The organism is Bacillus methanolicus PB1, from assembly GCF_000262755.1.
In the GTDB taxonomy this organism is placed as follows: Bacteria; Bacillota; Bacilli; order Bacillales; family Cytobacillaceae; genus Bacillus_Z; species Bacillus_Z methanolicus.
On the sequence record NZ_AFEU01000002.1, the window covers coordinates 346030 to 461372 of the forward strand.

Consider the following 115343-nt stretch of genomic DNA (forward strand, 5'->3'; position numbering starts at 1 on the left):
CATCATCTCTTCAATCGCAAAACGATTAATCGAGAAGACTTCCTCAATTCCCAGACCTCTTGCATACCCCTGATAAGCAAGCGAACTATCAATAAATCGGTCGCAAAACACAATCATACCTGATTCTAATGCTGGCTTCACTTTTTCTACAAGGTGCTGCCTCCGCGCTGCTGCATAAAGCAATGCTTCTGTGCGCGGATCCATGGCCGTATTATTTTTATCAAGAATAACCTTGCGAATTTGCTCGCCTATCTCAATACCACCGGGTTCTCGTGTTTTAAGCACTTTATGCCCTTCCTTTTCAAGCTCATCGGCCAACATTCCGATAATCGTTGTTTTTCCGGCCCCTTCAGGTCCCTCTACTGTAATAAAAACACCTTTTTTCATTTCATTTACCCCCTGATGATAACTCTTTTTGTTATAGACTTTTAAACTTTATATACCTTAATCTCTCCTGATTTTAACCTTTCTCCACCTTGGAACCTGGCTCCGCTCTTGAGTAAAAATTGCAATTGATCAATGGATTCATTTGTAATCAATTCCCCAGGGAATAATAATGGAATGCCCGGAGGATATGGGATAACAAAATCAGCAGATATCTGATTAGCCGCATCTGCCAGAGAAATCCATTGAGGTGTTAGCCTGGCCATTGTTTTTTGGCTGATCGCCGGTTCAGAAACATCCTGTTTTTTATAAAAAATCGTTGTCCGATTTTTAATCGGGAAAGTCACCTCTTCTAAGGATTTAGAGATTTTCATTGCCGCTTGTTCAAAAAGATGATCCTGACCCGCCTTCAATAACGGTAATACGAGCAAAACATTATATGGGTCTGCCAGTTCTGAATAGACCCCTTGTTCTTCAAACCTTTTTTGCAATTCAAAGCCATTTAGTGAACAATTCGTTTGAAGTGTTATCTTTAAAGGATCGCTTGCTCCTTCTTGATAGGATAAAACTTTTATTTTAGCGATGTTCCTTAATTTATCGATTAGTTGATTAATTTTTCCGATTACATATTCCCGATCCGCTTTTTTGTATGTACCGATATAACTCCTGGCCAAATCAAGCGATGCCATTATCGGATAGGAAGGGCTGCTTGATTGCACAATCTGTAAAAATTGAATAAGGCGGTCCTGCGAAATTAATTTGCTGTTAAAATGCAAAAAAGATCCCATTGTCATGGCCGGAAGAGTTTTATGAGCCGATTGGACGACGATATCTGCCCCAAGCTGCACCGCTGACTTCGGAAATGGCTCTCCGGCAATAAAATGTGTACCGTGGGCTTCGTCGATTAATACTGGAATGCCTTGCCGATGAGCAAATTGAATAATTTTTTCTAAATCGTATACACGGCCGTAGTAATTCGGATATGTAAGAATGACTGCTTTTGCATTAGGATATAAATGAATCGCTTTTTCTACGGTCTCATAGGAGACTGCCCCGGCTATCTTCCAAATATGATCATATTCGGGACCAAGATAAACAGGAGCTGCTTTCGCAAGAGCGATTCCATTTAATATCGATTTATGGCAATTTCGCTGTACAAGTACAACATCATCTTCCCCAGCTGCCGCAAGAATCATGGCAAGGATTCCGCCTGTTGTACCATTAACTAAAAAAAAGCTTTTTTTTGTTTTGTACACATTAGAAAGCAATTTTTGCGCCTCAAAAATCGCACCTTCAGGAGAATGGAGATCATCCAGACCGGTAAGCTCCGTTGCATCGATTTTTAGAATTTCTTTATAAAAAGGAGTTCCCTCTTCCGGAAAAACATGTCCATATTTATGTCCCGGAACATGAAAAGATATAGGCTGACTTTTATTGTGTGAAAGGAGCGCATTATATAATGGTGTAATTGTCTGATCCATATTTTCACCGTACTCTTTCTGCTGAGATTCTCATTTATTTTAACAAATAGTTGTTCAAAATGGCTAAGCCTGAAGAATTTTACAAAAAATAAAGCCCCTTTAAGCAAGGGGCTTGTTAAGAATAAATTTCAGGTGTTGTAATTTTCTTTAGCTGTTTTAAATAATATTTATATTTTGGATCATTTGTTTCCGTGTGAATAAGATTTCGCTCACATTCCATACAGATAAACGAAGTGTATATATGTATGCCTTTTAATTTCACTTTCTCGCAAACTACACACGTTTCCCCGGGTTGTTCTTTTGCAATCAAATAGCTCATTAACTCCACCTCCATACACCCTATTTTGCCCCTTTAAAATAATTTGTATACAATTTTTAGAATAGTTTCACGAAAATGGTTACTTGATTTATTGTATGTTTTCTTTTGCAATTCGGTGTATGTCTATAAAGGTTTTCTTTAAGTGAACTACCCACCACCTACGCTTCGCTTAGAGGTGGGGGCTTCTAAGATAATCCATACTGATTAATAAAAATGAAACCTCATTATATCGAAAATATAAATGTCAACACAAATATGTACACTTTTGCTTGTTTAAGGATGTACAAAATCACTCATTTTCTTTCGCTAAATGATCCTTTAAACGATAAGAATCTCCAACGATAGTGACAACGGTTGCGTGGTGTAAAATGCGGTCTAAAATTGCATTGGCCAGCTTGGGTTCTTGAAAGATTTCATCCCATGCCTTAAAATTCACATTCGTTGTAAAAATCGTACTACGCTTCTCATAACGCATATCGATGAGTTGGAAGAAAAGCTTTGCGTCCTCGGCATCAATCGGTAAATAACCGATCTCATCGATAATTAATAGCTTGTATTTTGTATAATGTTTTAATCTGCTCTCTAACCGATTTTCTAGACGTGCTTTCTTCAGATTTTGAATTAAATCATGGCACTTAATGAAATAAGTGCTTGTACGTTTCTTCGCTGCCTCAATCCCAATGGAAGTAGCTAAATGCGTTTTTCCTACGCCACTTGGTCCTAAAAAAACTATGTTTTCATTTTCTTCGATAAATCGAAGCGTTAAAAAATCTAAAATTTGCTTTTGATTTATTGACGGTTGAAAACTAAAATCAAAATCCTTTATTTCTTTCAAATGCGGAAAAGCCGCAACTTTCACCATCGATTGAATCATATTTTGTTCACGTACATCAATTTCGTAATTTGTCAGTTTCACTAGCGTGTCTACCAGTGACAATTGATTGTTAACGCTGAAGTCTAAGACTTCATTTAAATGCAAGGACATTTGCTTGAGCTTCAAATAATCTAAGTTTCGTATGAGTTGTTGATAGTTTGTTGTTGGATTCATTATTTATACACTTCTCCAATCGTCGCTAAATTCCGTTTTGCTAGATCATCAATATCCGGATAATTTGGCATGGAAACGCCCAAGGCTTCTTGATAATGTGCTTCCTGATAATTTAATTTCTTGTTACTTATAGGGTGTTGCGCAATCAGTTCCGTGTTATAATAAATCCATAATTGATTATCATACACTTGTAAGCCTACTTTCTTTCCTTGGTACTGTGCTGGTACCGAGTATTGGTTTGATTTGTAGGAAATCATGTTGGATGCATTGACTTTTACAAGCGTATGTTTGATCCGATAGGAATCTCTTACTTTCTCAGCTGGTAACTGGAGTAGGTGATTCCTTTCTTTTTTGAATTCTATCGCAGGAATTTTTCCAGTTCCTTGGTGGACCTCATGGTTCACCCGATGAGATAAGTCTTGCACAAATTGATGTAATTCTTCCAAGGTCAACTGACCTTGATAAGCATGAATTTCATCTATTATTTTCATTGTGGTTTCGACTTTTCCTTTTGTCCGTGGACGTCCAGCAATGCATGGCTTCACTTCAAAACCAAAATCCTTAGCGAATTGTGCAAACTTGGCATTCACTCTTCCTGGAGAATGTTCTGTTCTTGCCTCATCCATAACGGTTTTCATATTATCCGTGATTATTTCAGCTGGTACCCCTCCAAGAGCTTCGAATGTTTCTGTTAAGAAGGAAAACAGGACACTTTGTGACTTAGAAATACTCATTAGGAAGGTTCTGAAACGTGAATGAGATAGAATCAGTACTGCGATATTGATTTCAACGTTCTGACCATCCTTTGTTTCAAAAGAAATACTCTCTTTCCAATCCAATTGTGCTTGTTTTCCTATAGGCGTTTCAAAACGTGCTGTGCCTTTAGGAGAAGGAATCCGTTTATCTTCTTCAAAGTAAGCATTAAATTCGGGCGTTTTCGCAATATACGCTCGGAACGTCGATGCTGCACAATCCAGTCCATGATTATCCTTTAAATACTGCCATAGCACACGACGATAATAAAATTTCTGCTTAGCATCTTCCGAAAGTAGTGCCGCAATGATTTCATAGTATTCATCAATTTTGGAAGGCTTCTTTCGTATACGTTTAGGAATAAATCCATTTAAATATTTATCAATGGTTCTACGATCTACACCTAGATCTCTAGCTAATTGACTTTTATTAATTTTCATCTTCAAGTTCTCCATTAGTTGTTTTAATTTTGGTAAGTCTTCAAGACTCTTAATCTCAAAATCAGTTTCCACATTTATCGATATGTACATACTAACCACCTCATGATTAGTATGAAATCTAAAGTCAATTTTGTACATTATTATTCAAGCATTTGTGTACATATTTAAATTATCATTTCTATCGAAAAGAAAGCTCATATATCGGAACGAAGGATCGTTTTTTCGGAATAAAGGAAATGAAGGCTCATATGTGGAGCGAAGGCTCATTTATCTGAACGAAGGATTATAAATCAAAACAAAGGCTCATATATGTGTACGAAGGCTCATAAATCAGAATAAAGGCTCATTTATCTGAACAAAGGCTCATAAATCGGAATGAAGGCTCATTTATCTGAACAAAGGCTCATAAATCGGAATGAAGGCTCATTTATCTGAATAAAGGCTCATAAATCAAAATAAGGGCTCATTTTTCAGATCCAAGGCTCATATATCAAAATAAGGGCTCATAAAATGAAATAAAGGCTCATAACCTTCCGAAAAGCAGTATTCAGAGCGAGCAAACATCTAAAAATCAGGTGTTATTCCCACCTTCCAGCTAAAAAACGGCTCTTTTTATGATAAAATCTCCGTCAAAATGCAAAAAGAACAACCGAATCAGGTTGTTCTTTCATTTTGCCCGGCAGCGTCCTACTCTCGCAGGGGCAATGCCCCAACTACCATCGGCGCTGAGAAGCTTAACTTCCGTGTTCGGTATGGGAACGGGTGTGGCCTTCTCGCCATCGCCACCAGACTTATTTCCTTGAGAATTCATTCTCTCAAAACTAGATAATGATTGAAGAAGATGGAAGATTGAGTATCGTTTTAATGGTGTCCGGTTCCGGCTCCTAGCCTCTCGAGGATGCTTCGCTTCTTCTGTCAAAGTCTTTAGGACTTTTCCGCCAGAAACTCCGGCACTTGTCGAGGCTAAACAGTCGACCTCCACCTTTCTTATAGGTTAAGTCCTCGATCGATTAGTATCTGTCAGCTCCACGTGTCGCCACGCTTCCACCTCAGACCTATCAACCTGATCATCTTTCAGGGATCTTACTAGCTTGACGCTATGGGAAATCTCATCTCGAGGGGGGCTTCATGCTTAGATGCTTTCAGCACTTATCCCTTCCGCACATAGCTACCCAGCGATGCCTTTGGCAAGACAACTGGTACACCAGCGGTGCGTCCATCCCGGTCCTCTCGTACTAAGGACAGCTCCTCTCAAATTTCCTGCGCCCGCGACGGATAGGGACCGAACTGTCTCACGACGTTCTGAACCCAGCTCGCGTACCGCTTTAATGGGCGAACAGCCCAACCCTTGGGACCGACTACAGCCCCAGGATGCGATGAGCCGACATCGAGGTGCCAAACCTCCCCGTCGATGTGGACTCTTGGGGGAGATAAGCCTGTTATCCCCGGGGTAGCTTTTATCCGTTGAGCGATGGCCCTTCCATGCGGAACCACCGGATCACTAAGCCCGACTTTCGTCCCTGCTCGACTTGTAGGTCTCGCAGTCAAGCTCCCTTATGCCTTTACACTCTGCGAATGATTTCCAACCATTCTGAGGGAACCTTTGGGCGCCTCCGTTACTTTTTAGGAGGCGACCGCCCCAGTCAAACTGCCCGCCTGACACTGTCTCCCGCCCCGATCAGGGGCGCGGGTTAGAATTTCAATACAGCCAGGGTAGTATCCCACCGGCGCCTCCACCGAAGCTGGCGCTCCGGCTTCTCAGGCTCCTACCTATCCTGTACAAGCTGTACCAAAATTCAATATCAGGCTGCAGTAAAGCTCCACGGGGTCTTTCCGTCCTGTCGCGGGTAACCTGCATCTTCACAGGTACTATAATTTCACCGAGTCTCTCGTTGAGACAGTGCCCAGATCGTTACGCCTTTCGTGCGGGTCGGAACTTACCCGACAAGGAATTTCGCTACCTTAGGACCGTTATAGTTACGGCCGCCGTTTACTGGGGCTTCGATTCAGAGCTTCGCGTAAGCTAACCCCTCCTCTTAACCTTCCAGCACCGGGCAGGCGTCAGCCCCTATACTTCGCCTTGCGGCTTCGCAGAGACCTGTGTTTTTGCTAAACAGTCGCCTGGGCCTATTCACTGCGGCTTTTCCGGGCTATGCACCCAGAAAAGCACCCCTTCTCCCGAAGTTACGGGGTCATTTTGCCGAGTTCCTTAACGAGAGTTCTCTCGCTCACCTTAGGATTCTCTCCTCGCCTACCTGTGTCGGTTTGCGGTACGGGCACCTTTTCCATCGCTAGAGGCTTTTCTTGGCAGTGTGGAATCAGGAACTTCGGTACTATATTTCCCTCGCCGTCACAGCTCCGCCTGATGCTGACGGGATTTGCCTCGTCAGCGGCCTAACTGCTTGGACGCGCTAATCCAGCAGCGCGCTTGCCCTATCCTCCTGCGTCCCCCCATCGCTCAAACGGAAAAGAGGTGGTACAGGAATATCAACCTGTTGTCCATCGCCTACGCCTTTCGGCCTCGGCTTAGGTCCCGACTAACCCTGAGCGGACGAGCCTTCCTCAGGAAACCTTAGGCATTCGGTGGATGGGATTCTCACCCATCTTTCGCTACTCATACCGGCATTCTCACTTCTAAGCGCTCCACCAGTCCTTCCGGTCTGGCTTCAACGCCCTTAGAACGCTCTCCTACCGCGGACACCGACGGTGTCCACCCACAGCTTCGGTGATACGTTTAGCCCCGGTACATTTTCGGCGCAGAGTCACTCGACCAGTGAGCTATTACGCACTCTTTAAATGGTGGCTGCTTCTAAGCCAACATCCTGGTTGTCTAAGCAACTCCACATCCTTTTCCACTTAACGTATACTTTGGGACCTTAGCTGGCGGTCTGGGCTGTTTCCCTTTTGACTGCGGATCTTATCACTCGCAGTCTGACTCCCAAGGATAAGTCTTTGGCATTCGGAGTTTGTCTGAATTCGGTAACCCGATGAGGGCCCCTAGTCCAAACAGTGCTCTACCTCCAAGACTCTTGCACTTGAGGCTAGCCCTAAAGCTATTTCGGAGAGAACCAGCTATCTCCAAGTTCGATTGGAATTTCTCCGCTACCCACACCTCATCCCCGCACTTTTCAACGTGCGTGGGTTCGGGCCTCCATCCAGTGTTACCTGGACTTCACCCTGGACATGGGTAGATCACCTGGTTTCGGGTCTACGGCCGCATACTCATTCGCCCTGTTCAGACTCGCTTTCGCTGCGGCTCCGTCTTTTCAACTTAACCTCGCATGCGACCGTAACTCGCCGGTTCATTCTACAAAAGGCACGCCATCACCCATTAACGGGCTCTGACTACTTGTAGGCACACGGTTTCAGGTTCTCTTTCACTCCCCTCCCGGGGTGCTTTTCACCTTTCCCTCACGGTACTGGTTCACTATCGGTCACTAGGGAGTATTTAGCCTTGGGAGATGGTCCTCCCTGCTTCCGACGGGATTTCACGTGTCCCGCCGTACTCAGGATCCACTCGAGGAGGGAACGAAGTTTCAACTACAGGGTTGTTACCTTCTCTGACGGGCCTTTCCAGACCTCTTCGTCTACTCCGTTCCTTTGTAACTCCATACAGAGTGTCCTACAACCCCAAGAGGCAAGCCTCTTGGTTTGGGCTGTTCCCGTTTCGCTCGCCGCTACTCAGGGAATCGCGTTTGCTTTCTCTTCCTCCGGGTACTTAGATGTTTCAGTTCCCCGGGTCTGCCCTCCTAACCCTATGGATTCAGGTTAGGATCCTATCCCATTACGGATAGGGGGTTTCCCCATTCGGAAATCTCCGGATCAATGCTTACTTACAGCTCCCCGAAGCATATCGGTGTTAGTCCCGTCCTTCATCGGCTCCTAGTGCCAAGGCATCCACCGTGCGCCCTTTCTAACTTAACCTAAAAGGTTTGAAACCTAAAATGGCGATACTCGGTTCTTCTTTGCCTTCTTCATATTATCTAGTTTTCAAAGAACGATAATTGGTGGAGCCTAGCGGGATCGAACCGCTGACCTCCTGCGTGCAAAGCAGGCGCTCTCCCAGCTGAGCTAAGGCCCCGTTATGAGATGGTGGGCCTAAATGGACTTGAACCATCGACCTCACGCTTATCAGGCGTGCGCTCTAACCAGCTGAGCTATAGGCCCACATAACGGTTAACAATATTTCATTGAAGGAATTGCTCCCTCAAAACTAAACAAACAAAAGCGATCAACTTCATGATTAAAATCCTTAGAAAGGAGGTGATCCAGCCGCACCTTCCGATACGGCTACCTTGTTACGACTTCACCCCAATCATCTGTCCCACCTTAGGCGGCTGGCTCCTTAAAGGTTACCTCACCGACTTCGGGTGTTACAAACTCTCGTGGTGTGACGGGCGGTGTGTACAAGGCCCGGGAACGTATTCACCGCGGCATGCTGATCCGCGATTACTAGCGATTCCGGCTTCATGCAGGCGAGTTGCAGCCTGCAATCCGAACTGAGAATGGTTTTTTGGGATTGGCTCAGGCCTCGCGGCTTAGCAGCCCTTTGTACCATCCATTGTAGCACGTGTGTAGCCCAGGTCATAAGGGGCATGATGATTTGACGTCATCCCCACCTTCCTCCGGTTTGTCACCGGCAGTCACCTTAGAGTGCCCAACTGAATGCTGGCAACTAAGGTCAAGGGTTGCGCTCGTTGCGGGACTTAACCCAACATCTCACGACACGAGCTGACGACAACCATGCACCACCTGTCACTCTGTCCCCCGAAGGGGAACGTCCTGTCTCCAGGATTGTCAGAGGATGTCAAGACCTGGTAAGGTTCTTCGCGTTGCTTCGAATTAAACCACATGCTCCACCGCTTGTGCGGGCCCCGTCAATTCCTTTGAGTTTCAGCCTTGCGGCCGTACTCCCCAGGCGGAGTGCTTAATGCGTTAGCTGCAGCACTAAAGGGCGGAAACCCTCTAACACTTAGCACTCATCGTTACGGCGTGGACTACCAGGGTATCTAATCCTGTTTGCTCCCCACGCTTTCGCGCCTCAGCGTCAGTTACAGACCAGAGAGCCGCTTTCGCCACTGGTGTTCCTCCACATCTCTACGCATTTCACCGCTACACGTGGAATTCCGCTCTCCTCTTCTGCACTCAAGTTCCCCAGTTTCCAATGACCCTCCACGGTTGAGCCGTGGGCTTTCACATCAGACTTAAGGAACCGCCTGCGCGCGCTTTACGCCCAATAATTCCGGACAACGCTTGCCACCTACGTATTACCGCGGCTGCTGGCACGTAGTTAGCCGTGGCTTTCTGGTCAGGTACCGTCAAGGCACCGCCCTATTCGAACGGTACTTGTTCTTCCCTGACAACAGAGCTTTACGACCCGAAGGCCTTCTTCGCTCACGCGGCGTTGCTCCGTCAGACTTTCGTCCATTGCGGAAGATTCCCTACTGCTGCCTCCCGTAGGAGTCTGGGCCGTGTCTCAGTCCCAGTGTGGCCGATCACCCTCTCAGGTCGGCTACGCATCGTCGCCTTGGTGAGCCGTTACCTCACCAACCAGCTAATGCGCCGCGGGCCCATCTGCAAGTGATAGCCGAAGCCATCTTTCAGCTCTTTCCCATGCGGGAAAGAGGATTATCCGGTATTAGCTCCGGTTTCCCGAAGTTATCCCGGTCTTGCAGGCAGGTTGCCCACGTGTTACTCACCCGTCCGCCGCTGACTTCAGGAAGCAAGCTCCCATCAGTCCGCTCGACTTGCATGTATTAGGCACGCCGCCAGCGTTCGTCCTGAGCCAGGATCAAACTCTCCAAAAAAGAGTAAGATAAGCTCAAAAATATATAGAATTAACGTTGACGCTTTTGTTTGTTCAGTTTTCAAAGAACAATTCTTTTCCGTCGCTCATAAGCGACTTTTTTAACATAACATTTCTACAATGTTATGTCAACAACTTTTTTGTTTTTTATAGTCTTACTATTTGGCGACAACGATTAAGATATTACCATCATTATATAAAATCGTCAATAATTTTTTAAAACAAAAAACCGACCGAACCTACTTTAGATTCGCTCGGTTATTTCACTGCTTATTGGGGGATCATCCATCGGAAATCATTTACACCAACGGATTCGCCCTCGCTCAAAAAAGAAATGACTTTGACACCCTATTTTCCTCCAAACGGATGGGGTAAGGGAAACCGTACCATCAGAATGACGTGTCAGCTCCCACCGGGGGCGCCCTTCTTTATGAAGGCTCATGTGCAAGATTTCTCTGCAACCACACGGACAAATGATGGCCGCCGACCAAGTATATTCACCCTCACCTAATATATAGATGACATGCTCTTCTAGCCGATCGGGGAGCTCCTCCATAAAAACGGTGCGATAGGCGCCGCGCGGATGGCCTGTAAAAAGGCGTGTGATCCAACCTAATACCCGTTGTAACATTCCCCTCAACATATCAATGGCTCCTCTCGCTTAAGATCGGCATATTGAGTAACGGTCGTAGATCGCCACGTCCGGTAAATTTCTCTAGAACACGACAAGGCTCCCCTTCCTGTTCCGGTATCAACCGGGTTTGGTTCAGGCTTACACGAAGGGAAGCAATGTCCTCATTCGGATCATCCCTAAAAAGATGAACACGAGCTAGGAAGTCATTGACCGCGAGGCTAGCAACCAATGTATTCACACTGATTACAGCGGGACGGTCTACTTGAACCCCTCGAATATATTTGGAATCGACTTGTTCCCGATATTGCTCCGGGTCTGTCCGGCGAAGGGCACTTGCTCGCAATTCTTCCTCCGTATAAACCCCTCGGCTAAATAAGCTGGAACCATCCGGCTGCAAGTAATGAACCGTACCACACACTTGATCCACCCCTCCTTGACCGTCCGCATCCAAAAAAACACCGAGGTCGAAATACGGGATGGAATAAAACGTACACAACCGGTTGAGAAGATCTCGTCCATCCACGGAATCCATGCAGCCAAAGATCACATCGCATTGAGCCAAACGGCGAACCACCTCTGGATGAAAAAGATCCTTTGGAATAGGGACGACTTTGGTAGGCAGACCTGTTCGATGGATGGCTGCAGCCAATAGATCCACCTTGAGTCGGGCCTCCAACGCATCACTCATCGTTGAATTGTAGATCCGATTGACATTCTTCTCCTCAACGATGTCCCCATCTACTAAAACCAATTCCCCTACACCGAGTCGGAACAACATTTCCACAACAGGGCTTCCTGTTCCGGAAACACCCACAACGCCAATGGATAGACGAGATAGTAACTCGGTGGTTCCTTGTCCGAATGCCTGCGCCGTACGAATCATGAAGTCAGGGATCCCCCTACTTTCTAATGACTCCGTTTGCCAAAATTTCAAATCAGGACCGCCCACGCTGATGGATACAACATCGTTAAATAAACCCTCTCCGTTCACTACTCTTGCGATCATCCGTCCATCTTGAAGCATAATCGCACTGATCCCTGGAAAATCAGTATTTAGCCATCCCGAAAGTCCTTTAAAAAGTTCTTGATCTGACTCATCATCATAGGAGGAAAAACGAGCTAGTCCCGTTGGATGGCTATGGATTTTTAAAATAACTAATTTTTTGCGTTGAGCTTCAGGAAGTATACCGTGTAAAATCTCAGTTGACCAGGTGACTCGGTCTTCCCTACGTACAGAGCAGGCGTCATAGGGGACCGGATAGATCTTATGAATACAAACGGATCGCTGGTAGACCCCATCCTCTGCCCTCCACTCTCCAACACCACATAGGGCGAGGACAACAGCTTCTTTGCCGTCACCCGGAAAAAGATGTTTATAAAGGGCCGCATGCTGACGGCCCGTTAAACGTAATTTAGTGCGATTCATGACGGTAACGACTCCTTTCATGGTTTCCGAAATTCCCGTAACAGCCATTCTTCCACCAACCCGAGATGGGTGGCAACATGATCCACCCCGGGCCGCCATGGGTTTACCCCCGTTCGGTGACGTGACCACCGCTGAAAGGCACGGTGATCAATCGTCATCGTATAATCAGTTGCCCCGATGGGGGTACCGTCTACCCTAGAAAGCGATGGATGAAAATACACCATGTCCAACCCCGCCGTAGGATAATTCGCAGGGATCTGGATAGCAGCTGTGGCGGTACGATGGTTATATCCTTCAGGGATCGGAAAGTCATGAATCAAAAGCCAATGGTTTTGCCCTTCTACCACCGTTTCCCACGGAAGTCCTCGGGAAACAAGATGTTCCTGATCTTCCTCTGGTAGATCGAAGTCGCATCGAAGTTTGTTTAGTTCCATTACACTCCCCCCTCAGTCTGATCGAGCGGAAGCGTCATGAAGCGTTCCATGCCGGGTGTAGTCAAATCCACAATATCCGACAATTCAATCTTTTGGGTGGCTCCACCTTTTAACTTCTGATCCAACCGAAACCGTTCAGGAGGCGTTTTCCCTGCCAGTACAAGAATCTCCCGTCCCGTCATCTCACTTACGTCTACTACATAATAATCCTTATCGATTCGAATCCGGTACCGTTTGCCTTTAGGGGGCTTTTCCCCCTTCTTTGCATATTGCTCCAGATCAATGATGTCATCGATGATTTGTTTGTTTGAATGCTTTTCCATAAAAAATTCAACTCCTCCGTTGCTTGACCGGAGGATATGGTATAATAGTAGATGGTACATACCATATCAACCGGCCTTTCCCATAGGCCAAGACCGCGCGGCATCTAGCACATGCCGCGTTTTTATTTGCATAGATCCTGATTGAAATTGAAGACCATCCTCTCCTCTCTTCTGCCTGAAATACCTACATATACCAGGCTTGGTAATTTGATTATAGATCAAAAAATATTTTTTGTAAAGTATACTTATCATGTATACAAAAACTGAATTTTTGTATATAATAAAAATAAAAAGGGTGGTGCATATGGATCAGAAAATGATTGGTGCCAATCTTCGCCGCATTCGCGAATCAAAAGGATTAAGCCAAGATAAAGTTGCTGAACTCTGTGGGATTTCAAGACCTGCTTATCGGAATATTGAGAGTGGGGAATCAACCCCAAAAGTATCTACTTTACAAAATATCGTGAACGGTCTAGGAATTAATCTTCAAGATTTATTCCAACCGATTCGTACTTTAGAGAAAGTGCGATTTCGTGCCTTAAAAAGAATGAATAGTCGAGACCAAATCTTAACCGAGGTGGCTCGATGGCTGGACGATTTTAATTACTTAGAAAATGTATTAAATAATCATGTGGAATATCGATTTAAGGATTTGGCCAACCAATTGTCTTCCGTTCCTGTAGGACCTTATCGGGCCAAATACGCAGCAGAACAAGCTAGAAAGGCGTTGGATCTATCCGGAAAAGAACCGATCCGCGATATCGCCGGTTTGCTTGAGTCCAGCGGAATTAAACTGTACCCCATAAGTCGCGCATCGGATGGATTCTTCGGGTTGTCCGTTTCCGAGCAAGATGGCGGTCCCGCCGTTGTTGTGAATGTATGGGAACGGATATCCGTAGAACGATGGATTTTTAGCGCGGCGCATGAACTAGGGCATTTACTCCTTCATCTCGAAGCGTATGATGTGGATGAAAGTATAGAAGATATGGAACAAGAGGTAGAAGCGAATATGTTTGCTTCGTATTTCTTGATGCCTGAGAAAGCCTTTGAATCGGAATGGGATGATACTTATGGTTTGGCTTTTGTGGATCGTGTATTGAAGGTGAAACGTATGTTTCAAGTGAGTTACAAAACCGTCCTGTATCGACTTTCTGAGAAAGGAGATAGTTCCGTATGGAGAAAGTTTCAAGGGGCCTATAAAGCAAGGACCGGTAAAACTTTAAGTATAACCGAAGAGCCTGAAGCGCTGCCCCCGAATAAGTTTCAACAATCCATGCCGGAGGTTCTCCGTTCGCAAGAGCCGGATTCTTTATCCTCATCTGATTTTATTGAAGATCGTTTATCCAAGCTAGTTCGTCTCGCGATTGAAAAAGATAAAATTACCTTAAGCCGTGGTGCTGAAATCCTAAGATTAAACCTAGAAGCCATGCGAGAAAGAGTTTCTTCCTGGGAGTAGATGAATGGGGACAAAAAAACAACGTTTTCTCATACTGGATGCAAACATTTTGATCGACTTTTTCAAATGTGACCCAATGATTATAAAATTGATTTGTACCTATGTCGGCCAGATTTATTTGGCGTCACCGGTTTTAAACGAAGTAAAGGAAATCAGTGACAGTGATTGTCTAGAACTTGGCATTACACTCGTCGAACCCGAGCTCGAGCAGATCATGTTGGCCGCTACAGAGAAGAGATGTCCTCTATCTTTCCAGGACCGCTTATGTTTAATTCTTGCCAAAGACAATGGGTGGACATGTGTAACGAATGACAAGCCATTAAGACGAGAATGTGTGAGTGATGGAGTTCCACTCATTTGGGGAATTGAACTGCTTTGTATGCTAGTTGAGTCCGGAGGACTCCCCTTTTTACATACGAAAGAGATTATCCTACGCATCAAGCAGAACAATCCCAAATACATTACCGAGGACATTGTACAAAGAGCCTTTGTAAGGCTAGGAATTGTAAATAACGATGATGAGCCCATGTAATCTTAATCAGTAACATGGAGCTCTTTTTTTATACCTTTTAACTTACCTATAGTTTCCCGTTAGCGTCCCATGCCGCTGAGCGACAATAGATATGGCAAAAATTAAATTAGGGTAGCAAATGAGAAGTTAATTCGCCCCTTATTGCTAAGGGGTCACCGTACCATTTCGGTAAAGTGTACGTATAAACACATTTTGGATATTAGAAAAACCCGATGAGAAGATGCTTGATCAGTATTTCTTTATTAATTTATCAGTGTTGATTTTCATCAAAAAATATCCTCTTCAAAATGTTCGTTTCCATATTTCTACCATACCAAAAAACTTAAAAAGGGTCCCCCCTAAAATTTATACATTCTTATACGTTAAAAAACCGCTGAGTTTAACAGCGGCTATATACCTTATAGTATCCATGTTTGAATTACAACTAACGCGCACAGGCCGGGAATTCCTAGGATTCCGGAAACCGCAGAAGTTGCTAGATTAATCGGAACATATATTCCAAAATGATTCCCGAATGCATTTAAGAAAAATAAAAGGAGCGCCCCTATTAATACTTTAATAAATATTTGCCCGACAAAACGTACAGGTTTCACAGGAGCCCCTGCAAAAAGAAGCAATATGATTAATGCACCCAAAATGGAAATGACAACGATCGGTTCCACTTGCTTCAGATCCCCCTCTTACTTGCAACTTGTACTAAAAATATATGTCTTTAACTGTAAAAAAGACCAAGGAGGAAACTTCTAATCTATTTCCTAACAGAAATCTTTCTTTGCTTTGCCTCTTTAAATAGAAAAAAATACTTGGCTTCAGCAAGTTTTGTATGGCATATGACATCTTCGGAAGGGTCAAAACTTTTTTCCACCAGCGATTTTTGGTTTTCCCACTGTTTTTTTAACTCTTCTAATTGCCAAATAAGCTTTTCATCAAATTCTTTGCGCAGCCATCCTTTTCGTCTTCGCCAAAAAAACATCACGCATTTCCCTCCCGATTAGCTATAGTTCTCTTCGGCCTTCGAGGGCTTTTGATAATGTAACTTCATCTGCATATTCAAGGTCTCCTCCAACAGGAAGTCCGTGCGCGATCCTTGTTATTTTAATCCCGGATGGTTTTAACAATCTTGAAATGTACATCGCAGTTGCTTCTCCTTCAATATTCGGGTTGGTTGCTAGAATGACTTCCTGTACAGTTTCGTCTTGAAGTCTTTTCAGCAAATCCGCAATATTTATATCCTCAGGGCCAATTCCATCCATTGGTGAAATTGCGCCATGAAGTACGTGATAAAGGCCATTAAATTCTTTCATCTTCTCCATTGCAATAACATCTTTCGGGTCCTGAACCACGCAAATTACGGTCCTGTCTCTGCGCTGGTCTTTACAAATATAGCAAGGATCCTCATCGGTAATATGACCGCAAACAGTGCAATATGATAAATTTCGTTTCGCATTTACTAAAGCTTTTGCAAAATCAAGGACTGTATCTTCTTTCATACTCAGTACAAAAAAAGCCAGTCGTGCGGCCGTTTTCGGGCCGATCCCTGGCAATTTCATAAAGCTGTCAATCAGCTTGGATATCGGTTCCGGATAATGCATACTAATAAATTCCTCCTAGAATAATCCCGGAAGGTTTAGTCCCTTTGTAAATTGACCCATTGTTTCATTCGCTAACTCATCTACTTTTTTCAACGCATCATTTACAGCCGCCAATACAAGATCTTCAAGCATTTCAACATCATCAGGATCAACGGCCTCCTGATTGATTTTTACTTCTACAATTTCTTTATGACCGGTTGCAATCACTGTTACCATCCCGCCGCCGGCTGTTCCTTCCACTTTCTTTTCTCCCAATTCTTCTTGAGCTTGTGCCATTTTCTTTTGCATTTTTTGCATTTGTTTCATCATATTTTGCATATTACCCATACCACGCATCATTGTATAACCCTCCATTTAATCTTTTATTTCAATTAGGTCTTCACCAAAAAGCTTTTTTGCTTCGGCGACAATCGGATCTTCCTCTTTCGCTTCCGTACTATCTTCTTTCCCATCTGTATGATGACCTTGCAAAAATTCTTCACGGATTTTAAACCACTGATCTTCAGGTACGCCTACAATTTCAAACCTTTTCCCCGTTAATTCCTGAAGGGACCCTGAGATCGCCTCTAAGAATTTGGCATTTTCCATCGCCATCTGGCAATGGATTTCATATTTAAATTTTATAATAAATGCATGGCTCGACGCAGCAACCGGTTCAGCTTTGTTTAATAATGCTGCCTGGGAACGCATTTGCCTGCTTACCAGAGAATCAAGCATATCTCCCCAGCTGCTTTTTATGACATTAAGATCCGGTTTCGTAGCCTGTTTAAGAATTTCATTAATTCTTCCTACCGGTGCTTTAAAACCTCTGCGCGTGCTTCTTTGCGGTTTATTTTGAACAGCGTTCTGAGTTTCCTGGCCAACGGAAATGCCATTTGTTTTCAGTTGGCGTATTTCATCTTCCAGCTGTTCAATTCGGTTGATTAGCATCTGAACGTCATGTGAAGGCTGATCAGAAGCCGGTTTTTCAAGCTGGCAAAGCTTCACGATCGCAACCTCTAAAAAAATCTTCGGATGGTTTGTCCAGCGCATATCTTGCTGGGCTTTATTTAATGTGTCAATAAGCTCATAAATGATTTCCGAACTCATTTCATTAGCAAGCTGAAGAAAATCTTCATCAATCATGACTCTTTCCAACGATTCTTCAAGGGAAGGCGCTGCCTTATATAACAGCATGTCGCGATAATAGTGGATCAAGTCTTCAATAAATCTCACGGGATCTTTTCCTTGGAAAAGCAATTCTTCTAAAGCTTCCAGTCCGCTGGCCACATCTTTTTCATATATTGCACGGGCAAGTTTATTTAAAAATCCCTGGGATACAGATCCGGTTACCGTTAATGCATCCTCAACTGTGACGCGGTCCCTGCTAAAAGAGATCGCCTGATCAAGCAAACTTAGCGCGTCCCTCATTCCGCCTTCTGCCGCTCTCGCGATGACTTGCAAGGATCCCTCTTCATAGTCCACACCCGTCTGGCCGGCGATTAATTTCATTCTATTCACAATCGCCTTTGCAGTGATTCGTTTAAAATCAAACCGCTGGCATCTTGAAATAATGGTTAGCGGAATTTTATGCGGCTCTGTTGTGGCCAAAATAAAAATAACATGCTTCGGAGGTTCCTCTAAAGTCTTCAATAGCGCATTGAACGCACCAATGGAGAGCATATGCACTTCGTCTACTATGTAAACTTTGTATTTAACAGCACTAGGTGCATATTTAACTTTATCGCGAATATCACGGATTTCTTCTACCCCATTGTTGCTCGCTGCATCAATTTCGATTACATCAGGAATTGAACCATCGGTTATCCCTTTGCAGGCAGGGCATTCATTGCACGGTTCCTGAACAGGAGCCCGTTCACAGTTCACAGCTTTTGCGAGAATTTTTGCTGCACTAGTTTTCCCTGTTCCACGGGGCCCTGAAAAAAGATAAGCGTGCGAAATTTTTTGCTGAAGCAGGGCGTTTTGCAATGTCTTCGTAACATGTTCCTGTCCGACTACGTCAAGAAAAGTCTGTGGACGCCAAACACGATATAAAGCTTGATAACTCAAGTGACACCGCCCCCTTCCATTTTGTATCCTCCCTATTATAACGTAATTATTTTCATTTTTACAAAACGAAAATGCAAATTCATTAGAAAAGTACTTTTATCGATAACAAACGCAAAAAACTCATCCTGTATACAGGATGAGTTGTCGTTTTATGTATAACTGCCGTGCACCTTCCGTCGACTGACACCCATAAGCGTTACTTAAGCAGTTAGCTCGGCCCAAGCAACCCTGCGGCACATGGGAGCGTCCACTTAATGCTGCTTCCTTCCGGACCTGACATGGTTCATGGATTCCCATTGCGCAGGACCCGGACGTCAACACCACTTACTTAAGGCAGGCCCTACAGTATGGCGGCCTAGGGAAGGGATTCAGCCTCGCTGGAGCGGATTGCGAGTTCAGGGCACCGCTACCTCCCCGCTTAGCACGGCAAAGTTGATACCTTATTAAACTGCGCCATATATGACGCATTTATTAGTATACTAATTTTCAAAGGAAAAAGCAATGCTTATTCCTTGTCAATTCCTGTATCTTCAGCCAGCCTGCTGTTTTTCCGCTGTTCTTTCTCTGCCTTTTTCCTCTCACGGACCTTTCGGAAAAAGTCTGTTAGCAGTTGTCCGCATTCTTGTTCAAGAACACCTGCAACCACTTCACTTTGGTGATTAAAACGAGTGTCCTGAAGCAAATTCATAAACGTTCCGGCACAACCGCCCTTTGGATCACTGGCGCCGTATACCACTTTGCTTATTCTCGATTGGATAATGGCACCGGAACACATGGCACAAGGCTCTAACGTTACATACAGCACCGTATTCTCAAGCCTCCATGTACCGAGTGCCTTGCATGCCTGGTCAATTGCTAGAAGCTCGGCGTGGGCAATCGCATTCTGGTTTTTTTCCCGCAAATTATGCGCCCGGGCAATGATTTGGCCATCCAATACAATGACAGCGCCAATAGGCACTTCTTCCATTTTTTCTGCTATTATCGCTTCCTCAATCGCTTTTTTCATAAAATATTCATCTTGTTCACAAATATCGACCATGATTAAATCCCTTCTTGCTTCATTTCATAATGAAAAATGTTTTGTGTACTGTTATTAGCTTTCAAATTTTGAAAATTTATCCTGACTGTTATTTCTTCCTTGACATGCTCATAAGATGATTGTAGCGTTTATTTCTCAAGGAGGGAAGAGAATGCAAATTCATGTAGTCCGGCAGAGTCAGACGTTATTCGAAATTGCCAAAACATACGGAACTACCGTTGATGACCTAATAGAAGCAAACGAAATACCGAACCCAAACAAACTTGTTGTTGGACAGACATTAGTAATCCCAATTATCGGAAGGTTTTACTGGGTGCAGCCTGGAGACAGTCTCTGGTCCATTTCCCGCAGATTTAACATTTCCGTGCAGCAGCTTGCTTCTGTAAACCGAATTTCCCCTAATGAACCGCTGCAAATTGGGTTCCGCCTCTATATCCCCCAAGGCCCTAAAACAAGAGGAGAATTTAACGGGTATGTAGAACCAAGGGGTGCATCTGTTGCACCAGAATTAGAGAACAGTGCAAGGGAAGCGGCGCCTTATTTAACCTATCTGGCTCCATTCAGCTTTCAAGCATTGAGGGACGGATCCCTTAAGGAACCGCTGTTGAACAATTTTCCGGCTATTGCCCGTGCAAATAACAATGTGCTTATGATGGTTATTACAAATCAGGAAAATGACCAATTCAACGATGATTTAGGCCGAATTTTATTAAACAATATCGATATTCAAAACAGGTTTTTAAATAATATCGTCGCAACTGCAAAAAAATACGGATTCCGGGATATTCACTTTGATTTTGAATACTTAAGGCCGGCTGACAAGGAAGCTTACAATCGTTTCCTGCGAAAGGCTCGTGACCGTTTTAATCAGGAAGGCTGGTTAATTTCAACTGCTCTTGCCCCTAAAACAAGTGCCGGACAAAAGGGGCGATGGTATGAAGCACATGATTATAGAGCGCATGGAGAAATTGTCGATTTTGTCGTAATAATGACATATGAATGGGGATATAGCGGAGGCCCGGCGATGGCTGTCTCACCGATCGGCCCTGTCAGAAATGTGCTTGAATATGCCGTCAGTGAGATGCCGTCTTCAAAAATTTTAATGGGGCAAAATTTATATGGCTACGACTGGACTCTGCCTTTTGTAGAAGGCACCGTCGCTAAAGCAGTCAGCCCCCAGCAAGCAATCCAGCTTGCAGCCCGCTACAACGTCCCTATTCAATATGATACAAGAGCACAGGCCCCTTTCTTTCGTTATGTAGATGAAGAAGGAAAGAGGCATGAAGTATGGTTTGAGGACGCCCGTTCCATTCAAGCAAAATTCGATCTAATAAAAGAATTGAGACTAAGAGGAATGAGCTATTGGAAATTGGGGCTGTCGTTTCCGCAAAATTGGCTGCTCATTACAGATAACTTTAATGTCGTAAAAAGGCCGTCTTAAATAGAAATTAAATCTAAGCTGCGAATCTAATTTCGGCAGCTTTTATTTTTTTCCTTTTCCTATTTCATATCCCATCCGCTCCAGAGTGTGTTAAAATGTTTTTTGCGTCATTTAGAACGACAATATAAGAACATTTGTTCTATAACGAAAATGAAAAACTTTTAGTTTCCAAATAATCGTAAATGCACACTTTAATTTATGCGGGAACAAACATCAAGCAACTCACGGTCTTAAATACAATAATCTTTAGAATAGCCCATGGAAGTAAGTAATGAGAAGGGGGACAAACTGTGGGGGGAACGCCATTTATTACTGTTGAAGGGCCGATTGGCGTAGGAAAAACATCTCTTGCAAAAGCGATTTCCGAACATTTTCAGTTCGCATTATTGAAAGAAATCGTTGACGAAAATCCTTTCCTAGGAAAATTTTATGAAAACATAGAGGAATGGAGTTTTCAAACAGAAATGTTTTTTCTCTGCAACCGCTATAAACAGCTGAATGACATTAATGCCCATTATCTCAAGAAAAAGAAACCGGTAGTAGCCGATTACCATATATTTAAGAACCTTATTTTTGCACAACGAACATTAAGCAATCAGGAGTATCAAAAGTATTTGAAGATTTATCAAATCTTAACAGAAGGTATGCCTAAACCAAATGTCATTATTTATTTGCGTGCAAGTCTCGAAACTCTTCTAAAGAGAATAAAAATAAGAGGGCGCGAAATTGAAAAAAATATCAGCCCGTTATATTTAGAGCAATTATCCATTGATTACGAAAATGCCATAAACAGCTTTGAAAAACAAAACCCCGGCATTCCAGTTTTGCAATTCAACGGCGATGAGCTGGATTTTGTAAATAACCCGGACGATTTGAACTATATTATTGAGAAATTATCTGCAACACTAAAAAAAGGAGTCTGCGAACATGGAACTTCGAACGAAATATGATATACCGTCCAATGCGGTCATTACGATAGCCGGAACGGTTGGGGTCGGCAAGTCGACGATGACAAGAGCCTTGGCAAATGCTTTAGGGTTCCGAACCTCTTTTGAAAAAGTAGAAACAAATCCGTATTTAGATAAATTTTACGCTGATTTTAAACGCTGGAGCTTCCATTTACAAATTTACTTTTTGGCGGAACGATTCAAAGAGCAAAAACGAATCTTCGAATACGGAGGCGGATTTGTTCAAGACAGATCCATCTATGAAGATACCGGTATATTTGCAAGGATGCATTATGAAAAAGGAACAATGTCAAAGGTTGATTATGAAACATATAGAAGCTTGTTTGAAGCGATGGTGATGACTCCATACTTTCCCCACCCGGATTTATTAATTTATCTTGAAGGTTCTCTTGATGATATATTAACCCGCATAGAAGAACGTGGCCGGCCGATGGAACAGCAAACACCGGTTGAATATTGGAAAGAAATGTATGAGCGCTATGAAAATTGGATCAACACGTTTAATGCATGCCCTGTTCTCCGCTTAAACATAAACGAATATGATATTATTGAGGACAAAAGTTCGATCGAACCAATTATTGAACGAATATCCTACGTTTTAAAACAGACGCAGCTATATAAAAAATAAGAGCCGCTGTTTTTACGGCGACTCTTTTTCTATGGAAAGGAGGCGGAGCTGCGCCTATTTCTATGTTAGGGTTGGGAGTTTATACTCATGCTCTTTTTTTGTACAAAAAAAGAGGCTTTCTCAAAAGCCTAAGGGTCAGACCCTTATGAGACAGCCTCTTTCATCTCCAATTTTTATGCGCTGTGGTCTTGCAAATTCGATAATGGTGGAGGAAGAGGGATTCGAACCCCCGCGGGCTTTGACACCCCTGTCGGTTTTCAAGACCGATCCCTTCAGCCAGACTTGGGTATTCCTCCATATCGACAACAAACAATATAGCATAATCTTATTAACAAGTCAACAATTATAAAAGATTTTTTGAGGAGGGTCAGACCCCATAACACAGTATATAGGACATAATGTTGGATAAATTCACCATATATTGATAAATGCAGATGAGGCCAGACCCTGATGAGACAGCTCATTTTCTTATTTTTTCGGTTCTATAACTTCCCTGTTGCCCATATAAGGACACAGCACTTCCGGAATGATCACAGTTCCGTCTTCTTGCTGATAGTTTTCCAGAATGGCTGCAACCGTTCTTCCAATCGCAAGCCCTGAACCGTTTAATGTATGCACATGCTCCGGTTTTGCTTTCGGGTCGCGGCGGAAACGAATATTTGCCCGGCGCGCTTGGAACGCCTCAAAATTACTGCAAGAAGAAATTTCACGATACGTATTATAGCTTGGCATCCAAACTTCAATATCATATTTCTTTGCGGCAGTAAATCCTAAATCTCCTGTACACATGCTCATAACACGGTATGGCAAACCGAGCAATTGCAAGACTTTTTCCGCATGAGCTGTCAGTTTTTCCAATTCTTCATAAGAATCTTCAGGTTTTACAAATTTTACGAGCTCTACTTTATTAAATTGATGCTGGCGGATCAAACCGCGTGTATCACGGCCCGCAGAACCCGCTTCAGAACGGAAACATGCACTGAATGCTGCATAATTAATTGGGAGGTCATCCTCATTTAATATCTCATCGCGATGCAAATTCGTTACAGGCACTTCTGCTGTCGGAATTAAGAAATAATCTTCACTTTCAATTAAGAAAGCATCTTCTTCAAATTTAGGAAGCTGGCCTGTTCCTGTCATACTTGCGCGATTGACCAAATATGGCGGAAGAACTTCCTCGTACCCATGTTCTTCTGTATGAAGATCAAGCATAAAGTTAAGCAAAGCTCGCTCCAGGCGGGCACCCAAACCTTTATAAAAAACAAAGCGGCTTCCGGTTACTTTCCCGGCACGCTCAAAATCAAGGATTTCAAGGTGGTCGGCAATCTCCCAGTGAGGTTTCGCTTCAAAATGAAATTCCGGAATTTCTCCCCATTTACGAACTTCTACGTTATCATCTTCTGATTCCCCTACAGGAACACTTTCATGAGGAATATTCGGAATGCTTAATAATAGCTTTTCCAGCGTTTCTTCCACTGTACGAAGTTCATCGTCTAATGCTTTAATCTTATCGCCAACTTCTCTCATCTCTTTAATAAGATGGTCTGCATCCTTTTTTTCTCGTTTAAGAAGTGCAATCTGCTGTGATACTTCATTGCGCTTGCTTTTTAGCTGCTCACTTTCAACGATCAGCTCGCGCCGCTTTTGATCTAGCTCTTCAAACTTGTCTAAATCGGTTAAATCTTCGCCGCGGTGCTGGAGCAATTTTTTTACTTCCGCAAAATTTGCTCTTAAATATTTTAAATCAAGCATATAAAAAACCTCCTTTAAGATGTTTGCTCTAAAGAATCATGACACCAAATTTTTTATGATAAATAAAAAACTCCCGCCCCCAAAAAAGGGACGAGAGTTGCCCGCGTTGCCACCCTAGTTGAAGACATTGCTTTGCCTTCCACTTCTATAGATAACGGCAGAAACCGAAAGTATTTACTAGCCTTATGGCGTTCCATACTTTACTCGAGGATGGATTCACAACTTTCATTCGCCGGTTCACACCAGCCACCGGCTCTCTTCCAGAATTTCAGGTTGCTACTAGTTCCTCTCATTGCTTTAGGTTATAAAATTTCTATTATTTCATAATGTACTACAATTATGAACATGCTGCAACCACTTTATACAGGTTGAGTTTCTTTTGCTTCTTTCACCATATTAATAAAATATTGTGTAAAACGGTTGTCATCTGTCAACTCTGGGTGGAATGAACATCCAAGAAACCGCCCATCCCTTGCTGCTACAATGCGGCCATTGTGCTTGGAAAGAATTTCAACATTTTCCCCGGCTTCCACAATATGAGGGGCTCGAATGAATACAGCTGTAAAATCTTCTGCAACCCCGGCAATATCAAGTTCAGCTTCAAAACTTTCGCGCTGGCGTCCAAAAGAATTGCGCTCAACTACGACATCCATTACTCCAATATGAGACTCGTCATAGCCAACAATTTTTTTGGCTAAAAGAATCAAACCTGCACAAGTTCCGAACATTGGTTTTCCTTGCCGGGCAAATACTTTTAATTCATCCATAAAATCGTACTTGTCAATCAAACGGCGCATGGTCGTGCTTTCTCCACCCGGAAGAATAAGCCCGTCCACTTCAGCCAGCTGCTCTTTTTGCTTAATAACGACTGCTTCGGCGCCGGACTCTTCAATCGAGCGGGCATGTTCACGAACAGCGCCTTGCAAACCTAATACACCAATTTTTATCATTTTCTTACTCCTTACCAGCCTCGTTCTTGCATACGAGCTTCAGGCGCTAATGAAGAAATTTCAATGCCTTTCATCGGTGTTCCTAATCCTTTTGAAAGTTCAGCAATTAACTCATAGTCCTGAAAATGAGTTGTCGCTTCAACAATCGCTCTTGCATATTTGGCTGGATTTTCGGATTTAAAGATACCTGAACCAACGAACACTCCATCCGCGCCAAGCTGCATCATTAAAGCAGCATCAGCAGGAGTCGCAACACCGCCAGCCGCAAAGTTAACAACCGGAAGACGGCCAAGGCGTTTGATTTCTAAAAGGACTTCATAAGGAGCTCCTAAAAGCTTAGCTTCTGTCATAAGCTCGTCCTCATTCATGCCGACAACTTTGCGCACTTGGGCATTTACTTTACGAATATGGCGTACTGCTTCCACAATATTTCCTGTACCGGGTTCCCCTTTTGTCCGAAGCATGGAAGCCCCTTCACCGATGCGGCGTGCTGCTTCACCGAGATCACGGCAGCCGCAAACAAACGGAACAGTGTACTCTTTTTTATTTAAATGAAATTCTTCATCTGCAGGAGTGAGTACTTCACTTTCATCAATGTAGTCAACTCCCATAGCTTCAAGCACACGTGCTTCGACAATATGACCGATGCGTGCTTTTGCCATGACAGGGATGGAAACAGCATTCATTACTTCCTCTACAATGCGCGGATCAGCCATTCTGGCTACACCGCCGGCCGCACGAATATCAGAAGGAACGCGTTCTAATGCCATAACTGCAACAGCACCGGCTTCTTCGGCAATTTTCGCCTGCTCAGCATTCACAACGTCCATAATGACGCCGCCTTTTTGCATTTCTGCCATTCCGCGTTTCACTCGATCTGTACCTGTTTTCATTCTTCTTCCCCCTTATGGTGCCCAACGACTGGGTATTAACATTCCTTATTTCAAAAAAGGAAAATTATACGATATAAATCGGAAATATTCCATAATGAAAATAAACACCAAAAAGGGTCTCCTGTCAAGACCAAGAGACCCTTGTAATTAAAACCAGCCCTTTACTGCAGAGGATACGCTTCCCCATACATCGCCGAAAAATCCGCCGATTCCGCGCATCATTAATACAAACCAGTTTGCTTTTTCAACGGTTTCAGCAGCTTCTACATCGACTTTAATCTTTCCATCTTCTGTTAAAAAGCCTAAATCTTCATTTTTAGACTTTAATGTAAGATAGCCGACTTTTTCACCTTTTTTAATTGGAGCAGTCAATTCGCCATTTTCATTTAATTTTTTCTTATCAATCACTAAAACAGGTTGGTAGTTTGCTTTTTCCCCGTTCTTTATAACCAGCTTAATGGCATCTTTCGTCTGGATGTTAATGTGATCATCTTTCCCTTTAACAACCGGAAGAGTCTTTTTTCCTTTTACCTGATAATGTTTCGGGACAATTTCTTCCTCTGTAAAATTGGCAAAAGCATAATCAAACATTTTTCTTGTTTCATCAAATCGTGCTTTATAACCGCCTTTGCCGCTAGCATCTTTTGCATTCATAACAACGGTAATGAATCGTTTTCCACCACGGCTTGCCGTACCGGTAAAACAATATCCGGCAAAATCAGTCGTACCTGTTTTAAGCCCGTCCACTCCTTCATAACCATACACAAGGCTGGGAAGCATCCAGTTCCAGTTATCCATCTTAATTTCGTCGTCTGTTCCTTCCCTGAACTTTTTAGATGAAGTGCTTGCCGTTTTTAATACTTCAGGGAATTCATTAATTAAATGAAAAGCAAGTTTTGCCGTAGCCCGGGCAGACATAACATTTTCTTCTTCAGCGCCCCCTTCCGGATGCTGGCCTTTTAAATCACGGTTATTTAAACCTGTTGAATTAACAAACTTGTAATCTTTCAATCCAAGTTCATTTGCTTTTTCATTCATCATTTTAACAAAATTCTTTTCAGAACCGGCAATAATTTCCGCAATCGCCACTGTCGCTCCATTCGCGGAATAAATTGTCATTGCTTCATATAATTCACGTACTTTGTATTTGCCGTCGCGCCGTAAAGGAACGTTAGACAAAGCCCTGTCCTGTGAAAGGTTATATACATATTCACTGACGGAGTATTCCTGGTCCCACTTAACCTTACCTTCTTTTATCGCTTCTAGCAAAATATATTCTGTCATCATTTTCGTCATACTGGCAATTCCAAGCACAGTATCAGGGTTTTTTTCGTATAAAATCTTTCCTGTTTTTGCATCTACTAGAATGGCAGCATCTGCATGAATATTTAAAGCATCTTCTGCTGCTGCTTTGTTGTTCCCGGAAAAAATGCCAAAGACCAACAGAGCAGCCATCATGATCGCAACTGTTTTACGATAAAAATATTTGTTCACAGTAATGCCCTCCAACGATTTATTACACTTTCGTTATTTTAACATAACTCGATAATGATGGATAGACATAGTTATTACCTATTATTTCTGCCAATTTATTGTATTGTTCATAAAATTAACAGTACGAAACATAGTCATTGCGATCTATTTATCAAAAATAAAAAAAGGGAGAAGAAAATTTCTTCCCCGCTTTGCTATCAAGATAATGAGTAATTTGGCGCTTCCTTTGTAATTTGGATATTGTGCGGATGGCTTTCTCTTAATCCAGCCCCTGTCATGCGGATGAACCGGGCATTTTCTCTTAATTCTTTAAGATTTTTTGCTCCGCAATAGCCCATGCCTGACCGAAGTCCGCCAACTAACTGATAGATAGTATCTGCAAGAGGACCTTTGTAAGGAACACGCCCTTCAATTCCTTCCGGTACAAATTTCTTATTATCTTCTTGAAAATAACGGTCTTTTGACCCTTTTTCCATTGCAGCTACAGAGCCCATTCCCCGGTAAACTTTAAAGCGGCGGCCCTGGTATATTTCCGTTTCCCCCGGACTTTCGGAGACACCGGCGAGGAGGCTTCCCAGCATGACGGCATGCCCGCCTGCTGCGAGAGCTTTTACAATGTCGCCGGAATATTTAATTCCTCCGTCAGCGATAACGGCTTTCCCATATTTTCTTGCTTCTGTTGCACAATCATACACAGCTGTTATTTGAGGTACGCCTACGCCCGCTACTACACGGGTGGTACAGATAGATCCCGGCCCGATACCTACTTTTACAATATCAGCTCCAGCTTCAATTAAATCTCTTGTCCCTTCTGCAGTAGCTACATTTCCTGCAATTATCGTTAATTCAGGATAAGCATTCCGAATCTCTCTTACCGCATCTAATACACCTTTAGAATGGCCATGAGCTGTGTCAACTACTATAACGTCAACATTTGCCTTTACAAGCTTTTCAACCCGCATCATCGTATCCTTCGTTACGCCGACTGCAGCTCCTACTAAAAGCCTTCCTTTTGCATCTTTTGCCGAATTAGGAAACTCAATGACTTTCTCAATATCTTTTATCGTAATAAGACCTTTTAATACACCTTTCTCATCTACTAGTGGGAGCTTTTCGATTTTATGCTTTTGAAGGATTTTTTCGGCTTCTGCTAAAGTAGTTCCAACTGGTGCCGTAACAAGATTTTCTTTAGTCATGACATCTGAAATTTTCATAGAATAGTCCTGGATAAAGCGCATATCACGATTCGTGATAATTCCTACTAATTTTTGTTCTTTTTCATTATTTACTATTGGAACTCCGGAAATGCGATACTTACCCATAAGGTGTTCTGCATCGTAAACTTGATGATCAGGAGTCAAGAAAAACGGATCTGTTATGACGCCGCTTTCTGAGCGCTTTACTTTATCTACTTGATCTGCCTGCTGCTCAATTGACATGTTTTTATGAACAATCCCTAGTCCTCCCTGCCGAGCCATGGCAATAGCCAATTCTGCTTCTGTAACTGTATCCATGCCGGCACTGATGATTGGTATATTCAATTTGATTTTCTCCGACAATTCAATTTGAAGATCCACATCACGGGGAAGCACTTCAGATTTTGCCGGGACCAAAAGGACATCATCAAATGTTAACCCTTCTTTAACAAACTTATTTTCCCACATAGTATTTACCCCCCTGAACAAGAAAATATTATTTGTAGGTTATCAATTGGTTAAAATACTGTCAAGGATGCTGGAATAAGTTTGATTTTTCTAAAAAATCGGAGGTTTTAATCGTGTTTTTTTCTTATAAAGACTGGAATAATTTCTCTTATTTTTTTTCAGCTTCTTCAACACAGAATTTTTTGAAGAAAAACTATAGTGAATTGCAAATTGAAAATCCAGAACAAAAAAGCTATGAGAACTGTTACCGCTTTCTTTATTATCTGGAACACGCAAAAGTTTATTATGAACAAGCAGATAAATCTCCGCTAATGATCAAGCCTGTTTTATTATTTTATGGACTCATTCACCTAATCAAAGCGTGTATTTTAACAACGGATCCGAATTATCCGGAAACTACGGCAGTACTCGCCCATGGAGTATCAACCCGAAAACGAAAGAAACAACATTACAGTTTTTTTCAGGATGAAGTGAAATTTCAAAAAAGCGGCCTTTTTCCTCTCATGGTTGATAAAATGTTTCACATGAAACATTTGGAAGGTGATAAAGCAACAATGGGAGATTTATTGAAACAAATACCTGAGCTTTCTGAATTATTCAAACAAATTAAAGGGGAGGAAACCTTTTTAAAAATTCTTATGCAAGATGGTCATTTTTTTATCCCTAAGAAAATACTTGACTCTTTTCACATGACCGAAAATCGTTTTATAGAATTTTACCAATCACGGTCAACAGTCCAAGCCTCATTTATTGATCAGGAAGGAGATTATTTCGAGCTGGTGCTTGAAATGAAGTCTGGTTATGAACCCGCCCCCATAAAATTTAACTTATGGGAAGGGGATTATTCGCTTCCTCTGAATAAAAGCAGTCTTTTTCATTTTCCGGAACTGCTTATTCACTATTTACTGTTATATAACTTAAGTATGATTTCACGGTATGAAACAGAATGGTGGAGTGAACTTATCAAAATGATGCCCAATCAGGATTATCCTTTAATCCAGTCGTTTTTAAATTTTTCGATAGAAAAGACACCATTTTTAATATATCAGTTTTTAAATAGCAAAAGGTGAATTGGAATATAGATTAGAATTGGGCCGGGCTTCGAAGGACTTGTGAATGGGTTCCGAAAATAAGTGCATTACGCGTCAGATCTATGAGCGGCGGCTCATAAATAAAAGCTCATAAGCATTAGCGACGGCTTATAAAAAGGAATGAAAGATCATAGGTCGGAACGAGGGAACCATATTTCGGAATGAAGGCTGATTAATAAAAATGAAACCTCGTTATATCGAAAAGAAAGCTCATTTATCGGAACGAAGGATCATTTTTTCAGAATAAAGGAAATGAAGGCTCATATGTGGAGCGAAGGCTCATTTATCTGAACGAAGGATTATAAATCAAAACAAAGGCTCATAAATCGGAATAAAAGCTCATTTTTCTGAACAAAGGCTCATAAATCGGAATAAAGGCTCATTTATCTGAATAAAGGCTCATATATCAAAATAAGGGCTCATTTTTCAGATCCAAGGCTCATATATCAAAATAAGGGCTCATAAAATGAAATAAAGGCTCATAACCCTTCCGAAAAGCAGTATTCAGAGCGAGCAAACATCTAAAAATCAGATGTTATTTCCACCTTCCAGCTAAAAAACGGCTCTTTTTATGATAAAATCGCCGTCAAAATGCAAAAAGAACAACCGAATCAGGTTGTTCTTTCATTTTGCCCGGCAGCGTCCTACTCTCGCAGGGGCAATGCCCCAACTACCATCGGCGCTGAGAAGCTTAACTTCCGTGTTCGGTATGGGAACGGGTGTGGCCTTCTCGCCGTCGCCACCAGACTTATTTCCTTGAGAATTCATTCTCTCAAAACTAGATAATGATTGAAGAAGATGGAAGATTGAGTATCGTTTTAATGGTGTCCGGTTCCGGCTCCTAGCCTCTCGAGGTTGCTTCGCTTCTTCTGTCAAAGTCTTTAGGACTTTTCCGCCAGAAGCTCCGGCACTTGTCGAGGCTAAACAGTCGACCTCCACCTTTCTTATAGGTTAAGTCCTCGATCGATTAGTATCTGTCAGCTCCACGTGTCGCCACGCTTCCACCTCAGACCTATCAACCTGATCATCTTTCAGGGATCTTACTAGCTTGACGCTATGGGAAATCTCATCTCGAGGGGGGCTTCATGCTTAGATGCTTTCAGCACTTATCCCTTCCGCACATAGCTACCCAGCGATGCCTTTGGCAAGACAACTGGTACACCAGCGGTGCGTCCATCCCGGTCCTCTCGTACTAAGGACAGCTCCTCTCAAATTTCCTGCGCCCGCGACGGATAGGGACCGAACTGTCTCACGACGTTCTGAACCCAGCTCGCGTACCGCTTTAATGGGCGAACAGCCCAACCCTTGGGACCGACTACAGCCCCAGGATGCGATGAGCCGACATCGAGGTGCCAAACCTCCCCGTCGATGTGGACTCTTGGGGGAGATAAGCCTGTTATCCCCGGGGTAGCTTTTATCCGTTGAGCGATGGCCCTTCCATGCGGAACCACCGGATCACTAAGCCCGACTTTCGTCCCTGCTCGACTTGTAGGTCTCGCAGTCAAGCTCCCTTATGCCTTTACACTCTGCGAATGATTTCCAACCATTCTGAGGGAACCTTTGGGCGCCTCCGTTACTTTTTAGGAGGCGACCGCCCCAGTCAAACTGCCCGCCTGACACTGTCTCCCGCCCCGATCAGGGGCGCGGGTTAGAATTTCAATACAGCCAGGGTAGTATCCCACCGGCGCCTCCACCGAAGCTGGCGCTCCGGCTTCTCAGGCTCCTACCTATCCTGTACAAGCTGTACCAAAATTCAATATCAGGCTGCAGTAAAGCTCCACGGGGTCTTTCCGTCCTGTCGCGGGTAACCTGCATCTTCACAGGTACTATAATTTCACCGAGTCTCTCGTTGAGACAGTGCCCAGATCGTTACGCCTTTCGTGCGGGTCGGAACTTACCCGACAAGGAATTTCGCTACCTTAGGACCGTTATAGTTACGGCCGCCGTTTACTGGGGCTTCGATTCAGAGCTTCGCGTAAGCTAACCCCTCCTCTTAACCTTCCAGCACCGGGCAGGCGTCAGCCCCTATACTTCGCCTTGCGGCTTCGCAGAGACCTGTGTTTTTGCTAAACAGTCGCCTGGGCCTATTCACTGCGGCTTTTCCGGGCTATGCACCCAGAAAAGCACCCCTTCTCCCGAAGTTACGGGGTCATTTTGCCGAGTTCCTTAACGAGAGTTCTCTCGCTCACCTTAGGATTCTCTCCTCGCCTACCTGTGTCGGTTTGCGGTACGGGCACCTTTTCCATCGCTAGAGGCTTTTCTTGGCAGTGTGGAATCAGGAACTTCGGTACTATATTTCCCTCGCCGTCACAGCTCCGCCTGATGCTGACGGGATTTGCCTCGTCAGCGGCCTAACTGCTTGGACGCGCTAATCCAGCAGCGCGCTTGCCCTATCCTCCTGCGTCCCCCCATCGCTCAAACGGAAAAGAGGTGGTACAGGAATATCAACCTGTTGTCCATCGCCTACGCCTTTCGGCCTCGGCTTAGGTCCCGACTAACCCTGAGCGGACGAGCCTTCCTCAGGAAACCTTAGGCATTCGGTGGATGGGATTCTCACCCATCTTTCGCTACTCATACCGGCATTCTCACTTCTAAGCGCTCCACCAGTCCTTCCGGTCTGGCTTCAACGCCCTTAGAACGCTCTCCTACCGCGGACACCGACGGTGTCCACCCACAGCTTCGGTGATACGTTTAGCCCCGGTACATTTTCGGCGCAGAGTCACTCGACCAGTGAGCTATTACGCACTCTTTAAATGGTGGCTGCTTCTAAGCCAACATCCTGGTTGTCTAAGCAACTCCACATCCTTTTCCACTTAACGTATACTTTGGGACCTTAGCTGGCGGTCTGGGCTGTTTCCCTTTTGACTGCGGATCTTATCACTCGCAGTCTGACTCCCAAGGATAAGTCTTTGGCATTCGGAGTTTGTCTGAATTCGGTAACCCGATGAGGGCCCCTAGTCCAAACAGTGCTCTACCTCCAAGACTCTTGCACTTGAGGCTAGCCCTAAAGCTATTTCGGAGAGAACCAGCTATCTCCAAGTTCGATTGGAATTTCTCCGCTACCCACACCTCATCCCCGCACTTTTCAACGTGCGTGGGTTCGGGCCTCCATCCAGTGTTACCTGGACTTCACCCTGGACATGGGTAGATCACCTGGTTTCGGGTCTACGGCCGCATACTCATTCGCCCTGTTCAGACTCGCTTTCGCTGCGGCTCCGTCTTTTCAACTTAACCTCGCATGCGACCGTAACTCGCCGGTTCATTCTACAAAAGGCACGCCATCACCCATTAACGGGCTCTGACTACTTGTAGGCACACGGTTTCAGGTTCTCTTTCACTCCCCTCCCGGGGTGCTTTTCACCTTTCCCTCACGGTACTGGTTCACTATCGGTCACTAGGGAGTATTTAGCCTTGGGAGATGGTCCTCCCTGCTTCCGACGGGATTTCACGTGTCCCGCCGTACTCAGGATCCACTCGAGGAGGGAACGAAGTTTCAACTACAGGGTTGTTACCTTCTCTGACGGGCCTTTCCAGACCTCTTCGTCTACTCCGTTCCTTTGTAACTCCATACAGAGTGTCCTACAACCCCAAGAGGCAAGCCTCTTGGTTTGGGCTGTTCCCGTTTCGCTCGCCGCTACTCAGGGAATCGCGTTTGCTTTCTCTTCCTCCGGGTACTTAGATGTTTCAGTTCCCCGGGTCTGCCCTCCTAACCCTATGGATTCAGGTTAGGATCCTATCCCATTACGGATAGGGGGTTTCCCCATTCGGAAATCTCCGGATCAATGCTTACTTACAGCTCCCCGAAGCATATCGGTGTTAGTCCCGTCCTTCATCGGCTCCTAGTGCCAAGGCATCCACCGTGCGCCCTTTCTAACTTAACCTAAAAGGTTTGAAACCTAAAATGGCGATACTCGGTTCTTCTTTGCCTTCTTCATATTATCTAGTTTTCAAAGAACGATAATTGGTGGAGCCTAGCGGGATCGAACCGCTGACCTCCTGCGTGCAAAGCAGGCGCTCTCCCAGCTGAGCTAAGGCCCCGTTATGAGATGGTGGGCCTAAATGGACTTGAACCATCGACCTCACGCTTATCAGGCGTGCGCTCTAACCAGCTGAGCTATAGGCCCACATAACGGTTAACAATATTTCATTGAAGGAATTGCTCCCTCAAAACTAAACAAACAAAAGCGATCAACTGTTCATGTTTAAAATCCTTAGAAAGGAGGTGATCCAGCCGCACCTTCCGATACGGCTACCTTGTTACGACTTCACCCCAATCATCTGTCCCACCTTAGGCGGCTGGCTCCTTAAAGGTTACCTCACCGACTTCGGGTGTTACAAACTCTCGTGGTGTGACGGGCGGTGTGTACAAGGCCCGGGAACGTATTCACCGCGGCATGCTGATCCGCGATTACTAGCGATTCCGGCTTCATGCAGGCGAGTTGCAGCCTGCAATCCGAACTGAGAATGGTTTTTTGGGATTGGCTCAGGCCTCGCGGCTTAGCAGCCCTTTGTACCATCCATTGTAGCACGTGTGTAGCCCAGGTCATAAGGGGCATGATGATTTGACGTCATCCCCACCTTCCTCCGGTTTGTCACCGGCAGTCACCTTAGAGTGCCCAACTGAATGCTGGCAACTAAGGTCAAGGGTTGCGCTCGTTGCGGGACTTAACCCAACATCTCACGACACGAGCTGACGACAACCATGCACCACCTGTCACTCTGTCCCCCGAAGGGGAACGTCCTGTCTCCAGGATTGTCAGAGGATGTCAAGACCTGGTAAGGTTCTTCGCGTTGCTTCGAATTAAACCACATGCTCCACCGCTTGTGCGGGCCCCCGTCAATTCCTTTGAGTTTCAGCCTTGCGGCCGTACTCCCCAGGCGGAGTGCTTAATGCGTTAGCTGCAGCACTAAAGGGCGGAAACCCTCTAACACTTAGCACTCATCGTTTACGGCGTGGACTACCAGGGTATCTAATCCTGTTTGCTCCCCACGCTTTCGCGCCTCAGCGTCAGTTACAGACCAGAGAGCCGCCTTCGCCACTGGTGTTCCTCCACATCTCTACGCATTTCACCGCTACACGTGGAATTCCGCTCTCCTCTTCTGCACTCAAGTTCCCCAGTTTCCAATGACCCTCCACGGTTGAGCCGTGGGCTTTCACATCAGACTTAAGGAACCGCCTGCGCGCGCTTTACGCCCAATAATTCCGGACAACGCTTGCCACCTACGTATTACCGCGGCTGCTGGCACGTAGTTAGCCGTGGCTTTCTGGTCAGGTACCGTCAAGGCACCGCCCTATTCGAACGGTACTTGTTCTTCCCTGACAACAGAGCTTTACGACCCGAAGGCCTTCTTCGCTCACGCGGCGTTGCTCCGTCAGACTTTCGTCCATTGCGGAAGATTCCCTACTGCTGCCTCCCGTAGGAGTCTGGGCCGTGTCTCAGTCCCAGTGTGGCCGATCACCCTCTCAGGTCGGCTACGCATCGTCGCCTTGGTGAGCCGTTACCTCACCAACCAGCTAATGCGCCGCGGGCCCATCTGCAAGTGATAGCCGAAGCCATCTTTCAGCTCTTTCCCATGCGGGAAAGAGGATTATCCGGTATTAGCTCCGGTTTCCCGAAGTTATCCCGGTCTTGCAGGCAGGTTGCCCACGTGTTACTCACCCGTCCGCCGCTGACTTCAGGAAGCAAGCTCCCATCAGTCCGCTCGACTTGCATGTATTAGGCACGCCGCCAGCGTTCGTCCTGAGCCAGGATCAAACTCTCCAAAAAAGAGTAAGATAAGCTCAAAAATAATAGAATTAACGTTGACGCTTTTGTTTGTTCAGTTTTCAAAGAACAAATCCTTATTTGCCGCTAATAGGCGACCTATTCTAAAATAACATTCTCACAATGTTATGTCAACAAAATTTTAAATCTTTTTGTTATCACGTAATCGCGACAACGATTTATATAATAACATCATAATATAGGACCGTCAATATGTTTTTTATAATTCCAAATCAAAACTGAAACCAGCCACTAATTGCTGGCTTCAGTAAATACCTCGTTAATAAATATATGGCGATGCTTTCCTAAATCAATAATTTCATTTGAATTAAGCAGTTTAATTAAAGGACGGATTGGAGCTTTTTCATCAATAAATAAGATTTCACCTACCCGGCCGTCCGATAATTTAACTTTACTTCCGTTTGAAAAATTCATAATTCCTGACATAAGCGCTTTTAATACGACAGGATCAAATTTTCCAAATTGATCTTCTGACATCATTTCCAAAACTTTAAAAGGCGATTGTTTGCTTCTGTATAACCGTTCAGAGGTCATTGCATGAAAAGTATCTGCAGTTCCGATAATTTTTGCAAATAAATGGACTTTGTTTCCTTTTTCGCCAAATGGATAACCGCTTCCGTCTAATCTTTCATGATGTTGAGCAATGCCCAATTTCGTACTGTCTCTTAATAAAGAAATATTTTGAACCATCTTGTAGCTGTGAGTAGGATGTTTTTTTATTTCTTCAAATTCATTGACCGTTAAAGAAGTTTTTTTAAATAAAATAGTATTGCTTATTTTTGCCATGCCGCAATCAGCTAAACATCCTCCAAGGGCAATTTGCACAATTTCCCCTTTATTGTAATTCAGTTTTTTGGCGATAAACGCGGAAAAAATTGCAACAGCCACGGAATGCTGATAGATATAATCTTCTTTTGTTGAAAAATGATGAAGTGTAAAGATCTCAGATGTTGATGTTTCCATCTTTTCAAGTAACGGCAAAATAATTTCCCTGATTCGTGAAATATCTATCGGCAATCCTGCTTGCCACGATTTGAACTCTCTTTTGTATTTTTGTACAGCTATTAAAAACAAGTCGCTTAAACGTAATGCTTCTTGCTCTGATTCTTCCTTGGAAGCAGCCAGATTTTCATCATCCAGCACTTCAATTGGAGTATAGGGCATGCCATTTATAAGTGTTTTTTCTACATGTACATCACGAATTAAAAATAATTTTAATATATTAATTAATTCGTTGTTTAAGACAGTGTTTTTTTTCATGATCGGACGGTTTGTTTTGCTATAAACATCCGCAGACAAGATACAGCCTTCCTGAAGTTCTTTTACCATTACCCGCAACTGAATCCACCCCGGCAACTTAAGTCTTTTTAACTATATTTTACATGATTTTACCAAAAAAGAGGAACACAAATTTGCGTTCCTCTTCTTAATTTATGCTTATTCTTATTCATCCTGTTCAACAGAAGTACTTTCTTCTTCCTCGGATTCCATAGAGCTGCTTTCTTCTTCCTTTTCTACTTTGGCAACGGTTGCTACATATTCGTTTTCGTCCGCTTCTAAACGAATAAGTTTAACCCCCTGGGTGTTTCGGCCCATGACAGAAATGCCGCCCACATCAATGCGAATTAATACGCCGCCGGCAGTAATCAACATGAGATCTTCTTCACCGGTCACTGCCTTCATGGCTACAAGGTTTCCACTTTTCTTAGTTATGTTGCAAGTCTTAATTCCTTTGCCTCCTCTTCCTTGAACACGGTATTCAGAGGCAGGTGTACGTTTACCGTAGCCGTTTTTCGTTACAATCAAAATATCGTTATTCTCTTCCAGAACTTCCATTCCGATGACCTCGTCACCTTCATCAAGGCTAATGCCTTTTACGCCTGTGGCAGTCCGGCCCATTGAACGGACATCTGTTTCGGGGAAGCGAATCAGCATGCCGTTTTTCGTTCCGATAATAATATGTTTAGTGCCGTCTGTTAATCTTACAGAGATTAACTCATCTCCTTCACGGAGGTTTAAAGCAATTAACCCATTATTTCTGATATGAGCAAAAGAAGAAAGCGGAGAGCGTTTGGATATTCCTTCTTTTGTTGTAAAGAATAGGTACCAGTTTTCGTCAAATTCTTCAACCGGAATGATTGCGTTTATCCATTCGTCTTTATCGACTTCCAGAAGGTTGACGATCGGGATTCCTTTCGCTGTCCGGCTGAACTCCGGAATTTCGTATCCTTTGGCACGATACACTTTCCCTTTGTTCGTAAAGAAAAGAATCGTATCGTGTGTAGAGGTTGTGATAAGATGCTCAACAAAGTCATCTTCATTCGTCCCCATCCCTTGAATTCCCCGGCCGCCGCGCTTCTGAGCACGATATGTTGATACCGGAAGACGTTTAATATAACCATTATGTGTTAATGTAACAACAATATTTTCACGCGGGATTAAATCTTCATCTTCAATGAATTCAATTCCGCCCGCAACGATTTCCGTGCGGCGCTCATCATTGAAGCGTTCTTTAATTTCACTCAGCTCTTCGCGAATAATTTCAAGAACCTTTTCCTCGTCTGCAAGAATTGCTTTTAATTCGGCAATAAGTTTAACAAGGCTTTGATATTCTTCTTCAATTTTTTCGCGTTCTAATCCGGTTAAGCGCTGGAGGCGCATATCCAAAATCGCCTGTGCTTGTTTTTCAGATAAATGAAATCGTGTCATCAAGCCTTCACGCGCGATATCAGTCGTTTGCGAATTGCGAATCAAATTAATCACTTCGTCAAGGTGATCAAGGGCAATGCGCAATCCTTCTAAAATATGGGCGCGCGCCTCTGCTTTGCGAAGATCGAATTCTGTTCTGCGGCGGATGACAACCTTCTGATGGTCTAAGTAATGCTGCAGGCATTGTTTTAGATTCAAAACTTTCGGCTGGCCTTCTACCAATGCAAGCAAGTTAATGCCAAAGCTCGTTTGCAATGCTGTTTGTTTATACAAGTTATTTAGCAATACATTGGCATTTGCGTCTTTTCTGACTTCGATAACAATGCGCATTCCGTTTCGGTCTGATTCATCCCGCAAGTCAGAAATACCGTCAATTTTTTTATCGCGGACAAGTTCCGCAATCTTTTCAATCAGTTTCGCTTTATTCACCTGGTATGGGAGTTCTTTGACAATTATAACTTCTTTGTCATTGGATTTCTGTTCAATTTCGACTCTTGCCCGAAGAGTGATCGAACCTCTTCCTGTTTCATAAGCTTTACGGATTCCTCTTTTACCAAGAATCAGGCCTGCAGTCGGAAAATCAGGTCCTGGGATGACTTCCATAAGCTCCTGAATTGTTATATCAGGATTTTTGCTTAAAGCTAACACCCCGTCAATTACTTCACCAAGCTGGTGAGGAGGAATGTTTGTTGCCATTCCGACAGCAATTCCTGAAGTACCGTTCACAAGAAGGTTCGGAAAGCGGGAAGGCAAAACAACCGGTTCCTTTTCTGCTCCGTCATAGTTATCCTGATAGTCAATCGTATCTTTGTTAATATCCCGAAGCAATTCCATTGAAATTTTGGACATTCTCGCTTCTGTATATCGCATTGCTGCCGCAGCGTCTCCGTCCACTGATCCGAAATTTCCATGACCATCGACAAGCATATACCGGTAGTTAAAATCCTGTGCCATCCGCACCATCGAGTCATAAACAGCAGAGTCGCCATGCGGATGGTATTTACCGATTACTTCTCCTACGATACGGGCTGATTTTTTGTACGGTTTGTCCGCGTGCATTCCAAGATCATGCATCGCATATAAAATTCTGCGGTGAACGGGTTTTAAACCGTCGCGAACATCAGGAAGGGCGCGGGAAACAATAACGCTCATCGCATAATCTAAAAACGATGACCGCATTTCCTGGCTTATATTGATTTCTTTTACACGGGAATTAGGTGTTTCAGCCATTTGAGAGAAACCTCCTTTTACTTAAAAAAGCAAGCAAAACGGTCTTTATATTAAGAAAATCAGGATAGACGACAACTCCTCCATCCTGATGAAAATGTTATATGTCTAAATTCTTTACATAAATAGCATTTTCTTCGATAAATTGGCGTCGCGGTTCTACTTTATCACCCATTAATATTTCAAAAGTTTCATCCGCTTCAATCGCGTCTTCAAGACTGACCTGGAGGAGAGTACGGGTTTCAGGATTCATCGTCGTTTCCCAAAGCTGCTCCGGATTCATCTCTCCAAGACCCTTATAACGCTGTATGCCCGGTTTTGGCTGGGACGGCAATTCGGACAAAATTTGTTCCAGCTGCCGATCGTTATAAGCGTACTCAATCCGTTTTCCATGCTGGACTTTATATAAAGGCGGCTGAGCGATATATACGTAACCGGCTTCTAAAATTTTTCTCATATATCGATAGAAAAATGTTAATAATAGAGTACGAATGTGAGCACCGTCGACATCCGCATCTGTCATTATCACTATTTTATGGTAACGGGCTTTTGATATATCAAAATCTTCGCCAATTCCTGTTCCCACAGCTGTTATAATCGCTCTTACTTCATTGTTGGAAAGAATTTTATCAAGCCTTGCTTTTTCTACATTTAAAATTTTTCCGCGCAATGGCAAGATAGCCTGGAAATGGCGGTCGCGTCCTTGTTTTGCTGAACCTCCGGCAGAATCACCTTCTACCACATATAGTTCACTGATCGAAGGATCTTTTGATGAACAATCAGCCAGTTTCCCCGGCAGGCTGGATACTTCCAATGCATTTTTCCGCCTCGTTAATTCACGGGCTTTTTTTGCAGCTAATCTAGCTCTTGCGCCCATTAGTCCTTTTTCAACAATTTTGCGGGCAACCGAAGGGTTTTCTAACAAAAACGTTTCAAAGTTTTCAGCAAAAATAGTATCCGTTATGGCACGAACTTCCGAATTTCCAAGCTTGGTTTTTGTTTGCCCTTCAAATTGCGGATCCGGATGCTTAATGGATACAATCGCTGTCAAACCTTCACGAACATCCTCACCCGAAAGGTTCGCATCGTTTTCTTTAAAGATTCCATGCTTTCTTGCATAATCATTGATAACTCTCGTTAAAGCTGTTTTAAATCCGGACTCGTGGGTTCCGCCTTCATATGTGTGAATATTATTGGCAAAAGAATAAATATTGCTTGAAAAGCCATCATTATATTGGAGGGCAACCTCAACGGTGATGCCATCTTTTTCCCCCTCCATGTAAATTGGTTCCTCATGAAGGACTTCTCTTGTACGGTTTAAATGCTCAACGTAAGATTTAATACCGCCTTCATAATAATATTCATTTCTTTTGTTTTCAACGCGTTTATCTTCAATTGTGATTCTTATTCCTCGATTCAAGAACGCAAGCTCTCGCAAACGGTTGGCAAGCGTTTCATAATCAAATTCAAGCGTTTCCGTAAAAATTTCGCCATCCGGTTTAAAACGAATAGTTGTTCCTGTCCGGTCTGTCTCTCCGATCAACTTTAAATCTTCACAGGGCACTCCGCGCTCATATTTCTGATAATGAATTTTACCGTCGCGATGAACAAATACTTCAAGTTCAGTTGAAAGGGCATTCACAACTGAAGCGCCAACACCATGAAGTCCCCCGGAAACTTTATATCCGCCGCCTCCAAATTTTCCTCCGGCATGAAGCACTGTCAAAATAACTTCAACGGCAGGCCGGCCCATTTTTTCTTGGATGCCGACAGGAATTCCGCGTCCGTTGTCTACAACTGTGATACTGTTATCTTTTTCGATTGTGACATTAATTTCCGTACAATAACCAGCCAATGCTTCGTCAATGCTATTATCGACAATTTCCCATACAAGGTGGTGAAGGCCTTTTGCACTTGTTGATCCAATATACATCCCCGGCCGCTTACGTACTGCCTCAAGACCTTCTAATACTTGTATTTGATTTGCATCATACGTTTGCTCTTGCATCGCATTATGCTCCATAGCCACATCGATCACCTACACTTTCATTAGCATATTCTCGATTTCATCTATAAAAACTTGCCCGCTGGACAAGGCAGTGAAAATAGAGAAAAATTAATATTCTTGTATCGACAGCACTTTGGATTTTTTCTTTAACGTCCCTGAGGCGAGGGGAGAATAATAAATATTTTCATAAGTGATAACGACTGATTTAAATGAACCTTTTGAGAGGTCGATCACTCGCTCAATCTGCTCTTCAATAAACTCTTGCACAAAAGGCGAGGATTTTACGCTTTCTTTGTCAAGAATTGCAATAATATCCTTCGTTCTAACAAGAATATCTTCTCCGATATGCAGATACATTTTCTCACCTCATTGAACCTGTTTCATGACCCCGGCTTCTACTTTGTAGGTGGAAGCTTCTTTTAAAGTTTGATGGTCAATTCCATCAACACTTGTCGTTGTAACAAACGTCTGAACTTTTCCTTGAATGGTATTTAACAAATGTGATTGGCGGTAATTATCCAGCTCGGAGAGAACATCATCCAACAGCAAAATCGGGTATTCGCCAATCTCTGAATGAATGAGCTCGATTTCTGCCAATTTTACAGACAGGGCCGTTGTCCGCTGCTGTCCTTGCGATCCAAATGATTGTACATCCTTGCCGTTAACAAAAAAAAGAAGGTCATCCCGATGGGGACCAAACTGTGAGACTCCGCGTTCTATTTCCCGATTTTTGACTTTTGAAAATTTATCTTCAAATGCTTTTATCATTTTCGACAAATCCTGATCTTCTGATACTTCAACCGATGGTTTATACTCAATTTTTAACGTTTCCATTCCTCTTGAAATCCCTTTATGAATCGGCATCGCCCAGTTTTGAAGAAGCTGTAAAAACTCGAAACGTCTTTTTATAATCCGAACCGCCATTCCGATAAATTGCTCAGTCAATATTTCAAGAATCGTTTGATCGTTTTGCTTTCGGGATTGCAAAAGTTTTAAATAATGATTGCGCTGTTGTAATATTTTTTGATATTGGCTCATTTCATGTATATAAACTGCTGAAACTTGCCCAATTTCCATATCAATAAAACGGCGCCTTACTTGGGGGTTCCCTTTTACAAGATGGAGATCTTCAGGCGCAAACATGACAACATTCATATTTCCAATAAATTGGCTGAGCTTTTGCTTCTCGATATGGTTTACTTTTGCTTTTTTTCCTTTTTTGGAAATAATCAAATGAATAGGCAGGGAACCATGATTTTTTTTTACCCTACCTTCTATTTTAGCATAATCCTGATCCCAGCGAATAAGTTCTTTATCATTTGAGGTGCGGTGGGATTTTGCCATTGCCAGTACATAAATGGATTCCATGACATTTGTTTTTCCTTGGGCATTTTCCCCGAGAATAACATTTACTTTATTTTCAAATTGGGCTTCGAGTTCTTCATAATTCCGATAATTTTTCAAAGACAGCTGCTCAATAAACATTTAGTTTCATCCTTTGATCAGTGCTTTATGATGTAAGTTCCAAAACTTGGTATATTTATTTCATCTCCTGCTCTTAATTTCCGTCCTCTTCTTTGATCTCGTTCACCGTTCACGTACACTTTATGTTCACTTAAAAACCATTTTGCCATTCCGCCTGTTTGTATGACATCAGCTAACTTTAAAAATTGGCTTAATGTAATAAATTCCGTTTCAATCTTAATTTCTTTCGCCATCGTTTCACTCTTTCGTCGATAGTATCTAATACTTTATTTTACTAAAAAAAAATAATTTACACAAAAAAAAGCCGCCGGTTAGCTGGCGGCTGTAATATTAGAGCAAAATTTTTCTAGTATGTTCTTACTGGCAGGATTAATTGCAGGATGGAATCATCGTTAATCGGACGAATTAAGAATGGGCGCATTGCTCCGGTAAAGCTGACTTTAATCTCCGTTCCATCTAATGTTTTTAGAGCATCTATCATATATTTTGCACTAAAGGAAATTTTCAAGTCTTCTCCATCAATCGATTGAGCCTGTACTTCTTCAATAACTTTCCCGATTTCAGGAGTATTGGAGGAGATTTCGATCAATTGATTTTCGAATGTTGAGAACTTGACGACGTTGTTTCTGTCGTCACGGGCTAATAATGCCGCACGGTCAATTGCCTGTAAAAATTCTTTTATATTTACGACAACATCCGTCTTGCTGTCTGTTGGAATTAAACGGGACGTATCCGGATAATTTCCTTCCAGCAAGCGGGAGAAGAATAGTAGATGCTTCGCCTTAAAAAGTACTTGATTTTCGGTGATAACAATATCAATTGGATCATTGCTGTCATCAAGAATCTTGCTTAATTCATTTAAGCTTTTTCCAGGGATTACAACATTATATGATTCATTACTTTCTGTTTCGATTTGCGCTTTTCTTAAAGCAAGACGATGGCTGTCTGTTGCAATACAGGTCAATTCTCTGTCTTCAATTTTCCAGTTCACTCCTGTCAAGATTGGGCGTGTTTCTGAAGTGGACACTGCGAAAACAGTTTGCCGAATCATCATTTTTAAAAGGTCGGCTGAAATCCTGAATACATTTTCTTCTTTGATTTGCGGAAGATGAGGATATTCTTCTGCATCTAACCCATGTAAGTTAAATTCAGACTTTCCGGAACGAATAACGGTTTGTAAATGGTTTTGAACTTCAATAACAACAGTATCAGTCGGCAGCTTTTTAACGATTTCACTAAAAAAACGAGCTTGTAAAACAATTGCTCCTGATTCTATTATTTCAGCAAGTTCGTCACCGTCTTCCTCTTTCGGGATGGAAGATTCAATTGAAATATCTGAATCACTTCCAGTAAGAGTTACTCCTTTTTCAGTTGCTGCAATCTTAATCCCTGTAAGAATAGGAATTGTTGTTCTTGAAGAGACTGCTTTCATAACATCTTGTACGCTTTGAACAAGACGGTCGCGTTGGATTATAAGTTTCATTTGTTAATCCTCCGTTTCAGCATTTTATGCTATTTTTATTATAAATGTTTTTAATAAAATAATAGAAGTACTAGTAGAGCTTGTTTATATGTGGATAACTCCGGTTATGAAAGGAAACACAGTCTATCCACTTGTGGATAGACTGTGTGTAAGTCGATAAAAGTTATACACATTATTAAACTTTTAACATGTCATGAATTTCTTTAATCTGTTTTTGAAGTGTTGAATCGGTTTCGAGCAGCTTTGAAATTTTTTCATGAGCATGAATGACAGTTGTATGGTCTCTTCCGCCAAATTCTTCTCCAATTTTCGGCAAGGAGAAATCAGTCAGTTCCCTTGATAAATACATGGCAATTTGTCTTGGAAACGCAACGGATTTCGTCCTTTTCTTTGCTTTAAAATCTTCCAGTTTGACATTAAAATGCTCGCCGACCGCTTTTTGAATATCATGAATGGTAATCACTTTTGGTTTTGAGCTGGGAATAATGTCTTTCAGAGCTTCAGCCGCAAGGTCGGCATTAATATCTTTGTTTATGAGGGATGAATAGGCAACAACCCTTATTAGCGCCCCTTCAAGTTCACGTATGTTCGAATCTATTTGATTTGCAATATAAAGCATAACTTCATTTGGGATATCTAATCCCTCTGCCTTCGCTTTTTTCCGTAAAATTGCAATCCTGGTTTCCAGATCAGGAGGGGTAATATCAGTGATTAGTCCCCATTCAAAACGGGATCGCAATCTGTCTTCAAGTGTCGGTATTTCTTTTGGAGGCCGGTCACTCGAAATAACAATTTGTTTGCTTTCCTCATGCAGAGTATTAAACGTATGGAAAAACTCTTCCTGGGTTTGTTCTTTTCCGGCAAGAAATTGAATATCATCAATTAGAAGAACATCTACATTTCGATATTTATTGCGGAAATCGCCAGCTTTATTGTCGCGAATTGAATTAATAAATTCATTCGTAAATTTTTCGGAAGATAAATAAACGACCTTTGCGGACGGATTATGTTCTAAAACATAATGGCCTATTGCATGCATTAAGTGTGTTTTTCCAAGACCTACACCACCATAAATAAATAGCGGGTTATAGGCTTTTGCCGGAGCTTCTGCAACTGCCAGTGAAGCTGCATGGGCAAAACGGTTTCCTGAACCAATGACAAATGTGTCAAAAGTGTATTTTGGATTTAGCATATTTTGCGGAAAATCGGGCTGATCTTCATCCTTTTTTGTTTTCTTTGGAGGAAGTTTAAGATCAACATCTTCTTCACTTTGATTTTGCGGAATAATAAACTTTACTTTTAATTCCTCCCCGGTAATTTCATAGAGAATCCCGGAGATTAATTGTGAATAGCGTTCTTCCAGCCAATCTCGGGCAAACTCATTTGGGGCTGTGATCGTAAGAGTGTCGCCTTGCAAGGAATGGGCTTTTGTCGATTTTAGCCACGTATCAAAACTTGGTTTGCTTATCTTTTTCTCAATATTCGACAAAGCCTTACTCCAAAGATCCGCAATATTTTCCAACTGTCACCCCTCCTTTAAACTGTAGGTCGTAATCCAGAACCTATTAATTTATTAAAATATGAAGCTAAGTATGTGGATAACTATATAATAAGGAAGAAAAAAGGGTTTCGACAATATTCACCGTTTGTGGATAATTTTTTCCATACCCGTTGAATAACCTGTCCACACTATATCCACAATTTGTGGATAATTGAGTTGTACACAAAGATTTATACAGAATAAAAACACAGTTAATAATATCAAATAAAACTAATAGGTGCAATGCTTTTTCTAACTTTATCCACAAGTGATCCGGTATGTTGATAAAAATTGTCCACAAGACTTGAGTGTGTGAAAAAGTTGTCAGTATCTGTTGTGGATAAGAAAAATCTGTCGAATAATATCCACAATGCTATTTTTAAAGGTTCATTTATGTAAAATCACTTTTTTGGAATAACTTTCTGGAGTAGTAAAAATCAATCTTTTAAAATGCAGAATGAAAAGATCATTGTTAATAGTGCAGTTGACAATTTTTTAAGTAAATTTATATAATTAAAAAGACTGTCTTTAACGCTATTCCTCGAGGGAGGTGTTATATTATGAAAAGAACTTATCAACCGAGTAAGCTTAAACATAAAAGAGTTCACGGTTTCCGGGCAAGGATGAGCACTTCTAACGGACGTAAAGTTCTGGCTCGCCGGCGTCGAAAAGGAAGAAAAGTATTATCAGCTTAGGCCACTGAAATGTCAGTGGTCTTTTTTCACATAGAGTTCAATTTCTCTTTTCTGCCGTATGAGAAATCAGCGGCAAGTGCTCCAGAACAGAATCTGAGGGTGGATAAAACCATGAAAAAAGAATTACGGGTCAAGAAAAACAAAGAGTTTCAGGAAGTATTTCAGAAAGGAAAATCCTATGCGAATCGGCAGTTTATTGTTTATGTTTTAAAAAAAGCGGATCAGCCTTATTTCCGAATCGGTCTCTCCGTCAGTAAAAAGATCGGAAATGCCGTAACCCGAAACCAAATAAAGAGATATATTCGCCAAGCCTTTTTGGAATTGAAAGAACAAATACAAAACGGCAACGATTATGTAATCATTGCGAGAAAGCCGGCAGCGGACATGGATTTTCATGAAGTAAAGAAAAGCATAACCCATGTTTTAAAAATAGCGAGAGTTTTTAAAAGCACAGAGGGTGGAAATAATGAAAAACAATAATAGTTTTTGATAAGTTTATAAAGACTCTTACATAGAAAAGATGGTAAAATACATGTGGACTTATAAGGTTTAAATCGGACAAAATCTGATGTCCAGTTTTCGATAGATTGATTTTACTTGTAGTTAGGAGGAAAAAACGGTTGAAAAAGCGAATACTTTTTTTAATTGGTTTCATTGCGCTGATCACAATTCTTACGGGCTGTACGGAATACAACCAGCCAATTACAGCTGAAAGTGAAGGCTTTTGGAATGAATATATTGTATATCCTCTCTCGATGTTGATTATTAAGGTAGCTGAAATTGCGGGAGGAAGTTTTGGTATATCCATTATCCTGGTAACGATTCTTATTCGACTAGCAATCCTTCCTTTGATGATAAAACAAACGAAAAATTCGAAAGCGATGCAAGCGCTTCAGCCAGAGTTGCAAAAACTCAGGGAAAAATACAGTTCAAAAGACCAAAGAACGCAGCAAAAACTTCAGCAGGAAACGATGGCTTTATTTCAAAAGCATGGTGTAAACCCGTTTGCAGGCTGTTTTCCGTTATTAATTCAGATGCCCATTCTCATTGGATTTTACCATGCAATTTCTCGTACAAGAGAAATTGCTGAACATAATTTTTTATGGTTTGATTTAGGCTCTCCGGATCCATTATACTTACTGCCGCTTATTGCGGGTGCAACAACATTTATCCAGCAGAAAATGATGATGGCTGGAACAGAAAACCAAAATCCGCAGATGGCAATGATGCTATGGATCATGCCGATCATGATCATCATTTTTGCAATTAACTTTCCGGCAGCTCTTTCATTATATTGGGTAGTCGGTAACATTTTTATGATTGTTCAAACTTATTTCATTAAGGGCCCGGATCTCAGAAAAGAGGTAGAGACCGGCAAAGCAGGAGGAGCAAAGAAGTGAAACAAGTAACTGCTACTGGACAAACTGTCGATGAAGCAGTGGAATCAGCTTTAACTCAATTAAACACCACGAAAGAGCGCGTAGAAATAACGATTATTGATAAAGGAAAAAAGGGGATATTCGGTTTTTTTGGATCACGCCCGGCAGTTGTCAAAGCTGAAATCAAAATTGATCCGATTGAAGAGGCAAAGGGATTTTTAAAAAACGTTGCCGAGAAGATGGGGGCATTAATCGATATTGAGGTTGTTCAAGAAGGAAAGCAGGTAAGTTTTCTGTTATCAGGCGAAAAAATTGCTCTTTTAATCGGAAAAAGAGGGCAAACACTTAATTCACTTCAGTATTTAACACAATTAGTGATCAACCGCTTTTCAGATCAATATATAACAGTGCTCCTTGATGCAGAAGATTATAGAACAAGAAGAAATGAAACACTTGTTCAATTAGCGGAAAGGCTCGCACAAAAAGCACTGAAATCCGGGCGGGACGTTGCACTTGAACCGATGCCATCATTCGAGCGCAAAGTCATTCATACCGCTTTAGCAAATAATGCCCGTGTGAAAACTTATTCTGATGGAGTAGAACCGCATCGTTATGTCGTTATTTCACCTGTAAAATAGAATATTTCAAATGGGGCTGACTTATAAGGGTCTGACTCCCTCCGACAATAACAATATATAGAATATTTTTTAGTGTTTGGTCTATATGTTGTATTGGAGGGGTCTGACCCTTGCTTATGAGTCAGCCCCCTTTTTTTATCGAATAATATACGGATTTTCGTTTTATTGTTATTCACATGTGGATAAGTTACAATAATACAAAGAAAAATATATAGTTGTGGATAAATCTAATCATTTTTAGGAGATAATACTTTTTCATAATTCGAGCATGTGGTATTGTAAAAACTTAGGGGAAAAAACATTGCAGGTTAAAACAGTGACGTTCTGCGGAAAGACAAACTTTCCTTTGAGCGAAAATAACATTTCCGAAGCGAATTTTCCCTTGACCAGTTGAAACGTCTTTATTTGCACATTATATGTACGTTGAAGCGAAAGCGTCATTAAATATAAACCTAATAGAAAAATTTAAAAATAAGAGAGGTGAACGGGGATGGAGTTTGACACAATAGCCGCAATTTCTACTCCGATGGGGGAAGGAGCCATTGCGATTGTACGTTTAAGCGGCGATCAATCGATCGAAATCGCGGACAAGCTGTTTCGCGGCGTTGGCGGCAAGCGGATAAAAGAAGCTGCATCCCATACGATTCATTACGGTCATATTATAGATCCAAAATTGAACGAAGTTGCGGAGGAAGTAATGGTTTCGGTCATGAAAGGCCCTAAAACTTTTACGAAAGAAGATGTAGTGGAGATCAATTGCCACGGAGGGCTTGTTTCAGTCAACCGTGTGCTTCAGCTCGTGTTGAGTAACGGGGCGCGCCTTGCAGAGCCGGGGGAATTTACGAAACGTGCTTTCTTAAATGGGCGGATTGATTTATCACAAGCCGAAGCTGTCATGGATTTAATCCGGGCAAAAACAGACCGTGCCATGAATGTTGCGCTTGGACAAATGGAAGGACGCCTTTCCAAATTAATAAAAAAGCTGCGTCAGGAAATTTTGGAGATTCTCGCCCACGTAGAGGTGAATATTGACTATCCTGAGTATGATGATGTTGAGGAAATGACGCACAAAATGCTTTTGGAAAAAGCTCAATATGTACGAGAGGAAATTCAAAAGCTTTTGCGAACTTCCGAGCAGGGAAAAATACTAAGAGAAGGATTATCAACGGTAATAGTCGGACGTCCGAATGTCGGCAAGTCCTCGCTTTTAAACAGCCTTGTTCATGAAAATAAGGCAATTGTAACCGATATTCCCGGTACAACACGGGATGTTATTGAGGAATACGTGAACGTCCGCGGAGTTCCTTTGCGCCTTTTAGATACAGCCGGAATACGCGAAACCGAAGATATTGTGGAGAGAATCGGTGTAGAGCGGTCAAGGCAAGTCTTAAAAGAAGCCGATTTGATTCTGCTTGTTCTGAACTATTCAGATGATCTGACACCGGAAGATGAAAATCTTTTTAAAGCCGTTGAAGGCATGGATGTCATCGTAATCGTCAATAAAACCGATTTGCCGCAGAAAATCGATATGGAAAAAGTAAAAGAATTGGCGAAAGATCATAAAATTGTGACAACGTCTCTTCTTGAAGACCGCGGAGTAGATGAATTGGAAGAAGCAATTGCATCTATGTTCTTTGAAGGTTCTATCGAAGCGGGAGATTTGACATATGTATCGAACAGCCGCCATATAGCTTTGCTTCATCAGGCGCTGAATTCGATTGAGGAGGCGATCCGGGAAGTTGAAATGGGAACCCCGATCGATATCGTTCAAATTGATTTAACAAAAACATGGGAACTGCTTGGAGAAATTATCGGAGACAGTGTCCACGAAAGTCTGATTGACCAGTTGTTCTCTCAATTCTGTTTAGGAAAATAACGTTGTTTAAAACCCGAACGGGTCTGTAAATTCGAGAATTGGCTTATAAATGATGAAAAGCGGCTCATAAACCTCGAAAAGTGGCTCATAAATCTCGGAATTGGTTTGTAACCTCGGAAATGCTTCATAACCCGGGAAATAATTCATCAACCGAAAAAATCGTTAATAAGCATAAAATTTTATTTTAAAAAAAGGAGGAAGCGTAATGCAATACGAAGCTGGGAATTATGATGTGATTGTCATCGGCGCGGGACATGCCGGCTGCGAAGCAGGTCTTGCTTCCGCGAGGCTCGGTGCCAAAACATTAATGATCACAATAAACCTTGATATGGTTGCTTTTATGCCCTGCAATCCTTCTGTTGGCGGTCCTGCCAAAGGGATTGTTGTAAGAGAAATCGATGCATTGGGCGGAGAAATGGGAAAAAACATTGACAAAACCTATATCCAAATGCGGATGCTGAATACAGGAAAAGGTCCTGCTGTACGCGCATTGCGTGCTCAAGCAGACAAATTTGCCTATCAGCATGAAATGAAAAAAACGCTTGAAAACGAACCAAACCTTACTTTAATTCAAGGAATGGTTGAAGAGCTTATTGTAGAAGATGGAGTATGTAAAGGTGTCATTACAAAAACAGGGGCTGTTTATCGGTCCAAAACAGTTGTGATTACAACAGGAACTTTCTTAAGAGGAGAAATTATCATCGGAGAACTGAAATATTCAAGCGGACCAAATAACCAGCAGCCTTCCATCAAGCTATCAGAACATCTGGAGGAGCTTGGTTTTGAACTTGTCCGTTTTAAAACCGGAACTCCGCCTCGTGTGAACAGCAATACAATTGACTACAGCAAAACGGAAATACAGCCGGGGGATGATGTTCCACGAGCGTTTTCTTATGAAACAACAAAGTATATTACGGATCAGCTTCCTTGCTGGCTTACCTACACAAATGAGGAAACACACATGCTGATTGACGAAAACCTTCACCGTGCGCCGATGTTTTCCGGAATGATCAAAGGCACAGGACCGCGTTATTGTCCATCAATTGAAGATAAGGTTGTTCGTTTCCACGATAAGCCGCGCCATCAAATCTTTTTGGAACCTGAAGGAAGAAATACGGAGGAAGTTTATGTACAAGGGCTGTCAACAAGTTTGCCGGAAGATGTCCAAAAGAAAATTTTAAGGACAATCCCGGGTCTTGAAAATGCGCAAATGATGCGCTCGGGCTACGCGATCGAATACGATGCAATTGTTCCGACACAGCTTTGGCCGACATTAGAAACAAAATTGGTCAAAAATTTATATACTGCCGGACAGATAAATGGAACATCAGGATACGAAGAAGCTGCCGGACAAGGATTGATGGCGGGAATTAACGCTGCCCGAAATGCCTTAGGAAAAGATGAAGTCATTTTAAGCAGGTCCGACGCATACATCGGTGTGATGATTGATGACCTCGTTACAAAAGGAACAAATGAGCCATACCGTTTATTGACTTCAAGAGCCGAATACCGGCTGCTTCTCCGTCATGATAATGCTGATCTTCGTTTGACAGAGCTTGGCTATCAAATCGGGCTTATCTCCGAAGAACGATACAGAAAATTTATTGAGAAAAAAGAAGCAATCGAGGCTGAGAAAAAAAGGCTTAACTCCATTATTATCAAGCCTGCAAATGAGGTTCAGGAACTAGTCCGTTCCCTGGGCGGAAGCGAACTGAAGGACGGGATTCGGGCGTCTGACCTTTTGAAACGGCCGGAAATGATCTATGAACATATCGAGATGCTTGCTCCGAATGAAATCGAATTGGATTCGGAAGTTAAAGAGCAAGTAGAAATTCAAATTAAGTACGAAGGCTATATTGAAAAATCTCTGCAGCAAGTAGAGAGATTAAAGAAAATGGAAGACAAAAAAATTCCTGAAGACATTGATTATGATGCAATCACTGGATTGGCAACAGAAGCCCGTCAAAAGCTAAAAGAAGTAAGGCCATTATCAATTGCCCAGGCATCACGCATCTCCGGCGTGAATCCGGCTGATATCTCGATTTTGCTTGTGTATATCGAACAAGGCCGTATTGCCCGGGTATCGAATGAATAAATAGCAGGATGTACCGCAAGGAAGGATTGTCCTATGAACATTGAACAATTTCAAACGATGCTAGCTGAGAAAAGGATTTCCCTTTCCCAGCAGCAATTAGATCAATACGAAACGTATTACCTAACTCTTGTTGAGTGGAATGAAAAAATGAACTTGACTGCCATTACCGAGAAAAATGAAGTTTATTTAAAGCATTTTTATGACTCGATTTCTGCAGCATTTTATTTTGATTTTGAGAAACCTTTGCGTGTTTGTGATGTAGGGGCAGGAGCGGGATTTCCGAGTATACCTTTGAAAATCGCTTTTCCTGATCTGCATGTGACGATTGTTGATTCATTGAATAAGCGAATTACTTTTTTGGAGCATTTAGGAGAGGTTTTACAATTAAAGAACGTTCAATTTATACATGACCGAGCCGAAACGTTCGGCCAAAAAAAAGAACACCGTGAAAGTTATGATGTTGTTACCGCAAGGGCAGTAGCAAAAATGTCTGTATTAAGCGAGCTTTGTTTGCCGCTCGTAAAACTGAGCGGAACATTTATCGCGATGAAAGGAGCCAGTGCAAACGAGGAATTAGAAGCAGCCAAAAAAGCGATTTCCGTATTAGGGGGAAGCCTTCAAAGCGTTCATTCTTTCCGTTTGCCATTAGAGGAAAGCGAACGGAATATCTTGATTATTAAAAAAGAAAAGCAAACCCCTAAAAAATATCCCAGAAAGCCAGGGACTCCTAATAAAACTCCTATCGAATAGAGTTACTTTTTCCGCATTATGTGGCATAATTTGTTTTATAATGTATTTGAATAGCAGGAACTTGTCATTATTATAGAGAATATGTTATAGGGAGTTTCGTAAAGGTGGTGCAGGGTGATGAAGCGTTCATTTTCACGCTTTTTTGGCCTAGGCGAAAAAGATCAACAAGATGAAATAGAAATTCCGGCTGAACAATTCGAAACCGATCATACGAAAGAAATAAAGAAGATACCGATCGAAGATATCGTTCCGAATCGCTTTCAGCCAAGGACGGTATTTGACGATGAGAAAATAGAAGAATTGGCACGGACCATTCATACACATGGCATAATTCAGCCTATCGTAGTCAGAGAGTTTGGAAAGAACCAGTTTGAAATTATCGCGGGCGAGCGGCGCTGGCGGGCGATGAAAAAACTTGGCTGGGATGAAGTTCCCGCGATTATTAAGAATCTTAATGATACAGAAACCGCCTCAATGGCTCTGATTGAAAATTTGCAAAGAGAAGAACTTTCCCCAATTGAAGAAGCTGTTGCGTACGGGAAGTTGCTTGAGCTTCATAATTTAACGCAAGAAGCTTTGGCACAACGGCTGGGAAAAGGGCAATCCACAGTTGCAAATAAGCTCCGCCTTCTTAAACTTCCCAATGAAGTCCAGGAAGCACTTTTGAATAAAAATATTACCGAACGGCATGCCCGGGCTCTTATTCCATTGAAAGATCCGGACAAACAAGTAAAATTGCTGCAGGAAATTATTGATAAAAATTTAAATGTGAAACAAACCGAAGAACGGGTTGCAAAAATGCTTGACCAAACTGAAAAAAAGCCTCAGCCGAGAAGAAAAGCATTCAGCAAAGATATGAGAATTGCTGTTAATACAATTCGCCAATCTTTATCAATGGTATCTGAAAGCGGTATTACCCTTGATTCAGAAGAGGAAGAATTTGAAGATTATTACCAATTCACCATTCGCATTCCAAAAAAGAAATAGCACTTATACCTATATAAGAGAAACTGAACAACCGATTAGTTTCTCTTATTTTTATGTTTTATAAAATTCTATGTTTCTTTAGAAATTAGAGAAAAAATCTATTATCCTATCTTTTTCATGATAAAATAGAGATTACATGATTACTAGTCAAAGAGTAAGCCATACAGGAAATGAGGGTAGGTGACATCGTGGGCAAAGTAATTGCAATCGCGAACCAAAAAGGGGGAGTTGGAAAAACGACCACCTCGGTCAATCTAGGCGCCTGCTTAGCATACATAGGAAAAAAAGTTTTAATGGTAGACATAGATCCGCAAGGCAATGCTACCAGCGGTGTTGGAATTGAAAAAGGCGATGTAGCTCAATGCATTTACGATGTGTTAGTAGACGATGTAGAAGCTAAAAAAGTCATAAAGCCAACTTCTGTTGAAAATTTAGATGTGATTCCGGCTACCATTCAGTTGGCCGGAGCAGAAATTGAACTCGTACCGACGATTTCAAGGGAAGTTCGATTGAAACGGGCACTGGAGGAAGTAAGAGAAAATTATGATTATATCATTATTGATTGCCCGCCATCACTTGGCTTGCTGACGATTAATGCTTTAACCGCTTCTGATTCAGTCTTAATCCCGGTCCAGTGCGAATACTATGCACTGGAAGGCTTGAGCCAGCTGTTGAATACTGTACGTCTTGTTCAAAAACATCTTAACCATAATCTCCGGATTGAAGGTGTCTTATTAACGATGCTTGATGCCAGAACAAACCTAGGTCTCCAAGTTATCGAAGAAGTAAAAAAATATTTTCAAGATAAAGTATATAAAACCATCATTCCGAGAAATGTACGTCTAAGTGAAGCACCAAGCCATGGAGAACCGATTATTATATATGATCCAAAATCAAGGGGAACGGAGGTTTATTTAGATTTGGCAAAGGAAGTGGTTGTAAATGGCTAAAGGTTTAGGAAAAGGACTCAATGCATTTTTTACGAATTTGGAAGTTGAAAATGGAGAGACAGTTCAGGAAGTCAATATTAAAGAACTTCGCCCCAACCCTTATCAACCACGGAAGATTTTTCAGCAAGAAGCGATTGAAGAATTGAAACAATCGATTCTCGAACATGGGATTTTACAGCCGATCATTGTAAGAAAAAGCATTAAAGGTTATGAGATTGTTGTTGGCGAAAGGCGTTATCGGGCAGCAAAAGAAGCAAATCTTGAAAAGGTGCCTGTCGTAGTTCGTGATTTAAACGAGCAGCAAATGATGGAGTTAGCGGTTTTGGAAAATCTGCAAAGGGAAGATTTAACTCCTATTGAGGAAGCCTCAGCATATCAAATGTTAATGAAAAAACTAAATTTAACACAGGAAGAATTAGCAAAACGCCTCGGGAAAAGCCGTCCACATATTGCAAACCATGTAAGGCTTCTATCACTTCCTCCAAATATTCAGGAGTTAATTTCAGAAGGACAAATATCGATGGGACATGGAAGGGCATTATTAGGTTTGCGTAATAAAGAAAAAATAGCTGCTGTTGTTGAAAAAACAATCAAAGAAAATTTAAATGTCCGCCAACTTGAACATCTGATCCAACAATTAAATGAAAATGTTTCACGTGAAACAAAAAAAAGAAAATTGAAAAAGATCTTTTTCTGCAGGAGAGAGAATCAATATTGCGTGAGCGGTTTGGTACGACAGTCAATATAAAGAAAACAAAAAATAAAGGGAAAATCGAAATAGAGTTTTTCTCACAAGAAGACTTAGAACGGATTCTTGAATTATTGGATGCGAATGATTTATCCTCTTAAGCCATCAAGACAAGATGATGGTTTATTTTTTTTATCGTTTCCCGACAGAAGACTCCCACTTCAAGGAATAGGAAGGGTGAAGCCCAATAAGTAAGTGGGAGATGAATGTCGGTTTGCGATAGCCAAAAACCTTCCTCATTATGATATAATAGAAACAAATGTTCCTTATGGAAGTGAGGTGAACATCATGATTGTTAACAAAGCCTATAAATTTCGCATCTATCCAAACAAGAAACAAATTGAACTCATTAACAAAACGATTGGCTGTTCAAGGTTCGTTTTTAACTTCTTTCTTGCTAAGCAGAAAGCAAAGGACGCTTACTGGCATATTTGCGAAGAAATAGTTCAAAATCTCAGCTTCCAAAGAATAATTGGAAGGGTGAATACTTCAACAAGAAAGAAACCATAAAATCACTTCCAAAATTAAAAAAACAATATGAATTTTTGAAGGAAGTGGATAGTATTGCGTTGCAAAAATCAGTTGAAAATCTTGCTGACTCTTATGTTAGATCTTAAAAATGAAGCTATAAAGTTTCTAACCGTCGGTGCGACGGGGCTAGCCTACTAAGATAACTGAAGGTTACTTCGGTGTTCGTAGGAATCTCCCGCTTCAAACAGACCATAAGGCCTTAAGCGGTGAGTAGTTCAAACAAAGGCGATTATTGACGGATTTACCGCATTAATTTTAACGACTACGCTCGGAACCGGCGTTTTGTTTTCTGCTTTCCCGGTTATGATTTATGAAGGAACAATCGCTCTTTTTCGCCGCGCAAATTGACCGTTTTGTTCCACAGGCGCTTATGAATAGCTTTATAGAGGAAATGACAGCTACAGGCGGATTGATGATCTTTGCCATTGGATTAAATTTGACAGGTATAACAAATATTCGCGTAGCAAATTTATTGCCGGGCATTGTCGTATCCGGGCTGATTGTTGCAATTATTTATTGTTTTCAGTAAAATTACTATTATAAAAAATGGGAAGGTTTTTCTGAGGCCCTTCCCTTTTACATTATTTCGTTTGATCAAGGCTCCAGTTTACTTCTTTCCATGATTGTTTGTTATGAAAAGCCATGCTAGCTTTATAGATGCCATCTGCGATTGTTTTTGCCATTTTTAATACAAGATTAAGCCTTGTATTTTGCAATACAAAAAATTCCATAAAGCCGCTGACATTCACAATACCTGTAATATGAATATCTCCTACAGGCGGAAGCTCTTTATTCACTCCTGCTCCGGGTTTTACCGGTCCTTCACCGATTTGAATAACGCCAACGCTCTTTAATCGTCCAAGACATGCATCAATTGCAATGATAAAAGGATGAACATGTTTTTCTTTTATTTCCATTAATTTGTTTTCAAGATTAACTGCATGGATTGGATCCTCAAGCGTTCCGTATATATAAAAAGGAGCAATTGTTTTTTCTTCCAGAAGCGTTCCGACAAGTGGACCTAATGAATCACCAGTTGAGCGGTCAGTGCCAATACAAAGAAATACGATCGGGCGGCTGCCAATGACTGGAATAAGTGATAATAATTCATTTGAAATTTTTTCAGAAGCCAGCTGCTCATCGTGAAATATTCTTGACGCTTCGCCTCGCTTTTCAAAAAAATTGGGTTTTAGATTCATCGGTTCCACTCCTTTTCCATAGTAGTAACAGTATACGGAAAATTTATGTAATGTATACATACCTGAAATGGGAATTCTGTAAACAGGGTAAAAGGAACTAGGAGCTTAAATTTGTTGCACGGTTAGAAACTACAAAGTAAAATAAAAATTTGTTAAGATAAAATGGATTTATCGAAGGATGCACTTAAAATGCGCGAACTATGAAATTATTACAGCTTTGAATATACCCGAAAGCAGGTGATATTATGCAAGAAATGTTTAATAATCTTAAAGAAAAATTTCTAAATGAAGATACATGGATTGCATTTGGAGCCGGCCTTCTAAAAATTATGGCCATTATGATACTCTCCGCAATAGTATTGCGAATCGGCAAACTGATCATTAAAAACATTTTCCTTGTAAGAGCAAAAGCTCCTCTTCGTTTTTCGGAGCGCAGGGAAGCAACATTAAAGAAATTGCTTGAAAATATCCTTACATATGTTGTCTATTTCATTGCTATTATCACAATTTTGTCAACACTGACGATTGAGGTAAAACCTCTTTTAGCCGGGGCAGGGATTGTAGGTCTTGCAGTTGGATTCGGGGCACAAAGTCTTGTAAAAGATATCATTTCCGGGTTTTTTATTATTTTTGAAGATCAATTTTCTGTAGGAGACCATATACGTGTAGGCCAGTTTGAAGGAACGGTAGAGGAAATTGGCTTAAGGACTACGAAGATTAAAAACTGGACAGGTGAACTTCATATTATACCCAATGGAAGCATTACAGAAGTTACCAACTTTTCCCTTTATAACAGTGTGGCAGTAGTTGACGTAAGTATTGCATATAATGAAGATATTGAACGTGCGGAAAAAGTTATTCAAGAGTTTTTGAAGGACCTCCCGGATCAATATGAGGATATCGTGAATCCTCCAGAACTATTGGGTGTTCAAAATCTTGGTACATCTGAAGTAGTTTTGAGAATTGTAGCTGAAACATTGCCAATGCGGCATTTCAATATTGCCAGAATGCTGCGAAGGGAAATAAAAGTTTTGCTTGAGGCCCATGGATTCGATATTCCGTTCCCGCGCCTTGTCATGTACAGCCGAAGTGATGAACAGGAAGCGCAAAAACAGTTAGGAAAGGAATAGGATAGTATATGGAGGAAAAAGAGTTTGGACTGTATGATGTTGTCGAGATGAAAAAGCCTCATCCTTGCGGAACAAACCGCTGGAAAATTATTAGAATAGGTATGGACATCCGCATTAAATGCGAGGGCTGCGCCCACAGCGTGTTAATTCCGAGGAAAAAATTTATACGAAAGATGAAAAAAATACTTGTGAAGCATGAGGAATAAATCATGCTTCTTTTTTAGGGGCTGTCTCATAAGGGTCTGACCCCATGTGCATTATCAATATATAGCATATTTATCCAACATTATGTCCTATATATTGTGTTATGGGGTCTGACCCTTAGGCTTTTTATACGGTGTCTTACCTAGAAGACCCATCTATCGTGGTGGCTGATATGCCATGGAGGTTTGAGACAGCCCCTTTTTTTACTCTGCGTCAAGCACTTGTGTTTTTAATAGCTTCTATCTATAATTGTGAGAGGTTTATTCGTTTTGTCAATTTACCTAAACGGATTAAATAGATTATATGATCAGAGGAGTGACAGGGATGGCCTTAACAGCAGGTATCGTCGGATTGCCGAATGTAGGAAAATCGACACTATTTAACGCAATTACTCAAGCGGGAGCTGAAGCCGCAAACTATCCTTTCTGTACGATTGATCCGAATGTAGGGATTGTCGAAGTGCCGGATCACCGTTTAACAAAATTAACAGAACTTGTCCAGCCGAAAAAAACAGTGCCAACCACATTTGAATTTACGGATATTGCCGGGATTGTAAAAGGTGCAAGTAAAGGGGAGGGCCTCGGAAACAAATTTTTGTCCCATATCCGTGAAGTAGATGCGATATGCCAGGTTGTTCGCTGTTTTGCTGATGATAACATCACACATGTTTCCGGAAAAGTTGATCCGGTTGCTGATATCGAAACGATTAACTTAGAATTAATTTTAGCCGACCTTGAATCAGTGGAAAAACGCATCGGCCGTGTTGAAAAGATGGCTAAGCAAAAAGATAAAGATGCCAGTTTTGAGTTTGAAGTTCTTTCGATGCTAAAAGAAGCATTTGAATCAGAAAAGCCTGCCCGTGCGGTAGAATTTTCCGATGAACAAATGAAAGTTGTCAAAGGGCTTCATCTTCTTACAATCAAACCGGTTTTATATGTGGCAAACGTCGGGGAAGAAGATGTTGCCGATCCGTCTTCAAATGAATATGTCCAACAAGTGAAAGAATACGCGGAGAAAGATAACTCCGAGGTGATTGTCGTTTGTGCAAAAATTGAATCGGAAATTGCTGAGTTAGACGGGGAAGAAAAAGCAATGTTTTTACAAGAACTCGGAATTGAAGAATCCGGTCTTGATCAATTAATTAGAAAAGCTTATTCATTATTGGGGCTTGCCACATATTTTACCGCCGGAGTTCAGGAAGTGCGCGCGTGGACGTTTCGTAAAGGTATGAAAGCTCCGCAATGTGCCGGAATTATTCATTCTGATTTTGAAAGAGGATTTATTCGAGCTGAAACTGTTTCATATGATGACTTGTTAGCGGCCGGCTCTATGGCGGCAGCCCGTGAAGCAGGGAAAGTACGTCTTGAAGGAAAAGACTACGAAGTACAAGACGGAGACATTATCCATTTCCGTTTTAATGTATAGAATTCCTCGACTGTCAATTTAAGTATTGGCGGTTATGGTACATGTATCGGCAAAATATATTAGTAACAGCAGCTCTGCGGATGAGTTCTGCAGGGCGTTTTTTGTTCCGTTTATTTTTTTCAGAATATTAAGATTAATAAAATCTTTACATCTTCTTAATTTTTCTCTTACTATTACTCTTTATAATTATTGTAAAGAAACGATTATAAAGGGGAAATCGACCGGTGGAAAGGGCAAAAGCATGGATTTATAAATATGATCAAAATTGGTTTTATCATTGTAACCGGTGGCCGGAAATTGTGATTTCCTTTTTTAAATGGATTACACATTTCGGCGGTGCTGGATTTACTATATCTATTCAATTTCTGCTTCATATTGTCGGTCCAGACTTCTTGAAATCAACTGTTTTGGCCGCCAGCTACTCATTGGCAATAAGCCATCTGATTGCAATCTTAATGAAACGATTTTTCCGCCGGATTCGTCCTTATCTGGCATTGCCTGATGCCAAAGTGTATGGCTATTTATTTAGGGATCATTCTTTTCCTTCAGGGCATTCCACTGCCATTTTCTCAGTAGTCGTTCCTTATTGTATATATATTCCAATATTAGTGCCTTTTCTTCTTCCATTAGCTGCACTCGTGGCTTTTTCGAGGGTTGTGCTCGGTGTCCACTACCCGTCTGATGTAGCAGCTGGGGCAATCTTAGGTTCTATGACAGCTCTGTTCTTTAGTTATTTTATTTAAGAAGAGGAGGTCCGCAATGCGTATTGCATTATTTTCGGATACATTTTATCCGCAAGTGAACGGTGTGGCGCGAACATTGAAAAGACTGGCTGATCATATGGAAAAAAGAGGAATCGAATATGAGATTTTTGTTCCTGAGTTAGAGGAAGGAATCGTTTATCCTAATACACATCAATTTACGAGTTTTCCTTTTTTATTCTATCCTGAATGCCGGACTGCCATTGCTAATCCTTATAATATTCTTAAAAGGGTAAGCGATTTTTCGCCTGATCTCGTTCATGTCGCTACACCGCTGACAATGGGCTTATATGGGATACATGCTGCCAAACGGCTTGAAATCCCTATGGTCGCTTCTTACCATACCCACTTTGACCAGTATTTGAAGTATTATAGGCTAACGTGGCTGTCTTCACTTTTATGGCGCTATATGAAATGGTTTCACACGCCATTTGAAAGAATTTTTGTCCCATCGTCTGATACGAAGGAATATTTAGAGGAACGTGGATTTCATAACCTCTCAATATGGAGCAGAGGCGTCGATTGCTACTTATTTAATCCCGAAAAGAAAAACGGTTATTTACGCAATCGGTATCAAATAAAAGAGCGCTATATCCTTCTTTATGTTGGCCGCTTATCTCCGGAAAAAGACCTTCAAACTCTTTATAAAATTATTGATGAAATGCCGGCTGAGTTTCAAAAAGAAATTCATTGGGTTATAGCAGGGGACGGGCCAAGTTACAAGGAAGTATATGATCATGTAAAGGACAAGAAAAATGCAACTTTGACGGGATATTTAAAAGGTGAGGAACTGGCCATGGCGTATGCAGAAGCCGATTTGTTTGTGTTTCCTTCTACAACTGAAACATTTGGTAATGTTGTATTAGAATCCCTGGCTTCTGGAACACCGGCAATTGTTGCAGACATAGGAGGAGTTACAGGAATTGTTCAGAACGATGTAACTGGCATGATTTGCCGTTCCCATGACCACAAACATTTTCTTGAAGCCATCCAGCAGCTTCTCTTAAATGATGCGAAGCGGAAAACAATGGAGCATTCAGCGAGAACATACGCTTTAAAGCAATCATGGGAATCAATCTTTGACGGGCTGATTGAAGAATATAAAGAAGTTATTTTCAAGAAAAAGAAAATGCTGCTTCATGCTTAAAAAGCACTTGCAAGGTGCTTTTTTATTATTAAGTGATTTTTTTATTAAAGGTAGGCAATCTCAGCTATTAAATTAGTAAAAGGCCCTTTTCGCAGATATTGTTGCTATTGCAAATACAAGAACACTTGTTCTATAATAAATATGGAAATCTAGGATTTCCGTTTTGCTGTGAATGCACGCTGCGCTTGATGGGAACAGACATCAAGCAACTCACGGATTTTCTAAAAGCAACAATCTTTTAAAAAAGAGTGTAATTGCAAAGCTAGAAGAACTATGCTATAATTTCATCTTGTGAGTAATGAATAATTGCTCCTTGCCCGATTTCGGGCCGTTTAGACCAAAAGGAGGTGAACGTGATGAGAAAGTACGAAATTATGTACATCATCCGCCCAAACATTGAAGATGAAGCAAAAAAAGCGCTTGTTGAGCGTTTCGACAACATCTTAACTGAGAATGGTGCGGAAATTATCGAATCAAAAGAATGGGGAAAACGCCGTCTTGCTTATGAAATCAAAGATTTCCGCGATGGAATTTACCATATCATTAACGTGAAATCTGAACCGGCTGCGGTTGAAGAATTCTCTCGATTAGCAAAAATCAACGAAGATATCATTCGTCATATTGTTGTTAAAGAAGAAGAATAAGCTTTAAATAGATAATACCCAACTCTTAAAATGTTTCACATGAAACATATGTTGGGGAAAGGAGTTGATTCTGATGATGAATCGTGTCGTTCTTGTTGGACGTTTGACAAGAGATCCCGAACTGCGCTACACACCAAATGGAGTTCCGGTTACAACTTTTACTCTTGCTGTAAATCGTACGTTCACGAATCAGCAAGGTGAACGGGAAGCAGATTTCATTAACTGTGTTGTTTGGAGGCGTGCAGCGGAAAATGTAGCAAACTATCTGAAAAAGGGAAGTCTTGCTGGTGTAGATGGACGTTTGCAAACGCGCAGCTATGAGGCACAAGACGGAAGACGTGTTTATGTAACAGAAGTCTTAGCTGAAATTGTTCAATTTCTCGAACCTAGAAGTGCTTCCAGTGACAGAGGCGACAGTGGTTTTTATGGTGGCCCAAAGGATCAAGACAATCCATTTGGAAATCAGAATCAACGCCAGAACAACAATCAAGGTTATACACGTATAGATGAAGATCCATTTGCCGGCGATGGGCAAATTGACATCTCAGATGACGATCTTCCATTCTGACGACTATCTAACGAACGTTTTATCATGAAAATTAAAGGAGGGAAATATGATGGCAGGAGGACGCAGAGGCGGTCGTGCAAAACGTCGTAAAGTGTGCTATTTCACAGCGAACGGAATTACACACATTGACTACAAAGATGTTGATCTTCTTAAAAAATTCATCTCTGAGCGCGGCAAAATTTTACCTCGCCGTGTAACAGGCACAAGTGCGAAATACCAACGCAAATTAACAGTTGCGATCAAACGTGCACGTCAAATGGCATTATTGCCATTCGTTGCAGGTGAATAATTTTGAATCAAAGCAGCAGGTCTGATTCCTGTTGCTTTTTTTAATAAAGGAAACTTTTTGTAAAACTTTGCCGGATAAGCAGGATATTTGACCACCTGAATGGAATCTATTAATAAGCTATATGAAAAGGTGGAGATGATGTGTTGGATCGGACAAGCTATATTGCCGGCATACTCTATTACTTGACAGATGATGCAGATGTTAAAAAGGCTGCAATTGAAATCCTCAACGGTGAATTAACACTTAAAGAAGCCTCCAAAAATAAAACAGTGAAACGATATTTGAATTTAGCAGAAAAACAATTCAAATCAAAAGACGTTTCTGAACCATTGCACAAACAAATCATTGAATTCATTGAAAAAAACCTCTATGAATATATATAATCTCTAATCAATTGCAGTCCATTCAAAAATGCGGGCTGCTTTTTTATCTGTTCTTTTTTATGAACCAGTTTTGATTGTGAACCGATTTTCGGATATATCGACCATTTTCCGTAATTTATCAACCACTTTTCGTAATTTATCAACCAGTTTTCGAAAATATCGACCTCTTTCCATGAAGTAACGTACACTTTTCGAATATATCAACCTATCTCATGATTATGAACCAATTCCGTAAGTATGAACCTCATTTCATAAGCTGCAGTGATTATGAAGAATCAATTTTGCATAGTTGAACACGGCTTTGATTGTAGCTAAAATAGACTTCAAGGGTGTGTCTGAATAAGAGGTGGATTATGAAAAAAAATATTCAAAGGCTCACTGAAGGAGCTGTTTTATTAGCGGCATATTCCGTTTTATTGTTAATAACGATGTATATTCCTTTATTAGGAATGATTGTTAATTTCTTTTTGCCGCTTCCATTTATTTTGTTTTATGCGAAAAACGACACGAAAACTTCTTTTGTTTTCCTTATTGCATCTGTCGTAATATCGCTTGTGGCAGGAAGCATTTTTGCGGTTCCATTAGCTCTTGCTTATGGATTGACCGGAGCAGTTATGGGATATTTAATAAGAGAACAGAAAAACAGGGGAACGGTTTTTATAGCCGGCTCTCTCGTCTTTTTGCTTAATTTGATTATTCAATATATTGTAGCTGTAACGTTTTTTCAAATCAATTTCATTGAAGAAATGATGAAAATGTTTCGGGAATCTGTAGATATGTCGCTAGAAATGTTGGAATCAATTGGCAAAGATCCCGGTCAGAAGGCTGCCGAACAGCTTTTATCAAGCGTTGACATGATTGAAACATTAATGCCAAGTTTGTTTGTGGTTGTTTCTTTTATCAATGTTTTTTTGATTCAGCTTGTTTCCCTTCCGATTTTAAAAAGGTTCGGGGTTAGGATTGGAAAATGGAAGGCTTTCAAGGACTTGACCCTGCCGAAAAATTTATTATGGTATTATTTGGCTGTTTTGCTCATTTCGATGGCGGTCAATCCGGAAGAAGGCAGCTATTTGTTTTCGGCCCTGTTAAATTTATCGTTTATTTTACAATTATGTATGATTGTACAGGGATTATCCTTTGTCTTTTATTTCAGTTCCATAAAAGGTTATTCCGCCGCGATTCCAGTCACCGTGACAATTTTATCATTGTTGCTGCCAATAATTCTTTATGTTGTGCGGATATTAGGTATAATTGATTTAGGTTTTGATTTAAGGCAGCGCTTAAAAAACAATCATAAGTAAAACACTACTGTTATAGGAGCTGAAAACATGCCTTCGTATCGAGAAAAAAAGTCCATACGTTATCCACTATACGGACTTATGGGCGTAACAGTGGTGCATCTGGGTGTATTAGCTTTTTATAACTTGTTATTCAGCCTGGCTGGATTTCTTCTTGCTTCTCTTTCTTTTTATTTGGTATTCTGGCTTGATCAAAAGCAGAGAAAAAAAACGGAAGAATATATAACAAGGCTATCTTACCGGGTCAAAAGAGTCGGTGAAGAAGCTTTAATGGAAATGCCGATCGGCATTATGCTGATAAATGATGACTATATAATCGAGTGGACAAATCCTTTTTTGGCTTCATGTTTTCAAGAAGATACGCTCGTGGGAAGATCCCTCTATGACGTTGCCGATTCGCTCATTCCTCTGATTAAACAGGAAGTTGAAACCGAAATTATTACTCTCCATGAGCGGAAATTTCGAGTCATCCATAAGAAGAAAGAACGTCTTCTTTACTTTTTTGATGTGACCGAACAAACGGAAATTGAGAAAATGTACCAGAATGAGCGTACAGTCATTGCCATCATCTTTTTAGATAATTATGATGAAATGACGCAGGGAATGGATGACCAAACACGAAGCAACTTGAACAGCCTCGTTACGTCCTTGCTGAATAAGTGGGCCAATGACAACGGAGTCTTTTTAAAGAGGGTATCTTCGGAAAGGTTTATTGCTGTTTTCAATGAACATATTTTGCATTCACTTGAAAAAGAGAAATTTAGTATTTTAGATGAAGTTCGCGAAGCAACTACGAAGCAAAATGTCTCTCTTACATTAAGCATTGGAATTGGAACCGGTGTTTCTTCTTTGCCTGAGCTAGGTTCTCTTGCTCAGTCAAGTTTAGACCTGGCCCTTGGCCGGGGCGGAGATCAGGTTGCCATCAAGCAGACGAATGGAAAAGTGAAATTTTACGGCGGAAAAACAAATCCCGTGGAAAAACGGACAAGAGTCAGGGCCCGCGTGATCTCACATGCATTAAAAGAGCTAATCACAGAAAGTGATAAAGTCATTATTATGGGCCATAAAAATCCTGATATGGATGCCATCGGTTCAGCCATCGGCATTCAAAAAGTCGCCCAGATGAACGAGCGGGAAGGATATATCGTCATAAATTTCCAGGAAATCGATACAGGTGTAAAGCGCTTGATGAAAGAGATCGAGCAAAATGAGGACCTGTTGTCAAGATTTATTAGTCCGGAAGAGGCGCTGGAAATCGCTACAGATGATACATTATTGGTTATTGTCGATACCCATAAGCCTTCACTTGTGGTTGAAGAGAAACTGTTAAATAAGATAGAGAATGTGGTTGTCATTGACCATCACCGCCGCGGTGAAGATTTCGTCAAGAATCCGCTTCTCGTTTACATGGAACCATATGCGTCATCGACTTCAGAACTTGTTACAGAGCTTTTAGAATATCAGCCAAAACGGGGAAAAATTCAAATGCTTGAAGCAACAGCCCTGCTCGCGGGAATTATTGTCGATACAAAAAGTTTTACTTTAAGAACGGGTTCCCGCACATTTGATGCTGCTTCCTATTTGCGGGGAAAAGGTGCTGATACGGTATTAGTCCAAAAGTTTTTAAAAGAAGATGTGGATACGTATATCCGGCGGGCCAAGCTGATTGAAACCGTCCACTTTTACCGCGACGGCCTTGCAATTGTAAAGGGAAAAGAAGACGAAATTTACGATCAAGTCGTGATTGCTCAAGCTGCTGATACGCTGTTAACGATGGACGGGGTACTCGCTTCGTTTGTCATCGCCAGACGTTCTGAGAACACGGTCTCAATTAGTGCGAGATCCCTTGGAGATGTCAATGTCCAGATGATTATGGAGAACCTGGATGGCGGAGGCCATTTAACAAATGCAGCAGCTCAATTAACTGATGTAACTGTTGCTGAAGCGGAGGAACAGTTAAAATCTGTTATCGAAGAATATGTTGAAGGGGGAAAAAAGGAATGAAAGTCATTTTTCTTAAAGATGTAAAAGGAAAAGGAAAAAAAGGCGAAATTAAAAATGTTGCGGACGGATATGCCACTAACTTTCTCATAAAGCAGGGACTTGCAGTCGAAGCGAACAAGGAAAATTTAAGCAAATTAAATGCCCAAAAGAAAAAAGAGGAAAAAATGGCAGAGCAGGAACTCGCCCAAGCGAAACAATTGAAAGATCAACTTGAAAAACTGACGGTTGAACTGTCAGCAAAAGCCGGTGAAGGCGGCCGCCTTTTTGGTTCCATTACAAGCAAACAAATTGCTGACGAACTTCAAAAGAAACATAACATTAAAATAGACAAACGTAAAATTGAGCTTGAAGATGCAATTCGCTCATTAGGTTACACAAAAGTTCCCGTAAAATTGCACTCAGAAGTAACTGCTACATTGAACGTCCATGTGAAAGAAGCAAACTAATTTTGGCAGTTTCTTTCAAGAACAAACATGATAAAATAAAAAAATGTGATCGGTTATGCTCGGTCACATTTTTTCTAGTCTTTAAGTCATGTCTATTAAACTATTATATTGCAGCACCTCCTATTAGTTTCGTTGCTGCTTTGACCAGTTATTCCTCTTCATAAAGGAGGTTGTTTAGATGAATGAATTATTTGCTGATCGGCTGCCGCCCCAAAACATTGAAGCGGAACAGGCAGTACTCGGGGCAATTTTCCTGGAACCGTCTTCGTTAACGGTTGCTTCAGAAATCTTAATTCCTGAAGATTTTTACCGGGTTTCTCATCAAAAAATTTTTAATGTCATGCTGAAGCTGCATGACCAAGGAAAAGCGGTCGACTTAATTACCGTAACTGAAGAGCTTGCCGCAGCAAAAATTTTAGAAGATACAGGCGGTGTCAGCTACTTAAGTGAATTGGCCGGTTCGGTCCCGACAGCAGCGAATATTGAATATTACGCAAGAATTGTTGAAGAAAAGTCTTTATTGCGCCGCTTGATCCGGACAGCGACAGCGATAGCCCAGGACGGATATACCCGCGAAGATGAAGTTGATACAGTATTAGAAGAAGCGGAAAAAAGCATTCTTGAGGTAGCTCATCGAAAAAATGCCGGTACTTTTCATAATATCAAAGATATTTTAGTCCGGACATACGATAAAATTGAAATGCTTCATAATCGTAAAGGAGAAATTACCGGACTGGAAACAGGGTTCCGGGAGCTTGATAAAATGACAGCCGGCTTTCAGCGCAATGATTTAATTATCGTTGCAGCCCGTCCATCAGTAGGGAAAACGGCATTCGCTTTGAATATTGCCCAGAATGTTGCCACGAAAACAGGTGAAAACATTGCAATTTTCAGTTTGGAGATGGGCGCTGAACAACTTGTCATGCGTATGTTGTGTGCGGAAGGGAATATCAACTCCCAGAGGCTTCGGACCGGTACTCTGACAGATGAAGACTGGGGCAAACTAACGATGGCCATGGGCAGTTTGTCGAATACCGGAATCTTTATTGATGATACACCCGGGATAAGGATAAGCGAAATTCGTTCGAAATGCAGGCGTTTAAAACAAGATCACGGTTTAGGAATGGTCGTTATCGACTACCTGCAGCTTATTCAAGGGAGCGGCCGCCCAAGTGAAAACCGCCAGCAGGAAGTTTCCGAAATATCTCGTTCATTGAAAGGATTAGCGCGAGAATTAGAAGTCCCTGTCATCGCACTTTCCCAGCTTTCCCGCGGGGTGGAACAACGGCAAGACAAGCGTCCGATGATGTCAGATATCCGGGAATCAGGAAGTATTGAACAGGATGCGGATATTGTCGCTTTCTTATACCGTGATGACTATTATAATAAGGAAACAGAGAATAAAGACATTATCGAAATTATCATCGCCAAACAGCGTAACGGCCCTGTCGGTACGGTCGAACTTGCATTTGTCAAAGAGTATAATAAGTTCGTAAATTTAGAGCGGCGTTTTAATGAATCATCGATTCCTCCGGGAGCATAAAGGAGGCTGTCTCACAAGGGTCTATCCCATATGCATTTTTCAATATATAGCACATTTATCCAACATTATGTCCTATATATTGTGTTATGGGGTCTGACCCCACTAGCCTTGCATAAAAGTAAATAAATTCAATATTTTACTTTATTTAACATAATCTTTTTTAATCTAGATGCAAAAAAGGCTAACTCCATTTAAGTTAGCCTTTTTTGTCCCATTTATTTGAATTTATGTATATTAATTGTAATTTATACTTCGTTTATTATTTTTCCTTTTTTGGCTTTATCATTGCTACTTTTTCTGCAAAAACTAAGTCTTCTTCCTTTTTTTTAGGTACTTTTTGTCGCCCTTTTGATGTCCTTGTACACCTTCGATTCAGTTCTTTTTCAAATTCCTGCCAAGATAAATGTAAATAGGTTCGGATTAACCGCAGTACTCCCCATATTGTTTTTTTCGTTTGTGTCTTTAGTTTTATTTGTAGTACTAGCCCATAGGCAATCAGCGAAAGAAACATCTGATTCCAGATTCCTTGGGGTTTTGTACTCCAAATTTTGGTTGAACGAAGATGTTGTTTAATCCATCTAAAGAAGATCTCAATCGCCCACCGATGACGGTAGATTTCCATTATTTGTTCAGGCGGTAAGTCAAAGCGTGTGGTAATAATTCGGTATAGATGTCCTTCTTCATCAAAAAATTCGACGAGACGTACCGGGTGCAATTTCTCGTTCGAGGTTACACCAATCTTTACTGTCGCATCCATACGAATCAACGGATGGTTTAAAATTTTTCTATCGAGATAGATTACCTTGTGCTGCTCTTTAATTCTTACAATGAAAGAAATACCACGTTCCGCCCAGTTATTGATTTTTTTATGAGAAGCATATCCACGATCCATGACGTAAGTTGAATCAGATTCAACCACAAGGAAGTCGGAACCTTCAAAATCACTGACATTTCCAGTTGATGGAATAATTTGGTCTGGAAAAGCAATGTCTGGAGAAGCTACCACTAAACGGGTGTGCATTTTTACCTGAGTAGAATTTTTTGATACATAAGCCCAGTTAGCTAACTGTTCAGGCAGCTTAAAGGAAGAAGAGTCAATTATGGCTAATCTCCCAATTCCCTTTGGTAGACCAGATAAATTTCTAGTTTGAATTTCAATATCTTTGACCACTCGAAAAAAAAGATCTTGTACCCATTCAGTTGGTAATTCATTTATCCTACGGCTTAGTTGTGAACCACTTATGCTTTCTAAATTTAGGCTTTTCATGAGGTCTTTATCAGCCCGTAATTTCTCCTCTATATCAGTATATGAGCTCCAATTACCCAGCTGAGCAGCAACAAAAATTTTTACAAGGGCATCAGCTCTTAATTTTTTTTGATCATAGTTTAAAAGAGGACAGGAAAGCTTTTCCGTAGATAAAAGGGAAAAACATTGACGAACAACAGATGGTTGAGCTATATTTACATTGCTCATGATAAAAACTCCTTTGTAGAAAACTTGTTGATGGGACAACAAGCTAACAATTCTACAATAGGAGTTTTTTTCTTTTTAGTAAACCTTTTTTTATTTTCCTGAATTTGTAACCTTTGCAAGGCTAGTGGTCTGACCCTTAGGCTTTTTATACGGTGTCTTACCTAGAGATATGCCATGGAGGTTTGAGACAGCCTCATTTTATATTGAATGAGAGTAAACATCCTTGTTTGGAAAAAATATTTGACGATTGTAATAGTTTACGAACATATTTTAATATTTTATAATAAATTGTTCGGGTTTTGTTGACTTTCATTCTGTATTGCTGATAAACTTAATATGTTTAATACGTGAAATTTTTTAATGCTCGTGAACCTTGGAGGTGTGTTTTTTATGTCATCAGTAGTTGTTGTCGGAACACAATGGGGAGATGAAGGAAAAGGAAAGATTACTGATTTTCTTTCCGAAAATGCCGAAGTGATTGCTCGATATCAGGGCGGAAACAATGCAGGGCACACCATTCGTTTTAACGGTGAAACTTATAAGCTGCACTTAATTCCATCTGGAATTTTTTATAAAGATAAAATTTGCGTAATCGGAAACGGTATGGTCGTAGATCCAAAAGCGCTTGTAAAAGAACTTGCTTATTTGCACGAAAGAGGAGTTTCAACAGATAATCTTCGTATAAGCAACCGTGCCCATGTGATTTTGCCTTATCATTTAAAATTGGACGAGGTGGAAGAAGAGCGCAAAGGAGCAAACAAAATCGGGACAACTAAAAAAGGGATTGGGCCTGCCTATATGGATAAAGCAGCCCGCATCGGGATCAGGATTGCTGATTTGTTAGACCGTGATGTTTTTGAAGAAAAGCTCTCACGCAACCTTGAAGAGAAAAACCGTTTACTTGAGCGTTTTTATGAAACAAAAGGTTTTACGATCGAAGAAATCTTGGATGAATATTTCGAGTACGGCCAGCAGATCAAGAAGTACGTTTGTGATACATCTGTTGTCTTAAACGATGCGCTTGATGAAGGACGCCGAGTACTTTTTGAAGGCGCACAAGGAGTAATGCTTGATATCGACCAGGGTACATATCCGTTTGTCACTTCTTCTAACCCTGTTGCAGGCGGGGTGACAATCGGTTCCGGTGTCGGCCCGACAAAAATCACACATGTCGTCGGCGTTTCGAAAGCTTACACTACACGTGTTGGTGACGGTCCGTTCCCTACGGAACTTAATAATGAAATTGGAGATCAAATTCGTGAAGTCGGCCGCGAGTATGGCACAACGACAGGCCGTCCGCGCCGTGTCGGCTGGTTTGACAGCGTTGTTGTCCGCCATGCGCGCCGTGTCAGCGGAATAACCGACCTTTCCCTCAATTCCATCGATGTTTTAACCGGAATTGAAACATTAAAAATATGCGTAGCATACCGTTATAAAGGTGAAATAATTGAAGAATTTCCGGCAAGCTTAAAAGTATTAACTGATTGTGAGCCTGTATATGAGGAACTGCCGGGCTGGACAGAAGATATCACCGGCTGCAAGTCTCTTGATGAGCTTCCGGCTAATGCCCGCCACTATTTAGAGCGCGTTTCGCAGCTGACCGGCATTCCGTTATCGATCTTCTCTGTCGGTCCGGACCGCTCACAAACAAATGTCGTACACAACCCTTGGCGTCAAAGCTAATGGTTTGCTTAGTCAAGAAGCTCTTCTAAGCAAGGGCTTCTTTTCTTTTTTTATTCTCCCCAAGTTTGAAATTTATTGGCCATCACCATGTCCTTTTGCCTTCTTTCTTTATATATAACGAGTGGAAAGAAGTTGGGGCAGCAAAAACAACAATTAAATTGAAAGTGTATGCCCCAAAAAGAAAGGGGCATTTTTCATGCAGTCGGGGAGAATTGAAAATTTTAAAGATCTATCGCAGTTTCGTGATTTGAAGGATTTCAATAATCATTTTGAACAGTGGATGACAGATTTGAAAGATCAGTTTACGAAAAGTGAAACGATCGCACTAAAAAGGCTTGTACGTTTTTCTGCAAAGATTCCAGGGGTTTGCAATGCGAAAATTCAAACGATTGTATCTGCAACCCATCAACATTCTGAAATGGGCGGCATTAGCCGTTCCACTTTTGAACGTATGTTAAGAAAAGCGAAAAAGTTTGGCTTAATTCATGTTATTCATACTCAATCCCAAAATGGCAGACAAGCCCACAGCATTTATGTCTTTCAAAAATACCCGACAAAGCAAGACGCGTCATCTATTTTAAATGATGCAGCAGATGCGGAATCAATTGAAGTACCAAATAAGAAACCATCAAAGAATGAAACTATCAATCTAAAAAATAAACGTAAAATGGCGCTAAACTCTTCATTCGTCAGTAATAAAATCCCATCTGCTTTTACAAACCTTGTGAAATGTTTCTATGATGATGCCTGGACGATCGAGGAATATTACAAAGTTGTTCGAGTAAGTACTCGATGCCTTTCTTATTACACAGAAGAGGACAAGCTAGAATTGGCTGTAAAAGCGTTTAAGCAATTGGTACGGAATATTAAACAGAAAAAGACAAGGATCAAAAACGTCTTCGGTTATTATTGGGGGATTTGCAACAAAATGTTGGACGAGGAGTATTTTGAAATTCTTGATTTGGCTTTTAACCAGTAAAGCCAAAAGCGGCTTCACCAAAAGGCCTGAAAGCCGCTTGTCGGGGATAAGTAGTCGGTTAAACTTTACTATCTAAATTAAATTTTTATGGCATTTTTACATAAAAAGAGCTTTTTTCTCGTAGATGATAGGTCAATTCGTCTCTGAATCATGGAACTTGGGAAGGTTATGAGCTTTTAATTTGAAATATGAGCCTTTATTTGGAATTATGAGCCGTCGTTTTCAAATATGAGCCTTTATTTGGAATTATGAGCCGTCGTTTTCAAATATGAGCCTTTATTTGGAATTATGAGCCGTCGTTTTCAAATATGAGCCTTTATTTGGAATTATGAGCCGTCGTTTTCAAATATGAGCCTTTATTTGGAATTATGAGCCGTCGTTTTCAAATATGAGCCTTTATTTGGAATTATGAGCCGTCGTTTTCAAATATAAGCCTTTATTTGGAATTATGAGCCGTCGTTTTCAAATATGAGCTTTCATTTTGATTTATGAGCCGTCATTTTGAAAAATGAGTCTTCGTTAATTTTATGAGTTAGCTTCTGTCGTAACATCTATCTTTTTTTAAGATCAATCATTTAAAACAAAAATATTTTTAAAAAAGCATTGCTAAATTATAAAACAATATGCTACTATTAGAAACGTCGTCAAAAACGTTAAAAACAAGAGCCATTAGCTCAGCCGGTAGAGCATCTGACTTTTAATCAGAGGGTCGGAGGTTCGAGTCCTCCATGGCTCACCATCTTATGATGGCCCGTTGGTCAAGTGGTTAAGACACCGCCCTTTCACGGCGGTAACACGGGTTCGAATCCCGTACGGGTCATCGGCATATAACGGTGATGGGTAAGAAACTGGCGAGGACGGTTTCCTTGCTCATCATCATTTTACATATTCTAGGTCCCGTAGTGTAGCGGTTAACATGCCTGCCTGTCACGCAGGAGATCGCGGGTTCGATTCCCGTCGGGACCGCCATTTTATACATAATTTCGGTTCGGCAGCAAAAAAAGTAAATAAGGCTCGGTAGCTCAGTCGGTAGAGCAAAGGACTGAAAATCCTTGTGTCGGCGGTTCGATTCCGTCCCGAGCCATCCGGGAGCATAGGATAACATGCTCCCTTTTTTCGTTATGATCATGAAGAGGTTGTCTCATAAGGGTCTACCCCATGTGCATTTATCAATATATAGCACATTTATCCAACATTATGTCATATATATTGTGTTATGGGGTCTTACCCTTAGGCTTTTGAGACAGCCTCACCATTATAAAAATACTCCTCCCAAAAAATTAACCAAACACCGCCATTTCTTCCCGTGAAAATTCCAAATTTCATTTGTCATAATTCGAAATAAAATGTCAGTAATTATACATCTTTGTTACATTATGAAGTCTATTAATCTTTTTGTCCCCTTATATGCTAAAGTAAATAAGTGCAAAAATTATATGAAAAAAATTTACTTGTTTTTATTTTTGATAAAATCGATGGCGAGTTTTTCTCTTGGTTTAGGGAGGATTTCAAACAAATGGATCATTCGAAAAAGCAACAGTCCAAGCTTACGGGCATTACATCAATTAAGAAAACCGTTTTTACAACATTTACTGCGTATGTTTTAATATTTGGAGTTGGCTCAGCTGCATTCGCAGGAGATAATGATTTAACAACTGTATATGATGTTTATATAAAGGATAAATACATAGGCACTGTTTCTGATAAAAATATGGTTAACGAATTAATTCAGGATAAATTGAAAGAAATGAAAAAATCATATCATGGCTGCAGCTTTAGCGTAAGTAAAGACTTTGAATTAGTGCCTGAACAAGTTTTTCGAATTCACATGCAAACGAATAACCGAAAAGTTCTCGACGAGCTTAAAAAAGAGCTGGAAGTTCAAGCAAATGCCTCGGCTCTTGTCATAGACGGGAAAGCGGTTGCTTATGTAAAAAATAAAACTGCGGCGGAAGCTGTTCTGAAAAAGCTAAAACTCAATTACGTTAGCGAAAAGCAGCTAGCCGAGGTTGAAGCTCGAAAAAAAGAAGGCAATCGTGCATTACCGCCATTGAAAGAAAATGAAACCCGCATCATTGATGTCAAGCTGTCAAACAATGTTTCCATTACAGATACAAAAACAGCGCCGCAGCAGATTTTAACTGCCGATGAAGCTGTTAAGCTTCTTCTAAAAGGAACATTAGAAGAAAAAAAATATCAAGCGAAAGAAGGAGATGTCCTCGGTTCTATTGCAGAAAACCATGGTTTAACGATAGAGCAGCTATTACGGTTAAATCCCGGGTTAAAAGAAGATTCGTTTATTAATATAGGCGATGAATTAAATGTAACTGTATATGATCCGTACGTTTTTGTGGTTGTAGATAAAGAAGTTTTCAAGAAAGAAACCATCTCTTATAAAAATAAAATAGTTGAAGATTCCTCTATGTTTAAAGGCGATACAAAAATTAAGCAAGAAGGAAAAAATGGTTCCCGTGCCGTGGCTTATGTCATTTCCGAACAAAACGGGAAAACAGTGAAGAAAACTGCCATAAAAGAAGAAATTCTGCAAGAACCCGTTGATCATATTGTCGTAAAAGGAACAAAAGTCATTCCATCAAGAGGTGAAGGCTCTTTTGCCTGGCCGGCGGTCGGCGGATATGTTTCAAGCAAAATGGGCTACCGATGGGGAAAAATGCATAAAGGGATCGATATTGCAAGGCCGAGCGACCGGACGATTAAAGCGGCTGATAACGGAGTAGTTGTTTCTGCAGGCTGGGATGGCGGATATGGAAAGAAAATTGTGATCGACCATCAAAACGGATTCCGGACAGTATATGCCCACCTTTCTTCCATTAATGCAAGTGTTGGACAAACCGTGTCTAAAGGCACAAAAATCGGGGTTATGGGGTCAACAGGCGATTCCACAGGCGTTCATCTTCATTTTGAAGTATCTAAGAATGGCAGACTGCAAAACCCATTGAATTATCTTCCTTAAATCAAGAAAAACAAAATAAAATATGGAAGTCTCTAGTTTGAACTAGAGACTTTTTTGCATTAATTTATAATAGAATTGATAAGTTTTTTTAATAGTTGAAATTCAAACGTATAACATGGTAAAGTAAAGTAGGGGAATTTTAACTTATAACATAAAAACTTTAAATATATGAGTCCTTAATTTTATAAAAAGGAGAAACAGGTATGGAGAAGAAAATACTAGTTGTGGATGATGAAAAACCAATTGCAGATATTTTGCAATTTAATCTAAAAAAAGAAGGATATGACGTCTATTGCGCTTATGATGGAAATACGGCGATTGAAATGGTTGAAGAAATTCAGCCTGATTTAATTTTGCTTGATATTATGCTTCCGCAAATAGATGGAATTGAAGTGTGCAGGGAAGTTCGAAAAAAATATGAAATGCCTATTATTATGCTGACTGCAAAGGATTCAGAGATTGATAAAGTGTTAGGTCTTGAGCTTGGGGCAGATGATTATGTGACAAAGCCATTCAGCACAAGAGAATTGATCGCAAGGGTAAAAGCAAATCTTCGCCGCCATCAGCAAATAGCTTCAAAACCTGATGAAGAAGAAGAGACAAATGAGATTACGGTAGGGTCCTTAGTGATCCAGCCTGATGCGTATGTTGTTTCAAAAAGAGGCGAAACGATTGAATTAACTCACCGGGAATTCGAATTGCTTCATTATCTGGCAAAGCATATCGGCCAGGTGATGACAAGGGAACATTTGCTTCAGACAGTCTGGGGCTATGATTATTACGGTGATGTGAGAACAGTCGATGTTACGGTTCGGCGTCTGCGTGAAAAAATTGAGGATAATCCGAGCCATCCAATTTGGATCGTGACGCGAAGAGGGGTCGGGTATTATTTGCGAAATCCTGAACAGGAGTAAGATTTCCCAATGAAAAAAGTTGGTATTTTTCGTTCGATTCATTTAAAGTTTGTGACTATCTATGTTCTTCTTATTTTAGTTGCGATTCAAATTATCGGTGTTTACTTTGTAAGAGAGCTTGAACAGAATTTGAAAGAAAACTTTTACACATCAATTGAAAAACGAGTGGACTTGCTCTCTTATAATCTTGAAGAAGAAATTGAAAAAGTCCGGGGGAAAGATGATCCCTTGCTTAAAGATGAAGTAAAGGATCTTTTAAAAGACTTTTCCGGCGGAGAGATCTCTGAAGTCCGGGTCGTCGACAATAATTTAAAAATTATCGGTGCTGATCCGAACCATCAGGAATTAGTCGAGCAAAGAATGACAGATGTTTTAGTTAAAAGATCCATTGTTCTTGGGGAGCCACAGGATTCAGTAAGGATTGATCCGAAGTACGGATATCGGATATGGGTCCTTTCAACTCCGATTAAACATAATCGGGAAGTTATTGGAGCTGTTTATTTAGTAGCCAAAATTGAAAATGTTTTTGAACAAATGAAAGATATCAATAAAATTTTTGTTACCGGAACGGCCCTCGCCCTTGCCATTACCGCTGTTCTTGGAGTCTTGTTGGCCCAAACGATTACAAGGCCGATTGCAGACATGAGAAAACATGCCCTCGCAATGGCAAAAGGAAACTTTTCACGTAAAGTTAAAGTTTACGGGTATGATGAAATCGGACAGCTGGCCATAACTTTCAACAACTTGACGAAAAAGCTTCAGGAAGCGCAGGCGACGACGGAAGGAGAACGAAGAAAATTATCATCGGTACTTTCTTATATGACAGATGGCGTTATTGCAACCGACCGTCGGGGCAGGGTTATTTTAATTAATGAACCTGCAGCGGAAATGCTGAATGTTTCACGTGAAACAGTATTATCAAAATCCATTCTTGAACTTCTTGACCTCGAAGAAGAATATACATTTGAAAAATTACTCGAAGAGCGCGAATCAGTCATTTTAGACTACAGTACGAAAAACACTCCGTATATTTTACGGGCTAATTTTTCAGTTATTCAAAAAGAAACAGGCTTTGTGAATGGTCTTATTACAGTACTGCATGATATTACCGAGCAGGAAAAAATTGAAGTGGAGCGCCGCGAATTTGTCGCTAACGTATCACATGAATTGCGGACGCCGCTTACGGCAATGAGAAGTTATCTCGAGGCTCTTGCAGAAGGAGCATGGAAAGACGAAGAACTTGCTCCTCAATTTCTAAACGTTGCGCAAACGGAAACAGAGCGGATGATTCGCCTTGTAAATGATTTGTTGCAATTATCGAAAATGGACAGCAAAGATTATAAGTTGAAAAAAGAATGGGTCGATTTTAATGAATTTTTCCACCGAATTATCGATCGGTTCGAAATGACGAAAGAACAACATGTTACATTTAAGCGGCTTCTTCCGGAAAGACCTCTTTTTGTTGAAGCAGATGAAGATAAGCTTACACAAGTTCTTGATAATATCATTTCTAACGCATTAAAATATTCTCCTGAAGGCGGCCAGATCACATTTAAAGTAGAAGAGCAGGATGAACAAATATTAGTCAGCATTTCCGACCAAGGTGTTGGTATTCCGAAAGAAAATATTGATAAGATTTTTGAGCGATTCTATCGGGTCGATAAGGCTCGCTCAAGAAAACTGGGCGGCACAGGACTGGGGCTCGCGATTGCAAAAGAAATGGTCAAAGCCCACGGGGGAGATATTTGTGCAACGAGCGTCGAAGGGAAAGGAACAACTATTTACTTTACTTTGCCTGTTGATCGCTCAGAAGAGGATGAATGGTCATGACATATGAAAGTGTAAAATCCGCCATCTTAATGGTTTTAGTGATAATGAGTGCTGTCTTAACGTGGAATATTTGGACGTACCAACCGAATTTTGACACAATGGACAAATCGAACTATATTGGAGAAGTCGAGATTGGCACTAAAAAAGAAGTAAACAAAGTGGTAAAACCTGACCGAATTCTTTACCATTATCAAGGCACCCATTATGGTACTGCTTCCAATGCTAATATTGATAAAATGATTCGGGAATTAAGCACGTGGAGTTTTTATGAGTTTAAAAACATTTCAAACCAAATTGATCTATTGCCCGATTTTGTCCATGCAGAGGGGAAAGTAGAGATTGTTTTTCCGGATGTTGTTCCGATTGAATTATATAAAACAGTCTTAAGCATCGAAGACCGAAACCTGCCAAAATTCAAATTTAACCGAATTGTCATTGATGTGGAAAATAAAGAAGGAGAGGACGGAATTGTTTATTTCCTCCGTTATGGAACAAAAGAAGAACAGCAAATATATGTCAGCCACGTCAGTTCTGCTCATTTAAAAGAATTTAATCAAAAATTTTACAAACTATCGAATCAATACCCTCGTTATTTTGAATATAAAGTAACAAATTTCCGGAGTATTTTTTTGCCGGATCAAAAAACGAAAATGATAACGTATAAATATTATTCACATAATTTAAGCTCGGAAAAATTTGCAGAAGCACTTTTTAACGATCCGAGGTTCGTCCAAAAAAACGTAGGGCAGGGGAAAGAAGAATATATTGGTGAATCCAGTATGTTAACGGTCGACAGCGATATGAAAATGCTTTCCTTTGTTAATCCGCAAGCAGAAAGTGATTATTTAAAAAGCCCGGAAGATTTGCTGCAAAAAAGCATCGACTATGTAAATGCACATGGCGGGTGGACGGATTCTTTCCGCTATGCAGGGATGGACGAGCTCAATCAAAAAGTGATTTTCAGGCTTTATGATTTGGAAGGATACCCTGTTTTTAATGAAAATGGTTTGTCGGAACTTGAACTGATATGGGGCCAAAATGATATTTATCGCTATTTTCGCCCTAACTTTGGGCTTGATGTCCCAATAAACAATGAAATAAGTGAAGTGATGCTCGATTCAGGCGAGGAAGCGCTTGAATTTCTCGAGCAAAATGAAGAGTTTAAACCGGAAAAGCTTGAGGACATGGTGATTGGCTACAGAATGTCCATCGACCAGGAATCTTCAAGGCACCTTGTGTTTGCCCCTTACTGGTATTACAAGTATGATAATGCCTGGGGAAGAATCGTAAAGGACGAACGAGGAGGGGTTAAACTTGGATTGGAGTAAAATTAAGACGATCTTTATTTTGACCTTTCTCGTTCTGGATATTTATCTTATGTACGAGTTTTTGAAAGTCCTTGATCAAAACAAATATGAATTGATTACAGAAACATCGATTGAAGATAAGTTGGCAGCTGATAAAATCAAGTATCCGGTATTGCCGAAGGGTCCGATTAAGGATCAATATGTCAGTGCGAAACCAAAAATATTCACAGGAGAAGAAATGATGAATATAAAGGGACAGACTGTTTCGATCGTAGATGGCACGACCCTTCACGGGACTTTTGACAAACCGTTTCAATTAAGCGATAAGTTTGATCCGTCCGAGATGAATGCGTTTATAAAAACGAATATTCTCTACAGTGACAAGTATGCATTTTGGGAGTTCTCAGAAAAAGATAAGAAAATTACTTACTTTCAAAAGTATCAGGATAAATTTATTTACAGCAATAAGAACGGATCTCTCGAATTTTTCCTGAATGATAGCAATCAAATCATTTCTTACAGACAGACTTTGCTTGAGGATATAGAGGAAATGGCTGAAAAGGAAGAAGTTCTAAGCCCTTTAAAAGCAATTGAGACTCTTTATCAAAAAGGGATGCTGGAGCCGGGAAGCAAAATAACAAAAGTCGAGCTCGGCTATTATACATATGAAATTTTTACGGCATCTCAAGTGTTAACTCCTGTCTGGAGGTTTGTCGTTGATGAGGAAGAGAATTTTTTAGTAAATGCATTTGAAGGGCAAATTATTGAATTGAACAACGATGAAAAGAAATAATGGAGTGAAAAAGATATGACGATGCATTTTAGTGTTCTCGCCAGCGGGAGTACGGGAAATGCGATCTATGTGGAGACGGAGGAACATTCCTTTCTAGTTGATGTTGGATTAAGCGGAAAACAGATGGAAGGTTTGTTTCAAAAAATCGATCGAAGTATGGACAAGCTTTCGGGCATTCTTGTTACTCACGAGCACAGCGATCATATTAAAGGTTTAGGAGTTGTCGCCCGAAAATATAACATTCCCATATTCGCGAATGAAAAAACATGGAAAGCAATGGATGGGTTAATTGGGGAAATCCCTCTCGATCAAAAATTCACGTTTGAGATGGAAACAGTAAAGAGCTTTGGTTCTCTTGATATTGAATCGTTCGGAGTATCGCACGATGCAGCTGAGCCTATGTTTTATGTATTTCATCATGAAGGAAAAAAGCTCGTGCTTATTACCGATACCGGTTATGTCAGCGACCGGATGAAAGGGATCATCTCCAATGCCGACATATACGTATTTGAAAGCAACCATGATGTTGAAATGCTGCGGATGGGTAGGTATCCATGGAATGTAAAAAGGCGCATATTAAGCGATTTCGGGCATGTATCAAACGAAGATGCGGCCATTGCCATGAGCGAGGTGGTCGGGGATCATACGAAACGTATTTACCTTGCCCATCTCAGCAAAGATAACAATTTAAAAGATTTGGCTCGAATGTCAGTGGCACAAACACTGGAAAGAAAAGGACTTATTGTCGGGGAACAATTCAGCCTCTACGATACAGATCCAAAAATTCCAACCGTTTTGACGGCGGTTTAAAGGATTGCAATCTTTAGGTAAATGAAGGAATGAAAGCTTGAATGACAGCGGATTTTTTCATTCCTTTTTTCTTTATTTATTCCCCCATGTACGAACATTAATCAGATGGGAAATTTTTTAAAACAAGATGTAAATTCTTGATTTTGTAATGCTTTTCGTTAGAAAATCATTTCTGCAAGAGTATAATTGTGGATAGAAAGGAAAAATAATTCTTAGCATTCGTTTTGCAGGAAAGGAATGATGTAAAGTGGGCTATTACGATCAAGATTATGAAAACCGTTATAAAAAACAAAAAGGAAACTGGGGAGGATATTTTCTTGCCAGTTTGATAGCAGCGATTTTGGGCGCTTTTTTAGTGATCGTTTCATTCCCAAAATTAGCCGACTTAAATATCCTGCCATACAATGTACAACCTGATAACAACTTGCAGGAAAAAGCGGACAATAATGCGAACAAGCCGTCAGGAACAACAAAAAATGTCCAGTTAAATCTTATTTCAGGCGTAACGAAGGCTGTGGACAAAGCTGGTGATGCTGTTGTCGGCGTAACCAATATACAATCGACGAGCTTTTGGTCGGAAGAGGAAACAGAACCGGCCGGTACCGGCTCAGGCGTTATTTATAAAAAGGAGGGCGGCAAGGCGTATGTCGTTACGAACCATCACGTAGTGGAAGGCGCTTCGGAACTTGAAGTCAGTTTGGCAGATGGCACAAAACTGCCAGCCAAACTTCGGGGAAGCGATATTTGGACCGATTTAGCCGTATTAGAAATTGATGCAAAAAAAGTAAAAAGTGTTGCTCAATTTGGCAATTCCGATAATTTGAAACCGGGTGAACCTGTTATCGCCATCGGGAACCCGCTCGGACCGACTTTTTCCGGTTCGGTTACGCAGGGAATTATTTCGGGACTGGAGCGCACCATTCCGGTTGATCTTAACCAAGACGGAATTGTCGACTGGCAGGCAGAAGTTATCCAAACAGATGCTGCGATCAACCCCGGCAACAGCGGCGGTGCATTAGTGAATATTGAAGGGCAAGTAATCGGAATTAACTCGATGAAAATTGCTCAGAATGCAGTTGAGGGTATTGGATTGGCAATTCCGATCAACTATGCAAAACCGATTATAGACGATTTAGAGAAGTTCGGAGAGGTCAAACGGCCATACATGGGTGTAGACCTCAAATCTGTTAATGAAATTCCGGCCTATTATCAGCAAGAAGCATTGAAGCTGCCGAAAGATATAAACTATGGTGTTGCGATTCGCGAAGTTGTTCCAAACTCACCTGCAGCAAAAGCCGACCTTCAAGAACTTGACGTTATTGTGGAGATGGATGGAAAAGAAATTAAAGATGCCATCGAACTTCGCAAGTATCTTTATAATAACAAGAAGGTTGGCGACAAAGTGAAAATTAAATTTTACCGAAACGGAAAGCTGAAAGAAACAACATTGAAGCTTGCCGGAGGGATACTGTAACTGTGAATTGTAGATAAGCTAAAAAGCAGGAGGCCAAAACAGCTGTCCTGCTTTTTCTTTTCGTGAAAGATCACAACTGTGGATAAGTATAGATATATTTTATGGGATAAAAATAAGAAATCATTAGAACAGCAAGTGTATAATGATGAAGTACCCAATTGTTTTTGAATCTGTTAGAAAAGTGAAAAACATTGATATAGAGGGGTTTTAAGATGATTTATTGCTGTGAAGAACATGTGGAAGTGGGATTGGATGTGATTGTTGATGAATATGAAACAGCACCTGTATTAACAAAATTTTCAGACGAAAAAAGGCTGTTAATAACTTGTGGATATTGTGAAAAGTCTGCTGTATATATTGTGGCGAACGAATGATCTCACACAAGATGTGGATAGTAAATGTTGATATGTGGATAACTACTGTGGATATGTTGTTCGTAAATTGTTTGTAAAGTGAGGGTAAACTGTGAATATCTCAATTGTGACGGTTGGCAAATTGAAAGAAAAATATTTAAAGCAAGGAATCGACGAATATTTAAAACGGCTGTCATCTTATGCAAAATTAGAAGTTATCGAAGTGCCGGACGAAAAAGCACCGGAAATCTTAAGCGAAACGGAGATGGAACAAGTCAAGCAAAAAGAAGGAGAACGAATCTTGGCAAAAATCAGCCCGGATACATATATCATCGCACTGGCGATCCAAGGAAAAATGAAATCATCCGAAGAATTGGCCGACAGTCTCGACAAACTTGCCACATACGGAAAAAGCAAAATCGCCTTCGTCATCGGCGGCTCTCTCGGCCTAAGCAACGAAATTATGAAACGCGCTAATGAACAACTATCTTTCTCGAAAATGACTTTTCCACATCAGTTGATGCGGCTGATCCTGGTTGAGCAGATTTATCGGGCGTTTCGGATTATTCGGGGGGAACCGTATCATAAATAGAGGGGATTTTTGGAGAGCTGAGTAGATAATTTTGAAGAAATGCCACTGTGAAGGACAAAAATGATCTAATAAAATTTGTAAATGTCCTTCATAGAGGCGATAAAGGAAAAACAAAAGCCATTGTATATGCTGAATGTCCGTCATAAGACTTTTGAAGGACATAATTAAGATAGAGAGCATAAGAAAAGTACGTCATATGACTCCTAAAGGACATAAACAAGATAGGAAACATAGGAAAAGTCCTTCATACTGTTAATGAGGGACAAATTTAGGATAATACAGTCTAACTTAAAGGACAGATCTTCTACTTATTACTCATAATAAGTCCATTGACGATCTCCTACTTGATTAAAATTATTGACTAGTATTCTTCTGATTCTCTTTTTAGATGGTATCACATGACACCATTCATGAATTGCATTCGTAGTAATCCGATGATCTGGAAAAAGAAGCTTAAATTCCTTCACACTCCGCATTACGGCAGCTGTAACTAATTCTTCGTGCCTACATTCCTTACATATACATTTTCTTCCTTCGATGTAGATAGAAAAAGACTTGCATTGAACACAAGTGATTCCTCTTCTTAGTTGGTCATAATCATATGATGGCAACTGTTGATAAGGAGATTCAGTAATATGTAAGGAAATAAGTTTATCCGCCAGCTTCTTGTGTTTACTAATTAACTTTGAAGGGTTGGTATTTAGTTTGTCCAAACATTGGTTTAGCTGAGTAGGAAAAATAAATGGTTTGTCGAGAGGTGCTTGATATAGGGTGAAATTAGGATTGATAAAAACAACCGAAGCATCAATTTGAAAATTAAATCCAAGATTAAGGAGTAGCTGGCGTAATAAATAATTACTTCTACTCAATTGATAAAGAGGATTAATAATTTCAGATTTGGTTATTTTGAACAATTTATCTGATTCGTAATAATAATCCCCTTCATAATTTTTAACCTCGAATAAATAAATTTTTCCTGAGGTAATAATTAAAGTGTCAATTTGGACGGTTGTATTATTTATATTTAGTAGTAAGTCATTTAATATAAAGCATTCACATTGAAGTTTCTCCGTTAAGACATCAAATAAAACTTCTCCTTCATAACCCTTTTTCAAAGAGTAATAATACTGTTTATCCTTGTTAGATAAATCCATTCGAGCGTTTAAAAATTCCATGATTAATAATTCTTTAGATTTAGTACGAGCTTTATAAAGCATAGTCTACATCCTTTCATTTAACTGAAATTGGGTTTATGTTGCGGGGTGAGTATCAATCATGCAAAAAGATTATGTGCGACAAAAAATACAAGTGCAGAGCTTTGCAACGAAAAATGATTCTTCACCACATTTAGTGAAATAGACAAAAAATAAGAAAACATTCACGAATTCCTGGCAATAATGTTAGCTAGCAAAATGGTGAAGAGCCCAAATTTGAAGGAACTTTATCATTTCCTTCCTTCGGGAAATGTGGAACCGAGTCGGTAAGATAATAAAGTAACGAAACGGCTAGAAAAGATAGGATTGGCATTGATCTGTAAGATCATATTATAGTAGGTGCAGATAAGATGTATTTCTTTGAAAGAAAAAGGATTTGTGTAATTGAAATATTTATGAGATGCTTTTTGAAGCGGTATTAAAAAAAGCGTTGAGTATGTAACGGTGAGCCATATCATAAGTAAGTGAGGTTTTATGGGTATAAAAGAGAAGAGAATGTCAGGTATCGTTATTTAAGTGCCTGAAATCCTCTTCTTATAAACTCTAAGACAAAAAAGAATCTGCTGATTGAATTTGCAGAGCAGCGGCGTGTAACCGCCTGATAACTTTGAACACTTTTTGCTAATTAGTAGTGAACACTTTACTGGAAGTTAGTGCTGGCATTTTGTCACTTTACTTGGAGCCTCTGCGGGCAAGATTATTAGCCAGGAAGCCAGATATATCAATGAATCTGGCTCACCCGACAAAGGCTATCATAACCGCCTCTCCAAATAAAGTGCACGTCTCTACTGGAAAAAAGCGTTCAATCTTATTGAGCATTTTTAGGTAAGAAAGTGTTCATTTCTACTTGTCACGGCGTCATTACGTTTGATTTTTTGGTGCCTTGACATGTAAATAAATCCAATACTTGATTCTTGAAATTGATGGAAATACCATAACAAAATGAATGCGTTTCGTATATCTATCCCAACAAGCAAGCAATATAACCGTTAAAAAACCTATTTGCGGCGAAAACAGGGGCTCGTCAAAGACTCCCGTAAGAATGATAATTGGTAAGCCAAGCAAAAAGCTGTCTAATAAACATTTTTTACTTCGTATTGGAAAAAATAAATGGATACACTTCATAAGATTTAGGCAGATTAAAAATAATAAAGCCAATCCTCCTAGTGTTCCATACTCCGCAAACATGCCAATTAACATATTATGGGCATGTGGTATGAATTCATTGTAATGCTTTAAATATTCTTTACCAAAGCCGATTGGCGTCACACCAAAGAAGGCATGATCCTTCCATATTTTATAGCCGTTTTTCCAGATGTCATGCCTAACTTGGATTGATTGAAAAACCGACTCGTTTCTAGGCAAAAAATGCAGCAACCATTTAGATAGCGACAGGCTAAATATAGTACTAATGATGAAGATAGTACGGTTTAATCGCAAGATAAATATAAGATAGATCAAAATCATCGAAGCAAAGCCTGCCCTTGAACCGGTTTGAATAACACCATAGCTTAGCAGGAGTAATATAGGAAGCTGCCACATTAAACTGACGAATCGATTGCTCCGTAAACTAGCAAGCAGGTAAGCCAAAATAAAGGAAATTGCAATTAACAGAATATATACTGTAAAATTTGGGTTGTATCCACAGCCAATTAAGCGGTTATAATCTTTAAGATCACTTTGGCCGAAGAGCACAGTGCCCGTTAAATAGCTGATGGCCGGAGGAAAGGTATACCATTTTGAAATCCACCCTATCACACAGCTGTATACGCCCCCAAAAATCATGATCAATCGAAAATGCTGAAATAATTGATTCTTTTCAGTTTCCAAGATTCTTAAATATAGACCCCAGTATCCTAAAATCATCAAACTAATGCTTAAATAAGATATTTCGTTCATTGAAATAGCAGCTCCAATGGTCGAGATAAAAAGGCATAGGAAAAAAAAGGAGCTCAAGGAAAAAACGAAACGCTTATTTTCCTTCCATTGTTTAAGGAAGGTATGTAGACCGGTAAGTAATAACAGGAAAATACCTAGCGGTGGCAAGAGGAAACATAGCAGTATTCTTAATTCTAATGATGAGAATTTTCTAAATGACTGAAAAAATATGCTCATGAAATACTCCTAATATAAAATAACTTGATACTCTTAATCTATATGAATTTCACAGTTAACTACTTGCGAAAAACAATTTTAATTAGCTTCAAAGGATAAAGTTTTCATGAACTATTGGTTTGGTGTTAAGACTAGAAGCATGATGCAGAACAATAGTAAAAACATAATAACAATAAATTAACAATAACACAATTTTTTCATGTTTTTGTTTAGAAAAAGTAAATCGGATGTAAATTTTAGATAATCAAAAATATAGATTTTGTTATTCAACTTTAACCGTTATTATATCTATTGCGTTATACCCATAACCTTTTCTGTTCCAAAATGGGCTTGCTGGTTGAGTTCGGTTATATGAATCTGTTGCTTTGGCCATAATCGTGTATTCTCCTTTTTCCAATACAGACCATTCATATGTCCAAGAAACCCACCCATAACCAATTTTATCTTGATGATCAACCTTTGCGTTTGCCCAAGATTCCCCATTATCTGTACTGATTTTGACCTTTGAAATTACGCCCCTGCCTGTCCAGGCAATGCCTTTAATCAAATGATTACCGGTATTAAGAACTTCCAAATCTAATGGTGATTGTATAGTAGAATTGACGTTTATTGTTGTGACGGGAAAAGCATTTTTATTATTGTCTTTATTTGGATAATAAACATAATCGATTGATTGAAAAGGTCCTGTAAAATTAGAATCAATAACACTTATTTGCTTAATCCACTTAACAGAGGCCATTGCATACCATTGTGGTACAATTAATCTGAATGGGTGACCATGCTTAAACGGAATAGGTTGATCATTATATTCGTAAGCAATTATCGTGTCAGGATGAAGTGCCTTTTCGATGGGAAGACTTCTCAAGTAGGTATAAATGCCATCCAAGTCAGTTCTCTTTCCAAAATCATATCCTTCCACGACAACCTCTATTGCACCTTTCCTTATTCCGGATAGTTCGAGGAGCGTTCGCAGCGGAACACCTTTCCAGTATCCTTGACTGATAGCACCTTTTCCCCATTGTTCTCCAAATACTTTAGGCTCAAACAGATTGCGTTTGTTTCCTGAACATTCGAGGACAACTTTTATTGTTTTTGATGGAAATCTAAGGATATCTTGCATAGAAAACAATCTTGGTGTTGTAACGAATCCATTTATAGGAAGCCAGTAGTTTGAATAAGAAAGAACTGGATAAGAAAAGTGGTTTCGCCTGTAAAATAATTGATGATCTATTTTGTCATTCTTAATAAATTGAATGGGTGTTTCCTGATTTTCAGGATGTAACCGACGTGTTATTAAATATGGTTTTACAGATGAATTTAGCGGGTATGTCATAATTACCTCCAAAATAAAAAAAGATGGTAATATTAACTATGTTGTTTTGAATAAAATTAGGCCATTTTTATTTTAAGGCGGTAAACAGATTACATTTCGTACAGTGAATAGAAAAATCCACATAAAAAACAAGGATGTAAAATCTTTGTTATCCTTGTTTGCTGATTTCTGACCAAAAGAAAAAACGCCCAATCAATAGGCGGTTAAATTCTAAACTATCGTTTTCCGTACGCTTAACAAACTCGATGTTGAAGTCTTTGTATCTCACAAATTAGTAATCATATATGTAGCAGCAATATTTGCCAGCGCGTGTGCGATCCAAGATGCGTATATTCTTTTCGTTTTGTAAAATATGATGCCGAATATAACACTATCAATAAAAATAGTTGTTAAATCCAGTGCCACAAGTTTTGGTTCGCCTGGTGAGATATGCATAAGTGCGAAGATAATGGACGTTAAGACGATAGCATAATGCGGTTTCATGACCCATTGGAGGCGTTCCTGTACCAATCCTCTAAAAGTGATTTCTTCCCCCAAGGCAAGAATGAACAGTGTTATCACCAATTTAACATCAAAAGTTTTGATTACGGGTGCCCTTGCTAGTACATGAGCAAAGATTTCAGGGAAATAATTTTTATAAATAATAACATATAAAATCTGAAAAACAATCCCGACAAGTAAGACCCAAACCCAACTTTTTTTGATGTCGTGTAATAGATTTGCAAAATTAAATCCGTTATTTTCTCGGCTCCTCCCTCTTATTTTGCGTTCAACAAAATAATACACAATTGGAAGAATACCAAACAATGCTTTGAATTGCGGGAAAAACAAAGCACTTATCAACATCAATACAACAAGAAAAACCATTTCCAGAAATGGTCTTTTTTCAGTCACAGAAATTCCCATATAAATCCTCCTCTTTGATTATATAAAACTTCCTGTGATCATGACTTCCTCCTGTTTGATAAAACCCACTCCTTCTTAGAGGAAAAAAACTTATAAAAGGGTATATTTTTCCAATGCTGCACTCTTTAACAATATCATCAATTCTGACCGTAGTAAAACAAAATTTTAGAATGCAGATTCGTAGGTTAAGAACACCATGTCGGATGCTTCCTAAAATTTTCCTAATATACCATAATTTAAAATATCAGAAAATAAGAAATATATTTACTTTTACATATTTTTATTTTATAATAAAACCTATTAACTTACTTGGAATTAGAGGTGGATATGATGACAACAAAGAAATTGATCAAGGTAAGAACAAGTGGAAAGTGGGAAGGCGGCTTAAAGACTTCAATTTCGATTAGAGATTTTTCTCCATTAATAGTTGATGAACCGAAAAGTTTAGGCGGGACAGATGAAGGACCAAATCCTGTTGAATATGTATTAGGTGCACTGTCCAGCTGTACTTCTGTTATGATTGCGTTCATAGCTAAAGAAAAGAATTTTTCTTATCAAGGCGTAGAGTTTAAAAATGATGGAACATTAGATTTACAAGGATTAATGGGAGTGGAAGGAGTTTCGCCGCATTTTCAAAATGTGAATTTTGAGGTTATTTTTAAAACGGATGAACCTGATTCTCGGATAGAGGAACTGAGAGAAGAAGTAGAAAGAAGATGTCCTGTTTATAATTTAATAAAAGACGCAGGTGTCAGGATCGAATCGAAATGGTATAAAATTTAGCGGACTTATAAACTATGATTTTAATGCTTCTGTTAGGCGGATTTTTTAAATCCGTCTTCTTTATTTTGTAAAAGTATTAAAATTCCCTTAGATATATATAAGTTTAAGGCTTTTTTTCTGATATAAGGAATTTGATAAAATTTGAACAACCAAGCGAAATAAAGTGGAAATCTGAAATAAAATAATAGCACATTATTTCAGATTATAGCCTGGATTAATTTGAAATCCGATTCCTGAAATAATGTGTTAATAAATACGACATAAGAAGGATTGACAGACAAAATAGCTGCAGCAGTTAAAAATATTACCAAAGGAGAATGTTAAGAAGATGAAGAGTCTGCCTGCTGAAAGAATGACAAGTGCGATTTAAAAATTCTTTCCACGGTTGGATTGATGACATAAAAATGATATAATTTAGTTAGAATAATGATATGTGAAAGGGGCTGCAAGGAGTGAATATTAAGCCGTCGACAACGATCCGAAATGATTATAATGGTTTTTCAAAATACTGCCATGAACTTGATGAGCCGGTCGTGCTGACACGTAATGGGGAAGCCGACCTGGTTGTCATGAGCTATGAAGCTTATCGACGCATGGAGGCACGTATCAAATTGCAATCAAAACTGTTGGTTGCAGAAAAGCAGGTTGACGAAGGTGCTCATTTGATTGAACATGATCAAGTGATAGCAATGATGCGGAGAAAGATCAATGACACAAAGGAATAAGATTAAATATACTCCTGCAGCAGTTGACGATATGGATGAAATATTCTCGTATATATCGCAGGATAATCTTTCCGCCGCAGAAATTATGCTGGAGAAGTTAAATAATCAAATTGGTAAGCTTGCAGAGTTTCCTAATATGGGATCGGTTTTATCAGATGAGGAATATACTCTTGTTGAGCGTGGATATCGATTTATTGTTGTGCACCCCTATCTAGTTTTCTACAGACTGTTGGATGAGAATGTAATAATCCACCGTATACTGCATGCACGTCGTGATTATCTTCGCGAGTTATTTACCACACAGGAATGAAATGAAAAAAATTACAATGTGTTTTCAGGGGTAAAGGGAGGCCTTAACACAAATATAGGATTGCTTTCGCTTATTGTAGGCTATACTGTCATTCAAAGGCAAAAAGAAATAGACCTCCCAACGCCTCACAAACGGAAGAGGTCTTCTTTTATAAAAGCAGCTTTCATTATAAGTAAATATATACAGAACATATTAAATTTGGTTGCGAATCATATTTGCAAAATATCTAACATCTTCATTTTTATCTTGATTAAAGATTTCTATTAATTTTTCTATTGTAGTTTTTTCTAAAGAATCCAATAAGAAGTTTGTAGCCTCTGCAACCGATCTCCTTATGTCATCGTTTGGATGTTTACTAAGTTGTAATAAAATAGAACTGAACCATTCCAAATCCTCAGCTTTCACTTCTTGAGACATAAGGTCAACTGAAGTTATTATTCCATATATATCATTATTATAAATAGCTCTCATTGTCGACTCTTTAGATATTTCAACCTCATTAAATTCACCAAATTCTATTTCTTCTTCCATTTCCTCGACATAAAGATTTTTTAAAAAGCTTTCAAATGAGTCAGCAATTTTAAATATTTCTTCTGTTTCATTATCAATATAAACAATTGGAGGATTTTCCACTGTGTTTCTGTAGTCAAACGCAATCCAAGAGTGACCTTGACCATTAAATAGAATCAGTCCTTCAGGCATATTCCACTCTTCTATGTAGTAAGGCGTTTCTAAGATGCCATTGTTTTCCCCTATTCCCATAATAAAATCCACATTGACTGAGTGATCGCTCCAAGAGGTAGGTTTTGGTGAAGGATGAGCATTAAAAACAATACTCCCACCGTTTTGTATTCTTAAGATATCTAAATAAGATTTTGGCAGCTTTATTTTAAATAGGTTTTCAGCTTTTTTAATATCCGACTCCCTTAAAGGGGGGAGCTTATAAATATCGTTCTCTGAATTAGCCCAAATCTTCAAAACAGTTCACTCCCTCTATATATTAATTTTTATACAAAATGAATAAGTCTGTCTACAAATATTTTATACCTTTTGCACCTTTACATCATATTAATCGTTAACACAATTCATCATATCAAATAGCCCACTACACTGCTCTTCAAAAAAATTTTTTCTATTCCATTGACCACACCGGTCAAAAGGATTACAATGAAATTGACCACATCGGTCAATGGTTGCTAATCAACGGAGGTTTAACAGAATGTATTCTAAATTTTTGAATTTAAGCCCAGATAAGCAAGAACGCATTTTAAATGCAGCGTTAAAAGAATTTTCGCAAAAAGGTTATGAGAAAGCATCGACAAATGAGATCGTGAAAGAAGCGGAGATCTCAAAAGGATTGCTTTTTCACTATTTTAAGAATAAGAAGGAATTGTTTTTATTTTTGTATGACCATTTTGTCGAGATTATCATGGATGAGTTTTACTCGAAAATCGATTGGAATGAAAGAGACCTGTTAATGAGATTTCGGGAAATCACCGTCCTGGAATTTGAATTAATGAAAAAATACCCTGACATCTTTAATTTCTTTATGGCCGCCTATCATGAAGAATCTGCCGATGTAAAAATTGAGTTGGAGAAAAGGAATAAAGAAATCCTTGTAAGCAGCTATCAAAAATTATTTACAGATATTGATACGTCAAAATTTAAACAAGGCATTGATATAAACAGAGCCATTAATATTATTATTTGGACGATGGAAGGATTTTCAAATGAACAGCAGAAAAAAGAAAAGCTGCGTTCCGTGGATCAAATCAATATGGATGAAATTCTATCGGAAATCAATCATTATCTAAATCTGCTTAAAACATTTTTTTATGCTTAAACGGGAAAGAGTCTGCTTTTATAAAAGGGGGATCTAAAATGAATAAGAATGGTATTGTATAGAAAAAATGGACTTATTATGAGTAATAAGTAGAAGATTTGTCCTTTAGTTAGACTGTATTATCCTAAATTTGTCCCTCATTTAACAGTATGAAGGACTTTTCCTATGTTTCCTATCTTGTTTATGTCCTTCAGGAGTCTTATGACGGACTTTTCTTATGCTCTCTATCTTAATTATGTCCTTCAAAAGCCTTATGACGGACATTCAGCATATACAATGGCTTTTGTATTTCCTTTATCGCCTCTATAAAGGACATTTACAAATTTTATTAGATTATTTTTGTCCTTCACAGTGGCATTTCTTCAAAATTATCTACTCAGCCCTCCAAAAATCCCCTCTATTTATGATACGGTTCACCGTTCCACATCAAACTGGTAAACTAACTTCAAAATGGGTTCTACACATTATTTGGTATAATATTCCTACCATCTTTTATGATACTTATTTCCTGAATTTTTGCAATGATCAATTTTATTCTTATTCTGAAAAATGCATTTAAATAAATAATGATGAAAAAGGAATCGACTTTTAATCGATTCCCTTTAAATTCACATGAAAGCTGATTAAAATTCTATAAAAGAAAGGATAGAAGTCTTTTTAAAAGATAGCCTAGTCTGTTTGTTTCTTTGGACAATATGAACACTTATCATTTCCGGGGATTTTATAGTAATAGCAGCACGTAACTCGAGCATAATGAGCCATTGCTTCTTCTGGTGTTTGTCCGTTTAAGAACCTTTGGAACGGTGAATATCGTTCAACATCTTTCCATGTTGTGGAGTCTTGCAAAAATTCTAGATCATCACGTGCTCTTGCAGAAATATCGTCTCCTTGGTTGAGGAGCTGCACGTACATCCAAAGGACATAACCCCAAATATTTTCCCACAATACGAGTGGCGAGCTATTCGTTTCAGCAGCAACAGCTTTCACTATCATCCGGCAATCATGGCAAATGATCCGTTTGATGGTTTCCTTCACGTCGTTTTCTGTTTCCACAGGAATCCACTTCCCACTAGAAAGCGACCACTGTGGAGCCCATTTATCGTCCAATGTCCGATCCACTACTCCAACTTGGGCCACATCTCCTGTCCATTTCACACGATACTTGCTGAGGAGAAATAATTGTGCTGTAAATAAAAAGGCTGCATGCCTCATCAAGATGGAAGCAATGACATATGGCTGTTCTGCTTTTGTCCGTTCCTTCGCAAGATTGAGAAGCTTTGAAAAATCCTTATCCAAGAGAGGTACTGTTGTTGTCTTATCTTGGACAACATGGAAATTCTCAAGCTCTCTCCAGAGTTCTTTTTGCTGCAGCATGATATCAACCTCTACTTTATTAAATCATAAGAAATCATTGCCGGTTTCGCTGTTCTAGGATCCGTAACAATCACTGTATCGATATTAAATACTTGTTTAAGCACTTCGGCTGTCATGACTTTTTCTGGAGTCCCTTGTTTTACAATCGTTCCGTTCTTAAGAGCAACCATGTGATGGGCAAAACGGGCCGCGTGGTTCAAATCATGAATGACCATCGCAATCGTCCGTCCATCTTCTTGATTTAATTTTTCCAGGAGCTGTAAAACTTCTAATTGGTGAGCTAAATCTAAATACGTTGTTGGTTCGTCTAAAAGTAATAAATTTGTTTCTTGAGCAATCGCCATCGCAATCCAAGCTCGTTGCCTTTGCCCACCTGATAACGTATCAACAGACTGATCTCGGAGATTGGTTAATCCAGTAACCTCAAGCGCCCAATCAATCATTTCGTAATCATGGTTGCTGAGCCGTGAAAATCCTGTTTGATAAGGGGTCCGTCCATATGAAATTAATTCATACACTGTCAAACCACTCGGTGCTTCTGGTGATTGAGGTAAAATGGCCAGCTTTTTCGCAACTTCTTTAGTGGGTGTCTTATGAATCATTTTTCCATCTAAATAAATGACACCGGATAATGCCGGGTGCAGTCGTGCCACTGTTTTTAAAATCGTCGATTTGCCGCAGCCGTTTGGACCAATAATGGCAGTAATTTGATTCGATGGAATTTCCAAATTTAACTGTTCAACAATGATTCTGTCCTCGTACCCGATGGTCAACTGTTCTGCTGATAGAGTTGTCATAGCGCTCCCTCCCTACTTTTTCATTAATAAATAAATAAAATATGGAACACTAACAATTGATACGACAAGACCAGCAGGAATTTCTGTAGGTGACAACACATTTGTTCCAATCGTATCAGCCATCAGTAAAATGAACGATCCAATCATGGCGGCGATCGGAAGCAGCAAATGATGATTTGGTCCAATCAGACGGCGAGCAATATGCGGGGCAATCAAACCTAAAAAAGTCATTCCACCGCCTGCAGCTACTCCTAAACCAGCGATCCCCACCGCTACCATAAGGAGAAGCAGACGTTCACGATTGGAACGTATTCCAAGACCAGTTGCCACTGAACTCCCTAAGTTCAAAATATTAAGGGTATGTGCTTTATACAATGCGTATGGAATAAGTACGAGAAACCAAGGCAACAGAGCCCATACAAACTTCCATTGCGTTGCCCATAAATCTCCTGACAACCAAACCATTGCTTGCATAAAATCGTGCGGTGTCATTCTTAATTGAAGGGCTATTAATAGAGCACTCAAACCTGCATTCATTCCAATTCCGACTAAGATAAGGCGAATGGAATGAAATCCGCGTTTCCAAGCAAGACTCATAATCAAACCTGCTGTTAATAATGCACCCAAAAAAGAAAAGAGAGGCAAAGCAAAAGTACTGAACGTACCAAGGCTTCCTGTTGCTGTTTTAAAAAATGAAAAATAAATGACGACAGCTGTCCCCGCACCTGCATTAATGCCTAAAATACCGGGGTCTGCCAGTTCATTGCGTGTTATACTTTGTAAAATCGTCCCTGAAACAGCCATACCTGCACCAACGATGAGTGCTAATATAATGGTTGGCAGACGAATCTCAAACAAGATCAACTGTTGTTGTTTCGTCCCATTACCAATCAATGTATGAAACACTTCATTTGGTGAAATGGGAACAACGCCGAAATTCAAACTTAATAAACAAGCGATGAAAAGGAGTACGATTAATGTGAACATCGTCCATTTATACTTCATAGAGATGTTGTTCATATGAATCTACTCCTTTCACTTCGAACTAAATATAAGAAAAAGGGCACTCCTATTGCTGCTGTGACGACTCCAATAGGTGTTTCAAAAGGAGCATTCATCATTCTTGCTCCGACATCCGCTAAAACAAGCAGCAGGCCACCCAAAACGGCTGAAACCGGGAGCAATAAGCGATAATTCGGTCCAACTAATATTCGGCTAATATGAGGGACAACGAGTCCAACAAAGCCAATGGATCCGGCTACCGAAACCGAAGCCCCGGTTAATAGCAAGACGGCAGTAACACTAAGAGCTTTGACCAGATTTAAATGAATTCCCAGCCCTTTCGTTACTTCCTCTCCAAGATTTAGTAACGTTAAAGCACGAGCAATGACAAAGACGATCGGAATACCAATGAATCCTACCAAACTAAGAATTTTAAAATCATTCCAGTTTGTGTGAGCCAATCCTCCGGCATACCAAAAACTCATCTCTTTTGACACATCAAAATGCAGTGCCACAGTTGAGGTCAACGAATTCAAAAACATTCCTGCCGCTACACCGGCAAGTGCCAATTTCACATGTGATACTCCACCTTTTGAAGCAGCAGCTAACAGAAATACGAAAAGGACTGTTAATCCTGCACCAGCCATAGAAGCAACAGTTTCTCCCATATTCGAAACGCTCGGAAACAAGGCTATTGTTATCACAAGCGAAAATGCCGCTCCATAAGATACCCCTAAAAGAGAGGGTTCAGCGAGTGGATTTCTTGTTATGGCCTGCATAATGGCTCCGGATAACGCTAAGTAAGAACCAACCAATGCGGCGATTAATGCTCGCGGTAATCGAATTTCTTGAACAATTTGATGTGCTTTGTTATCAGAATGATAATCGAATATCGCTTGCCATACTGTTGCTAGTTTAATTGTTTCCGTTCCAAAAACGAGAGAAATATATATCGCCAACAACAAACAACATATTCCGACAAGCACAATGTAACCTGTTCTTAATCTATGTTCTCTTGATATCGAAGGACGCTGTAAATTTGCCACTATTAGAAACAACCCTTCATTGTTATTGTATAATAGTGATAATCATTATCAATAATAATTAAGTATAAAATGAATATCTGTTTCTTTCAATATATTTAACAGATTAATTGAAAACTATTATCAATTAAATTATTTTTATATTGACTTTTTGGTTGATAATGATTATCATTTTTATCGAAATGTTGGACTAAGGAGGATGCAAATGAAGTTTCGAAATACATATTTAGGAATAATCACAATTTTTATTTGTACGATATTGTTGTTAGCAGGTTGTGGTACTAGCAACACGAAGGAAACGAAAGAAAAAACAAAAGACGTGACAGTAACGGATGCAATGGGGGAAGTAACGATCCCTGCCAATCCGAAACGGATTCTTGCTCCATACATGGAAGATTCGCTCGTAGCACTTGGCGTGACACCGGCAGCTCAGTGGTCAATTGGAACAACGGTGCTTGATTACTTGCAATCTGATTTAAAAGACGTGCCGACAATTGGTTGGGATTTACCATTAGAACAAACGATTAAAGCACAACCAGACTTGATTATTTTTAGTTCAGCATCGGCTATTCAAAAAGGGAATTATGAAGAATACAAAAAAGTGGCACCAACATATGTTTTTAAAGATGAAGACAGCGCCGACTGGCGTAAACAATTGGAAGTAATGGGGAAATTGTTAGGGAAAGAAAAGCAAGCAAAAAATGTATTTGCTGATTATGATGCAAAAGTGAAAGAAGCATCTAAGAAAATTAAAGAAGCAATTGGTGATGAAACAGCAGCCATTTTATGGGTAGCTGGCGATCAATTCTACTTGTTTGAAAATACACGCTTTGCAGCAAATGTTCTCTATGGTGATTTAGGTGTTGCTCAACCTGAAATGGTTCAAAATTTACCTGCGGCCGAAGCAACATGGAAGCCGGTTTCACTTGAAGCATTGTCTAAACTTGACGCAGATCACCTGTTCCTTGTTAGCAAACCAAGTGAACCGGGATTAGAAACACTAAAAAACAGTTCTGTCTGGAATGGTATTCCAGCTGTTAAAAAAGGGAACGTATATCATATGGAAGATCCGAGCCATTGGACAATTAGCGGTGTGATCGCTAATAAACTTACCATTGAGAAAATTGTTGATTCGTTAGCGAAAAAATAAAGTGAAAAATCTGTTATGTTGTACGGAGGCTGTCTCAACCTCCATGGCATATCAGCCACCACGATGAATGAAAATGTTTCGACCTTTGACCTGCAATTTATAATGAAATTAGCGGGTCAAAGGTCGTTGCTTTTTTTGCTTTTTACCGGACATTTTCGTATAAAAAGCCTAAGGGTCAGACCCCATAACACAATATATAGGACATAATGTTAGATAAATGTGCTATATATTGATAAATGCACATGGGGTCAGACCCTTATGAGACAGCCTCTGTTTCATTGATTTTCTTTTACGTATCCAGACCTAATAGAACAAAGTATATTACAAAAGGAACCGCTTAGTGCAGTTCCTTTCCATTTTTTGTACATATCGCGCAAATTAAATCCGTGTTTCGCGTTGTTCCTGTAACATCGTGATGCCGGCCACGATTTCAAAGGAACGAAGACGGGCCTGGTGATCATAAATTTGGGCATTGACCATAATTTCGTCGGCCTGGGTATCATTTAAGAATATTTGCAGCTTTTCTTTCACAGTCTCAGGGCTGCCAACGATGGAAGAACCTATTTGCTGCTCGACGGCTTCTTTTTCATATTCGTTCCAAAGAGCATCCATATTGTTCACTGGAGGCTGCAGCGGCACATTATGATTCCGAATCAAGTTCAAGAATTGCTGCTGCATTGTAGTTGCCAGATGGTGCGCTTTTTCATCCGTTTCTGCAGCAATAACGTTTACCGCGACCATTGCATACGGCTTATCAAGCACTTTTGAAGGCTTGAAGGATTGGCGATATATCTCCAGTGCCGCCAGTGTATTGTTAGGTGAGAAGTGGCTTGCAAAAGCAAATGGCAGACCGAGTATGCCTGCAAGTTGTGCGCTGTATCCGCTTGAGCCTAATAACCAGATTGGAATGTTCAAGCCCTCGCCCGGGACTGCTCTTATATGCATTCTTCCTGAAGCTAAAGACGGATCAAAATAGGCGCGAAGCTCAGCTAATTGCTCAGGAAAATCCTCGCCATGGCTTCTGAGGTCGCGTCTTAGAGCATGAGCGGTAAGCTGATCAGTACCGGGAGCGCGGCCAAGACCAAGATCAATTCGGCCCGGAAACAGAGATTCGAGAGTTCCGAACTGTTCAGCAATCACCAGCGGAGCGTGGTTAGGAAGCATGATCCCGCCTGAACCTACTCGGATTTTTGAAGTACCTTGAGCCACATGACCAATGACAACAGATGTTGCAGAACTGGCGACGGCAGAAATATTATGGTGCTCTGCCAGCCAGTACCGGTGATAACCCCACTTTTCCGCATGTTGAGCAAGATCCAGCGTATTTCGAAAAGAATCGGATGGAGTACCGCCTTCTACAATCGGAGAAAGATCAAGTACCGAAAACGGAATATCGGTAATTCGTTTTGCTTTATTATTTTCAGACATACTTTCATCTTCTTTCTTTTTTTATTTTATAATTTAAGAACTTTATGATCATAAAATCAAATAATTTGTTTCTATCGAGTCTGATAAAAAAGTAGGTGAGATTTGAAATGGAAATTTGGCTGAACGAGAGTAAAAGAATATTGAACGGGAGTAAAGAGGCGGCGAACGGGAGTAAACGTGTAATGAACGGGAGTAAAGAGGTGCTGAACGGGAGTAAACGTGTAATGAACGAGAGTAAAGATCTACCGAACGGGAGTAATCGTACTCTGAACGGAAGTAAAAACCCGTCGATAGAGAGTAGTCGTATAAATTTGTATACCGGCCGCCCAACACAAAAACAGCATCCCTTTTGGTACTGCTTATTGTGTTTTCGCGATTGTCTCAATTTCATTCGAAATATAAACATTTACTCCCTTTTTATCACTTTGAGCAATTTTATACATGCCTAAAGCGACTGTTTTTCCTGATATTGCTTTATATTTTTTCAACGGACCAATAAAAGCGAATGAAAGCTTTGCAGACAGAAATGCCCCCACTGTTTCATCAAGTCTGAATTCTGTTCTTTTTCCAAGAAGAAGGGATGGTCTGAGTATATGCAGTGAACGGAACCCAACCTCTTTAAGTTGTTCCTCAAGCAACCCTTTCATTCGTGTATACCATATGAAAGAGTTAGGGTTTGCCCCTATGGAACTAATAACCAGGAACTGTTTTGCCCCCATTTCTTTTGCAACTCTTGCAATGATTAAGGGATAATCAACATCAACTCTTAACATTGCTTCTCTCGATTTGGCTTTTTTAATCGTAGTCCCTAAACAACAGAACACATCATCCACTCTAAAATGATCTTTATAGTTGAACAGATTTTCAAAATCAGCAATTATTTCCTCAAGTTTTGGGTGTTTGATGCCAAGAGGTCTGCGTGCTAATGCGACAACTTTGTCATATTGATTTCCGTTCAGCAGGTAATGAAGCAGCTCTCCGCCAACAAGACCGCTTGCTCCTGCTATCAATGCCGTTTTTCCTCCCAAAAGAATCAACTCCTATTGTTTCGCTTAAATATGGACATTTTTCGAACAGCCAGAAAAACTGGGATAAGATTTTCATTAATAGTTCCCCCGAAAAACCAAAAAACAAACGAAAAAGAGTTTTCTAAGAAATTTAATGAAAATCAAGAAATACTTTCAATAAGGAAGTCAGAAATCATTTCTTTTTCTTTTGTTGAAAGCTGCCCAATTATACCGACAAAATCGCTCCCTAATTTCGCTAATTCACTTCCTAAATTTTTGTTCGCAGTTTGAATAATTGTACCTATAACTGTTCCAACAAACATGATGAGTCTTGTATGGTGTTCATGAATGTCTTCAACGATATATTTAATCAAAAAAATAGTCCGTTCACTGGAATTGTTTAAATAAACAATGAGCAGACATAAGATATATACACAAAGAATTGCTTTTTTCTTAATTTTTGACATTTCCTCTAAAACTTTTTGGATCGCTTTATTTGGGTTTAATTCTTTTAATTGCTGTGAGAAAGCCAACACTTCTTTTTTAATCTCTTCCCATTCTTCCATACTTACTTCAATTGAAGACGAGTTATTTAATAAGTTAAATGCCTTTTTTGATGGTGTGTACACGATTTGGGAGCGGCCCGTTTCCCGATTATTAATCGTATAATCGCGAGTTAGAAAACCTAATTTTTCAAGCTGTTTTAACATATCATAAGCCGTCCATTTACTAACACCGATTGCCTTCGCTAATGTTTCGTAATGAACGGGCAGTTCGGTTCTTTCATATAAATCCATCAATTTTTGCAAAAACTGTTTTTTTCGTTCTGTTAGATTCATGAGTAAAACCACCCTAAAATATTTACATCTTGATTATAGTAAGTTAATCTAGTATTATCAACCCAAAATACCCAAAAACCACAAAAAACAAATAAACTTAACGATAAAGCGAAAGCACGAATACATATCCCTTATTTATTTAAGAGAAAATACAACTAATCGAATCGTATGATTGAAAAGTTTACGGTACACAATTGGAGGGAAATATGAAAAAGATAGGTTTGGCTTTAGGGGGAGGAGCAGTACGGGGATTAGCTCACATTGGTGTTTTAAAAGTATTCCAAAAACACAACATCCCAATTGACTTCATTGTAGGTACCAGCATGGGAGCTGCAATTGGAGGGTTGGTTGCTGCCGGGATTGATATTGAAAAAATTGAAAAGTTTGTTCTCGAAACTCCATCGTATCGAATATTAGAAATCGGTATTCCCAATCGGGGAATCTTTGCCGGCAATAAAATATTTACGATTTTAGATGAATTATTTAAACAAAACGGCCTAAATGAAATTCAGATCGAGGATCTTCCGATACCGTACCAAGCAGTTTCCGTGGATCTGAATAAAGGAGAATTATTTGTTTTTACCAAAGGCAATTTATCGTTGGCCATTCGCGCGACAACGTCGATGCCTGCAATTTTTTCCCCGGTATCGTATCAAGATAAAGTACTAGTAGACGGTGGTGTTCTGAACAACTTACCGGCTGACCTTGCCCGAAAAGCAGGGGTGGATATTGTTGTTGCAGTTGATGTGGAACGAGGATACGAGGAACGTGAGCCGAGAAGCCTATTTGAAGTTGTTTATCGTTCTTACACGTTAATGACGAGAGAAGTGCGCCGTTCCAGGCTGCGCCATGCGGATATTGTAATTCGTCCTGAAGTAGGACATATCGCAGCATTAGACACGACAAAAGCAAAAGAATGCATTGATGCCGGAGAACGAGCAGCTGAGAAAAAAATAAAAGAGTTAAAATCGTTGCTTAACTTATAAAGGAGGAATGCAGCATGAAAAGTTTAATCAATCAAGTTCTTTCGTTAGGATTAGGCGTGGCAGTTACCAGTAAAGAGCAAATTGAAAAAATCGTCAATGATTTAGTAAAAAAGGGAGAACTAAGTAAGGAGGAATCAAAAGAATGGATTGATAAGCTGACGGAAAGAGGCGCTCAAGCCAGGAAAGAGTTAGATGAAATGGTTAAATTCAGAATCAAACAAGTGTTGGATGAACTGAACTTAGTTTCAAAAGATGAAGTCCGTGAATTAGAGCGGAGAATCGAAATGTTAGAAAGAGAAAGGAAGGGCGATTAAAGACAAGTCCTAGTTCGGGAGGAATTTTTTATGATCGGTAAGAGAATGAAACACGCCCAACGGTATCAGGAGATCATAAATACCTTTTTGCGCAATGGCTTTGGTTATATTGTAAAAGACTTGGGCTTGTCAGAGGTTATGTCTTTCCCTAAAAGAAAAGTGAACACAGATACAGATTTGAATCCGGGACGGATTGGTGAAAGAGTTCGGTCGTGTTTGCAAGAGTTGGGTCCAACTTTTATAAAAATGGGTCAAATTGCAAGTACCCGGCGCGATTTAATTCCTGAGCATATTACAAAGGAGCTGGAAAAATTACAGGACCGTGTCCCGCCTTTTCCGTTTGATCAAGTACGGCAAATTATCGAAGTAGAATTAGGAGAAACAATCGATACTATTTTTGATGAATTCCATGAAACACCTATTGCAGCTGCATCGATCGGACAAGTACATTATGCGAGGCTCAATACGAAAGAACAAGTAGCGGTAAAAATTCAGCGACCGAACATTCGGCATGTCATCGAAACAGATTTGGAAATACTGGAAGATTTGGCGAGACTAATGGAATTGCGAATGGATTGGGCAAAGAGATATCAATTACGGGATATGATTGAAGAGTTTGCCAAATCGTTGCGCCAAGAATTAGATTATCGCATCGAAGGAAGAAATGCAGAAAAAATAGCCAATCAATTTACCGGCAATCCTGCGATCCGCATTCCAAAAATTTTTTGGGACTATTCAACGAAAAATGTTTTAACGATGGAATACATTGAAGGAATTAGAGTAAATGACCTAAAAAAGATGGATGAGGAAGGGTATGACCGTAAAGTAATTGCTGAAAGGCTCGCTCATTCTATTTTTCATCAAATTTTAATGGAAGGATTTTTTCATGGCGACCCTCACCCGGGGAATGTACTCGTACTTCCCGGTGAAGTGATTGCTTTGATGGATTTTGGCATGGTGGGCCGTCTTGATCATGACATGAAATACCAGTTTGCGTCTCTCGTTATTTCTTTGAAGCGGGGAAATACGGATGGGATCATCAAAGCCGTTTCTCGTATGGGACTAATTCCGGAAGATGTTGATATGGCATTATTTAGGCAAGATATCGAAGACTTAAGGGAAAAGTATTATGATGTTCCATTAAGTCAAATAAGTCTTGGGGAAGCTGTCAATGACTTATTTACCGTTGCGTTCCATCATCGCATTCGGATCCCTGCCGATTTAACAATACTTGGTAAAGCCCTTCTAACCGTTGAAGGAGTTGTAGAATCATTGGATCCGGAGTTTAGCATTATGAGTGTGGCAGAACCTTTCGGGGAACGTTTGATGAAGGATCGCTATCATCCGAAAAAACTTGCAGAAAGCGCTTGGAGCCATATTGTTGAATGCTCAGAAATCATCTCCGATTTGCCTAAAAAGTTAAGAGAAATAACCTCGATTATGCAACAAGGAAAATTGCGAATCGAAATTACCATTCCCGAACTTCATCTTTTATTGACGAAAATGGACAGAATCAGCAACCGTCTTTCATTCAGTATTGCTTTACTTTCCTTTAGCATTATTATGGTCGGATTGATCATCGGTTCATCGATCGGAAGACAATCAACGCTGTTATGGAGATTTCCTGCGATTGAACTCGGCTTTGGTGTTGCGACAGTGATGTTTCTTTGGATCCTTTATTCGATTTTTAAATCGGGAAGGTTTTAAGTAAATGTGGTCGATGGCTCATAAATGAAAATAACGGCTCATAAGTTGGAGTGACAGCTCATAAATCAGAATTACGGCTCATATGTTCAAAAAAAGGCTCATAAATCCGAATAAAGGCTCATATGTTCAAAAAAAGGCTCATAAATCCGAATAAAGGCTCATATATCCAAATAAGGGCTCATAAACGAAAATATAGGCTCATATATTTAAAAATTCATACTTGATAGATTCCAGAATGCTTAGTTTTATGCCAGTAACACAAAAAAAAGCCCTTTTGCATGCTGAAATTTTCCTATCTTTTTAAAAGGAGTGGCAACGAATGCGCCACTCCTTTTTTCTTGTCAACGCATAAGGCAGAACAAAGCTTGGAAAAATTCGTTACGTAGCACCAAAATGCCACTCCTTTTGCCTTTCCGACTACTCGGCTTTTTTCCAGTTCAACGTCGGCTGCTTTCAACAAATTAAATACAGGGCAGCGGCTGTCTGTTATCTTTTTCAGCTCCTGAATACGGTCTTCCGATTCATTCGTCTTTACTTCTGCGGAAATTTCTGCTTTTTGAAAGTAAGTGCGGACATTTGGATCTCCCTTATAACCGCGAGTCGAGTTCTCCTTTTACGGAAAAAATAATTCCTTGAAGATCAAAGTTGATCTCTTTTGCAACCATGTTTGCAATGATGTTTTCGCAGCCGATCAGAGCGCCCAAAACTGTTTGAAGCGGATTCGGTCCAGTGTTTTTACCCCCTTGGCTTTCCGGTTCATCAATATTAAATGTGTGGGTGCCTGTTGTAATCTTAGATGTGGTTTGTTCAGTAATACCTGAAGCTTTTAATTGTATGCGAGCCATTTACAAACCTCCCATGATAAAATTGTCGGTGGGGATAAAGAACCCCACCGATATTGTTCAAATACGCTTGTATTATAGAGTAATAATTTGATAATCTTCTTTGATCAGCTCTGCAATACTAGCGTGGCCGTCGTTGCCTCTCGCCGATGAAATGTTTGCTTTTTGAATGTCTTCCTGAACACCGAAAGCTCCGGCGCAAAAGTTACAAGCCTCGATCACACCTAAACCTTTCACCTTTTTGTATAACGGGTTCATCGGATGGTTTTCGTCTTCTAAAAGAGGAATCCATTGTGTTCCTTGACCATCAAAAATTACTTTTACTTCTCCGCCGGCAGCGTGGATCTCATCTGCATACACCAGTGCATGGACTGCTCTTCCTAGTTCGTTTTCAGTTGCGTGAACAAAAATCGCTACTTTTTTCATGTCTATTTCTCCTTTGTTTTCTTACTGTTGATGGTTTCATTATAGCCCTGTTATTTAAAGCAAGTCTGTAATCCAGTTCCTTTATTGAATGTGAAGTAGCATACATTATGATAACCAATCTTTAAGTTAGTCATGCAATCCTTCCTATGTTAAAGTAAAAATAGACCACTAAGTTTAGGGGAGAACGTTCATGATTGACAAATTGTGGTATTTGTCTCAAATAAAATTGTTTGACAAGGTCTCTCCGGAAGATATGGAAGAGATTAATAAAGGGACACACCATGCCAAAATACGAAAACATACAATTATTCAAACACCTGATATGGTTCGGGAAGGGCTTTTTTTTGTAAAAGAAGGGGCCTTGCGTCTTTATATTGTCAATTCGGAAGGGAAACAGTTTACTGTCGGTATTTTAGGGAAAGGTAGTACGTTTGGTGAGATCGATTCTGTCTCTTTAGGTACCCATGGAGTTTATATTGAAACAATTGAAGACACTCTGCTTTGCTCTATTGGCAGTGAGCAGTTTGAAAATTTCATTTCCACCCGCCCCTATATTATGAAACGGATAATGAGGATTTTGAGCGATCAATTGAAAGAAAAGAACGACATGCTGGAGAAGATGGCTTTAGGTACGGTCAAAGATAAGGTTCTCTTTCTTTTGCTGAATCTTTCCGAAGAATTTGGTGTGTTAGAAGATGGCTATCACCGAATTGATCTCCCTCTCACTCATCAGGAAATCGGCAACATGATAGGTGCCACTCGTGAATCGGTAACCTCGACGATCAATGAACTGGTAAAGGAAGATATTGTGCGAACAGGCCGTAAAATTATTTCCATTCATCGTGAACTGGTAAAAGGACAACTTTTTGGCCAGGAATAGTATTGGAAATGAAATTGATCTTGGAAAAATTCTAATTAATTTTGGAAAAATACGAAATATTTTTGGAAAAATAAGAATTAATTTTGGAAAAAAGAATGATAATTTTGTAATATTTTTCAAAGGAACTTTCTGCACCACCGCTATTAGTTTTTTGTGAACTATCTTACAGTCATGGCCGCTTTGATGGGGTAATCTGAAAATATTCAACAATGGACAGGTGGTTTTTGCATGAAAATAACCCTGTATGTAAGCGACCATTGCGAGTCATGTGAACAGGTATTGCGTTTTTTCAAGGAAAAAGATTTAATTTATGAAGTGTTGAATGTTACTTTCGATCAGCGGAAGTTTGACCAAATGCTGAGCGAGGGAGGTATTGCTACACCTTTTATTGTGATGGGCAGCCAAACTTTTCATGTGTTTGACCGTGATAAAATTGAGGTTTTTTTGAACACGGCAAAACCATAAATTAGTCAAGGAGAGTGAAAACCATGTCAATTAAACAACTTCAAACAATAGAAGATTTTCATCAATTTGTTCAACAACCGGGAAAACAATTGCTTTTTAAGCACAGCACCACTTGTCCGATCAGTGCGAAAGCCTATGAGGAATTTCAATCATTCCTGAAAGAAACGGACATTTCTGCTGCTGTAGTCCACGTGATTGAAGACCGCCCGGTTTCCAACAAAATTGCAGAGGAATTTGGAATTAAGCATGAATCTCCGCAAATTTTTCTTCTTGAAGATGGAAAAGTACACTGGAATACATCCCATTGGAAGATTACGATGGAATCTATTAGAGAGGCGTTAAACCAATGAACAAACAAATAATTGTTTATTCTGCACAGGGCTGCAATGAGTGCAACATGGTCAAACAAATGCTTACTCAGGAAGGAATTACATTTGAGGTTAGAGACGTGTTGGCCGATCCGGAATATCAAAAAGAAGTAGAAAAGTTTGGCTTTATGGGAATACCCGTAACTGTCGTTGCAGATCAAGCGGTAAAAGGCTTTAATCCAACTGAGCTGAAAAAGCTAATGGAAGCAGCACGCAATTAGAGTGCCGGGCACCATCCGTTGACATTTGTCTTCAGATGGTGCCTGACACTTTTTTAAGCTCTTTGTTCAAATAGTTTGATGATTTCAATGATCACATTTGTTGCTTTGATCATATTATCGACTGAAATAAATTCATATTTGCCGTGATAGTTTTCTCCGCCTGTAAAAATATTCGGTGTCGGCAGTCCCATAAAAGATAGCTGCGAACCGTCTGTGCCGCCTCGGATTGGCTTAATGATTGGCTGAATACCCAAATTCTCCATTGCCTGATAAGCAATGTCGACAATCTCTTTTACCGGTTCGATTTTTTCTCTCATGTTATAATATTGATCATTCATTTCCAGAATAATGTTGTCTTTTCCGTATGTTTCTCTAAATTCATTCACAATTTTTTCGATCGTGGCTTTTCTTGCATTGAAGCTGTTCCTGTCAAAATCTCTAATTATGTAATACAATTTTGTTTGTTCCACGTCGCCATTGATAGAAATTAGATGATAGAACCCTTCATATCCTTCCGTAAATTCAGGTGCCTCACTCGCCGGAAGCTTTCTGTGCAATTCCATGGCGATTTTAGCAGAGTTCACCATCTTCCCTTTGGCTACTCCAGGATGAATGTTTCTTCCTTTAATCGTAATTTTTGCGGCGGCAGCGTTGAAGCTCTCGTATTCAAGTTCGCCGAGCGGACCACCGTCCACCGTGTAAGCAAACTTGGCGTTAAAAGCGGCTACATCAAATTTGTGAGGCCCCCTTCCAATTTCTTCATCAGGCGTAAAAGCTACTCTTACTTTTCCGCGCTTTATTTCCGGATGGTTAATCAAATAAGCCATTGCCGTCATAATTTCAGCAATGCCGGCTTTGTTATCAGCGCCTAGAAGAGTCGTTCCGTCTGTTGTGATTAATGTGTGGCCCTTATATTGGAGAAGGTTTGGGAAGTCTTTCGGAGACAGCACGATCTGTAATTCTTCATTTAAGACAATATCTTTGCCATCATAGTTTTCTACAATTTGCGGTTTAACGCCGGCGCCGGTAAAATCGGTCGCTGTATCAACATGTGCCAAAAATCCGATGGTCGGCACTTGTTTTTCGGTATTGGAAGGGAGTGTAGCCATCACATATCCATTTTCATCTATTGTCACTTCTTCCATCCCGATCGTCTTTAATTCTTCCACCAACATGTTGGCGAGAGCCAGCTGGCCGGGCGTGGAAGGACATGTATCACTTTCATCATTGGACTGCGTGTCTACTTTTACATAGGAAGTAAATCTTTTAATAATTTCATCTTTCAATTTTCCTTCATCTCCCTTTGATTGATTTGTTTTCATCTTACCAGACTCCTACTTTATTTTTCAAAGCATGGGCAACGTTTGGATATTCGCATATGCACGTATAAACGAATCATTTCACCGGTACCATACAGAAGCATTTGTTTCTCATCATAGGTGACGATGTCATGCATTTTTTTAGATGAATAAAAAAACGGGTTATTCCCGCTTATTTAAAAAGTTAGGAAAGTAAACTTTGCGTTTTGAGTATAAAATCGTATCAAGTTAGTCAAATGATTTTAAAATCTTTCGGGTTATGATCCTTTATTGCGATATATTAGTCGTCGAACATATTTATGAGCTCATTTCGTATGTTAAAAAAGGGACCCTTTTATAGAACATACAAAAATACGCTCAAAAAATGAGAGATGCTTCCGAGCAGAATGAAGATGTGAAAAATCTCATGAAAGCCCATGTATTTTGATTGTAAAAATTTCGGTTTCGTTGCGTAAATAATACCGCCGGCCGTATAGAAAATCCCTCCGAGCACTAAAAGAAACACGCCATTACGATCTAATGTTTCAGCAAGGGGCGAAAAAGCGAAAATAATAATCCATCCCATTAGAATGTACAGCAAAGTTGACAGCCACCTCGGACATTTAAACCAGATCATTTTGAATAGCACGCCGCAAACAGCTATTGATGTGACAATGGCAAAAATCGTCCAGCCTGCATTTCCCTTTAAGGTAATGAGGCAAAAGGGAGTATATGATCCTGCAATCATGACAAAGATCATCGAATGATCGAGCCGTCTAAGGAAGGCAATAACCTTATCTTTTGCAATGACCATGTGATACGTCGCAGAGGCAGAATATAAAAGGATCATGCTGATGCCAAAAATGATCACAGCTGTAATGGCGAGTTTTGATGATGTTGTCATCGAAGCTTTGATGACCATTGCAAGCAGTCCGGAAAATGATAAAATCGCACCGGCTAAATGTGTCAGTCCGTTAATTGGTTCGCGGATATAATTGTTCACTGAATATTCCTCCTGCGATATTATGTAGTTTTTAATACTATATTTAATAATATATGTATAATGAAAGGTAGTCAACAGTTTACTAACATCATCAATAAAGATAAAATGAAAGAAAAAACAGAGGTTGGAACAATGGAGAAAGTAAATGAAATCATTGCAGATCTTGGGTTTGAAAATATCATTACATTGGAGGATCTTCCGAAAATTGACTTGTACATGGATCAAGTAATTCAATTATTTGAACAAAAATACGGTGCAACAAAACGTACGGAAGATGAAAAAGTTTTAACGAAAACGATGATCAATAACTATGCCAAAGGAAAACTGTTTTTTTCTATTAAAAATAAAAAATATTCAAAAGAACATTTAATATTAATCAGCTTGATCTATCAGTTAAAAGGTGCGCTATCCCTCAATGATATTAAAACGACTCTTGATGGTTTGAATGAAAAGATCATAGCAGGGGATTTCAATTTAGAGGCTTTTTACGAGAGCTATCTTTATCTTTTTACGAAAAATGTCGAATCCTTTAAAGAAGATATTGAAGAAAAGGCGAAAGATGTAAATGAAGAAATCACCAAGCTGGAAGAACAAGATTCACAGTATTTGGAGAAGGCATTATTCATCGCTACACTTGTTAACATTAGCAACTTGTATAGAAGAGTAGCGGAAAAGCTAGTTGATGAAATAAAAGAATGTAAAAAAAGCTAAAAGTTGTACTGTTTTTTACGGAAGCCAATAACAGTAAAGCAGAAGTTTATCGGGGGCATAAAGCCACTGGAAGACTTTTGCTTTTTTCTGTATGTTACTGCATAGAACAGAACTATACGATCATTCCTTGTAAACAAATATGTTTGCATGTTTACGTATTGTTTGCAATTGCAAACATTTTTGTTTACATGTTTACAAAAACGTTTGCTTCCTTATAATTCGACATGTTTACAGTTTTGTTTTTAAGTTTACATTCGCGTGTACATGTTTACGTTTTCGTTAATATTTTCCAAGATGATTGAATCCTCTTTCACAGTCATATACGCTTAACAAAAAACCTATGACTGAAAAGGAGGATTTTTTCAATGAGCAATAGCAGAATAGCGGCGGTAGACGTTGGAAATGATTCGTTAAAAGCGATTTTTGGAAAATTCGAATATGAATTAAATATTCCGAACGTGATTGCTAGAGACATCGAGGACAGACCTGTTATCGGTATAGAAGAATTAGATAATCAAGATCCTTTGGACGGTATACATATCAAAGTGCACTCCCCTGCTCTAAAAGAAAATAACGTTATTTATCGTGTCGGCCATTTAGCTACAAAAAGTGACAATGCTTCTGAATTAGACCCCGGCAGCAGCAAGTCAGCAGAGGATCAAACATTGGTCTTGCTGTTTGCTTCCCTTGCTTTGGATGCGGTCCGGCCGGAAAATTCCAATATGTTTCCAAAGTCGAAAAATGTCATCGATGCGAATTATACTTTGGGCACCGGCTTGCCTCTTCGCGAAGTAAAAGAAGGAAGAGATACCGGCTACCGCTCGAAATTATTAGGTTCCGTTCACCAAGTTGAATTTTTAATTACCCCTAAATATCAAGGATTGAAAGTAAATATCAAATTTGATGAAGTGAAAGTGTATCCTGAAGGGTTTGCTGCATTCATTAACCTTGTCATGGATAATAATTTGAATATTATCAATAAAGATTTAATTAATAAAAGAATCCTTATCCAAGATATTGGCGGATTATCGACAGATATCGCCGTCATTAAAGACCGAAAAGTGGATGATGATAAAGCACAAGGATTTAATCTTGGCGTTTCTGAGGCTTTAGAGGCGATCAGGGAAGAGATTCGCTCACGGCACGGAGTCGAATTGGACAGCCGCCGCGATGTTGTAGAGATTATTACAAAGAAGAGCGATCGCAATCATATTATGGTAAGGGGCAGCCGTACAAGTGTCCATGATATTACCGACCGAATCCTCCTTGATTTGGCGAAGAAACAGTATCGACTTTTACGAAATATGTGGCAAAAGAATTCCCAAACCGAGATTTGTTACTTTGTAGGCGGAGGTTCCATTATTTTAAAAGATTATATTAAAACGTTAAATAATAATTTAGACGGCTATAATATCGATTTTTTTGAAGATGAAAAAGAAAGCATCTGGATGATGGCGAATGCTTATTATAAATTAATTTCTGACTATGTTCGTAGAACGGCAAAAGAGAAAAAGGGAGAGGAACAAAAACCTGTGAAGGCTTAAATAAGGTGATATTATGAGCAAATCAGCATCAAACGGGATCAAAAGGGGACAAACAATCGCCTTTCGTGTACCTTCGGATACTCCCGACCACATAGTTAAACAGTTGCAGAAATTGAAAGAAACAGAGAAGCGGAATTTTTCCAGTAAAATTGCTGAATTCGTGATTCAAGGTATCAGCCAGACACTTTCTAAAGAACGGGAAATGATTAGCATTCCTCTTCCGCAGAAGCTGAGCAAAGTTCAGCGGGACTGGCTCAAACATGAGCATTCAGAAGCTCTGTTAGGGAGTATTCTTTATCACCTGATAAATGATCCGGTTCGTTCCACCGCTCTTCTTGCGGCGTTAAACAGCAAAGCCACCGATATCGATGAGGCCCTCTATTTGCAAGAAGAACCAATGGCTGATTCCGATTTTGACGAACGTTTGGAGGAACCTGTGAATCAATCACTTGATGAATCGAATGAAACTCTAAATGAAATAGAAGACGATTTAGCTAATTTTAGTTGGGACAGTGCAAAATCACAGCAAAGCATTGAGGAAGAAAAGAAAGAAGAGGAAGAGGTAGACGACCTTGACAGCCTGCTTGGAGGATTTCTTGAGCAGATGAATAAGTGAATTGTTAAGCCAAAGATCTCTTAATGGTCTTTGGTTTTTATTTTTATCAGGCTTCACATGAAACGCTTTGGACATGATTCACCTGCCGGAGTTCACGCAAGAAACTTTATGTGTTGCAGGACGAAAAAGAGGAAACGATAGTAACGAGAAACAATGAATGAAAGGCGGGGATCACGTGATTTATGATTGTTTAATCATCGGCGGGGGAATTGCCGGTCTGCAAAGCTCAATCCTGCTCGGAAGATACGATCACAATGTGCTTGTTATTGACTCTAACGATGGACGTTCCAATATATGCAATGGCTATCACAATATATTAGGGTGGCCTGACGGGATCAGCGGCCCGGAGCTGAGGAATATTGGCAAAAAGCAGGCCGAAAGTTTT

General features: G+C 40.2%; 102 protein-coding genes, 9 tRNA genes, 6 rRNA genes, 1 other RNA gene, 2 pseudogenes and 1 other annotated feature (2 of these 121 only partly in view). Of the genes and pseudogenes, 62 read left to right on the forward strand and 58 right to left on the reverse strand.

From position 1 onward, the window contains the following. From tmk to PB1_RS06865, 14 genes are all read right to left on the reverse strand, one after another. Positions 1–387, reverse strand: the 5' portion of a protein-coding gene (gene tmk / locus PB1_RS06800) for a dTMP kinase (protein ID WP_003351530.1). The gene continues 249 nt to the left of window position 1, outside the view; only the first 387 of its 636 coding nucleotides appear in the window; it begins with the start codon at positions 385–387; the stop codon falls past the left edge of the window. 41 nt (positions 388–428) lie between these two features. Further along, the gene (locus PB1_RS06805; RefSeq protein WP_003351531.1) at positions 429–1865 is read right to left on the reverse strand and encodes an aminotransferase class I/II-fold pyridoxal phosphate-dependent enzyme; all 1437 of its coding nucleotides are present in this window, start codon (positions 1863–1865) and stop codon (positions 429–431) included. A gap of 115 nt (positions 1866–1980) precedes the next feature. Continuing rightward, on the reverse strand, positions 1981–2184 hold the full coding sequence (locus tag PB1_RS06810) for a sigma factor G inhibitor Gin (protein ID WP_003351532.1): 204 nt from the start codon (positions 2182–2184) through the stop codon (positions 1981–1983). 289 nt (positions 2185–2473) lie between these two features. Then, entirely contained in the window at positions 2474–3232 is a 759-nt protein-coding gene (gene istB, locus PB1_RS06815; RefSeq protein ID WP_003351533.1) for an IS21-like element helper ATPase IstB, read from the reverse strand. Continuing rightward, on the reverse strand, positions 3232–4515 hold the full coding sequence (gene istA / locus PB1_RS06820; RefSeq protein ID WP_003351535.1) for an IS21 family transposase: 1284 nt from the start codon (positions 4513–4515) through the stop codon (positions 3232–3234). Before istA ends, istB begins: the two co-directional genes overlap by 1 nt. Before the next feature lie 584 nt (positions 4516–5099). Next, a 5S ribosomal RNA gene (gene rrf, locus PB1_RS06825) occupies positions 5100–5215 on the reverse strand. A 200-nt stretch (positions 5216–5415) separates the two neighbouring features. Continuing rightward, positions 5416–8349, reverse strand: a 23S ribosomal RNA gene (locus tag PB1_RS06830). Between the two features lie 81 nt (positions 8350–8430). Next, a tRNA-Ala gene (locus PB1_RS06835) sits at positions 8431–8506 on the reverse strand. A gap of 9 nt (positions 8507–8515) precedes the next feature. Beyond that, positions 8516–8592 (reverse strand) — tRNA-Ile (locus PB1_RS06840). An 89-nt stretch (positions 8593–8681) separates the two neighbouring features. Beyond that, positions 8682–10232, reverse strand: a 16S ribosomal RNA gene (locus PB1_RS06845). Together the 16S, 23S and 5S rRNA genes with 2 tRNA genes alongside form the textbook arrangement of a ribosomal RNA operon. A 294-nt stretch (positions 10233–10526) precedes the next feature. Beyond that, positions 10527–10874, reverse strand: coding sequence for a ubiquitination-like system serine protease family protein (locus PB1_RS06850; RefSeq protein ID WP_003351537.1), 348 nt, complete (start codon positions 10872–10874; stop codon positions 10527–10529). A gap of 1 nt (position 10875) precedes the next feature. Beyond that, on the reverse strand, positions 10876–12291 hold the full coding sequence (locus tag PB1_RS06855; protein WP_003351538.1) for a ThiF family adenylyltransferase: 1416 nt from the start codon (positions 12289–12291) through the stop codon (positions 10876–10878). 17 nt (positions 12292–12308) lie between these two features. Beyond that, positions 12309–12725: an E2/UBC family protein gene (locus PB1_RS06860; protein ID WP_003351539.1), complete on the reverse strand. Its 417-nt coding sequence runs from the start codon at positions 12723–12725 to the stop codon at positions 12309–12311. Then, positions 12725–13048, reverse strand: coding sequence for a multiubiquitin domain-containing protein (locus tag PB1_RS06865; protein WP_003351540.1), 324 nt, complete (start codon positions 13046–13048; stop codon positions 12725–12727). Before PB1_RS06865 ends, PB1_RS06860 begins: the two co-directional genes overlap by 1 nt. A gap of 304 nt (positions 13049–13352) precedes the next feature. Here PB1_RS06865 and PB1_RS06870 point away from each other — a divergent pair, with 304 nt between their 5' ends. Further along, the gene (locus tag PB1_RS06870) at positions 13353–14504 is read left to right on the forward strand and encodes a helix-turn-helix domain-containing protein (protein WP_003351541.1); all 1152 of its coding nucleotides are present in this window, start codon (positions 13353–13355) and stop codon (positions 14502–14504) included. A gap of 4 nt (positions 14505–14508) precedes the next feature. After that, positions 14509–15036: a hypothetical protein gene (locus PB1_RS06875; RefSeq protein WP_003351542.1), complete on the forward strand. Its 528-nt coding sequence runs from the start codon at positions 14509–14511 to the stop codon at positions 15034–15036. Between the two features lie 398 nt (positions 15037–15434). On the opposite strand, the gene PB1_RS06880 is transcribed toward PB1_RS06875, so the two are convergent. The 7 genes from PB1_RS06880 to tadA all read right to left on the reverse strand — a co-directional run bounded on the left by PB1_RS06880 (position 15435) and on the right by tadA (position 19716). Further along, positions 15435–15698: a pro-sigmaK processing inhibitor BofA family protein gene (locus PB1_RS06880; protein ID WP_003351543.1), complete on the reverse strand. Its 264-nt coding sequence runs from the start codon at positions 15696–15698 to the stop codon at positions 15435–15437. Positions 15699–15784: 86 nt separating this feature from the next. Then, positions 15785–16009: a YaaL family protein gene (locus tag PB1_RS06885; RefSeq protein WP_003351544.1), complete on the reverse strand. Its 225-nt coding sequence runs from the start codon at positions 16007–16009 to the stop codon at positions 15785–15787. A gap of 22 nt (positions 16010–16031) precedes the next feature. Beyond that, a complete protein-coding gene (gene recR / locus PB1_RS06890; RefSeq protein ID WP_003351545.1) occupies positions 16032–16628 on the reverse strand; it encodes a recombination mediator RecR in 597 nt (198 codons plus the stop codon). A 15-nt stretch (positions 16629–16643) separates the two neighbouring features. Next, positions 16644–16967 carry a YbaB/EbfC family nucleoid-associated protein gene (locus tag PB1_RS06895; RefSeq protein WP_003351547.1) on the reverse strand — a complete coding sequence of 108 codons (324 nt, stop codon included), beginning with the start codon at positions 16965–16967 and terminating at the stop codon, positions 16644–16646. A gap of 15 nt (positions 16968–16982) precedes the next feature. After that, positions 16983–18677, reverse strand: a complete 1695-nt coding sequence (gene dnaX / locus PB1_RS06900) for a DNA polymerase III subunit gamma/tau (RefSeq protein ID WP_003351548.1) — start codon at positions 18675–18677, stop codon at positions 16983–16985. Between the two features lie 162 nt (positions 18678–18839). After that, an RNA gene (gene ffs, locus PB1_RS16920) (signal recognition particle sRNA large type) lies at positions 18840–19104 on the reverse strand. A gap of 78 nt (positions 19105–19182) precedes the next feature. Beyond that, the gene (gene tadA, locus PB1_RS06905) at positions 19183–19716 is read right to left on the reverse strand and encodes a tRNA adenosine(34) deaminase TadA (protein ID WP_003351549.1); all 534 of its coding nucleotides are present in this window, start codon (positions 19714–19716) and stop codon (positions 19183–19185) included. A 151-nt stretch (positions 19717–19867) separates the two neighbouring features. On the opposite strand from tadA, the gene PB1_RS06910 reads away from it, so the two are divergent. From PB1_RS06910 to PB1_RS06920, 3 genes are all read left to right on the forward strand, one after another. Then, positions 19868–21157: a glycoside hydrolase family 18 protein gene (locus tag PB1_RS06910; protein WP_003351550.1), complete on the forward strand. Its 1290-nt coding sequence runs from the start codon at positions 19868–19870 to the stop codon at positions 21155–21157. A gap of 290 nt (positions 21158–21447) precedes the next feature. Continuing rightward, on the forward strand, positions 21448–22107 hold the full coding sequence (locus tag PB1_RS06915) for a deoxynucleoside kinase (RefSeq protein WP_003351551.1): 660 nt from the start codon (positions 21448–21450) through the stop codon (positions 22105–22107). Further along, positions 22085–22753, forward strand: coding sequence for a deoxynucleoside kinase (locus PB1_RS06920; protein ID WP_003351552.1), 669 nt, complete (start codon positions 22085–22087; stop codon positions 22751–22753). The genes PB1_RS06915 and PB1_RS06920 overlap by 23 nt, the downstream gene beginning before the upstream one ends. 203 nt (positions 22754–22956) lie before the next feature. Here the strand turns inward: PB1_RS06920 and PB1_RS06925 are convergent. The 6 genes from PB1_RS06925 to guaB all read right to left on the reverse strand — a co-directional run bounded on the left by PB1_RS06925 (position 22957) and on the right by guaB (position 29506). Continuing rightward, positions 22957–23049: transfer RNA gene (locus PB1_RS06925), tRNA-Ser, on the reverse strand. A gap of 172 nt (positions 23050–23221) precedes the next feature. After that, complete coding sequence (gene serS / locus PB1_RS06930; RefSeq protein WP_003351553.1) at positions 23222–24505, reverse strand: serine--tRNA ligase; 1284 nt, start codon at positions 24503–24505, stop codon at positions 23222–23224. A gap of 83 nt (positions 24506–24588) precedes the next feature. Then, positions 24589–24807 (reverse strand) — a binding site (T-box leader). 57 nt (positions 24808–24864) lie between these two features. Next, on the reverse strand, positions 24865–25455 hold the full coding sequence (pdxT, locus tag PB1_RS06935; RefSeq protein ID WP_003351554.1) for a pyridoxal 5'-phosphate synthase glutaminase subunit PdxT: 591 nt from the start codon (positions 25453–25455) through the stop codon (positions 24865–24867). Positions 25456–25466: 11 nt separating this feature from the next. Continuing rightward, the gene (gene pdxS / locus PB1_RS06940; RefSeq protein WP_003351555.1) at positions 25467–26348 is read right to left on the reverse strand and encodes a pyridoxal 5'-phosphate synthase lyase subunit PdxS; all 882 of its coding nucleotides are present in this window, start codon (positions 26346–26348) and stop codon (positions 25467–25469) included. A gap of 147 nt (positions 26349–26495) precedes the next feature. Continuing rightward, positions 26496–27806 (reverse strand): D-alanyl-D-alanine carboxypeptidase family protein, encoded by a 1311-nt coding sequence (locus PB1_RS06945; RefSeq protein ID WP_162829155.1) that lies wholly within the window; start codon positions 27804–27806, stop codon positions 26496–26498. Positions 27807–28039: 233 nt separating this feature from the next. Continuing rightward, positions 28040–29506, reverse strand: a complete 1467-nt coding sequence (gene guaB, locus PB1_RS06950; RefSeq protein ID WP_003351558.1) for an IMP dehydrogenase — start codon at positions 29504–29506, stop codon at positions 28040–28042. Positions 29507–29619: 113 nt separating this feature from the next. On the opposite strand from guaB, the gene PB1_RS06955 reads away from it, so the two are divergent. After that, entirely contained in the window at positions 29620–30576 is a 957-nt protein-coding gene (locus PB1_RS06955; protein WP_003351559.1) for a YaaC family protein, read from the forward strand. Positions 30577–31228: 652 nt separating this feature from the next. On the opposite strand, the gene rrf (PB1_RS06960) is transcribed toward PB1_RS06955, so the two are convergent. From rrf (PB1_RS06960) to dnaA, 13 genes are all read right to left on the reverse strand, one after another. Continuing rightward, positions 31229–31344: ribosomal RNA gene (rrf, locus tag PB1_RS06960) — 5S ribosomal RNA — on the reverse strand. A gap of 200 nt (positions 31345–31544) precedes the next feature. Continuing rightward, a 23S ribosomal RNA gene (locus tag PB1_RS06965) occupies positions 31545–34478 on the reverse strand. An 81-nt stretch (positions 34479–34559) separates the two neighbouring features. Continuing rightward, positions 34560–34635: transfer RNA gene (locus PB1_RS06970), tRNA-Ala, on the reverse strand. A 9-nt stretch (positions 34636–34644) separates the two neighbouring features. Further along, positions 34645–34721: transfer RNA gene (locus tag PB1_RS06975), tRNA-Ile, on the reverse strand. A gap of 91 nt (positions 34722–34812) precedes the next feature. Next, positions 34813–36365 (reverse strand): 16S ribosomal RNA (locus tag PB1_RS06980). Positions 36366–36614: 249 nt separating this feature from the next. Further along, a complete protein-coding gene (locus tag PB1_RS06985) occupies positions 36615–37712 on the reverse strand; it encodes an HD-GYP domain-containing protein (RefSeq protein ID WP_034645091.1) in 1098 nt (365 codons plus the stop codon). 114 nt (positions 37713–37826) lie between these two features. Continuing rightward, positions 37827–40322, reverse strand: coding sequence for a DNA gyrase subunit A (gene gyrA, locus PB1_RS06990; RefSeq protein ID WP_003351561.1), 2496 nt, complete (start codon positions 40320–40322; stop codon positions 37827–37829). 97 nt (positions 40323–40419) lie between these two features. Beyond that, on the reverse strand, positions 40420–42342 hold the full coding sequence (gyrB, locus tag PB1_RS06995; RefSeq protein WP_003351563.1) for a DNA topoisomerase (ATP-hydrolyzing) subunit B: 1923 nt from the start codon (positions 42340–42342) through the stop codon (positions 40420–40422). Positions 42343–42435: 93 nt separating this feature from the next. Continuing rightward, positions 42436–42684 carry an extracellular matrix regulator RemB gene (gene remB, locus PB1_RS07000; protein WP_003351565.1) on the reverse strand — a complete coding sequence of 83 codons (249 nt, stop codon included), beginning with the start codon at positions 42682–42684 and terminating at the stop codon, positions 42436–42438. A 9-nt stretch (positions 42685–42693) separates the two neighbouring features. Further along, on the reverse strand, positions 42694–43812 hold the full coding sequence (recF, locus tag PB1_RS07005) for a DNA replication/repair protein RecF (protein ID WP_003351566.1): 1119 nt from the start codon (positions 43810–43812) through the stop codon (positions 42694–42696). A 17-nt stretch (positions 43813–43829) separates the two neighbouring features. Beyond that, complete coding sequence (gene yaaA / locus PB1_RS07010) at positions 43830–44045, reverse strand: S4 domain-containing protein YaaA (protein WP_003351567.1); 216 nt, start codon at positions 44043–44045, stop codon at positions 43830–43832. A gap of 113 nt (positions 44046–44158) precedes the next feature. Further along, complete coding sequence (gene dnaN / locus PB1_RS07015) at positions 44159–45295, reverse strand: DNA polymerase III subunit beta (RefSeq protein WP_003351568.1); 1137 nt, start codon at positions 45293–45295, stop codon at positions 44159–44161. A 175-nt stretch (positions 45296–45470) separates the two neighbouring features. Then, the gene (gene dnaA, locus PB1_RS07020) at positions 45471–46817 is read right to left on the reverse strand and encodes a chromosomal replication initiator protein DnaA (protein WP_003351569.1); all 1347 of its coding nucleotides are present in this window, start codon (positions 46815–46817) and stop codon (positions 45471–45473) included. A 578-nt stretch (positions 46818–47395) separates the two neighbouring features. Between dnaA and rpmH the strand changes: the two genes are divergently transcribed. The 12 genes and pseudogenes from rpmH to PB1_RS07080 all read left to right on the forward strand — a co-directional run. Then, positions 47396–47530 carry a 50S ribosomal protein L34 gene (rpmH, locus tag PB1_RS07025; RefSeq protein WP_003351570.1) on the forward strand — a complete coding sequence of 45 codons (135 nt, stop codon included), beginning with the start codon at positions 47396–47398 and terminating at the stop codon, positions 47528–47530. A 111-nt stretch (positions 47531–47641) separates the two neighbouring features. Beyond that, the gene (rnpA, locus tag PB1_RS07030; protein ID WP_003351571.1) at positions 47642–48010 is read left to right on the forward strand and encodes a ribonuclease P protein component; all 369 of its coding nucleotides are present in this window, start codon (positions 47642–47644) and stop codon (positions 48008–48010) included. 140 nt (positions 48011–48150) lie between these two features. Continuing rightward, positions 48151–48930, forward strand: a complete 780-nt coding sequence (gene spoIIIJ, locus PB1_RS07035; protein WP_003351572.1) for a YidC family membrane integrase SpoIIIJ — start codon at positions 48151–48153, stop codon at positions 48928–48930. Next, on the forward strand, positions 48927–49547 hold the full coding sequence (jag, locus tag PB1_RS07040; RefSeq protein ID WP_003351573.1) for an RNA-binding cell elongation regulator Jag/EloR: 621 nt from the start codon (positions 48927–48929) through the stop codon (positions 49545–49547). The genes spoIIIJ and jag overlap by 4 nt, the downstream gene beginning before the upstream one ends. Positions 49548–50037: 490 nt before the next feature. Next, the gene (gene mnmE / locus PB1_RS07045) at positions 50038–51423 is read left to right on the forward strand and encodes a tRNA uridine-5-carboxymethylaminomethyl(34) synthesis GTPase MnmE (protein ID WP_003351574.1); all 1386 of its coding nucleotides are present in this window, start codon (positions 50038–50040) and stop codon (positions 51421–51423) included. 205 nt (positions 51424–51628) lie between these two features. Further along, entirely contained in the window at positions 51629–53518 is a 1890-nt protein-coding gene (gene mnmG / locus PB1_RS07050) for a tRNA uridine-5-carboxymethylaminomethyl(34) synthesis enzyme MnmG (protein ID WP_003351575.1), read from the forward strand. A 33-nt stretch (positions 53519–53551) separates the two neighbouring features. Further along, on the forward strand, positions 53552–54268 hold the full coding sequence (gene rsmG, locus PB1_RS07055; RefSeq protein WP_003351576.1) for a 16S rRNA (guanine(527)-N(7))-methyltransferase RsmG: 717 nt from the start codon (positions 53552–53554) through the stop codon (positions 54266–54268). Positions 54269–54385: 117 nt separating this feature from the next. Continuing rightward, the gene (noc, locus tag PB1_RS07060) at positions 54386–55255 is read left to right on the forward strand and encodes a nucleoid occlusion protein (protein WP_003351578.1); all 870 of its coding nucleotides are present in this window, start codon (positions 54386–54388) and stop codon (positions 55253–55255) included. 188 nt (positions 55256–55443) lie between these two features. Beyond that, positions 55444–56205 carry a ParA family protein gene (locus PB1_RS07065; protein ID WP_003351579.1) on the forward strand — a complete coding sequence of 254 codons (762 nt, stop codon included), beginning with the start codon at positions 55444–55446 and terminating at the stop codon, positions 56203–56205. Further along, a pseudogene (locus PB1_RS07070) lies at positions 56198–57054 on the forward strand (ParB/RepB/Spo0J family partition protein). Before PB1_RS07065 ends, PB1_RS07070 begins: the two are co-directional and overlap by 8 nt. Positions 57055–57241: 187 nt before the next feature. Next, complete coding sequence (locus PB1_RS07075; RefSeq protein ID WP_034645093.1) at positions 57242–57463, forward strand: helix-turn-helix domain-containing protein; 222 nt, start codon at positions 57242–57244, stop codon at positions 57461–57463. A gap of 231 nt (positions 57464–57694) precedes the next feature. Beyond that, a pseudogene (locus PB1_RS07080) lies at positions 57695–58013 on the forward strand (DUF554 family protein); the annotation flags it as partial. Between the two features lie 52 nt (positions 58014–58065). On the opposite strand, the gene yyaC reads toward PB1_RS07080, so the two are convergent. Then, complete coding sequence (yyaC, locus tag PB1_RS07085; RefSeq protein ID WP_003351583.1) at positions 58066–58683, reverse strand: spore protease YyaC; 618 nt, start codon at positions 58681–58683, stop codon at positions 58066–58068. Positions 58684–58928: 245 nt separating this feature from the next. On the opposite strand from yyaC, the gene PB1_RS07090 reads away from it, so the two are divergent. The 13 genes from PB1_RS07090 to dnaB all read left to right on the forward strand — a co-directional run bounded on the left by PB1_RS07090 (position 58929) and on the right by dnaB (position 70525). Beyond that, complete coding sequence (locus PB1_RS07090) at positions 58929–59813, forward strand: mechanosensitive ion channel family protein (protein WP_003351584.1); 885 nt, start codon at positions 58929–58931, stop codon at positions 59811–59813. An 8-nt stretch (positions 59814–59821) separates the two neighbouring features. Continuing rightward, positions 59822–60019, forward strand: a complete 198-nt coding sequence (locus tag PB1_RS07095; RefSeq protein ID WP_003351586.1) for a DUF951 domain-containing protein — start codon at positions 59822–59824, stop codon at positions 60017–60019. Between the two features lie 322 nt (positions 60020–60341). Then, positions 60342–61442, forward strand: coding sequence for a redox-regulated ATPase YchF (ychF, locus tag PB1_RS07100; RefSeq protein WP_003351587.1), 1101 nt, complete (start codon positions 60342–60344; stop codon positions 61440–61442). Positions 61443–61666: 224 nt separating this feature from the next. Then, positions 61667–62185, forward strand: coding sequence for a phosphatase PAP2 family protein (locus PB1_RS07105; protein WP_003351588.1), 519 nt, complete (start codon positions 61667–61669; stop codon positions 62183–62185). Positions 62186–62201: 16 nt separating this feature from the next. Then, positions 62202–63350: a glycosyltransferase family 4 protein gene (locus tag PB1_RS07110; RefSeq protein ID WP_003351589.1), complete on the forward strand. Its 1149-nt coding sequence runs from the start codon at positions 62202–62204 to the stop codon at positions 63348–63350. Positions 63351–63706: 356 nt separating this feature from the next. Beyond that, positions 63707–63994 carry a 30S ribosomal protein S6 gene (rpsF, locus tag PB1_RS07115; RefSeq protein ID WP_003347055.1) on the forward strand — a complete coding sequence of 96 codons (288 nt, stop codon included), beginning with the start codon at positions 63707–63709 and terminating at the stop codon, positions 63992–63994. 73 nt (positions 63995–64067) lie between these two features. Further along, positions 64068–64562 carry a single-stranded DNA-binding protein gene (ssb, locus tag PB1_RS07120; RefSeq protein WP_003351590.1) on the forward strand — a complete coding sequence of 165 codons (495 nt, stop codon included), beginning with the start codon at positions 64068–64070 and terminating at the stop codon, positions 64560–64562. A gap of 49 nt (positions 64563–64611) precedes the next feature. Further along, positions 64612–64851, forward strand: coding sequence for a 30S ribosomal protein S18 (gene rpsR, locus PB1_RS07125; protein ID WP_003347052.1), 240 nt, complete (start codon positions 64612–64614; stop codon positions 64849–64851). A gap of 140 nt (positions 64852–64991) precedes the next feature. Next, the gene (locus PB1_RS07130) at positions 64992–65234 is read left to right on the forward strand and encodes a hypothetical protein (protein ID WP_003351592.1); all 243 of its coding nucleotides are present in this window, start codon (positions 64992–64994) and stop codon (positions 65232–65234) included. Between the two features lie 353 nt (positions 65235–65587). Further along, a complete protein-coding gene (locus PB1_RS07140; protein WP_003351595.1) occupies positions 65588–66535 on the forward strand; it encodes a YybS family protein in 948 nt (315 codons plus the stop codon). 27 nt (positions 66536–66562) lie between these two features. Next, positions 66563–68536, forward strand: a complete 1974-nt coding sequence (locus PB1_RS07145) for a DHH family phosphoesterase (RefSeq protein ID WP_003351596.1) — start codon at positions 66563–66565, stop codon at positions 68534–68536. Beyond that, complete coding sequence (rplI, locus tag PB1_RS07150; protein ID WP_003351597.1) at positions 68533–68982, forward strand: 50S ribosomal protein L9; 450 nt, start codon at positions 68533–68535, stop codon at positions 68980–68982. Before PB1_RS07145 ends, rplI begins: the two co-directional genes overlap by 4 nt. Positions 68983–69160: 178 nt before the next feature. Beyond that, positions 69161–70525 (forward strand): replicative DNA helicase, encoded by a 1365-nt coding sequence (dnaB, locus tag PB1_RS07155; protein ID WP_003351598.1) that lies wholly within the window; start codon positions 69161–69163, stop codon positions 70523–70525. Between the two features lie 259 nt (positions 70526–70784). Here the strand turns inward: dnaB and PB1_RS07160 are convergent, their stop codons facing one another. Beyond that, on the reverse strand, positions 70785–71999 hold the full coding sequence (locus PB1_RS07160) for an IS4 family transposase (protein WP_003350293.1): 1215 nt from the start codon (positions 71997–71999) through the stop codon (positions 70785–70787). Positions 72000–72389: 390 nt separating this feature from the next. On the opposite strand from PB1_RS07160, the gene PB1_RS07165 reads away from it, so the two are divergent. The 15 genes from PB1_RS07165 to rlmH all read left to right on the forward strand — a co-directional run bounded on the left by PB1_RS07165 (position 72390) and on the right by rlmH (position 85708). Then, positions 72390–73682 carry an adenylosuccinate synthase gene (locus PB1_RS07165; RefSeq protein WP_003351599.1) on the forward strand — a complete coding sequence of 431 codons (1293 nt, stop codon included), beginning with the start codon at positions 72390–72392 and terminating at the stop codon, positions 73680–73682. Between the two features lie 196 nt (positions 73683–73878). After that, complete coding sequence (locus PB1_RS07170; RefSeq protein WP_003351600.1) at positions 73879–74661, forward strand: hypothetical protein; 783 nt, start codon at positions 73879–73881, stop codon at positions 74659–74661. 663 nt (positions 74662–75324) lie between these two features. Next, positions 75325–75400, forward strand: a tRNA-Lys gene (locus tag PB1_RS07175). 9 nt (positions 75401–75409) lie between these two features. Beyond that, positions 75410–75481: transfer RNA gene (locus PB1_RS07180), tRNA-Glu, on the forward strand. Between the two features lie 73 nt (positions 75482–75554). After that, a tRNA-Asp gene (locus PB1_RS07185) sits at positions 75555–75630 on the forward strand. Positions 75631–75672: 42 nt separating this feature from the next. Continuing rightward, positions 75673–75745 (forward strand) — tRNA-Phe (locus PB1_RS07190). 432 nt (positions 75746–76177) lie between these two features. After that, the gene (locus tag PB1_RS07195) at positions 76178–77635 is read left to right on the forward strand and encodes a peptidoglycan DD-metalloendopeptidase family protein (protein ID WP_003351601.1); all 1458 of its coding nucleotides are present in this window, start codon (positions 76178–76180) and stop codon (positions 77633–77635) included. Positions 77636–77838: 203 nt separating this feature from the next. Next, entirely contained in the window at positions 77839–78549 is a 711-nt protein-coding gene (yycF, locus tag PB1_RS07200; protein ID WP_003351602.1) for a response regulator YycF, read from the forward strand. Positions 78550–78558: 9 nt separating this feature from the next. Beyond that, the gene (walK, locus tag PB1_RS07205) at positions 78559–80379 is read left to right on the forward strand and encodes a cell wall metabolism sensor histidine kinase WalK (RefSeq protein WP_003351603.1); all 1821 of its coding nucleotides are present in this window, start codon (positions 78559–78561) and stop codon (positions 80377–80379) included. Beyond that, positions 80376–81707: a YycH family regulatory protein gene (locus PB1_RS07210; protein WP_003351605.1), complete on the forward strand. Its 1332-nt coding sequence runs from the start codon at positions 80376–80378 to the stop codon at positions 81705–81707. Before walK ends, PB1_RS07210 begins: the two co-directional genes overlap by 4 nt. After that, a complete protein-coding gene (locus PB1_RS07215) occupies positions 81694–82479 on the forward strand; it encodes a two-component system regulatory protein YycI (RefSeq protein WP_003351606.1) in 786 nt (261 codons plus the stop codon). The genes PB1_RS07210 and PB1_RS07215 overlap by 14 nt, the downstream gene beginning before the upstream one ends. A 15-nt stretch (positions 82480–82494) precedes the next feature. Continuing rightward, positions 82495–83289 (forward strand): MBL fold metallo-hydrolase, encoded by a 795-nt coding sequence (locus PB1_RS07220; RefSeq protein ID WP_003351607.1) that lies wholly within the window; start codon positions 82495–82497, stop codon positions 83287–83289. Positions 83290–83536: 247 nt separating this feature from the next. After that, a complete protein-coding gene (locus tag PB1_RS07225; RefSeq protein ID WP_003351608.1) occupies positions 83537–84763 on the forward strand; it encodes a S1C family serine protease in 1227 nt (408 codons plus the stop codon). 212 nt (positions 84764–84975) lie between these two features. Beyond that, positions 84976–85137: a CxxH/CxxC protein gene (locus tag PB1_RS16925; protein WP_003351609.1), complete on the forward strand. Its 162-nt coding sequence runs from the start codon at positions 84976–84978 to the stop codon at positions 85135–85137. Positions 85138–85228: 91 nt separating this feature from the next. Continuing rightward, the gene (gene rlmH, locus PB1_RS07230) at positions 85229–85708 is read left to right on the forward strand and encodes a 23S rRNA (pseudouridine(1915)-N(3))-methyltransferase RlmH (protein WP_003351610.1); all 480 of its coding nucleotides are present in this window, start codon (positions 85229–85231) and stop codon (positions 85706–85708) included. Between the two features lie 311 nt (positions 85709–86019). On the opposite strand, the gene PB1_RS07235 is transcribed toward rlmH, so the two are convergent. From PB1_RS07235 to PB1_RS07250, 4 genes are all read right to left on the reverse strand, one after another. Beyond that, positions 86020–86925 carry a nuclease-related domain-containing protein gene (locus PB1_RS07235; protein ID WP_003351611.1) on the reverse strand — a complete coding sequence of 302 codons (906 nt, stop codon included), beginning with the start codon at positions 86923–86925 and terminating at the stop codon, positions 86020–86022. An 858-nt stretch (positions 86926–87783) separates the two neighbouring features. Further along, positions 87784–89037: an O-antigen ligase family protein gene (locus PB1_RS07240; RefSeq protein ID WP_034645000.1), complete on the reverse strand. Its 1254-nt coding sequence runs from the start codon at positions 89035–89037 to the stop codon at positions 87784–87786. 262 nt (positions 89038–89299) lie between these two features. Continuing rightward, positions 89300–90370 carry a sulfite oxidase gene (locus PB1_RS07245; RefSeq protein ID WP_003351613.1) on the reverse strand — a complete coding sequence of 357 codons (1071 nt, stop codon included), beginning with the start codon at positions 90368–90370 and terminating at the stop codon, positions 89300–89302. Between the two features lie 264 nt (positions 90371–90634). Continuing rightward, positions 90635–91276, reverse strand: a complete 642-nt coding sequence (locus PB1_RS07250) for a CPBP family intramembrane glutamic endopeptidase (protein WP_003351615.1) — start codon at positions 91274–91276, stop codon at positions 90635–90637. Between the two features lie 330 nt (positions 91277–91606). Here PB1_RS07250 and PB1_RS07255 point away from each other — a divergent pair, with 330 nt between their 5' ends. The 3 genes from PB1_RS07255 to PB1_RS07265 all read left to right on the forward strand — a co-directional run bounded on the left by PB1_RS07255 (position 91607) and on the right by PB1_RS07265 (position 93094). Further along, on the forward strand, positions 91607–92059 hold the full coding sequence (locus tag PB1_RS07255) for an OsmC family protein (RefSeq protein ID WP_003351616.1): 453 nt from the start codon (positions 91607–91609) through the stop codon (positions 92057–92059). Between the two features lie 452 nt (positions 92060–92511). After that, complete coding sequence (locus PB1_RS07260; RefSeq protein WP_003351617.1) at positions 92512–92784, forward strand: type II toxin-antitoxin system Phd/YefM family antitoxin; 273 nt, start codon at positions 92512–92514, stop codon at positions 92782–92784. Beyond that, positions 92768–93094, forward strand: a complete 327-nt coding sequence (locus PB1_RS07265; protein WP_003351618.1) for a type II toxin-antitoxin system RelE/ParE family toxin — start codon at positions 92768–92770, stop codon at positions 93092–93094. Before PB1_RS07260 ends, PB1_RS07265 begins: the two co-directional genes overlap by 17 nt. Positions 93095–93286: 192 nt before the next feature. Here the strand turns inward: PB1_RS07265 and PB1_RS18550 are convergent, their stop codons facing one another. Then, entirely contained in the window at positions 93287–94072 is a 786-nt protein-coding gene (locus PB1_RS18550) for an SMI1/KNR4 family protein (protein WP_003351619.1), read from the reverse strand. 241 nt (positions 94073–94313) lie between these two features. Here PB1_RS18550 and PB1_RS07275 point away from each other — a divergent pair, with 241 nt between their 5' ends. Continuing rightward, a complete protein-coding gene (locus PB1_RS07275) occupies positions 94314–94937 on the forward strand; it encodes a TetR/AcrR family transcriptional regulator (RefSeq protein ID WP_003351620.1) in 624 nt (207 codons plus the stop codon). Positions 94938–95606: 669 nt separating this feature from the next. Here the strand turns inward: PB1_RS07275 and PB1_RS07280 are convergent. Genes PB1_RS07280 through PB1_RS07295 form a run of 4 tightly spaced genes read right to left on the reverse strand, consistent with a single transcriptional unit; the run spans position 95607 to position 99156 of the window. Next, on the reverse strand, positions 95607–96311 hold the full coding sequence (locus tag PB1_RS07280; RefSeq protein ID WP_003351621.1) for a (2Fe-2S)-binding protein: 705 nt from the start codon (positions 96309–96311) through the stop codon (positions 95607–95609). 11 nt (positions 96312–96322) lie between these two features. Beyond that, positions 96323–97108, reverse strand: a complete 786-nt coding sequence (locus PB1_RS07285; protein ID WP_003351622.1) for an ABC transporter ATP-binding protein — start codon at positions 97106–97108, stop codon at positions 96323–96325. A gap of 12 nt (positions 97109–97120) precedes the next feature. After that, complete coding sequence (locus tag PB1_RS07290) at positions 97121–98128, reverse strand: FecCD family ABC transporter permease (protein WP_003351623.1); 1008 nt, start codon at positions 98126–98128, stop codon at positions 97121–97123. Next, complete coding sequence (locus tag PB1_RS07295) at positions 98125–99156, reverse strand: FecCD family ABC transporter permease (protein ID WP_003351624.1); 1032 nt, start codon at positions 99154–99156, stop codon at positions 98125–98127. Before PB1_RS07295 ends, PB1_RS07290 begins: the two co-directional genes overlap by 4 nt. A 202-nt stretch (positions 99157–99358) precedes the next feature. Here PB1_RS07295 and PB1_RS07300 point away from each other — a divergent pair, with 202 nt between their 5' ends. Beyond that, positions 99359–100303 carry an iron-hydroxamate ABC transporter substrate-binding protein gene (locus tag PB1_RS07300; RefSeq protein WP_003351626.1) on the forward strand — a complete coding sequence of 315 codons (945 nt, stop codon included), beginning with the start codon at positions 99359–99361 and terminating at the stop codon, positions 100301–100303. A 378-nt stretch (positions 100304–100681) separates the two neighbouring features. On the opposite strand, the gene PB1_RS07305 is transcribed toward PB1_RS07300, so the two are convergent. The 3 genes from PB1_RS07305 to PB1_RS07315 all read right to left on the reverse strand — a co-directional run bounded on the left by PB1_RS07305 (position 100682) and on the right by PB1_RS07315 (position 103577). Then, positions 100682–101731, reverse strand: coding sequence for an LLM class flavin-dependent oxidoreductase (locus tag PB1_RS07305; RefSeq protein ID WP_003351627.1), 1050 nt, complete (start codon positions 101729–101731; stop codon positions 100682–100684). A 359-nt stretch (positions 101732–102090) separates the two neighbouring features. Then, complete coding sequence (locus tag PB1_RS07310) at positions 102091–102759, reverse strand: oxidoreductase (RefSeq protein ID WP_003351628.1); 669 nt, start codon at positions 102757–102759, stop codon at positions 102091–102093. A gap of 140 nt (positions 102760–102899) precedes the next feature. Further along, on the reverse strand, positions 102900–103577 hold the full coding sequence (locus tag PB1_RS07315; RefSeq protein WP_003351629.1) for a DNA-binding protein: 678 nt from the start codon (positions 103575–103577) through the stop codon (positions 102900–102902). Positions 103578–103783: 206 nt separating this feature from the next. On the opposite strand from PB1_RS07315, the gene PB1_RS07320 reads away from it, so the two are divergent. From PB1_RS07320 to ubiB, 3 genes are read left to right on the forward strand one after another with little or no spacing between them, the layout of a single operon-like run. Then, a complete protein-coding gene (locus PB1_RS07320) occupies positions 103784–104563 on the forward strand; it encodes a patatin-like phospholipase family protein (protein ID WP_003351630.1) in 780 nt (259 codons plus the stop codon). A 14-nt stretch (positions 104564–104577) separates the two neighbouring features. Continuing rightward, complete coding sequence (locus PB1_RS07325) at positions 104578–104877, forward strand: phasin family protein (protein ID WP_003351631.1); 300 nt, start codon at positions 104578–104580, stop codon at positions 104875–104877. Positions 104878–104907: 30 nt separating this feature from the next. Further along, the gene (ubiB, locus tag PB1_RS07330; protein ID WP_003351632.1) at positions 104908–106584 is read left to right on the forward strand and encodes a 2-polyprenylphenol 6-hydroxylase; all 1677 of its coding nucleotides are present in this window, start codon (positions 104908–104910) and stop codon (positions 106582–106584) included. A 587-nt stretch (positions 106585–107171) separates the two neighbouring features. On the opposite strand, the gene PB1_RS18050 is transcribed toward ubiB, so the two are convergent. Further along, on the reverse strand, positions 107172–107429 hold the full coding sequence (locus PB1_RS18050; RefSeq protein ID WP_003351633.1) for an OsmC family protein: 258 nt from the start codon (positions 107427–107429) through the stop codon (positions 107172–107174). Positions 107430–107501: 72 nt separating this feature from the next. Beyond that, complete coding sequence (locus PB1_RS07340) at positions 107502–107852, reverse strand: DsrE family protein (RefSeq protein ID WP_003351634.1); 351 nt, start codon at positions 107850–107852, stop codon at positions 107502–107504. A 190-nt stretch (positions 107853–108042) separates the two neighbouring features. Between PB1_RS07340 and PB1_RS07345 the strand changes: the two genes are divergently transcribed. The 4 genes from PB1_RS07345 (at position 108043) to PB1_RS07360 (ending at position 109786) form a co-directional block, all read left to right on the forward strand. Further along, complete coding sequence (locus tag PB1_RS07345) at positions 108043–108732, forward strand: Crp/Fnr family transcriptional regulator (protein ID WP_003351636.1); 690 nt, start codon at positions 108043–108045, stop codon at positions 108730–108732. A 228-nt stretch (positions 108733–108960) separates the two neighbouring features. Next, a complete protein-coding gene (locus PB1_RS07350) occupies positions 108961–109197 on the forward strand; it encodes a glutaredoxin family protein (RefSeq protein WP_003351638.1) in 237 nt (78 codons plus the stop codon). Positions 109198–109220: 23 nt separating this feature from the next. Then, positions 109221–109547: a bacillithiol system redox-active protein YtxJ gene (ytxJ, locus tag PB1_RS07355; protein ID WP_003351639.1), complete on the forward strand. Its 327-nt coding sequence runs from the start codon at positions 109221–109223 to the stop codon at positions 109545–109547. Continuing rightward, positions 109544–109786, forward strand: a complete 243-nt coding sequence (locus tag PB1_RS07360) for a glutaredoxin family protein (RefSeq protein WP_003351640.1) — start codon at positions 109544–109546, stop codon at positions 109784–109786. The genes ytxJ and PB1_RS07360 overlap by 4 nt, the downstream gene beginning before the upstream one ends. Before the next feature lie 53 nt (positions 109787–109839). Here the strand turns inward: PB1_RS07360 and pepT are convergent, their stop codons facing one another. Continuing rightward, a complete protein-coding gene (pepT, locus tag PB1_RS07365) occupies positions 109840–111072 on the reverse strand; it encodes a peptidase T (RefSeq protein WP_003351641.1) in 1233 nt (410 codons plus the stop codon). Between the two features lie 367 nt (positions 111073–111439). Beyond that, positions 111440–112087: a PAQR family membrane homeostasis protein TrhA gene (gene trhA, locus PB1_RS07370; protein ID WP_003351642.1), complete on the reverse strand. Its 648-nt coding sequence runs from the start codon at positions 112085–112087 to the stop codon at positions 111440–111442. A 132-nt stretch (positions 112088–112219) separates the two neighbouring features. On the opposite strand from trhA, the gene PB1_RS07375 reads away from it, so the two are divergent. From PB1_RS07375 to PB1_RS07390, 4 genes are all read left to right on the forward strand, one after another. Continuing rightward, positions 112220–112798, forward strand: coding sequence for a DUF1836 domain-containing protein (locus PB1_RS07375; RefSeq protein ID WP_003351643.1), 579 nt, complete (start codon positions 112220–112222; stop codon positions 112796–112798). Positions 112799–113163: 365 nt separating this feature from the next. Next, positions 113164–114342, forward strand: a complete 1179-nt coding sequence (locus tag PB1_RS07380; RefSeq protein WP_003351644.1) for a ParM/StbA family protein — start codon at positions 113164–113166, stop codon at positions 114340–114342. A 13-nt stretch (positions 114343–114355) separates the two neighbouring features. Next, the gene (locus tag PB1_RS07385) at positions 114356–114958 is read left to right on the forward strand and encodes a hypothetical protein (protein WP_003351645.1); all 603 of its coding nucleotides are present in this window, start codon (positions 114356–114358) and stop codon (positions 114956–114958) included. A gap of 175 nt (positions 114959–115133) precedes the next feature. Further along, positions 115134–115343, forward strand: the 5' portion of a protein-coding gene (locus tag PB1_RS07390) for an NAD(P)/FAD-dependent oxidoreductase (RefSeq protein ID WP_034645100.1). It continues 684 nt past the right edge of the window; 210 of the gene's 894 nt are visible here — the first part of the coding sequence; the start codon lies at positions 115134–115136; its stop codon lies beyond the right edge, outside the window.

Coding starts and splice junctions, on each gene's coding strand:
- PB1_RS06805 (WP_003351531.1), bottom strand. CDS start 1,865: ATGGATCAGACAATTACACCATTATATAATGCGCTCCTTTCACACAAT.
- PB1_RS06810 (WP_003351532.1), bottom strand. CDS start 2,184: ATGAGCTATTTGATTGCAAAAGAACAACCCGGGGAAACGTGTGTAGTT.
- istB (WP_003351533.1), bottom strand. CDS start 3,232: ATGAATCCAACAACAAACTATCAACAACTCATACGAAACTTAGATTAT.
- istA (WP_003351535.1), bottom strand. CDS start 4,515: ATGTACATATCGATAAATGTGGAAACTGATTTTGAGATTAAGAGTCTT.
- PB1_RS06850 (WP_003351537.1), bottom strand. CDS start 10,874: ATGTTGAGGGGAATGTTACAACGGGTATTAGGTTGGATCACACGCCTT.
- PB1_RS06855 (WP_003351538.1), bottom strand. CDS start 12,291: ATGAATCGCACTAAATTACGTTTAACGGGCCGTCAGCATGCGGCCCTT.
- PB1_RS06860 (WP_003351539.1), bottom strand. CDS start 12,725: ATGGAACTAAACAAACTTCGATGCGACTTCGATCTACCAGAGGAAGAT.
- PB1_RS06865 (WP_003351540.1), bottom strand. CDS start 13,048: ATGGAAAAGCATTCAAACAAACAAATCATCGATGACATCATTGATCTG.
- PB1_RS06870 (WP_003351541.1), top strand. CDS start 13,353: ATGGATCAGAAAATGATTGGTGCCAATCTTCGCCGCATTCGCGAATCA.
- PB1_RS06875 (WP_003351542.1), top strand. CDS start 14,509: ATGGGGACAAAAAAACAACGTTTTCTCATACTGGATGCAAACATTTTG.
- PB1_RS06885 (WP_003351544.1), bottom strand. CDS start 16,009: ATGTTTTTTTGGCGAAGACGAAAAGGATGGCTGCGCAAAGAATTTGAT.
- recR (WP_003351545.1), bottom strand. CDS start 16,628: ATGCATTATCCGGAACCGATATCCAAGCTGATTGACAGCTTTATGAAA.
- PB1_RS06895 (WP_003351547.1), bottom strand. CDS start 16,967: ATGATGCGTGGTATGGGTAATATGCAAAATATGATGAAACAAATGCAA.
- tadA (WP_003351549.1), bottom strand. CDS start 19,716: ATGGTCGATATTTGTGAACAAGATGAATATTTTATGAAAAAAGCGATT.
- PB1_RS06910 (WP_003351550.1), top strand. CDS start 19,868: ATGCAAATTCATGTAGTCCGGCAGAGTCAGACGTTATTCGAAATTGCC.
- PB1_RS06920 (WP_003351552.1), top strand. CDS start 22,085: ATGGAACTTCGAACGAAATATGATATACCGTCCAATGCGGTCATTACG.
- serS (WP_003351553.1), bottom strand. CDS start 24,505: ATGCTTGATTTAAAATATTTAAGAGCAAATTTTGCGGAAGTAAAAAAA.
- pdxT (WP_003351554.1), bottom strand. CDS start 25,455: ATGATAAAAATTGGTGTATTAGGTTTGCAAGGCGCTGTTCGTGAACAT.
- pdxS (WP_003351555.1), bottom strand. CDS start 26,348: ATGAAAACAGGTACAGATCGAGTGAAACGCGGAATGGCAGAAATGCAA.
- PB1_RS06945 (WP_162829155.1), bottom strand. CDS start 27,806: ATGATGGCTGCTCTGTTGGTCTTTGGCATTTTTTCCGGGAACAACAAA.
- guaB (WP_003351558.1), bottom strand. CDS start 29,506: ATGTGGGAAAATAAGTTTGTTAAAGAAGGGTTAACATTTGATGATGTC.
- PB1_RS06985 (WP_034645091.1), bottom strand. CDS start 37,712: ATGGTAAAAGAACTTCAGGAAGGCTGTATCTTGTCTGCGGATGTTTAT.
- gyrA (WP_003351561.1), bottom strand. CDS start 40,322: ATGGCTGAAACACCTAATTCCCGTGTAAAAGAAATCAATATAAGCCAG.
- gyrB (WP_003351563.1), bottom strand. CDS start 42,342: ATGGAGCATAATGCGATGCAAGAGCAAACGTATGATGCAAATCAAATA.
- remB (WP_003351565.1), bottom strand. CDS start 42,684: ATGTATCTGCATATCGGAGAAGATATTCTTGTTAGAACGAAGGATATT.
- recF (WP_003351566.1), bottom strand. CDS start 43,812: ATGTTTATTGAGCAGCTGTCTTTGAAAAATTATCGGAATTATGAAGAA.
- yaaA (WP_003351567.1), bottom strand. CDS start 44,045: ATGGCGAAAGAAATTAAGATTGAAACGGAATTTATTACATTAAGCCAA.
- dnaN (WP_003351568.1), bottom strand. CDS start 45,295: ATGAAACTTATAATCCAACGCGACCGTCTTGTTCAAAGCGTACAAGAT.
- rpmH (WP_003351570.1), top strand. CDS start 47,396: ATGAAAAGAACTTATCAACCGAGTAAGCTTAAACATAAAAGAGTTCAC.
- rnpA (WP_003351571.1), top strand. CDS start 47,642: ATGAAAAAAGAATTACGGGTCAAGAAAAACAAAGAGTTTCAGGAAGTA.
- mnmE (WP_003351574.1), top strand. CDS start 50,038: ATGGAGTTTGACACAATAGCCGCAATTTCTACTCCGATGGGGGAAGGA.
- mnmG (WP_003351575.1), top strand. CDS start 51,629: ATGCAATACGAAGCTGGGAATTATGATGTGATTGTCATCGGCGCGGGA.
- rsmG (WP_003351576.1), top strand. CDS start 53,552: ATGAACATTGAACAATTTCAAACGATGCTAGCTGAGAAAAGGATTTCC.
- noc (WP_003351578.1), top strand. CDS start 54,386: ATGAAGCGTTCATTTTCACGCTTTTTTGGCCTAGGCGAAAAAGATCAA.
- PB1_RS07075 (WP_034645093.1), top strand. CDS start 57,242: ATGATTGTTAACAAAGCCTATAAATTTCGCATCTATCCAAACAAGAAA.
- yyaC (WP_003351583.1), bottom strand. CDS start 58,683: ATGAATCTAAAACCCAATTTTTTTGAAAAGCGAGGCGAAGCGTCAAGA.
- PB1_RS07090 (WP_003351584.1), top strand. CDS start 58,929: ATGCAAGAAATGTTTAATAATCTTAAAGAAAAATTTCTAAATGAAGAT.
- PB1_RS07095 (WP_003351586.1), top strand. CDS start 59,822: ATGGAGGAAAAAGAGTTTGGACTGTATGATGTTGTCGAGATGAAAAAG.
- ychF (WP_003351587.1), top strand. CDS start 60,342: ATGGCCTTAACAGCAGGTATCGTCGGATTGCCGAATGTAGGAAAATCG.
- PB1_RS07110 (WP_003351589.1), top strand. CDS start 62,202: ATGCGTATTGCATTATTTTCGGATACATTTTATCCGCAAGTGAACGGT.
- rpsF (WP_003347055.1), top strand. CDS start 63,707: ATGAGAAAGTACGAAATTATGTACATCATCCGCCCAAACATTGAAGAT.
- ssb (WP_003351590.1), top strand. CDS start 64,068: ATGATGAATCGTGTCGTTCTTGTTGGACGTTTGACAAGAGATCCCGAA.
- rpsR (WP_003347052.1), top strand. CDS start 64,612: ATGGCAGGAGGACGCAGAGGCGGTCGTGCAAAACGTCGTAAAGTGTGC.
- PB1_RS07140 (WP_003351595.1), top strand. CDS start 65,588: ATGAAAAAAAATATTCAAAGGCTCACTGAAGGAGCTGTTTTATTAGCG.
- PB1_RS07145 (WP_003351596.1), top strand. CDS start 66,563: ATGCCTTCGTATCGAGAAAAAAAGTCCATACGTTATCCACTATACGGA.
- rplI (WP_003351597.1), top strand. CDS start 68,533: ATGAAAGTCATTTTTCTTAAAGATGTAAAAGGAAAAGGAAAAAAAGGC.
- dnaB (WP_003351598.1), top strand. CDS start 69,161: ATGAATGAATTATTTGCTGATCGGCTGCCGCCCCAAAACATTGAAGCG.
- PB1_RS07160 (WP_003350293.1), bottom strand. CDS start 71,999: ATGAGCAATGTAAATATAGCTCAACCATCTGTTGTTCGTCAATGTTTT.
- PB1_RS07165 (WP_003351599.1), top strand. CDS start 72,390: ATGTCATCAGTAGTTGTTGTCGGAACACAATGGGGAGATGAAGGAAAA.
- PB1_RS07170 (WP_003351600.1), top strand. CDS start 73,879: ATGCAGTCGGGGAGAATTGAAAATTTTAAAGATCTATCGCAGTTTCGT.
- PB1_RS07195 (WP_003351601.1), top strand. CDS start 76,178: ATGGATCATTCGAAAAAGCAACAGTCCAAGCTTACGGGCATTACATCA.
- yycF (WP_003351602.1), top strand. CDS start 77,839: ATGGAGAAGAAAATACTAGTTGTGGATGATGAAAAACCAATTGCAGAT.
- walK (WP_003351603.1), top strand. CDS start 78,559: ATGAAAAAAGTTGGTATTTTTCGTTCGATTCATTTAAAGTTTGTGACT.
- PB1_RS07210 (WP_003351605.1), top strand. CDS start 80,376: ATGACATATGAAAGTGTAAAATCCGCCATCTTAATGGTTTTAGTGATA.
- PB1_RS07220 (WP_003351607.1), top strand. CDS start 82,495: ATGACGATGCATTTTAGTGTTCTCGCCAGCGGGAGTACGGGAAATGCG.
- PB1_RS16925 (WP_003351609.1), top strand. CDS start 84,976: ATGATTTATTGCTGTGAAGAACATGTGGAAGTGGGATTGGATGTGATT.
- PB1_RS07235 (WP_003351611.1), bottom strand. CDS start 86,925: ATGCTTTATAAAGCTCGTACTAAATCTAAAGAATTATTAATCATGGAA.
- PB1_RS07240 (WP_034645000.1), bottom strand. CDS start 89,037: ATGAGCATATTTTTTCAGTCATTTAGAAAATTCTCATCATTAGAATTA.
- PB1_RS07245 (WP_003351613.1), bottom strand. CDS start 90,370: ATGACATACCCGCTAAATTCATCTGTAAAACCATATTTAATAACACGT.
- PB1_RS07250 (WP_003351615.1), bottom strand. CDS start 91,276: ATGGGAATTTCTGTGACTGAAAAAAGACCATTTCTGGAAATGGTTTTT.
- PB1_RS07255 (WP_003351616.1), top strand. CDS start 91,607: ATGACAACAAAGAAATTGATCAAGGTAAGAACAAGTGGAAAGTGGGAA.
- PB1_RS07265 (WP_003351618.1), top strand. CDS start 92,768: ATGACACAAAGGAATAAGATTAAATATACTCCTGCAGCAGTTGACGAT.
- PB1_RS07275 (WP_003351620.1), top strand. CDS start 94,314: ATGTATTCTAAATTTTTGAATTTAAGCCCAGATAAGCAAGAACGCATT.
- PB1_RS07280 (WP_003351621.1), bottom strand. CDS start 96,311: ATGCTGCAGCAAAAAGAACTCTGGAGAGAGCTTGAGAATTTCCATGTT.
- PB1_RS07285 (WP_003351622.1), bottom strand. CDS start 97,108: ATGACAACTCTATCAGCAGAACAGTTGACCATCGGGTACGAGGACAGA.
- PB1_RS07290 (WP_003351623.1), bottom strand. CDS start 98,128: ATGAACAACATCTCTATGAAGTATAAATGGACGATGTTCACATTAATC.
- PB1_RS07300 (WP_003351626.1), top strand. CDS start 99,359: ATGAAGTTTCGAAATACATATTTAGGAATAATCACAATTTTTATTTGT.
- PB1_RS07305 (WP_003351627.1), bottom strand. CDS start 101,731: ATGTCTGAAAATAATAAAGCAAAACGAATTACCGATATTCCGTTTTCG.
- PB1_RS07315 (WP_003351629.1), bottom strand. CDS start 103,577: ATGAATCTAACAGAACGAAAAAAACAGTTTTTGCAAAAATTGATGGAT.
- PB1_RS07320 (WP_003351630.1), top strand. CDS start 103,784: ATGAAAAAGATAGGTTTGGCTTTAGGGGGAGGAGCAGTACGGGGATTA.
- PB1_RS07325 (WP_003351631.1), top strand. CDS start 104,578: ATGAAAAGTTTAATCAATCAAGTTCTTTCGTTAGGATTAGGCGTGGCA.
- ubiB (WP_003351632.1), top strand. CDS start 104,908: ATGATCGGTAAGAGAATGAAACACGCCCAACGGTATCAGGAGATCATA.
- PB1_RS18050 (WP_003351633.1), bottom strand. CDS start 107,429: ATGGCTCGCATACAATTAAAAGCTTCAGGTATTACTGAACAAACCACA.
- PB1_RS07340 (WP_003351634.1), bottom strand. CDS start 107,852: ATGAAAAAAGTAGCGATTTTTGTTCACGCAACTGAAAACGAACTAGGA.
- PB1_RS07345 (WP_003351636.1), top strand. CDS start 108,043: ATGATTGACAAATTGTGGTATTTGTCTCAAATAAAATTGTTTGACAAG.
- PB1_RS07350 (WP_003351638.1), top strand. CDS start 108,961: ATGAAAATAACCCTGTATGTAAGCGACCATTGCGAGTCATGTGAACAG.
- ytxJ (WP_003351639.1), top strand. CDS start 109,221: ATGTCAATTAAACAACTTCAAACAATAGAAGATTTTCATCAATTTGTT.
- PB1_RS07360 (WP_003351640.1), top strand. CDS start 109,544: ATGAACAAACAAATAATTGTTTATTCTGCACAGGGCTGCAATGAGTGC.
- PB1_RS07375 (WP_003351643.1), top strand. CDS start 112,220: ATGGAGAAAGTAAATGAAATCATTGCAGATCTTGGGTTTGAAAATATC.
- PB1_RS07380 (WP_003351644.1), top strand. CDS start 113,164: ATGAGCAATAGCAGAATAGCGGCGGTAGACGTTGGAAATGATTCGTTA.
- PB1_RS07385 (WP_003351645.1), top strand. CDS start 114,356: ATGAGCAAATCAGCATCAAACGGGATCAAAAGGGGACAAACAATCGCC.